Annotated in this window: 117 protein-coding genes and 1 riboswitch (2 of these 118 only partly in view); of the genes, 53 read left to right on the plus strand and 64 right to left on the minus strand. The window is 53.7% G+C overall.

Going from position 1 to position 115343, the window contains the following annotated elements:
• From ACFQO0_RS05805 to ACFQO0_RS05825, 5 genes are all read right to left on the minus strand, one after another.
• Nucleotides 1-261, minus strand: partial view of a DNA-3-methyladenine glycosylase 2 family protein gene (locus ACFQO0_RS05805; protein ID WP_382233065.1) — the 5' portion only. Its footprint begins 1242 nt before the window's first position; 261 of the gene's 1503 nt are visible here — the first part of the coding sequence; the start codon lies at nt 259-261; its stop codon lies beyond the left edge, outside the window.
• Nucleotides 262-365: 104 nt separating this feature from the next.
• Nucleotides 366-827: a hypothetical protein gene (locus ACFQO0_RS05810; protein WP_382233066.1), complete on the minus strand. Its 462-nt coding sequence runs from the start codon at nt 825-827 to the stop codon at nt 366-368.
• Nucleotides 828-897: 70 nt separating this feature from the next.
• A complete protein-coding gene (locus tag ACFQO0_RS05815; protein ID WP_382233067.1) occupies nt 898-1143 on the minus strand; it encodes a DUF1289 domain-containing protein in 246 nt (81 codons plus the stop codon).
• A complete protein-coding gene (locus tag ACFQO0_RS05820; RefSeq protein ID WP_382233068.1) occupies nt 1136-1468 on the minus strand; it encodes a YnfA family protein in 333 nt (110 codons plus the stop codon). The genes ACFQO0_RS05815 and ACFQO0_RS05820 overlap by 8 nt, the downstream gene beginning before the upstream one ends.
• A gap of 4 nt (nt 1469-1472) precedes the next feature.
• On the minus strand, nt 1473-1952 hold the full coding sequence (locus ACFQO0_RS05825; RefSeq protein ID WP_382233069.1) for a GNAT family N-acetyltransferase: 480 nt from the start codon (nt 1950-1952) through the stop codon (nt 1473-1475).
• A 468-nt stretch (nt 1953-2420) separates the two neighbouring features.
• Here ACFQO0_RS05825 and ACFQO0_RS05830 point away from each other — a divergent pair, with 468 nt between their 5' ends.
• The 3 genes from ACFQO0_RS05830 to ACFQO0_RS05840 all read left to right on the plus strand — a co-directional run bounded on the left by ACFQO0_RS05830 (nt 2421) and on the right by ACFQO0_RS05840 (nt 6264).
• Nucleotides 2421-3566, plus strand: coding sequence for a TRAP transporter substrate-binding protein (locus ACFQO0_RS05830; protein WP_382233070.1), 1146 nt, complete (start codon nt 2421-2423; stop codon nt 3564-3566).
• A 110-nt stretch (nt 3567-3676) separates the two neighbouring features.
• Nucleotides 3677-4303, plus strand: coding sequence for a TRAP transporter small permease subunit (locus ACFQO0_RS05835; protein WP_382233071.1), 627 nt, complete (start codon nt 3677-3679; stop codon nt 4301-4303).
• A complete protein-coding gene (locus tag ACFQO0_RS05840; protein WP_382233072.1) occupies nt 4300-6264 on the plus strand; it encodes a TRAP transporter large permease in 1965 nt (654 codons plus the stop codon). The genes ACFQO0_RS05835 and ACFQO0_RS05840 overlap by 4 nt, the downstream gene beginning before the upstream one ends.
• A gap of 167 nt (nt 6265-6431) precedes the next feature.
• On the opposite strand, the gene ACFQO0_RS05845 is transcribed toward ACFQO0_RS05840, so the two are convergent.
• From ACFQO0_RS05845 to ACFQO0_RS05870, 6 genes are all read right to left on the minus strand, one after another.
• Nucleotides 6432-7364 (minus strand): hydroxymethylglutaryl-CoA lyase, encoded by a 933-nt coding sequence (locus ACFQO0_RS05845; protein WP_382233073.1) that lies wholly within the window; start codon nt 7362-7364, stop codon nt 6432-6434.
• A gap of 144 nt (nt 7365-7508) precedes the next feature.
• Nucleotides 7509-8540: a biotin synthase BioB gene (gene bioB / locus ACFQO0_RS05850; RefSeq protein WP_382233074.1), complete on the minus strand. Its 1032-nt coding sequence runs from the start codon at nt 8538-8540 to the stop codon at nt 7509-7511.
• A gap of 37 nt (nt 8541-8577) precedes the next feature.
• A complete protein-coding gene (gene bioD / locus ACFQO0_RS05855; RefSeq protein WP_382234043.1) occupies nt 8578-9312 on the minus strand; it encodes a dethiobiotin synthase in 735 nt (244 codons plus the stop codon).
• Between the two features lie 13 nt (nt 9313-9325).
• A complete protein-coding gene (gene bioF, locus ACFQO0_RS05860; protein ID WP_382233075.1) occupies nt 9326-10510 on the minus strand; it encodes an 8-amino-7-oxononanoate synthase in 1185 nt (394 codons plus the stop codon).
• The gene (bioA, locus tag ACFQO0_RS05865) at nt 10507-11853 is read right to left on the minus strand and encodes an adenosylmethionine--8-amino-7-oxononanoate transaminase (RefSeq protein WP_382233076.1); all 1347 of its coding nucleotides are present in this window, start codon (nt 11851-11853) and stop codon (nt 10507-10509) included. The genes bioF and bioA overlap by 4 nt, the downstream gene beginning before the upstream one ends.
• 72 nt (nt 11854-11925) lie before the next feature.
• Nucleotides 11926-12333, minus strand: coding sequence for a YchJ family protein (locus tag ACFQO0_RS05870; protein WP_382233077.1), 408 nt, complete (start codon nt 12331-12333; stop codon nt 11926-11928).
• Between the two features lie 188 nt (nt 12334-12521).
• On the opposite strand from ACFQO0_RS05870, the gene ACFQO0_RS05875 reads away from it, so the two are divergent.
• Complete coding sequence (locus tag ACFQO0_RS05875) at nt 12522-13583, plus strand: MBL fold metallo-hydrolase (RefSeq protein WP_382233078.1); 1062 nt, start codon at nt 12522-12524, stop codon at nt 13581-13583.
• 65 nt (nt 13584-13648) lie between these two features.
• On the opposite strand, the gene ACFQO0_RS05880 is transcribed toward ACFQO0_RS05875, so the two are convergent.
• From ACFQO0_RS05880 to ACFQO0_RS05910, 7 genes are all read right to left on the minus strand, one after another.
• On the minus strand, nt 13649-14647 hold the full coding sequence (locus tag ACFQO0_RS05880; RefSeq protein ID WP_382233079.1) for a DUF4917 family protein: 999 nt from the start codon (nt 14645-14647) through the stop codon (nt 13649-13651).
• A 48-nt stretch (nt 14648-14695) separates the two neighbouring features.
• A complete protein-coding gene (locus tag ACFQO0_RS05885; RefSeq protein WP_382233081.1) occupies nt 14696-15304 on the minus strand; it encodes a hypothetical protein in 609 nt (202 codons plus the stop codon).
• A gap of 204 nt (nt 15305-15508) precedes the next feature.
• Nucleotides 15509-16294, minus strand: coding sequence for an SDR family oxidoreductase (locus ACFQO0_RS05890; RefSeq protein ID WP_382233082.1), 786 nt, complete (start codon nt 16292-16294; stop codon nt 15509-15511).
• 125 nt (nt 16295-16419) lie between these two features.
• Complete coding sequence (locus ACFQO0_RS05895) at nt 16420-17079, minus strand: thiol:disulfide interchange protein DsbA/DsbL (RefSeq protein WP_382233083.1); 660 nt, start codon at nt 17077-17079, stop codon at nt 16420-16422.
• Nucleotides 17080-17176: 97 nt separating this feature from the next.
• A complete protein-coding gene (locus tag ACFQO0_RS05900; RefSeq protein WP_382233084.1) occupies nt 17177-17797 on the minus strand; it encodes an SPOR domain-containing protein in 621 nt (206 codons plus the stop codon).
• A gap of 10 nt (nt 17798-17807) precedes the next feature.
• A complete protein-coding gene (gene argS / locus ACFQO0_RS05905; protein WP_382233085.1) occupies nt 17808-19547 on the minus strand; it encodes an arginine--tRNA ligase in 1740 nt (579 codons plus the stop codon).
• A gap of 77 nt (nt 19548-19624) precedes the next feature.
• Complete coding sequence (locus ACFQO0_RS05910) at nt 19625-20023, minus strand: gamma-glutamylcyclotransferase family protein (RefSeq protein WP_382233086.1); 399 nt, start codon at nt 20021-20023, stop codon at nt 19625-19627.
• Nucleotides 20024-20346: 323 nt separating this feature from the next.
• Here ACFQO0_RS05910 and ACFQO0_RS05915 point away from each other — a divergent pair, with 323 nt between their 5' ends.
• The gene (locus ACFQO0_RS05915) at nt 20347-21099 is read left to right on the plus strand and encodes a TerC family protein (RefSeq protein WP_382233088.1); all 753 of its coding nucleotides are present in this window, start codon (nt 20347-20349) and stop codon (nt 21097-21099) included.
• A 165-nt stretch (nt 21100-21264) separates the two neighbouring features.
• On the opposite strand, the gene ACFQO0_RS05920 is transcribed toward ACFQO0_RS05915, so the two are convergent.
• Entirely contained in the window at nt 21265-21825 is a 561-nt protein-coding gene (locus ACFQO0_RS05920; protein ID WP_382233089.1) for a DUF2062 domain-containing protein, read from the minus strand.
• A 141-nt stretch (nt 21826-21966) separates the two neighbouring features.
• Complete coding sequence (locus ACFQO0_RS05925; protein WP_382233090.1) at nt 21967-23661, minus strand: SulP family inorganic anion transporter; 1695 nt, start codon at nt 23659-23661, stop codon at nt 21967-21969.
• 173 nt (nt 23662-23834) lie between these two features.
• Here ACFQO0_RS05925 and ACFQO0_RS05930 point away from each other — a divergent pair, with 173 nt between their 5' ends.
• Nucleotides 23835-24050, plus strand: a complete 216-nt coding sequence (locus tag ACFQO0_RS05930; protein WP_382233091.1) for a DUF3717 domain-containing protein — start codon at nt 23835-23837, stop codon at nt 24048-24050.
• Between the two features lie 61 nt (nt 24051-24111).
• On the opposite strand, the gene ACFQO0_RS05935 is transcribed toward ACFQO0_RS05930, so the two are convergent.
• Nucleotides 24112-25647 (minus strand): B12-binding domain-containing radical SAM protein, encoded by a 1536-nt coding sequence (locus ACFQO0_RS05935; protein ID WP_382234045.1) that lies wholly within the window; start codon nt 25645-25647, stop codon nt 24112-24114.
• Between the two features lie 153 nt (nt 25648-25800).
• On the opposite strand from ACFQO0_RS05935, the gene ACFQO0_RS05940 reads away from it, so the two are divergent.
• Both ACFQO0_RS05940 and corA read left to right on the plus strand, forming a co-directional pair.
• Nucleotides 25801-26673 (plus strand): M15 family metallopeptidase, encoded by an 873-nt coding sequence (locus ACFQO0_RS05940; RefSeq protein WP_382233092.1) that lies wholly within the window; start codon nt 25801-25803, stop codon nt 26671-26673.
• A 173-nt stretch (nt 26674-26846) separates the two neighbouring features.
• Nucleotides 26847-27812, plus strand: a complete 966-nt coding sequence (corA, locus tag ACFQO0_RS05945; protein ID WP_382233093.1) for a magnesium/cobalt transporter CorA — start codon at nt 26847-26849, stop codon at nt 27810-27812.
• A gap of 75 nt (nt 27813-27887) precedes the next feature.
• Here the strand turns inward: corA and ACFQO0_RS05950 are convergent, their stop codons facing one another.
• Nucleotides 27888-29513, minus strand: coding sequence for an NAD(P)/FAD-dependent oxidoreductase (locus ACFQO0_RS05950; protein WP_382233094.1), 1626 nt, complete (start codon nt 29511-29513; stop codon nt 27888-27890).
• 433 nt (nt 29514-29946) lie between these two features.
• On the opposite strand from ACFQO0_RS05950, the gene ACFQO0_RS05955 reads away from it, so the two are divergent.
• The 3 genes from ACFQO0_RS05955 (at nt 29947) to ACFQO0_RS05965 (ending at nt 33133) form a co-directional block, all read left to right on the plus strand.
• Entirely contained in the window at nt 29947-30444 is a 498-nt protein-coding gene (locus tag ACFQO0_RS05955; protein WP_382233095.1) for a chemotaxis protein CheW, read from the plus strand.
• A gap of 95 nt (nt 30445-30539) precedes the next feature.
• Nucleotides 30540-32252, plus strand: a complete 1713-nt coding sequence (locus ACFQO0_RS05960) for a methyl-accepting chemotaxis protein (protein ID WP_382233096.1) — start codon at nt 30540-30542, stop codon at nt 32250-32252.
• A 347-nt stretch (nt 32253-32599) separates the two neighbouring features.
• Nucleotides 32600-33133, plus strand: a complete 534-nt coding sequence (locus ACFQO0_RS05965; protein ID WP_382233097.1) for an SET domain-containing protein — start codon at nt 32600-32602, stop codon at nt 33131-33133.
• 74 nt (nt 33134-33207) lie between these two features.
• On the opposite strand, the gene sugE is transcribed toward ACFQO0_RS05965, so the two are convergent.
• Nucleotides 33208-33528, minus strand: a complete 321-nt coding sequence (gene sugE, locus ACFQO0_RS05970) for a quaternary ammonium compound efflux SMR transporter SugE (protein ID WP_382233098.1) — start codon at nt 33526-33528, stop codon at nt 33208-33210.
• Nucleotides 33529-34174: 646 nt separating this feature from the next.
• Complete coding sequence (locus ACFQO0_RS05975) at nt 34175-34741, minus strand: DNA-3-methyladenine glycosylase I (protein ID WP_382233099.1); 567 nt, start codon at nt 34739-34741, stop codon at nt 34175-34177.
• Between the two features lie 227 nt (nt 34742-34968).
• Between ACFQO0_RS05975 and ACFQO0_RS05980 the strand changes: the two genes are divergently transcribed.
• Complete coding sequence (locus ACFQO0_RS05980) at nt 34969-36231, plus strand: TIGR03862 family flavoprotein (protein ID WP_382233100.1); 1263 nt, start codon at nt 34969-34971, stop codon at nt 36229-36231.
• Nucleotides 36232-36316: 85 nt separating this feature from the next.
• Here the strand turns inward: ACFQO0_RS05980 and ACFQO0_RS05985 are convergent, their stop codons facing one another.
• A complete protein-coding gene (locus ACFQO0_RS05985; protein ID WP_382233101.1) occupies nt 36317-37336 on the minus strand; it encodes an AI-2E family transporter in 1020 nt (339 codons plus the stop codon).
• A 25-nt stretch (nt 37337-37361) separates the two neighbouring features.
• Nucleotides 37362-37838 (minus strand): CreA family protein, encoded by a 477-nt coding sequence (locus ACFQO0_RS05990; RefSeq protein WP_382233102.1) that lies wholly within the window; start codon nt 37836-37838, stop codon nt 37362-37364.
• Nucleotides 37839-38091: 253 nt separating this feature from the next.
• Here ACFQO0_RS05990 and ACFQO0_RS05995 point away from each other — a divergent pair, with 253 nt between their 5' ends.
• Entirely contained in the window at nt 38092-38394 is a 303-nt protein-coding gene (locus tag ACFQO0_RS05995) for an antibiotic biosynthesis monooxygenase family protein (RefSeq protein WP_382233103.1), read from the plus strand.
• Nucleotides 38395-38524: 130 nt separating this feature from the next.
• On the opposite strand, the gene ACFQO0_RS06000 is transcribed toward ACFQO0_RS05995, so the two are convergent.
• The 4 genes from ACFQO0_RS06000 to ACFQO0_RS06015 all read right to left on the minus strand — a co-directional run bounded on the left by ACFQO0_RS06000 (nt 38525) and on the right by ACFQO0_RS06015 (nt 40798).
• Complete coding sequence (locus ACFQO0_RS06000) at nt 38525-38863, minus strand: DUF3144 domain-containing protein (protein ID WP_382233104.1); 339 nt, start codon at nt 38861-38863, stop codon at nt 38525-38527.
• 229 nt (nt 38864-39092) lie between these two features.
• Entirely contained in the window at nt 39093-39545 is a 453-nt protein-coding gene (locus tag ACFQO0_RS06005) for a thioesterase domain-containing protein (protein ID WP_382233105.1), read from the minus strand.
• A gap of 38 nt (nt 39546-39583) precedes the next feature.
• The gene (locus tag ACFQO0_RS06010; protein ID WP_382233106.1) at nt 39584-40138 is read right to left on the minus strand and encodes a DUF1003 domain-containing protein; all 555 of its coding nucleotides are present in this window, start codon (nt 40136-40138) and stop codon (nt 39584-39586) included.
• Between the two features lie 21 nt (nt 40139-40159).
• A complete protein-coding gene (locus ACFQO0_RS06015) occupies nt 40160-40798 on the minus strand; it encodes a DUF2238 domain-containing protein (protein WP_382233107.1) in 639 nt (212 codons plus the stop codon).
• Nucleotides 40799-40997: 199 nt separating this feature from the next.
• On the opposite strand from ACFQO0_RS06015, the gene ACFQO0_RS06020 reads away from it, so the two are divergent.
• From ACFQO0_RS06020 to ACFQO0_RS06060, 9 genes are all read left to right on the plus strand, one after another.
• The gene (locus ACFQO0_RS06020) at nt 40998-41390 is read left to right on the plus strand and encodes a DUF2946 domain-containing protein (protein ID WP_382233108.1); all 393 of its coding nucleotides are present in this window, start codon (nt 40998-41000) and stop codon (nt 41388-41390) included.
• A gap of 83 nt (nt 41391-41473) precedes the next feature.
• Nucleotides 41474-41698, plus strand: a complete 225-nt coding sequence (locus tag ACFQO0_RS06025) for a hypothetical protein (RefSeq protein WP_382233109.1) — start codon at nt 41474-41476, stop codon at nt 41696-41698.
• Nucleotides 41699-41758: 60 nt separating this feature from the next.
• Nucleotides 41759-42217, plus strand: coding sequence for a copper chaperone PCu(A)C (locus tag ACFQO0_RS06030; RefSeq protein ID WP_382233110.1), 459 nt, complete (start codon nt 41759-41761; stop codon nt 42215-42217).
• Between the two features lie 120 nt (nt 42218-42337).
• Nucleotides 42338-44482, plus strand: coding sequence for a TonB-dependent receptor (locus ACFQO0_RS06035; RefSeq protein WP_382234047.1), 2145 nt, complete (start codon nt 42338-42340; stop codon nt 44480-44482).
• 18 nt (nt 44483-44500) lie between these two features.
• Nucleotides 44501-46024 carry a PepSY domain-containing protein gene (locus tag ACFQO0_RS06040; protein WP_382233111.1) on the plus strand — a complete coding sequence of 508 codons (1524 nt, stop codon included), beginning with the start codon at nt 44501-44503 and terminating at the stop codon, nt 46022-46024.
• Complete coding sequence (locus ACFQO0_RS06045; RefSeq protein WP_382233112.1) at nt 46021-46416, plus strand: DUF2946 domain-containing protein; 396 nt, start codon at nt 46021-46023, stop codon at nt 46414-46416. Before ACFQO0_RS06040 ends, ACFQO0_RS06045 begins: the two co-directional genes overlap by 4 nt.
• A gap of 162 nt (nt 46417-46578) precedes the next feature.
• Nucleotides 46579-48720, plus strand: coding sequence for a TonB-dependent receptor (locus ACFQO0_RS06050; RefSeq protein ID WP_382233113.1), 2142 nt, complete (start codon nt 46579-46581; stop codon nt 48718-48720).
• A 61-nt stretch (nt 48721-48781) separates the two neighbouring features.
• Nucleotides 48782-50191, plus strand: coding sequence for a PepSY-associated TM helix domain-containing protein (locus tag ACFQO0_RS06055; protein WP_382233114.1), 1410 nt, complete (start codon nt 48782-48784; stop codon nt 50189-50191).
• Between the two features lie 156 nt (nt 50192-50347).
• A complete protein-coding gene (locus ACFQO0_RS06060) occupies nt 50348-51157 on the plus strand; it encodes a ParA family protein (protein WP_382233115.1) in 810 nt (269 codons plus the stop codon).
• On the opposite strand, the gene ACFQO0_RS06065 is transcribed toward ACFQO0_RS06060, so the two are convergent.
• The gene (locus ACFQO0_RS06065; RefSeq protein WP_382233116.1) at nt 51140-51349 is read right to left on the minus strand and encodes a hypothetical protein; all 210 of its coding nucleotides are present in this window, start codon (nt 51347-51349) and stop codon (nt 51140-51142) included. The genes ACFQO0_RS06060 and ACFQO0_RS06065 overlap by 18 nt on opposite strands.
• 339 nt (nt 51350-51688) lie before the next feature.
• On the opposite strand from ACFQO0_RS06065, the gene ACFQO0_RS06070 reads away from it, so the two are divergent.
• The gene (locus tag ACFQO0_RS06070; protein WP_382233117.1) at nt 51689-51919 is read left to right on the plus strand and encodes a DUF6139 family protein; all 231 of its coding nucleotides are present in this window, start codon (nt 51689-51691) and stop codon (nt 51917-51919) included.
• A 120-nt stretch (nt 51920-52039) separates the two neighbouring features.
• The gene (locus ACFQO0_RS06075) at nt 52040-53185 is read left to right on the plus strand and encodes a PQQ-dependent sugar dehydrogenase (protein ID WP_382233118.1); all 1146 of its coding nucleotides are present in this window, start codon (nt 52040-52042) and stop codon (nt 53183-53185) included.
• Nucleotides 53186-53234: 49 nt separating this feature from the next.
• Here ACFQO0_RS06075 and ACFQO0_RS06080 read toward each other — a convergent pair whose 3' ends face one another.
• The 3 genes from ACFQO0_RS06080 to ACFQO0_RS06090 form a co-directional block, all read right to left on the minus strand.
• Entirely contained in the window at nt 53235-54131 is an 897-nt protein-coding gene (locus tag ACFQO0_RS06080; protein WP_382233119.1) for an EF-hand domain-containing protein, read from the minus strand.
• A 153-nt stretch (nt 54132-54284) separates the two neighbouring features.
• The gene (locus ACFQO0_RS06085) at nt 54285-55355 is read right to left on the minus strand and encodes an ATP-binding protein (protein WP_382233120.1); all 1071 of its coding nucleotides are present in this window, start codon (nt 55353-55355) and stop codon (nt 54285-54287) included.
• Nucleotides 55352-56074, minus strand: coding sequence for a response regulator (locus tag ACFQO0_RS06090; protein ID WP_382233121.1), 723 nt, complete (start codon nt 56072-56074; stop codon nt 55352-55354). Before ACFQO0_RS06090 ends, ACFQO0_RS06085 begins: the two co-directional genes overlap by 4 nt.
• Before the next feature lie 190 nt (nt 56075-56264).
• Here ACFQO0_RS06090 and ACFQO0_RS06095 point away from each other — a divergent pair, with 190 nt between their 5' ends.
• From ACFQO0_RS06095 to ACFQO0_RS06120, 6 genes are all read left to right on the plus strand, one after another.
• Nucleotides 56265-56546 carry a hypothetical protein gene (locus ACFQO0_RS06095; RefSeq protein ID WP_382233122.1) on the plus strand — a complete coding sequence of 94 codons (282 nt, stop codon included), beginning with the start codon at nt 56265-56267 and terminating at the stop codon, nt 56544-56546.
• Nucleotides 56547-56576: 30 nt separating this feature from the next.
• On the plus strand, nt 56577-56771 hold the full coding sequence (locus ACFQO0_RS06100) for a DUF1653 domain-containing protein (protein WP_382233123.1): 195 nt from the start codon (nt 56577-56579) through the stop codon (nt 56769-56771).
• Between the two features lie 59 nt (nt 56772-56830).
• Nucleotides 56831-57514, plus strand: a complete 684-nt coding sequence (locus ACFQO0_RS06105; RefSeq protein ID WP_382233124.1) for a response regulator transcription factor — start codon at nt 56831-56833, stop codon at nt 57512-57514.
• Nucleotides 57504-58796 (plus strand): sensor histidine kinase, encoded by a 1293-nt coding sequence (locus ACFQO0_RS06110; protein WP_382233125.1) that lies wholly within the window; start codon nt 57504-57506, stop codon nt 58794-58796. The genes ACFQO0_RS06105 and ACFQO0_RS06110 overlap by 11 nt, the downstream gene beginning before the upstream one ends.
• A 138-nt stretch (nt 58797-58934) precedes the next feature.
• On the plus strand, nt 58935-60626 hold the full coding sequence (locus tag ACFQO0_RS06115; protein ID WP_382233126.1) for a phosphoethanolamine transferase: 1692 nt from the start codon (nt 58935-58937) through the stop codon (nt 60624-60626).
• Nucleotides 60627-60922: 296 nt separating this feature from the next.
• Entirely contained in the window at nt 60923-63205 is a 2283-nt protein-coding gene (locus tag ACFQO0_RS06120; protein ID WP_382233127.1) for a nitric-oxide reductase large subunit, read from the plus strand.
• 79 nt (nt 63206-63284) lie between these two features.
• On the opposite strand, the gene ACFQO0_RS06125 is transcribed toward ACFQO0_RS06120, so the two are convergent.
• Complete coding sequence (locus tag ACFQO0_RS06125) at nt 63285-64079, minus strand: acyltransferase family protein (RefSeq protein WP_382233128.1); 795 nt, start codon at nt 64077-64079, stop codon at nt 63285-63287.
• Nucleotides 64039-64383, minus strand: a complete 345-nt coding sequence (locus ACFQO0_RS06130) for an acyltransferase family protein (protein ID WP_382233129.1) — start codon at nt 64381-64383, stop codon at nt 64039-64041. The genes ACFQO0_RS06125 and ACFQO0_RS06130 overlap by 41 nt, the downstream gene beginning before the upstream one ends.
• Before the next feature lie 286 nt (nt 64384-64669).
• On the opposite strand from ACFQO0_RS06130, the gene ACFQO0_RS06135 reads away from it, so the two are divergent.
• On the plus strand, nt 64670-65155 hold the full coding sequence (locus ACFQO0_RS06135; RefSeq protein WP_382233130.1) for a hypothetical protein: 486 nt from the start codon (nt 64670-64672) through the stop codon (nt 65153-65155).
• A 77-nt stretch (nt 65156-65232) separates the two neighbouring features.
• Nucleotides 65233-65580, plus strand: coding sequence for an antibiotic biosynthesis monooxygenase family protein (locus ACFQO0_RS06140; RefSeq protein WP_382233131.1), 348 nt, complete (start codon nt 65233-65235; stop codon nt 65578-65580).
• A gap of 55 nt (nt 65581-65635) precedes the next feature.
• Here ACFQO0_RS06140 and ACFQO0_RS06145 read toward each other — a convergent pair whose 3' ends face one another.
• From ACFQO0_RS06145 to ACFQO0_RS06195, 11 genes are all read right to left on the minus strand, one after another.
• A complete protein-coding gene (locus ACFQO0_RS06145) occupies nt 65636-65875 on the minus strand; it encodes a hypothetical protein (protein ID WP_382233132.1) in 240 nt (79 codons plus the stop codon).
• Between the two features lie 29 nt (nt 65876-65904).
• A complete protein-coding gene (locus ACFQO0_RS06150) occupies nt 65905-66663 on the minus strand; it encodes a PIG-L deacetylase family protein (protein ID WP_382233133.1) in 759 nt (252 codons plus the stop codon).
• Between the two features lie 10 nt (nt 66664-66673).
• Complete coding sequence (locus tag ACFQO0_RS06155; protein ID WP_382233134.1) at nt 66674-67030, minus strand: glutaredoxin; 357 nt, start codon at nt 67028-67030, stop codon at nt 66674-66676.
• 75 nt (nt 67031-67105) lie between these two features.
• Nucleotides 67106-70216, minus strand: a complete 3111-nt coding sequence (locus ACFQO0_RS06160; protein WP_382233135.1) for an efflux RND transporter permease subunit — start codon at nt 70214-70216, stop codon at nt 67106-67108.
• Between the two features lie 8 nt (nt 70217-70224).
• Nucleotides 70225-71505, minus strand: a complete 1281-nt coding sequence (locus tag ACFQO0_RS06165; RefSeq protein ID WP_382233136.1) for an efflux RND transporter periplasmic adaptor subunit — start codon at nt 71503-71505, stop codon at nt 70225-70227.
• Between the two features lie 35 nt (nt 71506-71540).
• Nucleotides 71541-73043 (minus strand): efflux transporter outer membrane subunit, encoded by a 1503-nt coding sequence (locus tag ACFQO0_RS06170; RefSeq protein WP_382233137.1) that lies wholly within the window; start codon nt 73041-73043, stop codon nt 71541-71543.
• Nucleotides 73040-73795 (minus strand): CerR family C-terminal domain-containing protein, encoded by a 756-nt coding sequence (locus ACFQO0_RS06175; RefSeq protein WP_382233138.1) that lies wholly within the window; start codon nt 73793-73795, stop codon nt 73040-73042. The genes ACFQO0_RS06170 and ACFQO0_RS06175 overlap by 4 nt, the downstream gene beginning before the upstream one ends.
• Nucleotides 73796-73988: 193 nt before the next feature.
• Nucleotides 73989-74348, minus strand: a complete 360-nt coding sequence (locus ACFQO0_RS06180) for a response regulator (protein ID WP_382233139.1) — start codon at nt 74346-74348, stop codon at nt 73989-73991.
• Between the two features lie 91 nt (nt 74349-74439).
• On the minus strand, nt 74440-75957 hold the full coding sequence (locus ACFQO0_RS06185; protein ID WP_382233140.1) for a response regulator: 1518 nt from the start codon (nt 75955-75957) through the stop codon (nt 74440-74442).
• Nucleotides 75958-75960: 3 nt separating this feature from the next.
• The gene (locus ACFQO0_RS06190) at nt 75961-77475 is read right to left on the minus strand and encodes a DUF7125 family protein (protein WP_382233141.1); all 1515 of its coding nucleotides are present in this window, start codon (nt 77473-77475) and stop codon (nt 75961-75963) included.
• 239 nt (nt 77476-77714) lie between these two features.
• A complete protein-coding gene (locus ACFQO0_RS06195) occupies nt 77715-77873 on the minus strand; it encodes a hypothetical protein (protein ID WP_382233142.1) in 159 nt (52 codons plus the stop codon).
• 257 nt (nt 77874-78130) lie between these two features.
• On the opposite strand from ACFQO0_RS06195, the gene ACFQO0_RS06200 reads away from it, so the two are divergent.
• The 3 genes from ACFQO0_RS06200 to ACFQO0_RS06210 all read left to right on the plus strand — a co-directional run bounded on the left by ACFQO0_RS06200 (nt 78131) and on the right by ACFQO0_RS06210 (nt 79926).
• The gene (locus ACFQO0_RS06200) at nt 78131-78628 is read left to right on the plus strand and encodes a pyridoxamine 5'-phosphate oxidase family protein (protein WP_382233143.1); all 498 of its coding nucleotides are present in this window, start codon (nt 78131-78133) and stop codon (nt 78626-78628) included.
• Between the two features lie 162 nt (nt 78629-78790).
• Nucleotides 78791-79399 (plus strand): nicotinamide riboside transporter PnuC, encoded by a 609-nt coding sequence (pnuC, locus tag ACFQO0_RS06205; protein WP_382233144.1) that lies wholly within the window; start codon nt 78791-78793, stop codon nt 79397-79399.
• On the plus strand, nt 79396-79926 hold the full coding sequence (locus ACFQO0_RS06210; protein WP_382233145.1) for an AAA family ATPase: 531 nt from the start codon (nt 79396-79398) through the stop codon (nt 79924-79926). Before pnuC ends, ACFQO0_RS06210 begins: the two co-directional genes overlap by 4 nt.
• A gap of 57 nt (nt 79927-79983) precedes the next feature.
• Here the strand turns inward: ACFQO0_RS06210 and ACFQO0_RS06215 are convergent, their stop codons facing one another.
• Complete coding sequence (locus ACFQO0_RS06215; protein ID WP_382233146.1) at nt 79984-82170, minus strand: TonB-dependent siderophore receptor; 2187 nt, start codon at nt 82168-82170, stop codon at nt 79984-79986.
• A 70-nt stretch (nt 82171-82240) separates the two neighbouring features.
• A riboswitch (TPP riboswitch) is annotated at nt 82241-82341 on the minus strand.
• Between the two features lie 10 nt (nt 82342-82351).
• Between ACFQO0_RS06215 and ACFQO0_RS06220 the strand changes: the two genes are divergently transcribed.
• Entirely contained in the window at nt 82352-82501 is a 150-nt protein-coding gene (locus tag ACFQO0_RS06220) for a hypothetical protein (protein ID WP_382233147.1), read from the plus strand.
• A gap of 95 nt (nt 82502-82596) precedes the next feature.
• Here ACFQO0_RS06220 and ACFQO0_RS06225 read toward each other — a convergent pair whose 3' ends face one another.
• The 6 genes from ACFQO0_RS06225 to ACFQO0_RS06250 all read right to left on the minus strand — a co-directional run bounded on the left by ACFQO0_RS06225 (nt 82597) and on the right by ACFQO0_RS06250 (nt 86404).
• Nucleotides 82597-82974 (minus strand): hypothetical protein, encoded by a 378-nt coding sequence (locus ACFQO0_RS06225; RefSeq protein WP_382233148.1) that lies wholly within the window; start codon nt 82972-82974, stop codon nt 82597-82599.
• Nucleotides 82975-83104: 130 nt separating this feature from the next.
• Complete coding sequence (locus ACFQO0_RS06230; protein WP_382233149.1) at nt 83105-83686, minus strand: GreA/GreB family elongation factor; 582 nt, start codon at nt 83684-83686, stop codon at nt 83105-83107.
• A 119-nt stretch (nt 83687-83805) separates the two neighbouring features.
• The gene (gene arfB, locus ACFQO0_RS06235; protein ID WP_382233150.1) at nt 83806-84216 is read right to left on the minus strand and encodes an alternative ribosome rescue aminoacyl-tRNA hydrolase ArfB; all 411 of its coding nucleotides are present in this window, start codon (nt 84214-84216) and stop codon (nt 83806-83808) included.
• A 91-nt stretch (nt 84217-84307) separates the two neighbouring features.
• Nucleotides 84308-84514: a 4-oxalocrotonate tautomerase gene (locus ACFQO0_RS06240; protein ID WP_465261962.1), complete on the minus strand. Its 207-nt coding sequence runs from the start codon at nt 84512-84514 to the stop codon at nt 84308-84310.
• Nucleotides 84515-84558: 44 nt separating this feature from the next.
• Nucleotides 84559-85335, minus strand: coding sequence for a class II aldolase/adducin family protein (locus ACFQO0_RS06245; RefSeq protein ID WP_382233151.1), 777 nt, complete (start codon nt 85333-85335; stop codon nt 84559-84561).
• Nucleotides 85336-85537: 202 nt separating this feature from the next.
• On the minus strand, nt 85538-86404 hold the full coding sequence (locus ACFQO0_RS06250) for a pirin family protein (protein ID WP_382233152.1): 867 nt from the start codon (nt 86402-86404) through the stop codon (nt 85538-85540).
• 372 nt (nt 86405-86776) lie between these two features.
• Between ACFQO0_RS06250 and ahpC the strand changes: the two genes are divergently transcribed.
• Together ahpC and ahpF are read left to right on the plus strand one after the other, a co-directional pair.
• The gene (gene ahpC / locus ACFQO0_RS06255; RefSeq protein WP_382233153.1) at nt 86777-87340 is read left to right on the plus strand and encodes an alkyl hydroperoxide reductase subunit C; all 564 of its coding nucleotides are present in this window, start codon (nt 86777-86779) and stop codon (nt 87338-87340) included.
• A gap of 125 nt (nt 87341-87465) precedes the next feature.
• The gene (ahpF, locus tag ACFQO0_RS06260; RefSeq protein ID WP_382233154.1) at nt 87466-89061 is read left to right on the plus strand and encodes an alkyl hydroperoxide reductase subunit F; all 1596 of its coding nucleotides are present in this window, start codon (nt 87466-87468) and stop codon (nt 89059-89061) included.
• Between the two features lie 422 nt (nt 89062-89483).
• Here ahpF and ACFQO0_RS06265 read toward each other — a convergent pair whose 3' ends face one another.
• Nucleotides 89484-89879: a NirD/YgiW/YdeI family stress tolerance protein gene (locus ACFQO0_RS06265; RefSeq protein WP_382233155.1), complete on the minus strand. Its 396-nt coding sequence runs from the start codon at nt 89877-89879 to the stop codon at nt 89484-89486.
• 345 nt (nt 89880-90224) lie between these two features.
• Here ACFQO0_RS06265 and ACFQO0_RS06270 point away from each other — a divergent pair, with 345 nt between their 5' ends.
• From ACFQO0_RS06270 to ACFQO0_RS06300, 7 genes are all read left to right on the plus strand, one after another.
• On the plus strand, nt 90225-91070 hold the full coding sequence (locus tag ACFQO0_RS06270) for a GntR family transcriptional regulator (RefSeq protein WP_382233156.1): 846 nt from the start codon (nt 90225-90227) through the stop codon (nt 91068-91070).
• Nucleotides 91067-91846 (plus strand): transporter substrate-binding domain-containing protein, encoded by a 780-nt coding sequence (locus ACFQO0_RS06275; protein WP_382233157.1) that lies wholly within the window; start codon nt 91067-91069, stop codon nt 91844-91846. Before ACFQO0_RS06270 ends, ACFQO0_RS06275 begins: the two co-directional genes overlap by 4 nt.
• A gap of 76 nt (nt 91847-91922) precedes the next feature.
• Nucleotides 91923-92594 (plus strand): amino acid ABC transporter permease, encoded by a 672-nt coding sequence (locus tag ACFQO0_RS06280; RefSeq protein WP_382233158.1) that lies wholly within the window; start codon nt 91923-91925, stop codon nt 92592-92594.
• A complete protein-coding gene (locus ACFQO0_RS06285) occupies nt 92591-93247 on the plus strand; it encodes an amino acid ABC transporter permease (RefSeq protein ID WP_382233159.1) in 657 nt (218 codons plus the stop codon). Before ACFQO0_RS06280 ends, ACFQO0_RS06285 begins: the two co-directional genes overlap by 4 nt.
• Nucleotides 93228-93956, plus strand: coding sequence for an amino acid ABC transporter ATP-binding protein (locus tag ACFQO0_RS06290; RefSeq protein WP_382233161.1), 729 nt, complete (start codon nt 93228-93230; stop codon nt 93954-93956). The genes ACFQO0_RS06285 and ACFQO0_RS06290 overlap by 20 nt, the downstream gene beginning before the upstream one ends.
• A 55-nt stretch (nt 93957-94011) precedes the next feature.
• Nucleotides 94012-95304, plus strand: coding sequence for an allantoate amidohydrolase (locus tag ACFQO0_RS06295; protein ID WP_382233162.1), 1293 nt, complete (start codon nt 94012-94014; stop codon nt 95302-95304).
• A 103-nt stretch (nt 95305-95407) separates the two neighbouring features.
• Nucleotides 95408-96640 carry a M20/M25/M40 family metallo-hydrolase gene (locus ACFQO0_RS06300; RefSeq protein WP_382233163.1) on the plus strand — a complete coding sequence of 411 codons (1233 nt, stop codon included), beginning with the start codon at nt 95408-95410 and terminating at the stop codon, nt 96638-96640.
• 62 nt (nt 96641-96702) lie between these two features.
• Here the strand turns inward: ACFQO0_RS06300 and ACFQO0_RS06305 are convergent, their stop codons facing one another.
• Complete coding sequence (locus ACFQO0_RS06305; RefSeq protein ID WP_382233164.1) at nt 96703-97068, minus strand: hypothetical protein; 366 nt, start codon at nt 97066-97068, stop codon at nt 96703-96705.
• Nucleotides 97069-97499: 431 nt separating this feature from the next.
• Between ACFQO0_RS06305 and ACFQO0_RS06310 the strand changes: the two genes are divergently transcribed.
• A complete protein-coding gene (locus ACFQO0_RS06310) occupies nt 97500-98237 on the plus strand; it encodes an OmpW/AlkL family protein (protein WP_382234049.1) in 738 nt (245 codons plus the stop codon).
• On the opposite strand, the gene ACFQO0_RS06315 is transcribed toward ACFQO0_RS06310, so the two are convergent.
• On the minus strand, nt 98234-98557 hold the full coding sequence (locus ACFQO0_RS06315) for a hypothetical protein (protein ID WP_382233165.1): 324 nt from the start codon (nt 98555-98557) through the stop codon (nt 98234-98236). The genes ACFQO0_RS06310 and ACFQO0_RS06315 overlap by 4 nt on opposite strands.
• 90 nt (nt 98558-98647) lie before the next feature.
• On the opposite strand from ACFQO0_RS06315, the gene ACFQO0_RS06320 reads away from it, so the two are divergent.
• The gene (locus tag ACFQO0_RS06320; protein WP_382233166.1) at nt 98648-100549 is read left to right on the plus strand and encodes a methyl-accepting chemotaxis protein; all 1902 of its coding nucleotides are present in this window, start codon (nt 98648-98650) and stop codon (nt 100547-100549) included.
• Between the two features lie 87 nt (nt 100550-100636).
• On the plus strand, nt 100637-100858 hold the full coding sequence (locus ACFQO0_RS06325; protein WP_382233167.1) for a hypothetical protein: 222 nt from the start codon (nt 100637-100639) through the stop codon (nt 100856-100858).
• 116 nt (nt 100859-100974) lie between these two features.
• On the opposite strand, the gene ACFQO0_RS06330 is transcribed toward ACFQO0_RS06325, so the two are convergent.
• Nucleotides 100975-101193 carry a hypothetical protein gene (locus ACFQO0_RS06330; protein WP_382233168.1) on the minus strand — a complete coding sequence of 73 codons (219 nt, stop codon included), beginning with the start codon at nt 101191-101193 and terminating at the stop codon, nt 100975-100977.
• 535 nt (nt 101194-101728) lie between these two features.
• Between ACFQO0_RS06330 and ACFQO0_RS06335 the strand changes: the two genes are divergently transcribed.
• Together ACFQO0_RS06335 and ACFQO0_RS06340 are read left to right on the plus strand one after the other, a co-directional pair.
• Entirely contained in the window at nt 101729-103378 is a 1650-nt protein-coding gene (locus tag ACFQO0_RS06335; protein WP_382233169.1) for a methyl-accepting chemotaxis protein, read from the plus strand.
• A gap of 298 nt (nt 103379-103676) precedes the next feature.
• Nucleotides 103677-104249 (plus strand): hypothetical protein, encoded by a 573-nt coding sequence (locus ACFQO0_RS06340; protein ID WP_382233170.1) that lies wholly within the window; start codon nt 103677-103679, stop codon nt 104247-104249.
• Between the two features lie 69 nt (nt 104250-104318).
• Here the strand turns inward: ACFQO0_RS06340 and ACFQO0_RS06345 are convergent, their stop codons facing one another.
• The 3 genes from ACFQO0_RS06345 to ACFQO0_RS06355 are packed head-to-tail and all read right to left on the minus strand — an operon-like array spanning nt 104319 to nt 109114.
• Complete coding sequence (locus ACFQO0_RS06345; RefSeq protein WP_382233171.1) at nt 104319-105200, minus strand: FecR family protein; 882 nt, start codon at nt 105198-105200, stop codon at nt 104319-104321.
• Nucleotides 105169-107529, minus strand: a complete 2361-nt coding sequence (locus tag ACFQO0_RS06350) for a two-partner secretion domain-containing protein (protein WP_382233172.1) — start codon at nt 107527-107529, stop codon at nt 105169-105171. The genes ACFQO0_RS06345 and ACFQO0_RS06350 overlap by 32 nt, the downstream gene beginning before the upstream one ends.
• Before the next feature lie 7 nt (nt 107530-107536).
• Nucleotides 107537-109114 carry a ShlB/FhaC/HecB family hemolysin secretion/activation protein gene (locus ACFQO0_RS06355; protein WP_382233173.1) on the minus strand — a complete coding sequence of 526 codons (1578 nt, stop codon included), beginning with the start codon at nt 109112-109114 and terminating at the stop codon, nt 107537-107539.
• Between the two features lie 364 nt (nt 109115-109478).
• Here ACFQO0_RS06355 and ACFQO0_RS06360 point away from each other — a divergent pair, with 364 nt between their 5' ends.
• Complete coding sequence (locus ACFQO0_RS06360; protein WP_382233174.1) at nt 109479-111158, plus strand: FAD-dependent oxidoreductase; 1680 nt, start codon at nt 109479-109481, stop codon at nt 111156-111158.
• Between the two features lie 48 nt (nt 111159-111206).
• Here the strand turns inward: ACFQO0_RS06360 and ACFQO0_RS06365 are convergent, their stop codons facing one another.
• A complete protein-coding gene (locus tag ACFQO0_RS06365; protein WP_382233175.1) occupies nt 111207-111368 on the minus strand; it encodes a hypothetical protein in 162 nt (53 codons plus the stop codon).
• Between the two features lie 52 nt (nt 111369-111420).
• Entirely contained in the window at nt 111421-111795 is a 375-nt protein-coding gene (locus tag ACFQO0_RS06370) for a DUF427 domain-containing protein (RefSeq protein ID WP_382233176.1), read from the minus strand.
• A gap of 379 nt (nt 111796-112174) precedes the next feature.
• On the opposite strand from ACFQO0_RS06370, the gene ACFQO0_RS06375 reads away from it, so the two are divergent.
• Nucleotides 112175-112585, plus strand: a complete 411-nt coding sequence (locus tag ACFQO0_RS06375) for a hypothetical protein (RefSeq protein WP_382233177.1) — start codon at nt 112175-112177, stop codon at nt 112583-112585.
• A gap of 346 nt (nt 112586-112931) precedes the next feature.
• Here the strand turns inward: ACFQO0_RS06375 and ACFQO0_RS06380 are convergent, their stop codons facing one another.
• Nucleotides 112932-114044 (minus strand): NADH:flavin oxidoreductase/NADH oxidase, encoded by a 1113-nt coding sequence (locus ACFQO0_RS06380; RefSeq protein WP_382233178.1) that lies wholly within the window; start codon nt 114042-114044, stop codon nt 112932-112934.
• Between the two features lie 288 nt (nt 114045-114332).
• Here ACFQO0_RS06380 and ACFQO0_RS06385 point away from each other — a divergent pair, with 288 nt between their 5' ends.
• A protein-coding gene (locus tag ACFQO0_RS06385) for a Fic family protein (protein ID WP_382233179.1) crosses the window boundary here: on the plus strand, nt 114333-115343 show its 5' portion. Its footprint extends 60 nt past the window's final position; the window shows 1011 of its 1071 coding nt (coding positions 1-1011); its start codon is at nt 114333-114335; its stop codon lies off the right edge, out of view.

Here is a 115343-nt window from a genome sequence, read left to right on the forward strand (position 1 = left end):
ATACGGCGCCAGTTCGGGGCGGCAACGCAGACAGGGACGGAAACCGGCCGCCTCCGCTGCTGCGGCGGTGCTGAAGAATACGCAAGAAGACGCGCGTGGCGTTTTGACGGAACAAACCGGACGGCAATAAATGCCTGTGGTTTTGACGCCGGTAAAAAAGACACCATCGAAGCGTGTATCTTTTGCTGCCAATGCGCGGTAACAACTCTCATGTGTGAGGGTTGCACCATCCTGCATGTCATTGAGAGAAGGGGTATCCATGGCGCATTTATACGCGCTGGATGAATCAGCGTCTAGCCGTTTTCGGACAAGACTCGGATGACCAACAACGAGAGGAAGTTGCGCATTTCAACGCGCAGGCAGAATTATTTACCCGCCATTTTTTGCATCTGGAATGCCAGCGATATGTGCGCAAACTCGATCAGGATATCTTGTGTGCCGCCATTGAAGGTAGTGAAGGAGTTACCCGTGCGCACCACCAGGCGCGGCGGGAATAGCCAGCCGGCGTAGGGCACGCCTATCATCTTGGCGCTACGCACATCGCGCCATTCGACATGCCGGTTATACATCCAGGTTTGCGTAATCCCTTTTTCATCGATCGTGATGGTCGAGCGCAAGAACCAGTAGTAGCTGATGGCCAACATCAATGCCGCAAAAAACAGCAGGGCCTTGACGCTGAAGCCATATTCCAGCAAAGGAAAGCGGCGCGCGATATCGATGGCATAGACCACCAGCGCAACGGAAAAAATCGTCGCCATCAGCTTGAACCATCGGCTGTATGCAGGACCGCTGACTGTTTTGGCGGGCTTGTAAAAATTCAATTCCATGTCGCTTCTTCGTAAAATTTCATGCGACGGATGATCGCACATATTATTTAATTTCGCGCCTATCTTGCCATCAGGACAAGCTGGCATCGTAGCGTTGTCGAAGCGCCGTCCATATGCTGCGCTTGTCGCCTTCACTGGCACCGCCCCATGTCGCGATTTCATCTATGGTGCGCAGGCAACCTACGCAAAAACGAGTGCTGGCATCCACCCTGCAAATGCCGATACACGGTGACGGCAGCGTGCCTTCGTTTGTTGAAAGATCAATGTCGGCAAGCAGCCGGCCGAATTCTGCAGGATCCACTTTCTTTCTACGCATGACGCGGGGCAAACATGATGATGACCATCCCCAGCAAGGTGCAGGCAACGCCCGCCGCATCCCATATGGAAGGTTTGATGCCATCGACGACCCACAACCAAACCAGAGCAGCACTGACGTAGACGCCACCGTAGGCGGCGTAGACACGGCCGCTGGCTTCCGGATGCAAGGTAAGCAACCACGCAAATAGCGCGAGGCTGAGCGCTGCGGGGATCAGCAGCCAGGCCGACGCAGCGTGGCGCAGCCACAGATACGGCAGATAACAGCCGACAATCTCGGCAATCGCTGTAACGATGAACAGCGCGATAGTCTTGATTTCAAACATTTATTTATCCCACTCCAGGTTGCGGCGATTTATTGACATCCGCTAACTGCCATAACCAAATTTCGCCATCTTCCGCGTCGTTGGCCGTACCTACATGGTTGAAGCCGAATTTCTTTAAAACGGCATTCGAAGAATTCTCTTCATTTTCGGTTTCAGCACGCACGGTCAATGCCGGATTCTCTGCACGCACAATGTTCAGCAACTGCTGCACCATCAAGGTCGCCACACCCTGGCCTTCTGCATCGGGAAACGTGAAATAGCCAATCTCGACTTTGCCTTCCGCCGGTGGCGCCTTGAATGCGCAGGCACCGACCAGATGCTTATCGAGGCGCGCCAGATAGCCCACCCATGGAGGCCCGAACCCGGTGACGCGATACAGTGCGGCAGTTGCGGCGCATACCTGCTGTGCGATGTCATCGAGTTCGCCGACATCCGACAGCGGACAGCCCGATGCACCAATTTGTATCAATTCGATAGTTTGCATCTGATTCCATTAGTTGGCGTTGCTGTAAGCATCACGTAAGGGAAAGGCCCGAATAATGGCATGTCGATCAAGCGCGTGAAAATAGTGAAGTCATTTTAACCAGATAAGCATGCTGGCTTAAAAATGAAGTCGGCTCTGACACTATTCTCACACCATCAAGATTGATGCAGGTAACGGTATTTTTCGTCAGCACACCATCCTGCCCAGTACCAGCATGCTGTTTTACTGCTTTGCCCTAGACGCGCAAGACGTCACAAAGAATCACGGCATCGCATCAAAAAAAGAAGGAGACATCATCACCCAAGTATCAAATCACTGAGGAAAAAACCTGGAACGTGTTGCATCGCACCTTGACATCTATCTGTGAAGGCGCATTCTAGGCTCGTCAGCCCGGCCGCCATTTCATATGGATGCTGTCTGTCGGTGATGAATCAGCGTTATTTCTAAAAATATAAAAGGAGATACACAATGAAGAAGAATCACGATCAGAGCAAGACCACCGCTCGCCGCAAGTTCCTGGGCACAGCAACCGCCGGCACCGCTGCCGCCGCTCTCAGTTTTCCGATGATCTCCACGGCGCAATCCGTGACGCAGATGCGCTTCCAAAGTACCTGGCCAAGCAAGGATATCTTCCACGAATACGCCCTCGATTTCGCTAAAAAAGTGAATGACATGACTGGCGGTGAATTGAAGATTGAAGTACTGCCGGCCGGTGCGGTGGTGCCTGCATTCGGCTTGCTGGACGCGATTTCCAAAGGTACGCTGGATGGTGGTCACGGCGTGATGGGTTACAACTACGGCAAGCAAAGTGCGATCGCACTATGGACATCCGGACCGGTATTCGGGATGGACGCCAACATGGTACTGGCATGGCATAAATACGGCGGCGGCAAAGAACTGCTGGAAAAGCTCTACACGTCCATCGGTGCCAATGTCACCTCCTTCCTCAGCGGCCCGATGCCGACGCAACCGCTGGGCTGGTTCAAAAAGCCGATCACCAAAACCGACGATCTCAAAGGCTTGAAGTTCCGCACCAACGGCTTGGCAATTGATCTGTTTACCGCAATGGGCGCAGCAGTGAATGCATTGCCGGGTGGCGAGATCGTACCAGCCATGGATAGAGGCTTGCTGGACGGCGCAGAGTTTAACAACGCCAGCTCGGATCGCCTGCTTGGCTTCCCGGATGTATCCAAGGTCTGCATGCTGCAAAGCTTCCACCAAAGCTCGGAGCAGTTCGAGATCAGCTTCAACAAGACCAAGTACGAAGCATTGCCACCGAAGATGAAGGCCATTATTTCCAATGCGGTGGAAGCGGCTTCAGCCGACATGTCGTGGAAAGCAATCGATCGCTATTCCAAGGATTATCGCGACATGCAGACCAAGGATGGCGTGAAATTCTACAAAACGCCGGACACGATTCTGCAAACGCAGCTGAAGATCTGGGACGACGTCGTCAAGAAAAAAGGTGCCGACAATGCACTCTTCCAGGAGGTGGAAAAATCACAGCGCGCCTTTGCGGAACGCGCAATGAAGTGGGACATGGACACCAACAATAATCGTCGCATGGCCTACAACCACTACTTCATGCAAAAAGCGGCACCGAAGAAAGGCTGACGCGTCGACGTTCGACACAATCCCGTCCAGTTCATCTGGACGGGATTTTATGAACGCTGACTGGCGTCGCGTAGCGACCAACGTCACTTGTCTCTTCTTCGGAGGTCGTCATGCAGAACATTTTATTTTTCATCGACAAGGTGAGTAGCTGGGTCGGCCAGGCATTTTCCTGGCTTATCGTAGGGCTAACCTTGCTCATTTCGTGGGAAGTCTTCTCACGTTACGTACTCAACCATCCCAATCCCTGGTCATTCGATCTGATGATCATGATGTATGGTACTGCCTTCATGATGGCCGGCGCTTACACGCTGGCAAAGAATGGCCATGTGCGCGGCGATGTACTGTACGGTTTCTTCCCGCCGCGGCTGCAAGCCGGACTGGATCTCATACTTTACTTTGTCTTCTTTATTCCCGGCGTCATCGCGCTCGTATGGGCCGGTTACACCTACGCTGCAGAATCTCTGGCCATCAACGAGCACTCCACGCTCACTGCCAACGGTCCGCCGCTCTATCCATTCAAGATGGTCATCCCGATCTCGGGCGTCCTTTTACTAATACAAGGTGTAGTCGAAATCATTCGCTGCATCATTTGTCTGCGTGATGGCGAATGGCCAACGCGCGTAAAAGATGTAGAAGAAGTTGACGTCGATAAACTGAAGGCGATGGTGCACGTACAAGACGGCGATATCGCAGACGTGGATCAATTAGTGATCAAACAATCCGGGAGCCCGCAATGAGAAAAGAAGTATGGTTTGGACTCTCCATTCTGGTCGCCATTGTGGTCGGACTTTTTATCCTGATGCCGTCGCCGGAAAACATGACAAACGGCCATCTCGGCCTGCTGATGCTGGCACTGGTAGTGGTTGCGATCATGCTCGGTTTCCCTACCGCGTTTACGCTGATGGGAATGGGCGTGATGTTTGCGTGGTTCGCGTTTTATAGTCGCGATCCCTCGCTGGCAACACAGCAAACACTGGACTTGATGGTGCAACGCGCCTATTCGGTCATGGCCAACGATGTGCTGATCTCTATCCCGCTGTTCATCTTCATGGGTTATCTGGTTGAACGCGCCAACCTGATCGAGAAGCTGTTCAAAAGCCTGCACATTGCCATGGCACGTGTGCCGGGCTCGCTCGCCGTTGCCACCATCGTGACCTGCGCCGTGTTTGCAACAGCAACCGGCATTGTCGGCGCAGTGGTGACCTTGATGGGCTTGCTGGCCTTGCCCGCCATGTTGAAAGCCGGCTATAGCACGCAGCTGGCAGCCGGATCAATTACGGCAGGCGGCTGTCTGGGCATCCTGATTCCGCCTTCGGTGCTCTTGATCGTGTACGGTGCCACTGCCGGCGTATCGGTAGTCAAACTCTACGCTGGCGCTTTAATCCCCGGCATCATGTTGGCGGTGCTGTACATCGGCTATGTGATTATTCTCGCAAAGCTCAAACCCAGTATGGCGCCGCCATTGTCTGCAGCAGATCGCCACGTCAATTTACCGGTCTTTGCCGAGCATATTTCTACCAACATCAGCAACAAAGCACTGCCGGGTTTGCTCGGCGCATTAAAGGGCAAGCGTGCTGCCGACGTTTCCGTTGGTACCCTGATGTCGCAATTGTTCATCGCCCTTTTGCCAGCATTGGCTTTTGCGCTGGTGATGGGCTTGAGTTATCGCATGGTCACTGCGCCCGATGCGGCCAAAACGGAATTGGTAGAGATGGGTTCTGGATCTCAGAGTTTTACCGGCGACGAATTCTCATCGGATACCGGCTTCGGTGAACCACCCGCAGAAGAATCACTCGCCGAGCCATCAGTGGAAGGAGCACTGGCCGAACCACCGGTGGATGGCACGCTTGCAGAACCATCGCAAGAAACCGCACCACCAGCCTCGGTGGCACCGCGAGAAGCCAGCCCGACAACCAGTGCAGCCGCTGCGCCGGCAGAACGAAAAAGTGCATCGCAAAATTACTGGATCACGTTCGCGGTCGGCCTGACGCTGTTGATTGTCTTCTATGCGTTTTTTACTTTTGCGCGGCTGGAGATTTTCAAGATGCTGCTGGGCTCGCTGTTTCCGCTGGCATTCATGATTCTTGCCGTACTTGGCAGCATCGTGTTCGGTCTGGCAACGCCGACAGAGGCAGCAGCGATGGGGGCGTTCGGCGGCATCTTGCTGGCGGCAGCGTATCGGCGCTTCAACTTTACGATGCTCAAGGAATCTGCCTATCTGGCGACCAAGACCAGTGCGATGGTGTGCTGGCTGTTTGTCGGCTCCAGCATATTCTCGGCCTCGTTTGCATTGCTGGGCGGCCAGGAAATCATCAATGACTGGGTGCTGTCGATGGATTTGACAGCCTTGCAGTTCATGATCCTCGCGCAAGTGATCATCTTCCTCCTTGGCTGGCCGCTGGAATGGACGGAGATCATCGTGATCTTCATGCCGATTTTCATTCCCCTGCTTGCCCACTTCGATGTCGATCCGCTTTTCTTTGGATTGCTGGTGGCGATGAATCTGCAAACCGCCTTCCTGTCGCCGCCGGTTGCGATGTCGGCGTTTTATCTGAAAGGCGTCGCACCACCGCATGTGACACTGAACCAAATTTTCCTTGGCATGCTGCCATTCATGGGGCTGCAGATCATTGCCTTGATTTTGCTCTATACCTTTCCGGCAATCGGCATGTGGCTGCCAGGCGTACTGTACAAATAAATCGGTGTCATACATAAAAACGGGATGCGGCCAATTCGGCGCATCCCGTTTTTTATTCCACTGCAATTCGTATTGCAATTTTTATCGCAAGTTGTATTGCAAGCCGTGCTGCACGTCGAAGCTTCAGGCCTGCTTCACTTTCTCACTGCACTGAAATCCATCTGCGTTCAGGCGCAGCCAGCATTGCCTAGTCGTTTCGCTGCCATCGCATTACCGGCGCGACTGACCGCCTTGCGGCCCAGCTGCGCAGAAATGAATTGCCCGGTATCGACCACCGCATCGAAATCAATGCCGGTTACTATCCCGAGTCCGCGCATCATATACAGCACGTCTTCAGTCGCAACATTGCCGGTCGCACCTTTGGCATAGGGACAGCCGCCGAGACCGGCGACCGATGCATGATAAATCGTGATGCCGACTTCCAGGCTGGCGTAAATATTCGCCAGCGCCTGGCCATAGGTATCGTGGAAGTGACCGGACAAACCGGCGATCGGGAATTCCTGTGCTGCGCGTTGCATCACGGTTTGCACATGACGCGGTGTCGCCACGCCTATCGTGTCGGCGATGTCAATTTCATCGCAACCTAGATCGCGCAGTTGTTGCACCACGCTGGCTACGCTATCAGCCGATACTTCACCCTGATACGGGCAGCCGAAGGCGCAACTCAAGGCACCCCGCAAACGTACATTATTTTCCTTGGCGGCGCGTGCGACATCGCGAAAGCGTTCTACCGATTCTGCAATCGAACAATTGATATTCTTTTGTGAAAATGCTTCCGATGCGGCAGCAAAGATCACGACTTCATCCACACCAGCCGCCAATGCCGCGTCGAAGCCCTTCATATTCGGCACCAAGGCCGAATACAGCGTGCCCGGCCTGCGCGTAATGCCTGCCATCACTTCCGATGACGTTGCCATTTGCGGCACCCATTTTGGCGACACAAACGACGCTGCTTCGATATTGACGAAGCCGGCTTGCGACAGGCGATTGACCAGCTCGATCTTGACCCCGGCGCTGATGGTTTGCTGTTCATTTTGCAAACCGTCGCGTGGGCCGACTTCTATGATCTTGACGGATGCGGGCAGGCTGGAAGAAATCAATTGAGTGACCTCGATAAAACAGAATTCAAAACGAAATTGGCTACAAGTTCTACTGCAAGAATTTACTGCAAGGAAAAACTTGTTTCAGATGGAAAAACGGCCGGTCGAAGATTCAACCGGCCGTCTCTACACCACAAATTCTAATTACTGCGGCGTCACATCGCAACGCGCATCGATCGCGGTGCTGCGTGTGTGCATGCCGAGTTTTTCCAGCAATTCTTGATCCGCTACTGCTTCAGGATTGCCGGTCGTCAGCAACTTGTCGCCATAGAATATCGAGTTCGCGCCAGCAACGAAGCACAGTGCCTGAATCGCCTCACCCATTTCGCGACGACCTGCGGACAAACGCACGCGTGCTTTAGGCATAGTGATGCGTGCAACCGCGACAGTACGAACGAATTCCAAAGGATCGATAGGATCGGTGCCGTGCAAAGGCGTGCCTTCGACTTGCACCAGATTGTTGACCGGCACCGATTCAGGATATGGATCCATATTGCACAATTGCGCGATCAGGCCAGCACGTTGCAAACGCGATTCGCCCATGCCGACGATGCCGCCGCAGCAAACCTTGATGCCTGCGCCACGCACACGACCGAGCGTGTCGATACGGTTTTGGTAATCGCGAGTCGAGATCACGTTCGAATAAAATTCAGGTGCGGTATCGAGATTGTGATTGTAGTAATCGAGGCCGGCGTTTTTCAGCTTTTCAGCCTGGCCTTCGCCGAGCATGCCGAGTGTTGCGCAGGTTTCCATGCCCATCGCCTTGACTTCGCGCACCATCTCTTCGACTTTTTCCAGGTCGCGATCTTTAGGTTCACGCCATGCAGCACCCATGCAGAAACGTGTCGCACCGTGCGATTTTGCTTCGCGTGCAGCGGCCAATACTTCTTCCAAAGGCAGAATCTTTTGTGCAGTCACGCCAGTGTCGTAACGTGCAGCTTGCGGACAGTAGCCGCAATCTTCCGGGCAGCCGCCGGTTTTGATCGACAGCAAGGTCGCCAATTCCACTTCTGACGGATCGAAGTTTTCGCGGTGCACGGTTTGCGCACGGAACATCAATTCATTGAATGGCAGGTTGAACAAGGCGAGCACATCATCCACCGGCCACGCGGTCGGGACGATAGGAGCGACAGGCGCCTGGAAGGTTACTGCTTGCGACGATGGTTGCGACGACATAGAAAAACTCCTGACTAAAATTCAAAGCTAGTGTTTGTCAGGCTGACTTGGGCCAGCCAGGCAAACACGAAAAATCCAGAAAAGCAGCCGCTGCAGCAGGCAAGGGCGCATGTTGTTGATCATCATCAACCGAAAGGCGCGGCACACAACCCAGCAACGGTGCGGACAAACGGGCGGACAATGCTTCCACATTATCCCCAGCATATGCCATGCCAGCATCGACGGTATTGGCGACCCAACCCACCAGCTTCAGACCGCGTGCGGCGATCGCATCGGCCGTCAATAAAGCGTGATTCAGGCAACCGAGCCGCAGCCCGACCACCATTATGACCGGCAATGCCAGTTGTTGGGCCAAATCTGCAGTATCGGCATCATCCGACAAGGGTACGCAAAAGCCGCCTACCCCCTCCACCACGACCGCATCCGCCATTTCAACCACTTGTGCATAACATCGGCGTATGTGCGCGATATCTATCGCAACATTCTCCAACTTGGCTGCAACGTGCGGCGCGGCAGCAGCTTTAAACAGGTAGGGAACCGCCAAATTCCGTGGCAAAACCACATTTGCCGCCTGCGCCAAAGCGTCAGCGTCGTCATTGTGCCAGACCTCGCCATCGGCTGTCTGAATCGGATGCGCGCCAGCCGCCACGGATTTGATGGCAGCCGCCCGCACCCCGCTTTGCACCAGCGCATGCAGGATCGCGGTCGAAATCAGCGTCTTGCCGATTTCTGTATCGGTGCCGGTGACGAAACAACTGAAAGACGCTGTCACAGATTTATTCACGTCAGATTTCCTTTTCAAGTTGCTGCAGCATATCGACCAGTTGCGCGACATCGTCAGCCGTATGCGCAGCCGACAGCGTCACGCGCAAACGCGCAGTACCGACAGGCACAGTCGGCGGACGAATCGCCGGCACCCAGAAGCCACGCTCATATAACTTCGCCGCAACTTGCATCGCCACATCATTCGCGCCGATCACGACAGGTTGAATCGCGGTAGCGGATGCCATCGTCTGCCATGTGGTCAATTGCAGGGTTTGTGAAAATTGCGCGATCAGGCTGTGCAATTGCGTCCGGCGTGCTGCACCTTCTGGACCTTCAATGATATCCAGGCTGGTCAGCAGTGCATGCGCGACGGCAGGCGGTGCAGCCGTTGTATAAATATAGGGACGCGCACGCTGCACCATCCATTCGATCACGCTCGCATGCGCGGCGACGAAGGCACCGGCCACGCCAGCCGCCTTGCCGAGCGTGCCCATGTAAACCAGATTCGGCGAGCGCAGATTGAAATGTTCGAGCACGCCGCGCCCGTCAGCACCGAGCACACCAAAGCCATGCGCATCATCAACCACCAGCCACGCGTCGTGCTGTTCGCATAAAGCCAGCAAGCGCGGCAAATCGGCCAGATCACCATCCATGCTGAAGACGCTGTCGGTCACCACCATTTTTTTAACGGCGGTGCTGGCGGCGAGCAAGACGGATAATTTTTCGAGATCGCCGTGCGGATAAACCTGCACGTTCGCGCGCGACAAACGCGCGCCATCGATCAGCGACGCATGATTCAGTGATTCGGAAAACAGATCGGCGTCGCTACCGGCCAGCGCGCCCAGCATCGCCAGGTTCGCCATATAGCCGGTGCAGAAATACAGCGCGCGCGCATTGTCGATTTGCGGCGCGACAAACTGCGCCAGTCGCTCTTCCAGCTGCGCATGCGCACGCGAGTGACCGCTGATCAAATGCGATGCGCCACTGCCAGCGCCATAGAGTTCGGCCCCTTGCTGCAAGGCTGCGATGATTTTTGGATGTGCGGCCAAACCCAGATAGTCATTGCTGCAAAATGCCAGCATCGCTCGGCCATCGACTTGCACACGGGGCGTGGATGGGGTTTCTGTAACGCGACGGCGACGCCGCAGGCTTTGCGCATCAATGTGCGCCAGCTGCGCATCGAGTTCGGCAATCAACTTGCTCATGCCGCCATCACTTTTGCAAAAACGGTTTGCACGCGCGCAGCGAGACTTTCGATCTCCTCGCTGCTCAAAATATACGGTGGCATCAGATAGACCGTGTTGCCGATGGGGCGCAACAGCAACTCATGTTCCAGCGCGGTCGAGAAGAAGCGTTGCGAGAACGTCGCGGCCGCTTGCGGGCTATCGATCACTGCATCGAAGGCCCAGATCATGCCGCGATGGCGGAAGTTCGCCACCTGTTCATGCGTCGCCAGCGGTGCCAGTGCCTTGGTCAAATGCGTGGCATCCGCGCGATTGCTGTGGATGACATCGTCTTCTTCAAAAATCGCCAGCGTCGCCAGTGCGGCACGACAGGCGAGTGGGTTGCCGGTGTAGGAATGCGAATGCAAAAAGCCGCGCTTCACATCGAGGTCGTAAAAGGATTGATATATCTCGTCGCGTGTCATCACCAGAGACAAGGGCAGATAACCGCCGCTGATGCCTTTCGACAGACACAAAAAGTCGGGCCAGATCGCCGCCTGTTCACACGCAAAGAAAGTACCGGTACGACCGCAGCCAACTGCGATCTCATCGGCAATCATGTGGATCTGATACTGATCGCATAGCAAGCGTACCTCCTGCAGATACACGGGATCGTGCATCGCCATCCCGGTGGCACATTGCACCAGCGGTTCGATGATGATGGCGGCGATATGCGGTGCGCGCTCCTGCAATAATTTTTCCAACTCTTTCGCCGCGCGACGGGCGACATCGGCCGCCGATTCGCCCGGCTCGGCGGCGCGTGCATCCGGACTGGCGACCACATGCGCATGCTGCAGCAGGGAATCATAGGCATCGCGGAAGATGGGCACATCGGTAACGCCGAGCGCACCTATGGTTTCGCCGTGATAACTGCCCTTCAGGCAAACGAATTCGCGCTTGGCCGGCTTGCCATTGTTGCGCCATGCGTGGAAGCTCATCTTCAACGCAATCTCTACCGCCGATGCGCCATCGGATGCGTAAAAGCAGTGGCCGAGTACATGGCCGGTGCGTGCGGCCAGCTGTTCTGACAATTGCACCACGGGCTCGTGCGTGAAGCCGGCGAGCATTGCATGCTCCAGCAAATCGAGTTGCAGCTTCAACGCATTATTGATGCGCGGATTGGCGTGGCCAAACAGATTGACCCACCACGAACTGATCGCATCCAGATAGCGATTGCCGTTGACGTCATACAGCCACGCGCCGCGGCCGTGGCTGACGGGGATCAGCGGCAGCGTTTCGTGATGCTGCATCTGCGTGCACGGATGCCATACGCTGCGCAGGCTGCGCGCGACCAGATCGTCTTGCTTGCCAGGTGTGTGATGCATTGCGTCCAACCTCGCCGTTATTATTTCGTATTGTTTATTTCAGCGCGCCTGCCACTGCACACGCGTTGCAATTTATTCGGGAAACACGCCATCGATGTAAAACCAGCGACCGTCTTCTTTGACGAAGCGGCTGACTTCATGCAGGCGTTGTGCGCGACCACCGCTTTTGGAGCGCGCGACAAATTCCACCGTCGCTTCGGTTTCGCCGGCCACGAACTTCTTCACGTCCAGCCCCAGCCATTTGGTCGCTGCGTCATGCGCAAAATCGGTCAAGGGCGGGCGCGTCGTCGCGTGCCACGTTGCATGCACATAATGCATCAAGCCCAACACATAGGCGCTGTAACGCGAGCGCATCAATGCTTCTGCGTCAGGCGCATCCGCGCCATCATGAAAAACTTTGCAGCAAGTCGCATAACTGTCTTTGCCGCTGTGATTGCCGCAAGGGCAGGCGGCGCTCGCCGCGGGATGTGCTTTTGCCATACTTTCTTTGCCAGCCTTGCCCGACGGAATCTTCGGGCGCAGCACTAATGCACCGTTTAAAATGATGCTCGATAATAATGTTCGACAACAACGCTGCATCTACTCAACGCGTTCAAACGCTGCCAAGGAAGCTATTGTAGGCGCGCCCGACTGGATTGTGAACCGTATTGCCCCACCGCGAGACCTCGATGAATCTGCTGGAAGCCCAACTGAACTACCCTTTTGCCGACATCTTGCCCGACGTAGGCAGCACGTTCGAGGTCGCGCCCGGCGTCAAGTGGCTGCGCATGGGCTTGCCGTTTGCGCTCAACCACATCAATCTGTGGCTGCTGAAAGATACTGTCGAAAGTGACAACGGCCCGGTCACAGGCTGGACCATCATCGATTGCGGCATCGCCAACGACGCCACGCGCGACGCTTGGGAACAGATCTTCGCCACGCAACTGGAAGGGCTGCCCGTCATACGCGTCGTCTGCACGCACTGCCATCCCGATCACGTCGGCCTCGCCGACTGGATCTGCAATCGCTGGCAAGTGCCGCTATGGATGACCACCGGCGAATACGCATTTGCACGCATGATGTCGGCTGCCTTGCCGGGCGCGGACGGCACCGCGATGTTTCCCTTCTTCAAACTGCACGGCCTCGCCGATCCGCAGATGCTGCAAGAACTGGAAGGCCGCCGCAGTTACTACCCGACGCTGGTGCCAGCCGTGCCGCTGACCTACACCCGCATACACGACACCCAACACGTCCGCATAGGCGCACACACATGGCGCATCATCACCGGCTACGGCCACGCGCCCGAACATGCGTCGCTGTATTGTGAAGAATTGAATGTACTGATCTCCGGCGACATGGTCTTGCCGCGCATCTCGACCAATGTCTCGGTCTTTGCGATAGAACCGGAATCAAATCCGGTACAGCAATTTCTCGATTCACTATTGAAGTACAAGGATTTGCCAGACGACACACTGGTGCTGCCATCGCACGGCAAACCCTTTCGCGGTTTGCATACGCGCATCCAACAGTACGTCGATCACCACGCCGCGCGTTTGCAAGAAGTACTGGATGCCTGCGTCACACCACAATCAGCAGCAGACATCGTGCCGATCATGTTTGTACGCAAGCTGGATTCACATCAATTGAGTTTTGCTCTGGGAGAAGCGTTGGCGCATTTGCACAAACTTTGGTTTGATGGGGTTTTGAAGCGTAGCTATAGCAAGGACGGAGTTATTCGATTTAAGAAGTAATTGCAAGAGCAAAGAACTCATGGTGATCGGCGCCAGCAGTAATTTCAAACCAAGGTTCAGGGAATCTAATGGACTCTTAACTCGCTAGAAGTCAAAGGGTGAGACTTCGAGTCAAAAAATAATAATTGTTTCATATGAAATTCCTCTAGCAAACGCGCCTTAAAAGAAATAATTTCAGGAGGTGTTTGTTCTGGCCATACACTAATTGCCACGCACTCAATTGGACTTCTTTTTATTGCATCAATGATGTGTTGATCATAATTTTTATGAAGCGAATGGCCTAACACCACTAAATTTCCTCTCGCGTCGCACAATCTTTCGTAGGCATGACGCAAATAATCATTTCTTCTGATTTTTGACAGTTTCCACTCAGATGAACCCTCACTAACAAATAGTGGAAATTTTTCGGGATGCTTTAAATCAAAGAGATCCGCCAGCGTTGCATCCCCATTAACGGTTAATTTTCTTGTTGTTCCATCTTCCAACTCAACTAGATGAATAGCGCCATGAAGGTAATAAATTGCCGATTTACGTGCCATTACACCTGCATTGCCTATGTTGAATGAATTTTCCTGTCCCCAAAAAAGATCCCTGAAATGATCTGTGTTATGGGACATGATTGCCCAATAAATTATCAAGTCATAATTTGTGGTGAATATTTTTGAGAAGGGCGCAAGTTGGCTACTTATTTCTTGCATATTCGCTTGACCAGGTGGCAAATGAGAAAAATTTACCGAAGCAGATAACGCATTTTTTGTATTTTTATAAAGCTCATTAATTCTGTCTCTTTGTGGCGAATCAAGTTGTTCATCCACCAAGATTGCATGATGAAGAACTCTCAGTACATCCTCAAAGTTTGAACTTAGCAAATGATCAAATAATGCAATGCTTTGTACTGTTAGCTTCTCACCAATTTCCTCTTTTTGTGCCAAGGCATAGAGAGAGTCATAGCTAAATTTATGCCAAACGTTAGTACTAAAACCGTTTCCCAGTAAGAGATTTTCCCACCGTGCATTTATGAGTAAGAGCTCATCCCATTTACTCAAATTTTGATCGACATTCATTTTTTATAGTTTCTACTAAATTGATTTCTTTTTTTGACCCGTCATACGTTACTCGACAATTACTGGCCTTGTAATGTATCCAATAATCGTTGTTAAAACGAGGCAAAGAATATTTACGATCCGAAATGCTCGGGTGTATCGGGGATTTCTTTCTTGCTCGAATCCAGGAAATATAGATGAGGATAAAAAAATGAAAAGTAAAATTGCAAACAACGTATAAATCAAAAATAATGTTGGTGGCTGACGCAAAAAAATCGCGAGTCCTGGCAGCATAAAAAGAATCGCCGAGAAAGGACTACTTTTTGCTCCACCCGAAAGGGCAATGATCCTTGTAACGAAGATTAGGTCAATACAAAACAAAAGAGGAAACGTTATCCCCTCTGCAATCGGGTACATAGACATATCGCCCAGAATAGGCTTCCACGTAGGAAAAAATTGCGCCGACATTACGATAACTACAAAGGACAAAAGTGCAAACCAAATAATGTCGCCATCAACTCTTTGATAAGCAGCGCGAGGATACAGCGAGTCATAAACTGAAATATCCTGTATCCCTCCTTTCATAATTGCGCTGCCAATGGCGATGATAATAATTGTAAAGAGCTGAACAACTATCGTTGCTCCGGCAATATTGATTGGTTGAATAGCCTGATCCATTTAATTTTTATTGAGTTAAGTTCGGCATACTAATAACCATAGAAAGAGGATTTCTATAGGAAAATGAATACAAAAATGAAGGATGTTTCCAAACATTTCTTCAATATTGGGAACAAAAGGTAAGCGTGCGCCACCCTCCCAGCAATCCCATATTTATGGGATGTTTCTTTAATTTTTTCTTAAATTGTTGTCACTCCCTTCAACTTAAGAATCTCGCTTCTTCCTTGGAGCATTAGCAAACAAAAAATCATAAACAAAATTCGGCAACAACCTCAGCAGCTTAGCGACAAAACCCATCTGCCAAGGAATCACCCGATAACTGCAACCCGCAGCTATAGTCGCCACCGCCCGTTCAGCAAACGTCTGAACCGGCAGCAAAAACGGCATCGCATAATCATTCACCTGCGTCATAGGCGTATCGATATAACCAGGCGCAATCGTGACGACCTTGATGCCATCCTTCTTCAATTCCACCCGCAACGATTCGCAATAAGTAATGACGGCGGCTTTTGACGCGCTGTAGGCACCTGCACCCGGCAAGCCGCGTATGCCGGCAACGCTGCCTATGCCGACCAACCGACATCCAGTTTGCCCCGCTGCCGCTTGCGCCTTCATCGTTGCGATGAAGGGCGCAAAGGTGGCGACAGTTGCAGTGACGTTGGTGGCGAAAACCTGCTCGAAGACTTGCAGGTCTTCCGTGTATTCGGTCAGTGTGCCGCGCGAGATGCCGGCGTTGGCGATGACGATGTCTATGCCTTGTGCGACGGCGATGAAGTCGGCGGCGGCATCGGCGAGTGCAGCGCTGTCGTTGACGTCGAGTGCATACACGCGATGGCGTTCTGCGTTCGGCAGGCTGGCAGCGAGCTCACGCAAGACTTCGCCGCGCCGTGCGACCAGACCCAGCATTGCGCCTTCGCTCGCATACTGTCGCGCCAGGGCTGCGCCGAGGCCGCTGGAGGCGCCTGTGATGAAGACTCGTTTTGCTTGCATGGCATTTCCCATCGTTTCCAAATCAACTCAAAATAAAAAGTCCGCCCTCTTGCGAGTTGCGGACTTCTTGTTCTACGTGCTTGCTGAAAATTTCAGCAGCCGCATTTATTCAACACTGCTGCAAATTACTTGGCCGACTTGGCAACCAGATGATCCATCACTTGCAGGGTCGCTTCATGCAACACCGCTTCCGGACGATTGCCGAGCTTTGCGCCAACGATCGATGGCGAGGTGACATAACGGCCGTCGACCGCGATCATGGGTACGCCATCCACCTTGTACGCTGCCTGCAATTGCGTGGCGCGGCTGACCTTGGTTTGTACGCCGAAGGAGTTATAGGTCTCGGTGAATTTCTTCACGTCTATCCCTTGCTTGGCGATGAAGTCGAGGATCTGTTTATCGGTATCCAGCATTTGACGTTCGACATGGATCGCACGGAAAACGCGCGGGTGCAGGCTGTCAACCAGACCCAATGCTTCTATCGTGTAGTACAGCTTTTGTTGCGGGATGAATGAATCGCGGAAGGCGACCGGCACGCGCTTGAAGACGATCTTGTCGGCATTCTTTTTTACCCAGGCGCCAAGCGAAGGATCGAACGCTTCGCAATGCGGGCAGGAGTACCAGAAGAATTCGGTGACTTCGACTTTTTTGCCGCTGTCGGTTTGCTGCGCTTTTTCCAGTGTGCGGTAATCGGTACCGTTGACAGGTGCGGCCGGCGACGCGCCTGCGGTTGCCGCCATCAGGCTCAGGGTTGCTACGGCCAACAGATGTTGAATAAAACGCATGGTATTCCCTTTCGATTATTGTTCGACGTACTTGCCACTACTTACAATTGCTTGCAACTACCTGACACTAAGTGCCACTAAGTGCGTTTGCCTGCGCTTATTTGCCGATCCGCACAACGGCGACATCGACACCATTCTCAGACAACTTTGTGCGCACTCGGTTCATTGTTTCGAGCTGACCGAAAGGTCCGATGCGCACGCGGTGCAGCGTGCCGGTTTCTGCCTGCCTTTCAGACACGGTGGCTTCAAAGCCCATCAATGCCAGTTTGGCTTTCATGTTTTCTGCATCGGCCATGGCACCGAAGGCGCCGGCTTGCAGATAGTAGATCCATTTTTCATCGGCGCTTTCGGCTTTGGCGGCTTCGGTTTTGGCGGCCTCGACTTTTTGCTGCGCTTTTTCTTTTGCGGCCGTGGCCTTGTCAACCACCGGCGGCTTGATGGTTTCTTCCGTCACGGTAGGCGCTGGCGCGCCCGGCACCGGTTCCTTGGCTGGCGGTTTTTTGCCGTACAGCGGTTTGTTCGGATCGCTCAACTCATTGCTGGCCGGTACCGCGCGGTCGGACTGACCACCCTTGTTGGTAAACGGCAGCGGCGTCTTGTAAATCACCATCGCCACGCCGATGGCAATGCCGAGGCCGAGTATCAAACCGACGATCAAACCGAGTAGCGTGCCGCCTGTCTGCTTTTTACTTTTCGCTTTACTGTTCTTCTTGGTCATAAATTTCCTGTTACATCCGGGTCGGTGCCGAAACGCCGATCAAAGCCAGACCGTTGCGTAATACTTGGCGGGTTGCATGCATCAGGGCAATGCGCGCCATCTTCAAGGCGACGTCATCCACCAGCACGCGTTCTGCATTGTAGTAGCTATGCAATTCGCCTGCTAAGTCGCGCAAATAAAATGCGACTTGATGCGGGCCGAGTTCTTCCAGCGCTTTTTGCAAAGTCTCTGGATATTCGGCCAGCTTGGCGAGCAACGATGCTTCGCGCGGGGCCGTCAATGGCGACAGATCGACATCGACCAATGCCGCTTCATCGAAGTCGCTGCCTTCGGCCTGCTTCAGCACCGAGCAGATGCGGGCGTGTGCGTATTGCACGTAGTAGACCGGATTCTCGTCGCCTTGCGTCAGGGCGATATCGACGTCGAACACAAATTCGGTATCGGCCTTGCGCGAGATCAGGAAGAAACGCACAGCGTCGCGGCCGCGGGTTAAATCGCGTGCTTCGCCTTCTGCGGTTTCGCCATTCGACCATTCGATCAGATCGCGCAAGGTGACGTAGGAACCGGCACGCTTGGAGATTTTCACTTCCTCGCCGTTCTTCATCACGGTGACCATCTTGTGCAAGACGTAATCCGGATAGCCTTGTGGGATACCGATATCGAGCGCCTGCAACCCTGCGCGTACGCGCGCGATGGTGCCGTGGTGATCGCTGCCCTGGACGTTGATCGCCTGCGTAAAGCCGCGCTGCCATTTGACTGTGTGATAGGCGACGTCAGGCACGAAATAAGTGTAGGTGCCGTCAGTCTTCTTCATCACGCGATCTTTGTCATCGCGATAATCGGTGGTGCGCAACCATAGCGCGCCATCCAGTTCATAAGTTTTGTCGGCCTTGATCAGGGCATCGACTGTCTTCGCAACCTTGCCATCGTTGTACAACGATGATTCGAGATAGTAGTTATCGAACTTGACGCCGAACGCCTGCAAATCCAGATCCTGTTCGCGGCGCAGGTAAGCGACTGCGAAAGCGCGTATCGATTCGATATCATCGATATTGCCGCTGGCAGTGACCGGCAGGCCATCGCTGGCGGAGACGGTTTTTTGCGCGATGAAATCATTGGCGATGTCTTGAATGTAGTCGCCGTTGTATGCCGACTCGGGCCAGCCATCGACACCCGGCTTTAAACCTTTGGCGCGTGCCTGCACCGAGGTCGCGAGCGTGGCGATTTGCACGCCGGCATCGTTGTAATAAAACTCGCGGGTGACTGCATAACCTTGTGCGTCGAACAGCGATGACATTGCATCGCCCAAAGCGCCTTGACGGCCGTGACCGACATGCAGCGGGCCGGTCGGGTTGGCAGAGACGAATTCGATGATGACTTTTTTATCTGCGCCCAGCTTGCTCTTGCCGTATTGCGCACCTTGCTGCAACACGGTTTTGACGACGGCCTGGCGCGAAGCGGCGGTCAGGCGCAGGTTGATGAAGCCGGGACCGGCGATTTCTGCCGATTCGATCAAATCGCGATTGGCCGGATTGTCGAGAAGGGCGGCGACCAGCGCCTGCGCGACTTCGCGTGGATTCTTTTTGAGCGGCTTGGCAATTTGCATCGCCAGGTTGCAGGCAACGTCGCCGTGCGACGGATCGCGCGGGCGCTCCAGCGTAACGGTCGGATTGAGTTCAGTGCCTGTGACCAGCGGTGCGACTGCGGCCTGGAAGAGTTCGGTGATGCGTTGTTTTTGTGCTGCGAGCATGGATTTGTTTCTGACGGTGCAAGACCGCGCCTTGAATTGGAATAAACGTAGGCCGAATTATACTGGCTAGCCAGCGTTCAACCGCCCAATTTGTCGCGACAATAAGAGCCTATGAAACGCGACATCTGGAACGCCTGCGGCTCCCACGGCAAACTGGAAAGTCTTTGCTCCGCCATATATATGTAAGTACACGCTATCACGATTTCGCTTGAATCTATCACAACATCTATCTGGTCCCGCCTATATTCATTACCTTCGAATGCATCCAGCGCGGCGACATCGTGCGCATCCACATCGAAGTAAAGCACGCCTTCCACTGTCGTTTGCGGACGGGCAATCATGCCGGGATAGGTGTCGTCGGCCAGCGCATAGCGTGCGTAACCTGATGCGGTCGCAGGCGCAGAACGATAATTGCCACGCACGACGCGCTGCCAGATTTGCGGGAACATCAGTGAACCGTAAGTGAATATATGCATGTTGGTCGAATACGAAATGCCGGTTGGATAACAGCGCCTATTTTAAATTGAGGATCAGGCAATTGCATGATGCCCGCATCCAGCGCGAACATAGCGTCGCGATCTGTCGCATGAATGACATCGATACGACACGATCTTGTGGCCGACCGTTGCCAATGTTCCATTGCACTGCTAATGTTGAAATACGTTATCGATCATTACAAATCTCAAGAAAACGTTAACGAAAAATAGCAATTGCCGGAGACAACTGCCAACACGTAATGCCCTTGCTGCATGAAGAATCGTCTTCCTTTTTTATATTGAATGTCACTGGAGAATTGTCCATGCTCGAACTCATCGCCGATCCGCAAATCTGGCTGGCCTTCATTACCCTCACCGCGCTGGAACTGGTGCTCGGTATCGATAACATTATTTTTATTTCCATTCTGGTCGACAAGTTACCGGTAGAACGTCGCGAGTTTGCGCGCAAGCTGGGACTGTTCATTGCGATGTTCATGCGCATCGGCTTGTTGATGGTATTGGCGTGGATAGTCGGCCTGGTCGAACCGCTGTTCACCGTGCTGAATCAGGAAATTTCCGGGCGAGACTTGATCCTGATAGGCGGTGGGCTATTCCTGATATGGAAGAGCACCGGCGAAATCCATCAAGCGCTGGAAGGTGAAGAAGGCCACGCATCCAGCGCGGTGCAGGCAACCTTCACTGCCGTCATTTTGCAAATCATGGTGGTCGATATGGTGTTCTCGCTAGATTCGATCATCACCGCAGTCGGCATGGTCGATCACATCGAAGTAATGGTGGCGGCAGTGATTGCATCGGTCGGTTTGATGATGCTGTTTGCCGGACCGATAGGCCGCTTCGTGTCGCGTCATCCTTCAATCAAGATCCTGGCGCTGGCCTTCCTGGTGGCGATCGGCGTGGTATTGATTGCTGAAGGATTTGATTACCATGTGCCCAAAGCGACCATCTATAGCGCGATGGCTTTTGCATTGGTCGTGGAGCTGATCAATATCCGCATGCGCAAAGCCAAGCCTGTGCATTTGCATGCATCTTATTCAGAAGAACAAAAAGCTGAATAAGCGTAAATACACCAATCGGTAAAATCAAAAACGGCCGGCATCTCACGCGAGATGCCGGCCGTTTCTTATCTAATCATGCATCGCTATTGATACGCTTCAACAGCTGATGGTTAAAATATTCAGAAGACTCAGGATATTCAGAATTCTCACTACTCAAGCACGGAATTAGCGCGAAGCGCGTTTGTGCCAGCGATAGCGTGCCTGCAAGTGCCACATGACATTTACCAATACATATCCGGCCAGCGCCGACACGGTCGCAATGATCGCCAGACCTGTCATCAATTCCGGTCCTACGGTTTGTATCCAGGCGAGCAGGTTGTCGAACCAATTACTGACTTCCCCTTGCTCATTAACGACTTTATTGAACATGCCCGAGCCCAGGGCCACTCCCTTGGAGGCGTCATCCGACCCGATCAAGAATTTACCCAGGCGATAGGCGGCGTAATACAGCGGCGGCACAGTAAAAGGATTGGTCACGAAGGTGGCAAATGCCGCGATCGGCAAATTGACGCGCGCCACGATGGCACCTACGGTACCAAACAGTATTTGTGCAAAAGGAATCAGGATGCCGACAAACAAGCCGACGGCCAACCCGCCAGCCACACCACGGCGGTTGAACTGCCACAGAAAATGATGATGCAGATAGCGACTGAAGGGTTTCAGGAAACGATTTTCCTGAATACTCTCGGATGTCGGAATATGTTTGAAAAAACGACTGCGACGCATGAAATAACTACTCCTGTTGCAACATAAAACATGCCCATGGACATGAAAACGCCCAAATCAAGCAGGCAATTAATTGGACCACTGAATGCGCGTGAAATTCATAATGATAGCGAAATGGCAAAGCGCAGGCAGTGGTATCGCTCAATCAGCCAACGGCGCAGAACGTAGCGCCAAGATGGCTTCGCGATCAGTCATGAAAATGTGATCGTGTTTCAATTCCTGTATCCAGCCGGCATCTTCCAACACATCCCACACCTGCTTTTTGATGGCGGAAACATACAGATCGATGCCCATGCTTCTCAAAGTAATTTGCAACGATTCCAGCGTATCGACACCGGTCGCATCGATATCGTTGACGGAACCTACGCATAGCAGCAAGCGCTTGATATGCGGGTCGCGACTGCATTGTTCGACCACGAAGTGATCAAGTGCACCGCCAGTCAGAAAATTCAACGCGGCATCGATACGCACTACCAGCATATCATTCGCCAGCCGCGGCAAATCGAAACGCTGACGGTCACGCAAGGTGCCATCCGCATGCTCACTGACTTCAATGATGCGCGGCTGCATGTGGCGATACAGATAAGACACCATGGTCAGCACGATGCCGGCCATCACGCCCCAATGCAGACGCGGCATCGCGGCGATCGTCACAATGAAGGTCACGATCGCAATCACGCCATCGTCACGCGAAATGGTAAGCAGTCGCTTGAATGCGCCAAAATCAAACAGGCTGAATACCGGCATGATGATCAGCGCCGCCAGTACCGAGCGCGGCACATAATATAAAAGATCGGTGAAAAACAGCAGGCAAATCAGCACGCAAATCAACGTAAACACGGTCGCCCATGCGCTAGTCGCACCCGCATACAGATTGAGTGCCGAGCGCGAGAAGGAACCGCTGACAGGGAAGGCGCCGGAAAATCCACTCGCCACTTTTGCCAAACCCTGGCCTATCAATTCCTGGTTTTCATCCCAGCGTTCGCGCCGCTTGCGCGCCAGCACGCGGCAACTCGACATCGCCTCGGTAAAGCTGATCAGCGCCAGCACCAGGCCGGCTGACCAGAGCTCGCGGTGATGCTCGAAAGAAATCGACGAGGGCCACACCAGCGGCGGCAAACCACGCGCTATTTCACCGACCACTTCACCGCCGGCGGCCGAATAATCCAGCGCCCAGCTCAGTGCGGTCGCCAGTATCGTAATGAACAGCAGGCTCGGAAAGCGCGGCAAGAAATGTTTACTCAATGCAAGCAGCAGCAAGGTACCCAAGCCAAACGCGCTCGTCATCAACATATGCGATGGTGCATCCATCACGCGTTCGACGACCGCGACCGGATGCGTGCTGAATAGATCCACGACACCAAACAGTGTGGGCAGTTGCGACATCATGATGATGATAGCCGCCGCATTGATGAAGCCCACGATTACGGGCTGCGAGACCAGATTGCTGAGACGACCAAGGCGGAATGCGCCCAGCAGAAATTGTATCGCCCCGGAGTAGATGGACAACCAGATGGCGAGCGCCACCCATTGTTCGGATGCCGGTACCGCCAGTGAAGACAGCGAGCCGAATACCAGCAGGCTGGACAAGGCAGCAGGCCCGACCGCCAGCAAGGCTGAGGACCCCCACAGCACACCGATCAGGCTGGGAATCAATGCTGCATACAAACCGGTCGCAGCCGGCATGCCGGCCAATGTTGCATAGGCAACGGCTTGCGGGATCAGCACCATGCCGACGCTCAAGCCGGCCCAGGCATCGTTTTTCAGCGATGACAGTGTAGGCCGCGGCCAGCGCAGGAAAGGAAAGAATCGTTTAATGTCGAAAGCAGTATTCATGGTGACAGAAGCAATATCAATAACGACGTCGGTGACAGAACCAATTTGGAAACCGGCAAATCAAACTGTTCAAGCGTCAGGCGAAAGAACGGAAACTTTTCTTCAGTGCAAGTCTGCCCAGACTTTAACGCATCCGTTTTATCCCCAACCATAGCCACGCGTACAATAACTCCATGGAAATCACATTGCCCGAGCTGGAACAGGTTATCAACTACTGGCGCACCGAACGCCCATCAACCGGTGAAGAACGTGCGCTATCGCCGGAAGTCAACGGACTGGCGAAGTTGTATGCGCTGATGATCTTCCATCGGCAAAAAACCATGCCGCTTGAAACCGTCGATCCGGTTTGCCTGCAACTGATAGAGGGCTGGCGCAAGCACGCTGCCTGAAACCGCAGCGCTAATTAATTGCATCAAGCCTCATCAAAACGCATCCCCGCCACTCTGGAAATCACACCGCCATGTGCCGCGCCTGACGTTGCGGCAAGGCGGCATGCTCGGCTTTTTTCTCTGCCGTGTGTTCCGCCTTCTTGTTCGCCTGCGTCTTCAGTTTGGTGTTCGCCTGCCCCGCATAATCGCTGCGCAACACCGCCGCAACCTGTTCTTCTTCCATCCCTATACTGACCAGCCATTTCGCCACCAGCACGGCCAGTCGCTCCAGCGCAATGCGATTAGTCGCGTCTGTCGTTGCGTACAACCAGTTCGATAATTGCATGAAATTGGCAAATGGCGAATCCGAAAAGGATGCGCCCAGGATCAGCGGCAGCGTGTTGGTGAAGCGGCCCGAGTTGGCCACCAGATCCCAGTAACGGGCGAAGCGCACCAGCTGTTGCATCTCGTTGAAGGCGATGCGATCGGTTGCCAGAATTGTGTAAGGCGGATGCGGATCAAACACCAGACCGTATTCCTGCGTGTGGCGAATGATGGGCGTGCCGCGCAGGCGCTTCAAGATACCGAACTGGATTTCATGCGGTTGCAGTGCCACCAGTTTGTCGAAGCCGCGCGCAAAACTCGCCACATCCTCGCCCGGCAGGCCGGCAATCAGATCGACGTGCATATGCGCTTGCGAGTGCTCGCACAGCCAGCGTATGTTCTCGGCGGCTTTTTCATTGTTCTGCTTGCGGCTGACCAGCGCCTGCACTTCAGGATTGAAGCTCTGGATGCCGATTTCAAACTGCAGGGTGCCGGCCGGGAATTTCATGATGCCTTCTTTCAAGGCATCGGGCAGATGATCGGGCACCACTTCAAAGTGGGCAAAGACCGGATCCTCGGGATGCGCGGCCAGCTTGGCCAGGAAGAAATCCATGATCTTCAAACTGGTCTTGATATTCAGGTTGAAGGTGCGATCAACAAACTTGAACAGGCGCGCACCGCGTGCATGCAGTGTTTCCAGCTGCTGCAGGAAGTCATCGATATCGAAAGGCCAGGCAGTCTTGTCCAGCGCCGACAAACAGAATTCGCATTTGAAAGGGCAGCCGCGCGATGCTTCCACGTACAGGGTGCGATGCGCAATATCTTCATCGGTGTACAACTGATACGGCATCGTCAGTTCCGCCAGCGGCGGCTGCACGCCGGCATGCGTTTTCATCAAGGGCTTGGGACCGTGCAAAATCTGTTTGCACAAGGCGGGGAAGGTCACATCGCCCCAGCCCGTCACCAGATAGTCGGCCATCTGCACGATGCTTTGCTCGTTCGATTCGTAGGATACTTCCGGCCCGCCGAGCACGATCACGACCTCGGGCGCGACCCGCTTGAGCAGGGCGACCAGCTTGGTGGTTTCTTCAACGTTCCAGATATAGACGCCAAAACCGATGATGCGCGGCTGCTGTGCGAGCAGCTTCTCGACCATATCGGTGGTGCGCGCGCCGATCACAAATTCCTGCAATTGCGTCACGCTTTGCAACTCGCCCATGTTCGCCTGCAGATAGCGCAAACCCAGCGATGCGTGCGTGTAACGGGCGTTCAGAGTGGAAAGCAGGATGGTCATCGAGGCGGCAACAATAGGGGAAGCCGCCATTCTACGCCGCCAGCCTGAATATCGTTCGCTTTGCGCACATACGGTTGTCATCTCTTTCTATAATGGGCAATTCATTCGCGCCGCCCGCCCCATGCAGCGCGACCATTTCAAAAAGAATAATTCATGCCATCTTTATTCACGTCCCTGTCACTCCGCATCACCGGATCTTGCCTGCTGATATTTGCTGTAATGACAAGTCATGCAGAGACCACGCACCCGGCATCGTGGATAAGCGAAGTCGATGCGGCCATGTGCCAGACACTGCGCGAGATGGACGTATTGCATAAAAGCGCGCCAGTCAGCTGCGCGCAACTGCGCATCGTGCATTTTTCCTATCTGGGATTTGATGGCAAGGTACATGATGACGGCGCCGTGATGGTGATGGCGGCGCTGGCCGATCATGTGCAAGCGATATTCGCGACGCTATTGCAAAGAAAATTCGCGCTCGCCGGTGCGCAATTGATGCAGCATTTTCGCGGCGACGATCTGGCTGCGATGCGCGCCAACAATACCTCCGCCTTCAACGACCGCGCGGTGACCAATGGCAGCGCGCCGTCGCTGCATGCGTATGGCGCAGCCATCGATATCAATCCGGTACAGAATCCATTCGTGCAATTTGAAGAGGCCGGCAAAGCGATCTATTTACCCCCGGCGGGTATCACTTACGCCAATCGGCTGGCGCTGCGGCCCGGCAAATCCGCCCGCAAAGGAATGGCCGAAGAGGTGGTGGATATCTTCGCCAATCACGGTTTCCTGATCTGGGGCGGCGATTGGGATGCGCCTATCGACTATCAGCATTTTCAGATCAGTCGCCTATTGGCTAAAAAGCTGGCCGCGTTGCCAGCCGCCCAGGCGCAGGGCGTTTTCGATGACTATGTGAAAAATTACCGGCGCTGCGCGGGCAGCAGCAAATCTGTCGCCGCCGCAGAAAGCCGCAATCTGGCAAAAATCAACGCGGCAAAAACAAAATGCATGCAAGCTGCCGACAAACCTTGAGCGCCGTCAACCGTCGGCTGGCGGCAACGTTAGTCAAACATGTCCTTCAGGTTTTGCGCGCACTGTACTGTGCCAAATGCTTGACGGAATGCTTGACGAACAGGCAGCCAGCGCGTGTACACTCGCGCATCGACGACTAATCAAAGTCGCACCCATTCCGGAGATTGTTGTCCATGCTTATCAACTGCGTCGCTTATCAAGACGGCACTAAACTATCCGATATCCCGATCGAGGAAATCAGCGATTACCTGCAGCGTCCCGGCTGCTTTGTCTGGGTTGCGCTGAAGGATGCAGAGCCGGCCGAACTCGAACAGATGCAGCAGGAATTCAATCTGCATGAGCTGGCGGTCGAAGATGCACGCAACGGCCATCAACGCCCGAAAGTGGAAGAGTACGGGGACTCGCTGTTTGCCGTCGTCAAAACGGCTGAAATGGTCGAAGGCACCGTGCATATCGGCGAGCTCGATATCTTCGTCGGTCCCAACTATATTTTGTCTGTGCGCAACCGCAGCGCGCAAGGCTTCCTCGGCGTGCGTGCCCGCTGCGAGCAAGAGCCTGAACAATTGCGCAAAGGTTCAGCCTTCGTTCTGTATGCCTTGATGGATGCAGTCGTCGATCGCTACTTCCCAGTGGTCGAAGCACTGGAAAGCGAACTGGAATTGATCGAGGCAAAGATTTTCAACAAGGGTTCGCAGCGCGCCAACATCGAACGGCTGTACGAGCTCAAGCGCGAAGTGGTGATGCTCAAGCATGTGGTGGCACCACTGATGGAAGCCGTCGGCAAACTGTATGGCGGCCGCGTGCCCAACCTGTGCGAAAGCACACGCGATTATTTCCGTGACATTGGCGATCATCTGTATCGGATCAATGCGCTGGCCGATGCCTTCCGCGAAACCATCGCCACCGCGATCCAGGTCAACCTGTCTATGGTGACGATTGAAGAAAGCGAAGTGAATAAACGCCTGGCCGCATGGGCTGCAATATTTGCGGTAGCCACAGCCTTCTTCGGTTTATGGGGAATGAACTTCAAGTTCATGCCGGAGCTGGAATGGAAGTACGGTTATCCAATTTCCGTCTTGATGGTATCCAGTGTGTGCGGCTATCTTTACTATCGATTCAGAAAATCTGGCTGGTTGTAGATCGGCAGTTTCGACATTCATGTGTGCAATAAAAAACGCCGCTATCAAGCGGCGTTTTTTATTGATGGCAGCACCTTACCTGGTGGTGCCGCGCTTGACGCCTTCCAGCATGCTGAGCGCCAGCGCTTCCGCTACGCGTATGCCATCTATCGCAGCCGACATGATACCGCCCGCATAACCCGCGCCTTCGCCAGCCGGGAACAAGCCGCGCGTGTTGATGCTTTGCAGATCGTCGTCATTGCGCTTGATGCTGATAGGCGAGGACGTGCGGGTTTCCACGCCAGTCAACACGGCATCATTCATCGAAAAACCCTTGATCTGTTTTTCAAACGCCGGCAAGGCTTCGCGTATCGCGGCGATCACATAGCTCGGCAATGAGGTATTCAAATCGCCCAGCTTCACGCCCGGTTTGTACGATGGAAGCACAGAGCCAAATTCAGTCGAAGGTCTATCGGCGATGAAGTCGCCCACCAGCTGGCCGGGCGCATCGTAGTTGCCGCCGCCCAGTTCAAACGCGCGCTCTTCCCATTGACGCTGGAATTCCATGCCGGCCAAGGGATCGCCAGGATAATCGGCCGGCGTGATGCCGACCACGATACCGGCATTGGCATTGCGTTCGTTGCGCGAATACTGGCTCATGCCATTGGTGACGACGCGCCCCGGTTCCGATGCAGCGGCAACTACCGTGCCGCCCGGACACATGCAAAAACTGTAAACCGAACGGCCATTGCTGGCGTGATAAACGAGCTTGTAATCGGCGGCGCCCAGCACCGGATGGCCGGCATTCGGCCCCAGACGGCAGGCGTCGATCAATGACTGCGGATGCTCGATGCGAAAGCCGATGGAAAACGGTTTAGGCTCCAGATAAATGCCGCGTGCATGCAGCATCTTGAAGGTATCGCGCGCGCTGTGGCCGATCGCCAGCACGACGTGATCGGTGGCGATATGCGAACCATCGGCCAACTTGAGGCCACACACTTTGCCGTCTTCAATTTCGATGTCATCGACCTTGCTCTCGAAACGGAATTCGCCACCCAGCCTGACGATTTCTTCACGCATCAGCTCGACCATTTTCACCAGACGGAAGGTGCCGATATGCGGCTTGCTGACGTACATGATTTCCGGCGGCGCATCGGCCTTGACGAATTCCATCAATACCTTGCGGCCATAATGCTTGGGATCTTTAACCTGGCTCCACAACTTGCCGTCGGAAAAAGTCCCGGCACCGCCTTCACCGAATTGCACATTCGATTCCGGATTCAATTCACGTTTGCGCCACAGCCCGAAGGTATCCTTGGTGCGTTCACGCACCTCCTTGCCGCGCTCCAGAATGATAGGGCGAAAGCCCATTTGCGCGAGTATCAGTGCCGCGAAAATCCCGCAGGGACCGAAACCGATCACGACCGGACGCATCGTCAGATCGGCCGGCGCCTGCGCAACAAAATGGTAGCTGGTGTCAGGGGCAATCGTGACGTGACGATTGCCTTGCAGGCGCTTCGCGTGTTTGTCCTGATCGCGGATCTCGACGTCGAGCGTATAGACCATCACGATCGCATTCTTCTTGCGCGCATCGTAACCGCGACGAAATACCGTGTGCGCGATCAGATCGTCGGCCTTGATGCCGAGGCGCGCAATGATCGCGGCCAGCAGGTCTTCTTCGCTATGGTCTAAAGGGAGTTGAACGTCAGTGAGTCGCAGCATGCTTGTGTCTAGCCAATCTTGTAAAAATCATCTGCCGCCAGGGTGGATGCGGTCGGCAGCGCGCTATTTTACTCCAGTCGTTTTTATTCAATAGAGTGAAAGGCCGCACGCAGATGCTGAGCTACAAAATCCGGCCGCCTGCACTGACCCGCGAGGCGTGACAATATTTAACACTTTCTTGCGACCGCGCTTTTTTCAGTGAAATTTGCACTGAAATAGACCGGGGTTTCTCCTGAGACAACACTGCTTTATCGTCTGCGCAACGCCGGCGTTTTTATATGCGGCAATTAGCCTGCGTTGCATTGACTCTCGGAAACTAATTGTTTATGGTAAATGACGGCAACCTAGTCCTGTACTGGTTTGCCGGTGTAGATCCACTCAAATAAAACAGACGTTCTTAGAACGCATCACAGAGACTGGGAAAGGAGTGCACATGAACGCAATCGCGAGCAGCGCACCATCTGTCAATGCAACAAACGGCCCACTGGAATTTTTATCTTTCACGCTGGGCAAAGAAGAGTACGGCATCTCGATTCAAAAAGTTCAGGAGTTGCGCGGTTACGATACCGTCACACGCATCGCCAACACACCGGAGTTTGTCAAAGGCGTCGTCAATCTGCGCGGCATCATCGTGCCTATCGTCGACATGCGTATCAAGTTCAGCCTCGGGTCACCGACCTACGATCAATTCACCGTCGTCGTGATTCTGAATGTCGCCGGCCGCGTCGTCGGCATGGTAGTCGATAGTGTGTCGGACGTGATCACCCTGACGCCCGAAGAAATCAGGCCCGCGCCAGACATGAACAGTGCGATGGCATCCGATTATCTGGTCGGCCTGGGGACGATAGGCGAACGCATGCTGATCTTGATCGACATCGACAAGTTGATGTCCAGCGCCGAAATGGGTTTGGCTGATCCAAGCCTCGCTTGAGCACACCCCTGGATCACAAGGACGGCACCCGCAAAACAATCAAGGTTACACATCCTTGATTGCATTGACACTCATCTGTTTGTTTAGAGACTGACATGCTAAAAAATATAACCATCAAATCGTTGCTCTTGTTCGTCATGGGCATACTTTCCATCCTGCTGGTCGCGATCGGCGTACTCGGCTTGACTTCACTGGACACCACCAACAAAGCCTTGAAAACAGTGTATGAAGACCGCACTGTTTCGCTCGGACAGTTAGATACCGTCATCACCATGCTTACGATCAATCAACTGGATCTGGTCACCTCGGTTTACGGCGATCCGGGTCAAGTGATCCCTAAAATGGATGCGATTGAAAAACGCTCGAAAGTCATTGATGCTGCATTCGCTGCGTATGCAGCAACGGCAGCCACGCCAGATGAGAAAATACTTTCCGATAAATTCGCGCAGGATCGTGCGATATTCGTCGACAAGGCATTAAAGCCAGCCATTGCAGCTTCACGCGGCGGCAATGTGTTGCGTGTGACCGAAATCGTCAACGGCCCGATGGAAGAATTGATCGTCCCGGTAAGAGCTGGCGCATCAGCACTCATCGATATTCAATTACGCGTAGCGGAAAAAGAATTTGAAGATTCGCAACAACGCTTTGTCATGGTGCGCAATGTTTCGATTGCTGCGATCATCTTCGGCGTGCTTCTGGCGGGCTTCATGGCGTTCTGGCTGATCCGTCTGATCGCACGTCCGCTGGCCGAAGCAGTAAAGATTGCGAAGAGCGTTGCGGGCGGCGATTTGACCCAGCAAATACATGTGGATTCGACCAATGAGACCGGTCAACTGTTGCAGGCACTCAAGGAAATGAACGAGAGTCTGTCCAATACCGTCGCCACTGTGCGTCACGGCACAGAAACCATTACGGTCGCTTCCGGCGAAATCGCCTCCGGCAATGCCGATCTGTCCAGCCGTACCGAATCGCAAGCCGGCTCGCTGGAAGAAACCGCCAGTTCGATGGAAGAATTGACTTCGACGGTGCGCCAGAACGCCGATAACGCGCGCCAGGCAAATCAACTGGTTGTGTCAGCCTCCGAAGTGGCAGTCAAAGGCGGCAGCGTGGTGAGCCAGGTCGTCACGACCATGGGCTCCATCAAGGACAGTTCACGCAAAATTGTCGACATCATTGGCGTCATAGACAGCATTGCTTTCCAGACCAATATCCTCGCGTTGAATGCCGCGGTAGAGGCCGCGCGCGCGGGCGAACAGGGTCGTGGCTTTGCGGTGGTGGCAAGCGAAGTCCGCAATCTGGCGCAACGCAGTGCCAGCGCCGCCAAAGAAATCAAGGCTTTGATCGACGATTCAGTAAGCAAAGTCGATGTCGGCAGCAAGCTGGTTGATCAGGCAGGCAGCACGATGGAAGAAATCGTCAATTCGGTCAAACATGTAGCCGACATCATGAGCGAGATCACGTCTGCCAGCCAGGAACAAAGCGACGGCATAGAGCAGGTGAATCAGGCCATTAGCCAGATGGATGAAATGACACAGCAAAATGCTGCATTGGTAGAGCAGGCAGCAGCGGCGGCGCAAAGCATGCAGGATCAGGCAGTCGAATTGTCGCGTGCGGTCAGCATCTTCCGCCTGAGCGGCCATAGCGCGCCGCCAGCGCCGATCGCCAAGCGTGCCGCATCAACCCTGTCGCAAACCAAGCCCAAGGCAAAAGCAGCCATCGCTGCGCCAGCGCAAAAACGTCTGACCACAGAGAGTCCGCAAAAGCCTGTGACAGCAGACAAGAGCGGTGACGACTGGGAAGAGTTTTAAACTGCACGCGTAACAAACAACGGGCTGATCGTTCGGCCTGTTTTCGATATGCGTTTCAACACACGATGCATGCACATCAGTCCATCTGGTTTGCATGCATTTTCCATTCGGCAAATCGATATTCCGCTGCGCCAGCGATGATGCTGCGCCTGGATATTGCCTCAACACTTGTGGGATGGCGGGTGGCACGCAATGAAAGCCTGCCTCAGCGCGGATAAAAAGGCGGCGTGGTAATTGTTCTTGCACCGGGTTTGATAGACAATGGTGCGCTTGGCAATTGGAATGCCGCTTGCCAGCGACAGTTGAACCTGAATCTTTCCGCGTCCTCATTTTTCACTGAATTGAACATGACCTCATTGAGCAAGAAAAAAGCCGCTCCATCCTCGGACAAGCTACCTTTTATAGTCAGAAATTCCCCGATACACGGACGCGGCGTCTTCGCCACGCGCAACATCCCTGCGGACACTTTCCTGATTGAGTACGAAGGGGAGCGGATCAGTGACAAGCAGGCAGCCAAGCGACACGGCCTGGACCCGGAAAATCCTTATCACACGTTTTTCTTCAGCCTGGAAAGCGGCAAGATGATCGACGGCGGCGTCGATGGCAGCGATGCACGCTGGATCAATCACGCATGTGAGCCAAACTGCGAAGCACGCGAAGAAAAGAAACGCGTCAACATCTATGCAATCCGCGACATCAAGCGCGGGGAAGAACTGAACTACGATTACGGTCTGGTGGTGGAAGATCGCCAGACCAAGGCTTTGAAAAAAGCCTATGAATGCCGCTGCGGTGCCGAAACTTGCCGTCACACGATGCTGGCACCGCCAGCAAGAAAGCCGCGCAAGAAAAAAGACAAGGCAAAGACCGGCAAAAAGGACTGATGAAATAAAAAGGCGGGTGACTTCACGGTCCCCCGCCTTTTTTAACGCTGATGTCCCGCACTTAAATCTGGCAATTAGCCAGGGCTGAATATCTTCAATCCGACAATTCCACTGACAATCAACAGAATGCAGATAATGCGCGCCACAGTCGCCGGCTCACCCAGCAATATCATCCCCAGAGTAACGGTACCCACCGCGCCTATTCCGGTCCACACGGCATAAGCCGTCCCCACCGGGAGCGTTTTCATCGCAAACCCCAGCAACAAGATACTGATCACCATCGCCGTCACCGTGCCGACAGTCGGCCACAACTTTGTAAAGCCATCGGTGTATTTGAGCCCGATGGCCCATACAACTTCAAACAAACCTGCAACCACAAGAATGAGCCAAGGCATATTTGGTTTCCTCACATTGCCGAGGCCGTCCCCGATTGAAGATGGAGCAGTAGGGTCGTCCCCACGTCCTGGAGTGAAATTATGTGCCATGAAAACACATGTTTGCTTGTCGGCAATCGAGGTTAACGACGCGCAATCAAATCTTAGCAAAGAATGCAATATCTGGCAGGAGCTACAGGAATGTTGAATCGACTGAAACAGCGATGGAGGGAAAATGAGGATTTTTGTTTATAGAGCAGCAAGTAAAGCCACACATATTCACAAATGGAATATCTGATATTGGAAATTGAAATTGGTGCGACCAGGCAACACTCCCTATAATTCAGTTGTCTCCTCTATGTCTCCTCCTTTGATATAGATTTAGCCCGCCTTCTTGCGCGGGCTTTTTTTTGCCCGCTTGATTTTGCCCGCAAATATTACCGAATATTGCTGCAATAACAAAATCGCGAAGCGCGCCAACCTAACAGCAAATGATATTCACAAATCGAATATCGGATATCAGAAAAGAGAATTGGCCTTGGTCATGGGTGCCACCCTATACTTCGGTTGTCTCCTCTATGTCTCCTCCTTTGATATAGATTTAGCCCGCTCCCGTAGCGGGCTTTTTTTTGCCCGGACGCCTGACACTCCATCGACAGGCTTGTGTCTAGGGTGCCTTATAGCAGAAACAATCTTTTGCATGATCGTTCACCATGCCAATCGCTTGCATGTAAGCGTAGATGATGGTCGAGCCGACAAACTTGAAGCCGCGTTTGGCAAGGTCTTTTGATAACTGGTCCGACAAAGGCGTCTTGGCTGGCGTTTCACTGATGCTCTTGCGCTTGTTCAAAAGTGGTTTGCCATCCACATATGCCCATAAAAACGGATCCAGGCCACCAACTTCTTCACGCAGCCGCAGATAGACCTGCGCATTGTTGACGGTCGCGGCAACTTTCAGGCGGTTGCGCACGATGCCGGCATTGGCCAGCAGTTCGGCAACTTTGCGGGCGTCGTAACGCGCAATTTTTTCTGCATCCCATTGATCGAAGGCGATGCGATAGTTCTCGCGCTTGTTGAGGATGGTTGACCAGCTCAGGCCAGCTTGCGCGCCTTCCAGATTCAACATCTCAAATAAACGTGTTTCATCGTGGCAAGGCACGCCCCATTCTTCATCGTGATATTTAAGATAAAGCGGATTGTCCGGATTGGCCCAGCTGCAGCGTGTAATCGTCATGATAGGTATGGTGTCGAAAGGATGATTTGCATGGCAAAACATTATCGCCGATACGCTGTGCGCCGGCAGCATGCACTATTTAATCGCTTGTACAAATTTCTGCCTTGGTCAAAAATGGCGCCTTGGTTCGACGCCGGTAACTTGTAGCGGGATCCGAGCTCGTCCCGCTCGTCCATCCGCAACTGAACCACCGGCACTCCATCAGCCCTCACCCACTTCATACTTGCATGCCTTCCGAAAAAAAATCACAGCATAGAGTCGCCGTCATTGGCGGCGGCCCAGCCGGATTAATGGCGGCGGAAGCATTGATTGCTCAAGGTATTGCCGTGGATTTGTACGATGCGATGCCATCGGTAGGGCGCAAGTTTTTGCTGGCCGGCAAAGGCGGGATGAACCTGACGCATACTGAAGAGAGTGCGGCATTTTTCTCCCGCTACGGTACACGCGAAGCGCAGATCACGCCGATGCTGCAAGGCTTCGGCCCCGAAACCCTGCGCGCATGGGTACACCATTTGGGCATTCCCACCTTCGTCGGCTCTTCAGGTCGCGTATTTCCAACGGATATGAAAGCAGCCCCTCTGTTGCGTGCATGGCTCAAACGCCTGCGCGATGCCGGTGTCGCGTTTCACATGCGCCATCGCTGGCTGGGTTGGGATGAAGCGCGTCATCTGCGCTTTGCCACGCCAGAAGGTGAAATCGCCCTTCACGCCGATGCCGTCGTGCTCGCATTGGGCGGAGCGAGCTGGGCACGACTGGGTTCCGATGGTGCATGGCTGCCGCTGTTGGTACAACAGGGAATAGATGCTGCGCCTTTGAAGCCTGCCAACTGCGGTTTCGATATCGCGTGGAGTGAACATTTCAGGCAGCGTTTTGCCGGACAGCCAATCAAGTCGGTGATCGCGAGTTGTATCGCGATCGATGGCAGCGAAACCAAACGCCAGGGTGAATGCATGGTCACGGCGACCGGGATTGAAGGCGGTTTGATTTATGCACTATCGGCTCCGCTACGCGAACACATTGCAAAGTACGGCAATGTCATATTGCACCTTGATCTGGCACCGGGCAAAACATTAGAACGCGTATTGGCCGAGGTTGCTTCCGGACGTGGCTCGCGCTCGATGGCCAGCCATTTGCAAAGTAAGGTCGGGATTACCGGAGTGAAGGCTGGCTTGCTGCGTGAATGCGCGAGCAAGGAAGATTATGCCGATCCCCGGAAACTGGCGCATGCCATCAAGGCTTTGCCGCTCACACTGCATGCGACACGCCCGATAGATGAAGCGATCAGCAGTGCAGGCGGCGTCATGTTTGAAGCGCTGGACGAACACCTGATGGCGCAAAACATGCCGGGCGTATTCTGCGCCGGCGAAATGCTGGACTGGGAAGCGCCAACCGGTGGCTACCTGCTCACGGCCTGTTTTGCCAGCGGTCGCAGCGCCGGTCTGGGTGCGGCGACGTGGCTGCAAGCAAAAATGGTGGAATCGGCCGACTAAGCGACTGATTCAGCCGAAGAATTCAACCGTCGATGAAACGGCTGTAAACGGAGTCTGTAGAAGCCGACTGCGGAATCCGGCTGCGCTAAACCATCCCCTTATCCATCAGTTCCTTCTTGACGTAGGCATAGAACACCGGCGCGGCAATCACACCCGGTATGCCGAAGATCGATTCCATCACCAGCATTGCAGTCAATAATTCCCAGGTGCGGGCATTGATGTGGTGCCCGATGATTTTCGCGTTCAGGAAGTATTCCAGCTTGTGTATCGTGATCAGGAATAACAAAGAGCCGAGTGCCGTGTGCAATGAATGCGACAAGCCGATTACCACGATTATCGTGTTTGAAATCAGATTGCCTATCACCGGCAGCAAGCCGACGAAAAAGGTCACCAGAACCATGGTTTTGCGCAAAGGCAGCTCAATGCCGGCGAGCGGCAGAATCACGATCAGGTAAATGCCCGTCAATACTGCATTGATGGCAGCAATCCGTACTTGCGCAAATACGACGTCGCGAAACGCGGCATGCAGGGCCACCACGCGTAGATGCAGGGCGGCAGCCAGCGGCTGATAACTGCGGGTTCTTGTCGTGTCATATAGTGCGGACATCGCACCGATGATCATGCCGATCAGGATATGCGCAATCGTGCGGCCTGCTTCACTGCCCATCGAGCGTGCTTCCAGTGCATGCGTGCGCAACCAGTTGGTCATCATGTCGCTCAACGCCTGCGCATCAACCGGAATGTAAGCGGCCAGCCATGCCGGTATCTGGCCGCGCGAGGCCTCCAGAATATCTGCCATTTTTTGCAGTAACACTGAAATTCTGCCGGCATCGCTTTGCAAAAAACGAATGCAACCCCAGATCGCCACCACCAGAAAAGTCACAATCAGAATGCTCAACAAGGCTACCGCCAATACCTGTGCCCTGCGGCCCACCAGATTTCTGCCCAGCTTGGGAGCCAGCAATTGCACCAGCGAATACACCAGCAAGCCGGAAAACAGCGCCGCCAGCAAGCCCTGATGCAAGACCAGAAACAGTGCCATGCCTGCCAGCAGATATGAAGCAATCTGTATGTAATACGAATTGGATTTGGATGGAACAGACATGGAGGCGCCGATAGAGGTGAATGTATTATTTCAATGGAATAGGATTATTGCGCGGTACCGGCACGGCCGTCACACCATTCTTCGGGCTACCTTCAATCAATCTGTCGGAATACGTCAGATACACCAGCGTGTTGCGCACCGGATCAACCACACGCACTATATGCAGCCGTTTGAACAAGATTGATTGTCGCTCCGAAAACACATCTTCCTGCTGTGGCAATTTGACGGTGAACTGCAGTACATCGCCCACCTGGCGACAGGCGATAGACGCATCCGCCGTATCTTCTGCCAGGCCGACAGTACCGCTGATGCCGCCGGTACGTGCGCGCGACACAAAGCAGGATACGCCTTTCACTTTTGGATCGTCATAGGCTTCAATCACGATGCGATCGTTCTTGCCCAGAAAACGGAAGACCGTGCTGACTTCGCCGATCTCCTCTGCATGCCCGGGCATTGCAAGGGCGCTTGTCATCAATAGCGTTGCCATAAAAATTTTTCGCATACCATCTCCATTTTTCGCCGCAAGTGTTCATCCAGGTTGAAAGCGCATATCCGCCGTGTCGCGGACTGTGCAGTCGGCCTGCCATTCAAAGCAGACAGGTTACGCACATAGTCGGCAACTGAACAGCCATGTATGTAAAGTACCGCGAAACAAGTTCGTGCATGGCGCAACAAGCTGCGACAACGGAATCGGATGCGGCGGGCGGGCCAAAATGTCATAATTCCGCATCCATTCATCTCTACAGGAACCGCTCATGATTCTCGAACTCGTTGATATCCGCATCCAGCCCGACAAGCAAACCGAATTTGACGCCGCCGTGCAGCGCGGACTGGAACAAGTCATCGCCAAAGCAAAAGGCTACAAGGGACACGTCATCAACAAATGTATAGAGACGCCCGAGCGCTATGTAGTTCAGATTTACTGGGAAACACTGGAAAATCATACTGTCGATTTCCGCGAATCGCCGGCGTTTCAGGAATGGCGCGGCATCGTCGGCCCATTCTTCGCTGGCCCGCCTGCAGTGGAACATTTTCATCAATTGTCGAAATCGGCTTGATCCGCAACTGGTAGAGCGCCGGGCCACACTGGCCTGAGCATCAATACGCATAAAAAAACCTCGCAACTGCAATTGCAGCCGCGAGGTTTTTTTATGGTGCAAGCATCACGCTCACATTATCAAAAACTGATCAGCCCTTTTCAGGATGATAGCTTTTGAAATTTTCTGCATAGTCGCGGAAGTTTTCACGCAGCATCTTTTCATATTCAGTACGGAAGTAAGCAACCGCACCCTCAATCTGATCCTTGAATGTGGCTTCCGAAGGCGCATCGCCTGACGCCACGAACGCGCCGAAACGGGCGCTCGCGTACATCATCGAAGCACATACCTGACCCGCTGCTGCGCCTTTGGAATTTTCGTTCGCCAGCTGAATGAAGGTATCCGCCATATCCCAAAATTTTTGATTCGGATCCGGCGGTGCCGGTGGTTTACGAGATATATCTTTGGCTTTGAAGTTGTCGTCGCTCATGATGATTGTCTGAATTGGAGTGTTAAATAAAAATGCATGAAACCAGCGGCCTTACATATCGAGCCTTTGGTGTGCAGCCCCGCATAAGGCGGTATTAAGCGAGTGATGAGCGGAGTGATTCAGCACTGCATTCTGCGTTTGCAGCACTATAGCGCAAAATCGAAATGGCATGATTGATCCAGGCCACGTTTGGCTAAAGTTGCAAAGCACAGTCATTACCGCGACATGCTTACTGCGCCTCGGTTGCAAGTGCGACAAACTCACCCTGCAGCCGCCCGACCTGCTGCCCTTCATGTTCCAGCACTGCAGTGACTGAAATACGCGCTCGACCTTTGCGCACCAAAGTACGGATAAAGCGCGACCAATCGGCGTCATTTTCAATAAACGAGCGCGCAGTGAACGTACCGTTGATCGGCAATAGATAGTTCATCGTGTTGCTTTGAATAACCAGCTGACTATTGATGGCGGCGCTTTTCAGTTTTGTATGCAGTAAAGACCATGCTGCCAGAATCGCGACGGCAGATGCACTGCCACCAAACACGGTTTCCTTGTGATTGATATTCGGCGCGAGCGGTGCGCTCAGAACAACTTCGTCAGTCTTGACACTCACCACTTCTACCTGCATCGCTTTGGATAGCGGAATGTGATCGTGCAGATATTGCTGCACTGCCTGTTCATTCAAGTTTTTCTCCACATGCTCTTGAGCATTGATTCTTTCGACTAGTCAGTTCGCCTTGATTCGCTTAGCCGCGTCAGCAAGACAAGCTGTTCTTTTTGAATATCCAAAAGAGTATTCCACTGTTGCTCTCTGAGCGCATCCATCTTTTCATGCAGCAGCATGATTTCCAGCTCAGCCTTCAAGTTCACTTCGTAATCGTGTTTCGCATTCAAGCGATCTTTCTCTGCTTGTCGATTTTGCGACATCAGAATCACAGGAGCTTGAATCGCTGCCAACATCGATAAAACCAGATTCAGCAAAATATACGGATACGGATCGAAGGTCTTGTCGTAACCGAGTAAAATGAAGGAGTTCAACAATATCCATACAAACATTGTTGCCCCGAACAAGCCGATGAAAGTCCATGAGCCGCCAAATGCGGCTACCGCGTCCGCAGCTCGCTGGCCTCTGCTGGTTTTCTTATCATAGTCCTTGCTGGTATCGCGCGCGATGTGCGTACGTGCAGCAACGTGGTGCATTACTTTTTGCGCACTATCATCCAATTGTTCGTAAGACTTGCCAAATAATTTTTGGGCAGCGTCGTCGTGCTTGTGCATGATTTTTTCCTGATACTTGTATTACGTAATCGGTATGAAGCGTTGCAACTGGCGATTATGCAGACGCCCCAGCACCACCATTGCAACCGTTGCGCCCAGGAATGCCAGCCACATATCGGATTGCGTATCCCATTGATCGCCCTGCGTGCCGAGAAATTCATCCGCGCCCTGTCCCATGATCAGCGCCGCCCACCATTCGATTAGTTCATACCAGGCACTGATCGCCATCGCGACGCAGATGGAAAGGAAAGCGATCATTTTTTTACCATTCACATAGTTGCCGCGCACGAAAATTTCCTTCGCTACCAATGCCGGTACCAAGCCTTGCCAAAAATGTCCAAGCTTGTCGTAAGGATTGCGCGCCAGCGTTAACCAGTCTTGCACCCAATTACCGACCGGCACACGCGCATAGGTATACGTGCCGCCGCCAATCAAAATCAGCGCATGCAAAAAGATCAGCGCATATAGCAAGGTCGTCAGCGGAAAGCGTTTGTAGGTAAAAGCCAGCACCGGCAATGCGATCAGTACCGGCATGACTTCCATTAGCCAGGTCAATCTGTCGTAGGGACGGATGGCAGAAACGCACAAGGCGACGATCAATATCGCAGCGGCGATCAGCAAGGCGGTTTGTTGCGCTGTAACAGATTGCTTGTTTTTCATGGTCACGGTTTTTATGGTCAAGTCGATATCAGGATGGATGCAGGTATGACGACACCTTACAACAACACAGCCGTTGAAAATTCCCATTTACAGGCGACGCGACTATAATAAGCAGCCCGGCAAACAGTGCGGGGCACAGAATCAATCAGGCTGCCTGATTATTTTCACCTCCATTCTACGGTAACGTTTTGCAATGAGAATGACGAAAGCCACGCATAGATTTGCCAGCTGGATCGCCTGTTTCGCGATCCTGATGGCATCCCTTGCGCCTTCGATTTCTCACGCGGTAGCTGCCGCAAAAAGTGTACCCAATGCATGGATGGAAATTTGCACCATCACTGGTAGCAAGATGGTGATGGTCGATGCAGATCAAGATTCGCAAACGTCGGCACCGGTCGAAAAGACCATGCACTTCGAGCATTGCCCGTTTTGCCTGAACCACGCTGTATCCGCCGGAATGCCGCCAGCCGCTGACTTTGTCATGCCGGTTATCAGCGGTGACCACGTTCTACCTTCCCTGTTCTATCAGTCATCGCGCCCGCTGTTTGCATGGGCCGTTGCACAACCACGCGCTCCTCCAGCTTTCTCCTGATCTCGCCGAGTACCGATAGTCGCGCTTGCTGATGGCAAGCGGCCGCCTGTCGGCATTTTCCTCTATCGAAACAGGAGCTTGTCATGTCTACACGACGCAAGTTTTTTATCGCACTTAATATTGTCGCCGTCTGCATCGCGATGCTTTCATACGCCGCATACCGCACCACACCTTCCGAATACAAGGTTTATGGCCCCTCTGTAGAAATGCAGCTAGTACCTATTCATACCGTGCCGACTGAAAAGTCTGCTGGCTGCGCGCCGTCCTGTGTCATTGCCAGTCGCACCGAGCTCGGCCTGAACAAATAAATGACTACGCTTATTTGCGTTCCCGCATATCCATTCGCTTAACTCATCAGGAGAAACATCATGAAAAAATTATTGCTTGCATCGGTGCTTTCGATTGTCCCAGCCGTATTACTGGCACAGGTTACGGTCACCGATCCATGGGTACGCGCCACTGTTCCGGCGCAAAAAGCCACCGGCGCTTTCATGCAACTAACCAGCAAGACGGATGCGCGCCTGGTTGAAGCAAGCTCGCCCGGCCTGCGAACTGAAATTCACGAAATGGCCTTGCAAGACAACGTCATGCGCATGCGCCAGCTTGACTGGCTCGATCTGCCTGCAGGCAAAACGGTAGAACTTAAACCCGGCGGCTATCACGTCATGTTTTTCGACGTCAAAAATCAAATCAAGGAAGGCGATGTCATTCCGCTGAAACTCGTGTTTGAAGGCAAGGATAAAAAGCGTGAAACAGTGGAATTGAAAGTACCTGCCCGTGCGCTGAAGAGTGCCGCGCCTGCGCCTTCCGGACACACAAGCCATTAACACAAGAAAGCCACATCGCGCAGCAATGCTTATGGCTGGCAACCCCAGCCACTTGCAGAACCGCGCATGAACACTCTATTTTTCGGAAATTTCATGAATAAAATCGCTGTCAGTACCGCCATGTCTGCGCATCGCCCATGCAACATTCGGCGCACGATCATTTATACACAATGCACACTTGCACTCGCATACATGGCCAACCCGGCCTTTGCTGCCGACGTGACGCCCGTGTTGCCGACCGTTTCGGTTACAAATGAAAAGGTGGGCAGCCTGAATGCACCAGCCTCCACCGGTTCCAATCTTGACCTGACGCCATTCCAGACGCCGGCCAGCGTCGATGTCATTACACGCGCGCAACTGGAACAACGCGGCGACGCATCGCTGGTCGATGCGATCACGCGCGCGGCCGGCATCAGCGGCATGGGCCATCCGGGCAACAGCGGCAGCTCGCTGTCTGTGCGTGGCTTCACGGATACGACCTCGGTGATGCGTCTATATGACGGTACGCGCCAGTATGGCGGCGTGGGTTTGAGTTTCCCGTTTGACACCTGGTCAGTCGATCGCATCGAAGTATTGCGCGGCCCGGCATCGGTGATTTACGGCGATGGTGCAATAGGTGGCGTAGTGAATGTCATCCCGAAAAAACCGACACGCAGCGCGATCCAGAATGAAGTGCAGGCAACCGTCGGCACCGACAATACGCAGCGACTGGGTTTCGGCAGCGGCGGCGCAATCAACGACAAGCTCTCGTACCGCGTCGACTTGAGCGGCGATCGCTCAGATGGCTGGGTGGACATGGGCGACTCGAAAAATCTTACCTTCTCGGGCGCGCTGCAACTCGATGTGTCATCCGACTTCCGCTTGAAACTCAGCTATGCACAAGGCCGTCAAGAACCAATGCGCTACTTCGGCACACCATTGATCAACGGTGTGCAGCTGGAGGCCTTGCGTGAGAAAAATTACAACGTCAGCGACAGCAAAATCCAGTACGACGATCGGTGGACCGAGCTGTCTGCCGAGTGGACACCGAACATCGATACGACGGTGCGCAGCAAACTGTATTACATAGATAGCAAGCGGCAATATCGCAATGTCGAAACCTATGTCTATAACCCAGGCACTGGTTTAATTGATCGTCCTGCAGATAGCGGTGCGACGCAGATCATGCATGACCAAACCCAGATCGGCAACACAACAGATGCGACCTTTCGCGGTCGTCTTTTCGGCTTAAAAAATCAGGTATCAGTGGGCTTCGATCTAAGTTCCAGCTCGTTTCAACACACCAACAATACTTACTTTGGCGCCTCACCGTCTGTCGACCCGTACAACCCTGTCCCAGGTACTTTTGTAAGTGGTGCTGCCTACATTCCACGTTATCGCAACAAGGCCGAGCAATACTCGGTTTTTGCTGAAAATAGACTGGAGCTAACTGACAAGTGGTCGGTACTGGGAGGCCTGCGTTACGATCACGCCGATGTATCACGCGCAGATCTGGTCTCCGGCGCAGCGGCGTTCGATCAGAAATATTCCAACGTCGGCTGGCGCCTCGGCACTGTCTATAACATTCAGCCAGACCTGGCGGTTTATGGCCAGTATGCGGAAGCGGCGGACCCCGTCGGTGGCTTGTTGATGATCACTGCAGCAAATAGCAAGTTCGATCTTTCTACCGGCAAACAGGTTGAAGTCGGTGTGAAGCAATCATTCTGGCAAAAGAAAGGTGAGTGGACGCTGGCTGCTTATCACATCGTGAAGAACAATCTGCTTACGCGCGACACAAACAATCCTAGCGTGCGCATCCAGGTCGGCGAACGCTCATCTCGCGGAATCGAAGGCACGCTCTCCATGGCATTTGCACCTGGCTGGCAGTTCGATGCCAATGCCGCCATCCTGCGCGCGCAGTTTGACGACTTCAATGATTCAGTCGGCGGTGTCGCTGTGTCTCGCAATGGCAAAACGCCGCCTGATGTCGCAGAACGCCTCGCCAATCTCTGGCTGAGCTGGAACTTTCAGCCAGACTGGACTGCAAGTACCGGCCTGCGCTATGTCGGCAAGCGCTATGCAAATAACGCCAACACGCTGACGATGCCTGCCTACACGACGACCGACCTCGCGCTGCAATGGAAGGCAACAGCCGATACCACGCTGACCCTGCGCGGCTACAACGTGTTCGACAAGCAGTACTTCACCACGGCCTATTATTCGGGCACACAGTGGCTGAACGGACCGGGACGTCAAGTACAACTGTCTGTCCACCACCGTTTTTAAATCCAGCTGCTCTACATCGTGACCATCGCCGCACGCGCCAAACGCCTGACCTACCTGATCCATCGCTGGACAGGGGTAGGCGCGTGCATGCTGATGGCACTCTGGTTTTTTAGCGGCGTGGTGATGCTGTTCATTGGTTACCCCAAGTTCACGCCATGGGAAAGACTGGCGGCACTCCCGGCCCTTACTTCTGAAAACTGCTGTATTCCTGTCGATGCCGCACTTGCCGTCAGCCGCTCTCCCGCCGCCGTGCATGAGATCGTGCTGACTTCCATTGATAAACATCCGTACTACCGGCTGCACGAACACCCGGGCGGGTACGTGATGGTGGATGCCGTCACCGGCAAACGCGCTAAGCCAGCTGATTGCGATACTGCATTGGCCAGCGCCCACGCTTTCCTGCCACATGCCGAGGCAGACTATCTGGGCCAGGTCGAGGAAGATCGCTGGACCCATTCGCGCGGGCTCAACCCGCACAGGCCGCTGCATCAGGTACAGATGAATGATGCCGACCATACCTTGCTCTATGTTTCGTCAACCACTGGGCAAGTCGTGATGGACGCACCACGCGCACAACGCGCCTGGAATTATGTCGGTGCATGGCTGCACTGGCTCTACATGTTTCGCGACAGATCTGTCGATCCGGTTTGGACCTGGCTACTCATCATCTTGTCAGCCGTCGGTACGGTCACCGCCATCACAGGAACGCTGGCCGGCGTCTGGCGCTGGCGCTTTGGCAAACGCTATAAATCCGGTGCGCGCACCCCGTATCGCGAAAGCTATTTGCGCTGGCATCACATTACCGGCTTGCTGTTTGCCGGTTTTATATTTACGTGGATGTTCAGCGGATTGATGTCGATGAACCCGCTGGGTATCTTTGATGCGAAGGGCGCACGCCCGAATCTATCCGCATATCGCGGCGGCCAGATAGCCAATACACATCTGGCGCTCACTCCAGCCGCGGCCCTGAATTTATTGAAGAAAGAGAATTTTCAGCCTGTCGAAATCGAATGGCGCGTACTGAACGGACAAGCGTATCTGTTGGCACGCAATGCCACTGCCGCCACGCGCCTGATCGTACAAGACGACAAGCAATTTATCGTGCGTGATCGATGGACAGATGCCGAATTGCTGCATGCCGCCGCGCAGCTATTACCGACCCCCGTCGTGACACATCAAAATATATTGCAGTACGACAATTACTATTACGGTCGCCAGGTAGAAGCAATGCGGGGCGCAGACGAACGACGTCTGCCGGTCATACGTGCCGAGTTCGCCGATGCGCACAACACCTGGTCCTATATTGATCCCTACACCGGCGACGTCGCTTTAAGTGTCGACGCCTCGCAACGTACAAGCCGCTGGCTGTTCAGTTTTTTACATAGCTGGGATGTACCGGCGATGTTGAAGACAGGTCTATGGCGCGACGCCGTCCTGATCTTCCTGAGCCTTGGGGGATTCCTCATGAGCATCACAGGCATCGTCATCGCTTATGGCCGCATGCGGATCTGGGCTGGAAAATTGAAACGGGCCGCGGCATGAAATCACGCACGCGCCAAACTGTTTTCATTGCATGGATTGCACTCTTCACTCTCCTGTTCGGATCGCTTGCGCCGTCCGTATCGCATGCACTCAAAGCGAAAAGTACGCAGGATACGTCATGGGCTGAAATATGTTCCGCCGACGGCATGCGCTCTATTCACGTTGAAAACCAGAGCCCCGACTCCTCTGCTCCTTCTGAGCACGGCCTGCATATGGAAGATTGTCCCTTCTGTTTGAATCATGCTGGCGGGCTTGGCTTGCCACCGTCCGGCACGTATGCGATGCCCGTAACAGCCAATGTCTCGACGCAGCCATCACTGTTTTATCAATCCCCTCATCCTCTCTTCATATGGGCCGCGGCACAGTCGCGCGCGCCGCCTCATCTACTGTAAACCATGGCCTGTGGCGCGCTTGGCTGAATAACGCCGCCACGTCATCCGTATTACCGATAGTGGCCGACACAGTCGGGCTGTTTGCAAGACAGCCACCACACCTACTGCTTTGCAGATTATAAAAACGGCGCGCTTGCGCCCATCTGATGCTGGAGATTTTTCATGTCGTTACGCCTCACACCCTTGTCCGCCGCCCTTGCAGTTGCGCTGACCTGCTGGAACACCCTTGCCGTGGCACAGGCCACGCTTCCTATCCCCGATGAAGTTCTCGGTGAAGTCGTTGTATCAGGCTCACGTACCGCCACACTTTTGTCAGAAACACCGGTTGCCATCGGCGTCGTGCATGAAGCAGAACTCAAGCGCGACAAACCGAAAACCGTCGGCGACATCATCAACCGTATTCCAGGCGTGTACTGGAACGATCTCGGCAATGAACAGCACAGCATGGGCATACGCCAGCCGTTCAATACCAATGCCGTTTATCAATATCTTGAAGATGGCATTCCTATCCGTCCGCTGGGTGTGTTCAATCACAATGCCTTGAACGAAATGAACATGGCGGCCAGCGAAAGTGTGGAGGTTGTCAAAGGCGCGGCATCATCGCTGTATGGCAGCAATGCTGTTGGCGGCGCAGTCAACTTCATGACGGCACGGCCTTCACTGACGCCATATGCCAGTGTCGGCGTACGTTACGACAATATCAACGGCTTTAAACGGATCGACACTGTGGCCAGTGATACCTGGGGTGACCTGGGCTTACGGTTTTCCCACTACAGTTCCAGGCGCGACCACGACAATTGGCAGGAATACAGCAACGCCAGCAAAGATTCTTTCTCACTGCGTGGCGATTACAAACTAAGCGCGTCGTCTGTGCTGCGCGCCACGGTGATCCACACCAATCTTGATTCTGCTACCAGCGGCGGCGTGTTTGAAAACGACTATCGCAATAATCCAGGCAAAAGTATCAACAGTTTTACCTACCGCAAGGACAAGGCAACCCGCGCCAATCTGGCCTGGGAGGGTGAACTCATAGAGAACGGCATCACCACGGTGACAGCTTTCCACAGGGAAAACGATCACGGGCAATTGCCTTCATACGGAATCCGCTGTCCTCAGGTTGCAGGAGCAACCATTTGTACCGGCACCGAAAATAACAACCATGTTGAATCGCTGGGCCTGGACATCAAACACCAGCAGGAATTTGCATGGCTGCGCTCACGCCTCGTCACCGGCATCTATCTGGATAGAAGCAAGAATCCCTATGTCAGCAACAATCTGACTGTTGCCCGCGATCCGGTTTCCGGAAAATATCTCAGCTACACACCGTCCGCGACATTGGCCGGTAAGCGTGACTACGAAGCCGAAATCGACAATAACGCTGTCTTTGCCCAATTTGAAATTTCGCCGACGGAAAGACTGCGGCTGGTGATGGGCGGACGCTACGATGCCATCAATTACGCCTACACCAACAAGCTGGCACCCGGCGGCAGCAGCAATTTCGGCGCACCAAACGAGGATCGCAAGTTTTCCAGCTTCAGCCCGAAAGTTGGCGCGACTTATGCGATCAGCACACAGACCAGCGTGTACTCCAATATCAGCAAAGGCTTTGTGCCGCCGGAAGTCAGTCAGTTGTATGGCAGCAGTGGGATTCCGGATTTGAAACCGGCCACGTACAACAACTATGAACTCGGCTTGCGCATGGCGTTTCTGGAAGGTGCGGTAAAGCTGGATTCCGCCGTGTATCGCCTTGAAGGCCGTGACACCATCGTCAGCTTCAGTCTGCCAGGCAACCAGAGTGAGAATCGCAATGCCGGTCGCACCCGCAGCCAAGGTATCGAGCTGGGCCTGACGCTGGAAAAAGGCGCATTCGATGCGCGCTTCGGCACCACGATTGCAAAACATCGCTTCCTTGAATATCGCGCCTCATCATCGCTGGATTACAGCGGTCGGGAAATGCCTCAGGCACCAAGCAATATCACGACTGCGGAAGTCGGTTACAAGCCGATCAAGGATGCGCGTGTCGCACTGGAAGTCGTCAATCAGGGCAAGTACTGGATGAACAATGCCAACACGGTTCGCTATGCCGGCCACACGCTGCTTAATGTGCGCGGTTACTACGATGTAACCAAAGGATGGCAGGCGTGGGCGCAGGTACGCAATCTGGCTGATCGTCGCTATGCATACAACGCCAGCAGTTCCTATACAGGCACCGGTACCTACACCCCTAACCTGCAAAACAGCTACACCCCGGGTGAACCGCGCAGTGTGATGGTAGGACTGACCTATACGTTTGACAGCAAATAAGTACGGGCAGCGAGCAGTGCTGGATGACACCAGCACTGCCGCAAATAGACAGGAGAAAACCATGCAACACGCTACACACTATGTCACGTCAAAGGAGTCGCGCGGGTCGTCCATATTGGCCCGTCGCAAGAGTCTATTCTGGCGCATCCACTTTTGGGCCGCGTTGATCGCATCGCCGTTTGCATTGATCGCAACACTAACCGGGATCTTGTACATTTTTTCGCCGCAAATTGAAGAGGCGCTGTATGCCGATATCGATCACGTGACTGCAACCGGCAACATGCGTTCGCTGGATGAGATAGTCCAGGCCGCGAGCGATGCGGCGCCGCACGGCGCAATATTGCGTTCCGTGATTCCCGCGCTGAGCGCAACCGATAGCGTACGTGTGCTGTTCATGGTGCCGGATGCAGCTGGCACCATGAACAGCACTGCCGGCGAACACGCCGCACACAGCCATGGTGCTGTCGCCAAGTCAGTGGACGCGGTGGCAACACCATCACGTTCGGTGCGCTCCAAACCGCCGACCATCGCCTACGTCAACCCTTACGATGCAAAAGTGCTGGCCATGATGCCTTCCGAAGATCGCTTTGGCAGCTGGTCCAAACGTTTGCATTCATCCCTGCTGCAAGGCGAAAACTGGCGCTGGATGGTGGAACTGGCGGCAAGCTGGCTGATGGTCATGTTGCTCACGGGCGTTTATCTCTGGTGGCCACGCAACGGTGAAAAAACACTACCGCAACGCGGCACATCGGGGCGCAAGTGGTGGGCGCAATGGCACAGCTTTGTCGGTGTCGTATTGAGCATCATGAGTTTGGTAATCCTGACGACCGGCCTGACCTGGAGCAAATATGCTGGCGACCAGGTACGTCTCGCACGTGACAGCGTGGGCCAGGCGCCACCGCAGGCGCCACCGAATCTGAAATCCATGCCGATAGAAGGCAAGTCCCCAATGACATGGCAGGCGGCGGCCGATGCGGCGCGCAGACAGGCACCAGAAGTCTCGCTGCAATTGACCGCACCGCGCGGCGCAACGGGTACCTGGCGTGTCAATAACTACGACCGCTCGCAGCCGGAAAAGCGCGTGGACATGGTGCTCGACGCATATAGCGGCAACGCCCTGTTTTATGCAGGCTGGAAGGAGCAAACCGTGTTTTCCAAAGCCACCGGCATCGGCATTCCCTTCCATCGCGGCGACTTCGGCTTGTGGAATCAGCTGGTGCTGCTGGTGTTCGGACTCGGCGTCGCGTTTTCGCTGATATCAGGCTGGGTCATGTTCTTCAAGCGGCGCAAGGCAGGCTCATTCGGATTGCCGAAACTGTTGCCAGGTGCATGGAAATCAACGCCTATCGCCGCAGGTATGTCTGCTGTTTTTTTGTGCAGTGTCATGCCCTTGCTCGCAATCTCGGCGGCATGCCTTGCCGTGCTCGAAATCTTCCTGCATTTTCGAACGATCAAAGCGAACGCTGGCTGACTACTAAGAAAGCGATATCAGATGTTACTATCCTGAAACTACCTTAGGTCTTGTGTATGCATTCCGCACGGTCATACGTTAGAGCAAATCAGGATTCACCATCTGGTATCGCCTCTATAGCGATGTTGATGCAAACGCGTCGGATTCAGGAAGCTTATGACGATAGTCACGGTATTCAACCAAAAGGGCGGCGTGGGCAAAACCACGACAGCCCTGAATCTCGCGGCGGCACTGATGCGGCGCGGCTGTCTACCGTACGGCATCGATCTGGATCCGCAAGCACATTTGAGTTCCATTGCCAACGTTGTGGCGAGTTCCGGCGACGACACGATACTAAGTTTATTTCAACGCAATCGGCCGCTACGCGAGTTGGTGCGCATTTCTCCGAATAACGACCTCCGCATTATTCCCGCCCATCTTGAATTATCGAAAGTCGATACTTTATTCGGCAAGGGCTTCGATGTCGTCAATATGCTCAACGCCCATCTACGTGGCGAAAAATTGCATGACGAACTGACGCCAGTGATGATCGATTGCTGTCCATTAATAGGCGTGTTGTCCTTGAACGCGATCTTCGCCTGCGATTGCATGATCGTGCCGGTATCGGCCGATCACCTTTCGGCAAAGGGCGCGATGCAGATCGACAAAACCTTGAGGGCACTGGAACCGGTATTGAAACGACGCATCGAAAGACGTTACCTACTGACGCGTTTCGACGGGCGACGCAAGATGGCGTGGGAAGTAAGGAAAATGCTGGAAGACAAATTTGGCGCAGACGTCTGCCGCACGCACATCTCGGAAAATGTCAGCCTGGCGGAGAGCCCTGCCTATAACAAAACCATTTTCGAGCATGCGCCCAACAGTCGCGGCGCGCAGGATTATGACACCCTGCTAGACGAGTTGCTGGCCGACGGCTTTATCAAAATCAGAGAAACGGAAGAGTCCGAATCAGCGCGAAATGAGTGACAGGATATCGTCAACCGAATGCGATATTCCCGGACGCATCACCTGTCCTTTGATATCGCAACGCAATACTTCGCAATGACGATACATTTGTTTTAATTTGCGTTCGGCATCCGCGCGATCCATCCCACCGATCACGATACTTTCTATTTTCTGGCCTTCGCGCGTCTTCACTGAAAAATCAAATTTCAACATGAATACCCCTCACAGAATCGAATAATTCGCATTACCCCTCCTAGCATGTCAGCAAACACCACTATGGTGCAAGACTTTCATTGTCTGTATGTAACGTTTCTTTACAAAAACACACCATTTTTGTCATATAAAGTGCCCATCTCCGTGCAAAATGTATGAAATTCGTCACAAATCCACGAAATCCACACATTAACCATCAGAAATCAAAGGCAGCAATAGCTTTAAGGCAAGATTCAGGCCAATCGTGCCTATCAAGCAAAATTTTGATATGGGCTTCACGCAACCATTTAGTAGATGTACAGTCACAAAAGGTCATCCTCCCATTTCCAAGGATTTCTTATGCGCATAGACATTTACAGAAGAGCAGAGCACGCCGGTCATTTTTCCTATCTCGCTGTCCCCGAAGGCAAGATGATTCCGGAAGAAGTCGTCAACACGGATTGGGAGCCCACAGACCGAGCCGTCGATCTGGCAGATGGCGCTACGCATCTACCGGATTTCGCCATCGACAATCCGGTGGCACAAATCGAGGCCAAGGGATATGCCATCACCAGCGTGAAAAATTTATAGATCACGCATACTGGTAGTGCGTGGCCCAGCCGTTCATTCAAGATGAGCGGCCGGGCTTTCATTCATCTTTGACTCAAAACATATATGCATGCATCCAGTACGATTTATGCGTCAACCTGCATGCGCATTTCAATCAGCGCGGCACTCGCAGTTGCTTGCACGATCCCCATTTCAGCCACCGCACAAGAAAGTGGCCAGGCAAATACCAGCTCCGTTCGCACCGAAGTCATTGCGCAAAATCTGGATCATCCGTGGGCTGTCGCCTTCATAGACAGGCAGCGCATGCTGGTCACCGAGCGATCCGGCAATCTGCGCGTGGTGCAAGCAGGCGTGGCACCTTCAGCGCCGATTGGCGGCTTACCCAGAATCGAGGTCGGCGGCCAGGGCGGCTTGCTCGATGTCATTGCGGATAGCAAGTTCGCCAGCAATCGCCTCATTTATTTTTGCTATAGCGAAGAAGCGAATGCGAAGACGGGCGGCAATGGCAATTCGACCGCGCTGGCCTCCGCACGGCTCTCTGACGACGCAACAAAACTGGAGCAGGTAAAAGTATTGTTCAGCCAGCGGCCCAAGTTCAACAGTCGCGCACACTTCGGTTGTCGCATCGTTGAAAACACCGACGGCACTTTATTTCTGACGCTGGGTGATCGCTTCAGTCGCATGCAGGATGCGCAAACCCTGGACACGCATCACGGAAAAATCGTGCGCATACGCAAGGATGGCTCGGTACCTGCGGATAATCCTTTCGTCGGCAAGGCTGGCGCATTGCCGGAGATATGGAGCGTCGGCCATCGCAATGTGCAAGGCGCAACGCTGGGACTCGATGGAAAATTATGGACGCATGAACATGGACCGCAAGGCGGCGATGAAATCAATCGGCCGCAAGCCGGCAAGAATTACGGCTGGCCGAAAATTACCTATGGCGAAAATTACGGTGGCGGCAAGATCGGTGAAGGCCTGACGTCGCTCGCCGGGATGGAGCAGCCATTGCATCAATGGACCCCGTCGATTGCACCTTCCGGCATGGCCTTCCTGCGCAGCGACAAGTATGGCAAGGCGTGGCAGGGAAATCTGTTTGTCGGTTCGCTCAAGTTCCGTTATCTGGCACGACTCGAACTCAAGGATGGCAAGGTGGTACGCGAAGAACGTTTGCTACAGGGTCTGGAACAACGGATACGCGATGTGCGCGAAGGTCCGGATGGATTGCTGTATGTCTTGACGGATGAAGCACGCGGACAGCTTTTGCGTTTGCTGCCCGCGCAGTGATGCAGGTGTCGGTGCGATACCTGCCGCGAGGTATCTACTGAAAAAGCGATTAAGCCGTTTCTGAAATCGTGTTCAAACTGCTGGCCGTGCTGGCGACGCTCTGGTCGAACTGGCCATACGCCTGCGTCAATTGTGCGACGATCTTCATCACGGCTTTCATGCTCGTTTGCGCATCGCTCTCGGTACTGGTGGCGGTCGGATGCGTAGCCTGATACGCAACCAATTCCTGCAGACTGACCGTACCATCCTTGTTCGCATCGGCAGCTTCATACTCAGTGCTATCCGAATCAGCGCTGTCGCCAGAACCGGAGCCTGACGGTCGTGCGCCGCCGGCGGGCGCCGAGGCGGGAGCTGCACTGGCATCTACTGCACCAGCACTGCTGTCGGCAGCCTGCTCCGGACCACCCATTTGTTCCAGGCCGACGCTCAGTTCAGCCTTGGTGATCTTGTTATCGCCATCGGCATCCAACGTCTTGAAAATCTGATCGACCTTCTCTGCATTCGCAGCGCTGTCGGTGGAGTTGGCATCAAAAGCCGCCTGCAATTCTTCCTTGCCGAGATAGCCCTGATTTTTGGTGTCGAGGCTGGCAAAAATATCATCGGCAGAAGGTGGTGCGGGTGGAGTTTGCCCCCCGGCACGCGCGATGCGCGAACTGTCGAACTGCGCGTCCAGCGCATCGGCCAGCTGCTTCACGCCATCGGTCAGTTCCTGCTTGGTGATCTTGCCATCTTGATCGGAATCGATCTGGCTGAATAGCTGATCGACATCGGATGCAGAATCCGCCGCCTTGTTGCCCAGAGCCGATTGCAAACCGGCTTTGTCGATATAACCCTGGTTGGTGGTGTCGACCTTGGCGAACAAATCGTTCGCAATTTTTGTCGCATCCGGACGTTGTACTGCCCATGCATTGGTGCCGCTGCTGTTGCCAATTCCGCCGATTGCCATGTCATTCCCCTTTGATTGACGCCGGCAGAGACTGCTATTCCCATGCAGGCGGACTCAGGATGTCAGGTGAATGTATCGGCGGCATGTGCACTTTGTATCGGGATTGATACATTCGACAGATCTACAACTGTCATGACGGAAATTGCCAAAGCCTTAGCGCGTAATGGCTATGCTGGCGATCAATCCGCCGTCGCGTGCGTTGCGCAAGGCCAGGTGGCCATCGCACTGGATCGCCGCTTCGCGCGCGATCGACAAACCCAAACCCACACCGCCCAGTGCTTTGTTGCGTGACGCATCGAGTCGCACGAAAGGTTCGAATACCGCTTCCATTTTTTCCGGCGGAATACCCGGCCCATGATCGCGCACCTCGATCACCAGCGTCGTCGGCGTATCGATCAGCGATACCACGGCGTCATCACCATAACGCAGGGCATTCTCGACCAAGTTCATCAGGCAGCGGCGCAAGGCAATCGGTTTGGTAAATAGTGGCTCGGCCGCGCCCAACATCTGCACGCTGTCACCATTCGCGCGCGCATCTTCAACGATCACGTCGATCAATGCTTGCACATCCAGCAATTGCAGGGCTTCGTTCGAGACACGCCCGCGCAGATATTCCAGCGTGGCATCCAGCATCACTGCCATCTCGCTGATATCGTCACGCAATTTTTGCTTGGCATAGTTTTCAGCCAGATTTTCTATGCGCAATTTCATCCGCGTCAACGGCGTGCGCAAGTCATGTGACACTGCTGCCAAAAAACGCTCTCGCTCTTCGATCTGACCACGCACCTTGTGCTGCATATCGTTGAATACGCTGGCGGTCTGGCGCGCTTCATCGGGACCTTGTACTGTCATCGGTACGCTGTACAAATTATTGGCAAGTTGCGTCGACGCATGCGCAATCTGTTGCATGGGTCGCGCCAGAAAACGTGCGCCAAACCATGCAGTCGCCGTCAGCGTCAATAACTGGGTAAGCAAGCCTATCCACAATCCGGGCGGCAAAGGCGGCAGACTGTAACCAGCGATTTGCAGCATAGGCGGCCGCCGAGGCGCCGAAAATTCCACGACACTGGAATCGGTATGGCTGTTGAATCGCGGTGGCGGCGGGAAATCACGGCCGTAGAAATTCACGACCAGGATGAAAGTCATCACATGACTGACGATAATCGCCAGCACAATCAATGCAAACAGGCGCGCGAAAATCGTGTTCGGCAACAGGCGCTTCATCGCACCACCTTGGCATCAAACAGATAGCCTTCGCCGCGTATCGTCTTCAGGAACTTGGGATCTTTCGGATCTTCTTCAAGTTTTTGGCGCAGGCGCGAAACCAGCAAATCGATGCTGCGATCAAATGCAGTCGCATTTTGTCCGCGCGCCGCATCCATCAACTGATCGCGACTCAACACGCGATGCGGCCTTTCGATGAACACACTCAGCAAACGGTACTCGGCATTCGACAAAGGCACTACCATGCGTTGCGGCGTAATCAGTTGGCGCGCCAGACGATTGATGGTCCAGCCTTCAAACTGCCATTGATCGCCGTTGCCATCTGCTACGTCGCTTTGCTTCCTGCCATCCCGCGTGCGCCGCAGAATTGTGTGTATGCGCGCCACCAGCTCGCGCGGATCAAACGGCTTCATCACATAATCATCAGCCCCCAGCTCCAGCCCGACCACGCGGTCGGTCGATTCGCCGCGTGCAGTCAGGATAATGATGGGAATATCCGTGGTGGCACGCAGTTGTCGGCACAGCGACAAACCATCCTCGCCCGGCAGCATCAAATCGAGGATGATGGCATCGAAGCGGGTTGCGGCCATCGCGCTACGCATCGCTGCGCCATCGCCGACCGCCTGCGCCAGGATCGAGAATCCGGCCAGATAATTCGCCAGCAGGTCGCGGATTTCTTCGTCGTCATCGACGATCAGCACAGTTGTTGTTTCGCTCATTACTTATTCCATCTTCTGTTGTGTCGGCAATCTTGCCCGCATGTTTGCCGCGCATTAATTGAGCGGATAATCTCACAAGCTCCGCGCGCTTGCCAAACTTGCGCCCATGTTCGCTGCATAAAAAAATGCCGATACCCGATGCATGGCGCCTTAGTCACTTACAATAACGACACATCAAATTGGAGCACACATGTTTTCAGGACAATCTTTCGAACAAATTCTTCAAAAGAAGAGTACACGCTTGGTTCTTGCCGCAATTTGCACGTATCTTGCGCTGGCGGGCGCCCATCAATTATTGACCGGTACCGAGCAGGCCGACTGGCTGCGCGGCGGCGGCAATTTTCTTTTGTGGGGCGGTTTTGCCGTGATGAATATTCTCAAAGCCTATGATCGCGCGACCAAGGGCATCAACATTCCTATCAATATCGGTTTGGTACTGGTGGTGGGTAGCTGGATCGCGAAAATGGAATGAATTTCCTCAACCATTTCGAAGGCAAACATTATGCAATTCAGACATTACAAAGGCGGCATCTACGATTTTGTCTGCGCCGCCAAACTCGAATCAGATCCTGAAACCGTGATGATCGTCTACACGGCGGCCGATGGCTCGTTCTGGACGCGGCCCGAAAAAGTGTTTTTCGAAATGATCGAGCATGACGGAAAAACCGTGCAACGCTTTAGCGCGATCGACGAATAAATAATTCGGCAACGCGACCTTCAAGCAAGAGATTGAGCGGAAATGAGCGGAAAGATAACGTGTACGCACTGATCATCGAAGACAACCCGGATATCGTCGCCAATCTGTACGGCTTTCTCGAGCCTTTGGGATACACACTCGATGTCGCGCTCACGGGCTCCGCCGGTGTGGCGCGCGCGATCGCGTCGCACTACGACGTCATCGTACTGGATCTCGAATTGCCCGGACTCGATGGCATTGAAGTCTGCCGCCAGTTGCGCAAGGAAAGACGGCTCGCAACGCCCATCCTGATGCTGACTGCACGCGACACCGTCAAGGACAAGCTGACCGGTTTTGAAGTCGGCGCCGATGACTATCTGGTCAAACCATTTTCACTGGTTGAACTCGATGCACGTCTGAAGGCATTGGTGCGGCGCGCCCGCAATGAAACGGTAGAACACATACTGGAGTTCGGCGAATTGCGTTTCGATTTAAGTCGTTTCGAAGCCACCCGGGCGGGCCACAAACTGGTACTGACGCCTACCGGCTACAAGATACTCGAATCATTAATGCGGAAGGCACCGGCTCTCATCACGCGCGAAGAACTGCTGCGCGAAATCTGGGGTGACGACCCGCCCGACAGCGATGCCTTGCGTACGCATATCCATGCGCTACGGCAGGCCATGGACAGGCCGTTTGTTACACCTATGCTGCGCACCTTGCCTGGCAGCGGTTATCGACTGGTGAATCAAAATGAACAATAAAGATTCGGGCAATAGTCAATCGCTAAGACGCCGCATCGCCGGCGCTTTCATATTGATGGCATTCATTTTATGCAGCTTCTTTTCGTTCGCATCTTTTGTCGCCGTCGAAATGGCAGAAGCGAAGTTGATCGATCACAATCTCGACAAATTGACAAACCAGATCATCGGCCAGTATGTGAGCAAGCAAGCATACGAACTGCCGCCCGACGTCAATTTTTACGTGGATGAACATATTCCCGAAACCTTCCGCAAGCTGCCCGATGGCATACACGAAATTGAAGTAGATGAAAAAGAATTCCATGTCGTCGTGCGCGATATGCATGGACAGCGCTTTGTCCTGAGCGACGACACCACCGACTTCGAAGATACCGAATTGCTGATCTTTGCTGCGGTGACGGCAGGCTTCGTTGCCAGCATGTTGCTTTCTATCCTGTTGGGATTGGGCTCCGCCAAACGCCTGATCGCGCCGGTGACCGCACTGGCGGAAGCAGTCGAACGCAATGCTACGCCCTCAGAATTGCCGTCGCTGGATACCAAAAATGAAATTGGTGTACTGGCGCGCGCCTTCGCCAAACGCACGGATCAGTTACAGCACTTCCTCGCAGATGAAAAGCTGTTTACCGGCGACGTCAGCCACGAATTGCGCACGCCACTGACCATCATGCTGGGCGCATCGGAATTATTAAAGGTGCGGCTCGCACAATCACCTGAAGACCTGGCGGTTGCTGAACGCATACGACGGGTCGCAGCAGAAGCCTCCGAACGCGTCAGTGCCTTGCTGTTATTGTCACAATCCCCCGAGACATTGGAAAGGACGCAAGTCTCGCTGACGCATCTTATAGAACGAGAAATAGAGCGCTGCCAGCAATTGCTTGGGAACAAACCCGTCCGCATCGTATTCGAGGATGCAGGGCATGTGTGGCTGCATACGCGCGCCGAACTGGCTGGCATTGCCATCGGCAATCTGTTGCGCAATGCCTGTCAGTACACGCAAGAGGGGACAGTAAAAATCACCTTGAGTACAGAGCGATTAAGCATAGAAGACAATGGCCCGGGAATACCGGAAAATGTGCGCGAGCGGCTGTTCGAACGCTTCGTGCGCGGCAAGGAAAATCCTTACGTAGGTTCTGGCCTAGGGCTGGCGATCGTCAAGCGGGTGGCCGAGCATCTGGGCTGGCAAATTGCATATGCGCGGCCGGATAGTGGCGGCAGCCGCTTCATACTGAGCTTTCCATCCAATTTGGATGCGACCGCTGTTCAGAATGACAAGAATTTGTCATAGACACACGTTTTTATATTGCACTTCCGTTTTTCAAGATGGTTTTGCTCACAGCGCTTTTCCTCATTCGCGGCTCTTAACGCCCACTTAACGGCGCCATCGATAGCGTAACGACTTCCTTGATACAAGTCGGTATGCGCCTTGAAAACTTCCCAAATTGCAAAAAGCCCGGTTGCTATCGTTAATGGCGGCAACTTTCTGTCCTTTTCACTGTTTGATCGTCTTCCCGCCATCAGCATTGAAAGGCTCAGCATTTTCGCGAGCCTGTTTTTCTCCCTGACATGCAATCATCTGTTTTTTTCGGCGGCGCTGGCGCAGCGTGACTGGTCGCGACCCGCTTCATGGCTGTTTGCTGCGGCAATTTTTGTCGCAATCACGGCCTTGCAAGGTACAGCTTTATTGGTCGTGCTCAATCGCTGGAGCGCGAAGCCGGTATTGATACTGCTGTTGATGGTTACAGCAGCTGCCACTTATTACATGGACAAGTACACCGTTTTCTTCAATTCGGAAATGGTCAGAAATATTCTGCGTACCGACATCAAGGAAGCAAGTGAATTGTTCTCGCTGAACTTCTGCATACATATGCTGGTATACGGCATCTTGCCGTCACTACTGGTATGGAAACTACGTCTGAAGAAAACCACCTTGCGCCGTGCCGCACTGACACGCATCGCCTATGTGATCGGCGCACTCGTCATCGCGGCTGGTTCCATCCTGCTGGTATTCCAGGATTTTTCTTCGCTGATGCGCAATCAAAAAGAAGTCCGTTTCCTGATCACGCCGAGCAATTATCTTTTCTCATTGGCGCGCGTCGTCTCGATCGATACTGCACAAGCTGGCGTGCCGAAAATTCCTATCAGCGCCGATGCACATATGGCAGCGGGTTGGGGCAAGCGCACCAAGCCGGCACTCTTCATCCTGGTCGTCGGTGAAACCACGCGTGCTGCCAACTGGGGCTTGAATGGCTATGCACACCAGACCACGCCAGAATTGAGCAAGCTGGATGTGATCAATTTTTCACACGCCACTTCCTGCGGTACCAATACCGAAGTATCGGTCCCCTGCATGTTCTCAACTTATGGCCGCCGCAATTACGATGAAAATGCAATTCGCGCACATGAATCGCTGCTACATGTAATCGACCATGCCGGCATCAAAACCGTGTGGCGTGATAATCAGGCTGGTTGCAAAGGAGTATGCGACGGGCTCGAAGAACAACGTCTCGACAGTAGCAAAAACGCAGCATTGTGCGACGGTGAACGTTGTCTTGATGAGATCCTGCTGGAGGGCATGGATGGCGAAATTCAAAAAGCGAAGAACGGCAATCTGTTCGTCGTGCTGCATCAACTGGGCAATCACGGCCCGGCCTATTTCAAGCGCTATCCTGCAGCCATGCGCGTCTTCACGCCGACCTGCGACACCTCAGATCTGAGCAAGTGCAGCAAGGAAGAAATCGTCAACGCCTATGACAATGGCGTGCTGTACACCGACCACTTCCTCGCAAAAACCATCGCGTACCTAAAGAACCAGACGGACTACGATACCGCGATGCTGTATCTGTCAGATCATGGCGAGTCGCTGGGAGAACACGGGATTTATCTGCATGGCCTGCCATATTCAATTGCGCCGAAAGAGCAAACCCAGGTGCCGATGGTGATGTGGATGTCGCAAGGATTTTCATCCAGTTTTGGCGTCAACAAGGATTGTATGAGCAAGCTCGCCAACAATCCGGTCAGTCAGGACAATCTGTTTCATTCCATCCTCGGCATGCTACAAATCGAATCCACGCATTACGATAAAGGGCTGGACCTGAGCGCCGGCTGCCGCGCATAACTCCTCGCTTTTCGTAAGCCCGTTTCCCTCCGTCTGCTTCACCTGCATATTTCACCTGCCTGTTTCACTCAACCTGCACAGCAGGCTGAGTGAAACGCTTTCCCCGCTGCTGCAAGCAGCACTCCCACTGATATTTCCCTCCACGCAAGCCTGCCTCATCAGCCGTTGCGCAATAGGGACAGGCTGCGCATTTTGAGCGCAATTAGATTTTATGCATTTTAGATACCTGTTATGGTTGGGCAGCATTTCGCTGACATCGCAAGCGACTTCAAAAACAATCATGCCGGGGAGGCAACATGGGGGAATATCGCAAGCTGTGGTGGACGTTGATCGTGGTGCTGGCCGTCACTTTTTCAATATTGGGTATTAGCGGCGCCGAAATATACAAGCAGGCGCCACCGATTCCGACACAAGTCATCACGCCATCCAACCGCGTCCTGATGACCGATGAAGATATTCTCAACGGGCAAACCGCATGGCAAAGTACCGGGGGCATGGAAGTCGGTTCAATCTGGGGACATGGTGCTTACCAGGCCCCGGACTGGACTGCCGACTGGCTGCATCGCGAACTGCTCGCATGGCTGGAGCTGGCGGCACAGCAAATCTACAGTGCGCCTTATGCGCAACTGGCCGGTGATCAACAAGCCGTGCTGCACTATCAACTGAAAACCGAGTACCGCAAGAATACATACGAGGCGGAGAAGAATACGGTGACAGTATCCGAGCGGCGTGCGCAAGCAATCGCGCTCACCGCCGATCACTATCAAAACCTGTACGGTGCGGCGCCGGCATTGCGCAGTCTGCGCGACGACTATGCAATGAAGGAAAACACGCTGCCGGATGCAAAGCGGCGGGAGGATTTGACCAAGTTCTTCTTCTGGGCCGCGTGGGCCGCCGCGACCGAGAGGCCGAACACCGCGGCCACCTATACCAATAACTGGCCACCTGAGCCGCTGATAGACAATCACCCGACTCCCGAGAATGTGCTGTGGTCGCTGGCCTGCGTTGTCATCCTGATTGCCGGCGTTGGATTCCTGGTGCTGGCATGGTCGTTCTTGCGCAAACATGAACCTGAACCGCAAGCACCCCAGGACGATCCTCTGTCTCTAGCCGGTTTGACGCCTTCGCAACATGCACTCGGCAAGTATCTGCTGATTGTGATGACCTTATTCGTCTTGCAGGTTTTGCTCGGTGGCCTGACCGCGCATTACACGATTGAAGGACAGCATTTTTACGGAATCGATATATCTCGATGGTTGCCTTATTCGCTGACGCGTACCTGGCATCTGCAGGCAGCGATTTTCTGGATCGCCACCGCATTCCTTACTGCAGGCCTGTTTCTCGCGCCGCTGATTAACGGTGGCAAGGATCCGCGCTATCAAAAGACCGGCGTCGATATTCTATTCTGCGCGTTACTGGTAGTGGTGGGCGGTTCTTTCATCGGCAGCTTTCTGACCATCAACCACATCATGCCGCCCAATCTAAGTTTTTGGCTGGGTCACCAGGGTTATGAATATCTTGATCTGGGTCGCTTCTGGCAAATTGCCTTGTTCATCGGCATCGTGTTCTGGCTGGGATTAATGTTGCGCGCCATCCTGCCTGCCTTCAAGCTGGATGGCGACAAAAATCTGCTCGCACTGTTGTGCTTGTCGACCATCACCATCGGCCTGTTTTATGGAAGCGGTCTGTTTTACGGTGAACGTAGTCACATCACCATCATGGAGTACTGGCGCTGGTGGGTCGTGCACCTTTGGGTAGAAGGAATTTTCGAAGTCTTTGCGACTACTGCGCTGGCATTCATTTTTTCCAGCATGGGTCTGGTATCGAAACGGATGGCAACCATGGCCAGCCTCGCCTCCGCGTCCCTGTTCATGGTGGGCGGCGTTCCTGGCACCTTCCACCACATGTATTTTTCAGGAACTACCACACCCATCATGGCAGTTGGCGCCGCATTCAGCGCGCTGGAAGTAGTGCCACTGATTTTGCTGGGCCATGAGGCTTGGGAACACTGGCGTCTGAAAGAGCGCGCGCCATGGATGCATGCGGTGAAATGGCCATTGATGTGTTTCATCGCCGTGGCCTTCTGGAATATGGTGGGCGCCGGCATGTTCGGTTTCATGATCAATACACCGGTCGCCCTGTTTTATCTACAAGGGCTCAACACCACTGCCGTGCATTCACACGCTGCGCTATTCGGCGTGTATGGTTTTCTATCGATAGGCTTTGTGTTGCTGGTATTGCGCTACATCCGTCCGGTGTTTCGCTTTAGCGATCGCTTGATGAATACAGGTTTCTGGTGTCTGAATGGCGGCCTGATTTTCATGATCATGACCAGCCTGCTGCCTATCGGATTGTTTCAGTTCGAGGCCAGTGTGACGCAAGGGATGTGGTACGCCAGAAGTGCAGCTTTCCTGCAGCAGGATTTTCTGGAAAACCTGCGCTGGGTACGTACGTTTGGCGACGTGATCTTTATCATCGGTGCTTGTGCGGTGGCGTGGCAGGTAGTGCTCGGCGTGTTCCGCCTGGGCGCAGATCACGATGGCGATCTTGCCGCACACTCGGGTCGGCAGCGCAGTTAATCCGGACCGAGTAAAGCAATAAAAAAAGCCGGCCTGCACATTTTCTGCGCAGGCCGGCTTTTCTATATCAAGCAAAAAATTAACCGGCTTGTTGCGCCGCCAGCATGCCACTCACGACAAAGCCGGCCGGTGCCAGCAAGTGCCTTCTGCCTGTCAGCGGGCGGCTTTCCACCCATTTGAACAAGAGGGCGCCGCCGCCTATGCTTGCGGCCACTGCAACCAGCATACCGATCAGATTGGCAACCGGCTGCTCGGGGAAAAAGTGAAAAAATGCTGCGTTCACGAGCATGCACAAAGGGAAGTGAATCAGGAAAACCGAATACGAGATACGCCCCAGATAAACCAGCATACGCGGCATTTGCAGCGCTTCCATCGCGCCGGTTTGACGCGCAACGCCTAGCACCAGCATCACTCCGCCGGCGACCAAAATACGCGAGCGAAAATCAAACAGTAAAGCCGCCATCACCGCGGTGCCTAACAGGGCCAGCCACCACATGCCATCCTCGCGACGCGACGCCCAATAAGCAAGCGCACCCAAACCGTAAGAACCAAAGAAATAAAATGCCGTCGTATCCAGCTCTTTATGCAGATTAAAGAAGAACAGCGATGCAGCAGTCAGCACAGCGATAGCGAACGGCCCCAGGGAACGCAGATGTGTATAGCGCGCCTCCACGTGTCCGGCAGCCCACATCAGCAATGCTGCCAGCGCAAACAGTTGCAGATCAATCGCTACATACCAGACCCCAGCCGACAATGCCTCCTGCCCCACCAGATCCTGCAGGAAGAATACATGCGGCAATAATTGCATCAGAGTCGGCGCATCCGGAATCGAATCATGCGTCAGCCAGGCACGCGCCAGCGCACACGATTGCACACACCAGCGCAACCAGATAGGGAATCGCCAAACGCAGATAGCGTTGATAGATGGCGTGCACAGGCCGGGTCGGCAAGGCCTTGCCATGCGGGGCAAATTTCGCCGCCATCAGAAATCCTGCGATCACGAAAAATGCCTGTACTGCCATCCGGCCATATTGGTAAAAAAAATCGATGGCCGTCGGCGCCAGCGCATAAGCGGCATCCGACATCGGGCCGTAAAACGCGAGGTGATGCAAGACGATCAATAAACAGGCAATCGCCTTGAGTGCATCCACGCAAGGCATTCTTGAGGTAGTACGCATGAAATTCTGACTTCTAGGATGGGTGATTCTTGACGCCGTGGGTCGGCGTGTTTGCTTGTACCGCAGGCTCATCTTTATGACCGATCAGCCGCGCAAGGGCGCAAGTCTACACGCAGTCTGGCCATTTTGCAGGGCCGAAGCCGCTGCCAGCTTCATTCCGGCCTCATCGCGGACGCACTTCATTCAGGCAAAGCGATCTGATGCATGGCGTACAGCGCGCGCAAAAGCCACTATGATATGCACCCTGAACAGTGAAAACCAAGCGTACCCGATGAACGATGATGCAATGCAAGACCATTTCGAGCCGGGCCAAAACGGCGCTCTCCACGAACCACGGCTGTGGCGCGACGATGGCTGGACCGCACGCGTGATCAAGAATGATGACGATGAAGGCTGGGCAGTCGAAATGATCAAGGACGGCGAAGCGGAACCTGCATTGGTGGGGCCGTGGACCATGGGACGCGACAAGAAAAATCCGAAGCCGCTCGATACCCCAGCCTTCCACACGTTGGTCAAGACTGCATCGGAAGTGCTGCGTCGCCACGAACAACAACTGCATGCGACGCTGCACAAGAGCATCGTTGTGAATACGGCATCGTCCACGATTACCGTTAACCTCGACATCGTACCGGATGAAGACGATCCCTATGCCACGCTGAGCGCATACGATGACGCAGGCGATGCGATTGCAGAAGTACGCGTAGCGCCGAATTTCAAGCTATCGCGCGCGAGTGCCGAGCAATGGATAGAGAATGAGTTTCGCAGGCCGTAGTTGTTGGAAATTCGCTTGAAAACCCGCTGAAGAATCTACCGAAGAATCCGCCGAATAATTGTCCCGGGAGCACGCGCATGATTGCCGTTATTTTTGAAGTCATTCCGCACACCGATCACCAGCAGGACTATATGGATGCGGCAGCATCATTGCGTCCACTGCTGGATGAAATAGACGGCTTTATCTCCATCGAACGATTCGGGAGTCTGAGTCAACCGGGGAAAATTTTATCGCTGTCTTACTGGCGCGATGAAGAAGCGGTACAACAATGGCGCAATCTGGAAGCGCATCGCCAGGTACAGGCCGCCGGACGGGCCAGTATATTTGCCGATTACCGGCTGCGTGTCGCACATGTGCTGCGCGATTACGGACTTAACGAAAGAACTGAAGCGCCGACGGATTCACGCCAGGCACACCAAGCCTGAGTGACTGAAGGCAGGCAAGGCGCGGGCTCACGTATCATGCACCATCCATTACCCATCAAGCATCAGCGAGTTGCGCATACAGGCGATCGAATTCTTCATCCAGCGTGTTTTTAGGCAAACTGCTTTTGCCGCGGCTGTACCAGTAACTGGCATTGCTCAAATCGCCTTCAACGCGATGCAGGTAACCGTGTATCTGGCATGACAGTACATCGCCATGCACTTGCACCAGGGCATGCGCCTGCTCCCAATTTCCCGCTTTTGCAAGATCCAGTACTTCTTTGTGATTGCACGCCATTTCAAATCCTCTAAGACCAATTTTATCGATCAGCCGAAACGTTCGAGCTCGAAACATTCCGCATATTCATCGCCGCCCAGCTCAAGATCGGCGGCATTTTTCCGATTGATGGCAAGTACCCGTTCATCGAATCCATGACCGCGCGTATTAAGATTACGCTGATGTTGTGATTGATGCAGACGCAGCAACTCGGCCTTCCATGCGGCAGTCGCCACATCGAATGGGGTGATCAAATCCGTGCGCATTGCGATCGTCTTCGCATCCTGATTCAATACCGCCCAAGTCTGCAGATTATCGGCCAGCGCTACCGCACGAAACAAGGCATAGGTGCGCTGATGCGTGACATTACTGTCGTTCCCGTGCGGCATGAAGACCAGATCCGGCTTGCGCGGCAATAAATAATCGCGCACCCGCTGATGGTTGTCGGCATCCAGGCGCGGATTGCCTTTTTCATCCGGCGGCAAACGCAGGAAACACAAACGCTCAGTCGGCAAACCGAAAAATGCACAGCTGGCGGTTTGTTCCCGCTCACGCAGGGCTGCCTTCTCGGTATCGCCATGTGCACCGGCATAGCCGTCTTCCACTCCACTCGCACCGCTGGTCAGTACCGCCAAATGGATGGTGTCACCGCGCTGATGGAAAAATCGCAGCGTCACGGCGATCGCATCGAAGTCATCCGGATGCGGCGCCAGTACCACCAGTGTGAGCGACGACGGTAGCGACAATTGCAGCAGATTCAGTGGCAAGTGTGGCGTCGATGTTTGTAGTGAGGGCGAGGGAAACACCATGGCACCTTTGTTAATTGACGAACGTGCCGGCTTTCAAAGCTGCAACTGTTTCCTTGAAGCCGCCTATCAGCTTGCCATCGACAAAGACTTGCGGATAGGTTGGCCAGCCACTCCACATCTTGATCGCCAGACGCGGCTTCCACATCGAAAAATAATTGCCGTATTCAAGATAGGTGAACGCTACACCGGCCTCAGACAGGGCGGCACGGACCTTTTTTACAAAAGGGTTCATCGCCATGCCAACCACTACAACCTTGTGTGTTGCGATGGCAGTGGCGACTTCACTGACGGTCTTCTGGTGATAGCCGGCGATGCTGGCAATCACTTCAGGCGACAATTTTTCCGAACTTAAAACAGGACGCTGCATGATGCTCTCCAGAATATTCAATCAACTGTCGGCTAGTACCCTATCCGGCCTTCACCATTTAGCAAAAAACTACACTTACTTTTCCAGCGCGATGCGCGGTGGCGTCAAGGGTTCTTCCTTGATGCCGCGTGCCTTGCGCATCATGCGCTTCATCCAGTGTTCCAGATCGTCGATGTAAGTGAAGACCGCCGGCACCACCAGCAAGCTCAGCAAGGTCGATGTGATCAAGCCGCCTATCACTGTAATTGCCATAGGCGAACGGAAACTGGGATCTGCACCCCAACCCAGCGCCAGCGGCAACATGCCGGCACCCATCGCGATCGTTGTCATGATGATAGGGCGGCTGCGTTTGTGGCAGGCATCGACCAGTGCATCGAAACGATTCATTCCTTGCTGCCGCGCGAGTATCGCGTAATCGACCAGTAGAATCGAATTCTTGGTCACGATCCCCATCAACATGATGAGGCCGATCATCGACGGCATGGACAACGCCCGACCGGTGAGCAACAGCGCAACGAAGGCACCGCCGATAGACAGAGGCAGGGCGGCCAGAATCGTGATCGGCTGCATGAAGTCCTTGAACAGCAATACCAGCACGCCGTAAATACACAGCACGCCAATCAGCATGGCAAGGCCAAAGCTTTCAAACAGCTGCAGCATCTCTTGCGCATCGCCCAACTCGGCAATTTTTACCGATGGCGGCAGATTGCGCATCGATGGCAGTGCGCGCGCTTCGGTGTTCAGCTCGCCCAGCGCGCGGCTACCCAACTCTACATCGAGCGTCACATTGCGGCTGCGATTCAGGCGATCGATTTGCGCCGGGCCACTTTCCATGGTGACGCTGGCGACGTTGCCCAGCATGACAGGACCGTTCTTGCCCGGCACCGTCAAGCGCTCTATCGCAGACAAATCGGCGCGTACGTTATCCGGCAACTTGACGAGGATAGGGACCTGGCGTTCGCTCAGATTCAGCTTGGGCAAGTTCATGTCGTAATCGCCAGCCGTGGCAACACGTACTGTCTCGCCTATGCTGGCAGCAGTCACGCCGAGATCTGCGGCACGTGCCGAGTCGGGACGCACGATGATTTCCGGACGCACCAGCGAAGCGCTGGAACTGACGTTACCGATACCTTTCAGCGTGCGCAATTCGCGTTCGACTTTTTGTGCGGCCTGCTGCAAGGCAAGCGGATCTTCACTACGCAATACCAGCTGCATCTTGACGCCGGTATCCGGCGGTCCGACGTTGAAGCGCGCACCGGGAATGTCGGCGATATTGGCGCGTATACCCTGCTCGATATTGGCCATCGTTTCATCGCGGTCGTCGCGATGCGTAGTGGTCAGCGTCAACACTGCGCGCCGCGCTTCAGCCGCCGCACCAGGCGCAAATGCATCGCCGCTAGAGCCGCCACCGACCGAACTGAAGATGCTGGTGATGTTCTTGTCTTTGGATACTGCGACCCTTACACGCTCTGTAACGGCAGTAGTTTCCGCCAGGGTGCTTCCGGGTGGCAGTTCGATATTGATCTGCGTCTGTCCGCGATCTGCTGCCGGCACAAAACCGGTAGGCAGCAGCGGCACCAGCATGATGGATGCAATGAAAAACAAGCCAGATGCAATTGCGGTCACCAGGCGATGCGTCAAGGCCCACTTCATGGTTGCCATATAGCGCTGCATCATCCAGCTGTCTTTTTCTTCATGCTGCTTGGCCGGCTTCAGGATATAAGCCGCCATCATCGGCGTCAGCAAACGCGCAACCAGCAGTGAAGCAAGAATCGCCAACACTGCGGTCCAGCCGAACTGCTTGAAGAACAAACCCGGAATACCGGCCATGAATGCGGTCGGCAAAAATACCGCCACCAAGGCAAAAGTGGTGGCGATCACCGCCATGCCGATTTCGTCGGCCGCTTCCATTGCGGCCTGCATCGGCGACTTGCCCATCCTCAGATGGCGCGAAATATTTTCAATTTCGACAATCGCATCATCGACCAGCACACCCACCACCAGCGCCAGCGATAACAGGGTCACGGTGTTGAGGGTGTAACCGAAATATTTCAAACCGAGGAAGGTGGGGATCACCGACAAAGGCAGGGCGGCAGCAGCGACCAGCGTCGCACGCCAATCACGCAAGAACCACCAGACTACCAGCACGGCCAGCAATGCGCCTTCATACAATAGCTCCATCGAACCGTCGAAATTTTCTTCTACCGGCTGTGCATTGTCGATGGCTTGTTTGAAGATGATGTTTCTGTTTTCTTTTTGCAGCTCTTCTATTGCAGCCTGCGTCCCTTTGGCGACATCCAGCTCACTCGCGCCTTTGGTCCGGAATACTTCGAAGCCCACAACAGTTTTGCCATCCTGTGAAGCCGACGAGCGACGTTCAGCGATCGTATCGGTCACATTCGCAACCTGATCGAGTCGGATGTGATGACCATCAGCCAGCGGAATATCCATCTGCGCCAATTCGGCCGCACTCTTGACGGTACCGATTGTGCGCACGGCCTGTTCCGCCCCGCTGACATCACCACGTCCGCCCGGCGCTTCTTGTTGTACCAGTCGCAAGCGGCGCGATACATCGACCGCAGCGACATTCAATGCGGCCATTTTTGCTGCGTCGAGCTCGACCCGCACTTCGCGATTGACGCCACCTACGCGTTTGAATGCACCGACGCCAGGCACGCTCAATACGCGCTTGGACACCGTGTTATCAACGAACCAGCTGAGTTCCTGTTCATCCATCGTGCTGCCTGCAGCAGCCGCAGCCGTGAATGTCAGCACTACGCGACCGGCGGTCGACACCTTGGTGACGGAAGGATCGCGCAGTTCACTCGGCAAGTCAGCGCGTATCAATGCAACGGCATCGCGCACATCGTTCACTGCGTCGGAGATATTTTTCTCCAGCACGAATTCAACAGTAACGGTCACCAGCCCATCGAGCACCTTGGTGTAGATGTTCTTGATGCCTTGCAGCGTGGCGACCGAATCCTCGATCTTGCGTGCCACTTCCGTTTCCAGCTGGGCAGGCGCAGCACCTGGCAAGGATGCCGAGACGGTAACAATCGGCAGTTCGATATCGGGAAAATCCTGTACTGCACTGGACTTGAACGACAGCAGACCGGCCAGCCCCAGCAACACAAACAGCATGATGGCGGGGATAGGATTCTTGATGGAAAGCGAAGAAAAATTCACGCCCGCTCCTATTTGGTCGTCTGTGGTGCGCCAGCTGCGGGGGCAGCAGGCGCCGGTGCAACGGAAACAGATGTATTACCGGCTTTTTTGACGGTAGCAGCATCCTGCGACATGGCAGGCGTCTTCGCACTCGAAGTAGTGGATACCGCTGCTGGTGTTGCAACTGATTCGAGCGACGGAACCACATGCACCAGATCGCCATCATTCAGGAAGCCCGCGCCATTCGCGACCAGCACCGCATTCGCATCGATGCCGGACACCACTTCTATGCTGTTGGCAAGGCGTCGTCCCGGCTCTATCTTGATTTGCGTGACGCGATTATCTGTATTCAGACGGAATACATAGTTGAAGCCGTCGCGAATCACGATCGCCTGTTGCGGCACGGTAATCGCCGACGACATGCCCAGGTCAAATTCGCCGGTGGCGAACATGCCGGCACGCACTGGCGATGCAACAGCCGCAGCTGGCGACAAATCGACATACACAATGGCGGAACGATTTTGTATATCGACAGTAGGTGCAATCATCCGCACCTTGCCTTTGACTTTGGTACCGTTGGCTGCAGTAACCAACGCAGCAGTGCCGATATCAATATTGCCAAGCTCGGTCGAAGTCACTTCCGCACGCCACTCGAGTCGTCCCTGACGTATCAGGCGGAACAGTTCGGTGCCGGCACCCACGACTGCGCCCACGGTCGCATTACGTGCCGAAATGATGCCGTCATCCTGCGCCAGCACCTGGGTTTGCGTCAAACGCAGTTCTTGCGCCGCAAGGGTGGCACGCGCTGCATCGGCCTTCGCCTTGGCAGTCTGCTCGGTAGTCAAATACTGATTGATCTGTTGTGTACTCAATGCGCCACTGCTTTCGAGCGTGCGGGCGCGTTCGGCATTATTTCTTGCATCGGCTGCATTCGCTTCCGCTTCCATGAGGGCTGCGCGTGCCTGCAACACATCGGCCTGGGTTGAGGCGGCAAAAAACGTCGCCAGGACCTGTCCCTTGCGGACTTTATCGCCGACATTGACGCGCACCTCGGTCAGACGCAAACCGTTCGATTCGCTGCCGATGATCGCTTCCTGCCAAGCAGTGATAGTGCCGTTGGCAGTCATCTTGATCGGCAAGCGCGCTTGTGATGGTTGTGCGGTAGTGACGGTCAGCGCCGGCTTGGGTCCCGTGTCGTCCTTCTTTTTCTCGCTACCGGATTTGCCACCGACCAGCAGGACAATGATTGCGATCAGTACGATCAACACGACGGCGGCGATGACGATGGTTTTAGTCTTGAAGCGTTTCATATATAAGGCCCGATATTGTTGCGCGATATTTTTTATTATTGCGTGCTGCTGCCGGTGTCGGCACTAGTACTTGTCGTGGCAGCAGGCGCGGCATTGGCTGCAGCGGCAGAATCCGGATTGACCCAGCCACCGCCTGCGGCGCGATACAGCGCAATCCACGCCGCCATGCGTTCACGTTCCAGCGATACTGCATTCAACTCGGATGCCAGACGCAGACGGCGCGCCTCTTCCAGATCAACCAGACTGGCCAGACCGTTTTTATACAGCGCCTCGAAACCGTTGAACGATGCACGATAACCTTCGACCGAGACACGGGCATCTTCGCTACGTGCAGCGGTACTTTGCAGATTGACCAGCGCCTCTTCCACTTCACGTACCGCCTGCCGCACGCTGCTGCGATAGCTGACCACCGCGGCCTCGTACTGCGCTTCTGCCGCAGTCACGTTGGCTTTGCGCGCACCACCATCGAACAGCGGCAAGCTCAGCGATACCGGCCCCACCGACCATGTATCCATATTCGTCGTCACACCGCCCGAACGGAAGCTTGCGACACCGATAGAACCGCTCAAGCTCAGGCGCGGATAGCGTTGTGCCTGCGCATTACCCACTTCCGCACTGGCAGCGGCAACCTCACGTTCGGCAATAAAAACATCCGGGCGTTGCGTCAGGGTTTGTGCCGGCAGGCTGGCAATATCCAGCACTGTTGCGGACGTGTCCGGCGCGGGCGTGTCGTTCATTTTTTTGCGCAAGGCAGGTTCATCGATCGCCGTCAGTGCCACCAGCGCTTTCACATCCAGATCACACAAAGCGCTCTGCTGTGTCGCGCGGCCGCGACCCTCTGCCGCACTGGCGCGCGCCAAAGCTGCAGTGGCCGGAGCCTGGAATCCCGCTTTCGCGCTCAAGTCGGACAAGCGCGAGGTTTCGGCGCGCGAATCGGCATCTTCACGCGTCACAAGAGCGAGCTTGTTGCAGGTACGCAGGCTGTAATAGCGATTGGCGACTTCCGCGGCAACCGAAACGCGCGCGTCATGCCAGTTGGCTTGCGCACCCTGCAAACGCGCCAGGGCTGCTCTGCTTGTCGCGCGATTGCCGCCGAACAAATCCACCTCCCACGATGGCTGCAACGCCGCTTGCGTGGTCGTGCCTAGCGGCAGCGGTGCTTGCATATTGCTGCGACTGGAACTAGCCGTGGCATCCAGTTTCGGTATCAACGCCGCTTGCGCCGCGACACGGGACGCGCGCGATTGCTCGATGCGCGACACGGCAGTGGCCACGGTAGGGCTCACGGTTTGCGCGGACTGGATCAATTCCACCAGCAATGGATCGTTCTGCTGTTGCCACCATTGAGACAAATCAGTCAACGTGCCGTGATGCGGCAAGCCAGCCGCGCTGTTGTCGGCAACCGGTGCTTTCGGCAATGGCGCATACCATTGCGATGGCGGCGTGACCGACACTGTATCCGGCGGCGCATGAAGGGCGCACGCGCTCAGCAACAAAGGCAGGCTGGCGCAAAGGACTAGATGCGTTTTTTTGATCATGATTTTTTTGTTTTTTTAGAAGCTGCAGCGGGGCTCGCCAGCGTCTGGCGGCGCGCTATTTCCATTGCGACCATCGCCTCGCCATAATCTACCAGGCGGGTTGCCCAGTGATCGACAGCAGTGGAGGTATTGATCAACTTCGGACGGATTGCATCGATCACATCGTGGCAGATGAAGAGTTGCAGTGCGAGACCGGCCAGCGAAAACGCCAGCCTGTGCACATCATCGTCAGCCTTGGATACATTCAGATGGCGCAGCAACACCGCAACCAGGCCGGCGTGCGACGGCTTGATATGGTTATCGATTTCTTCCATCCAAAGCCCGGTAGGCTCCAGCATTTCCCGGAAATGCATGCGCATCGCCAGCTGCACGACGTCGCCATGCTTGAGCGGAGCGACAAAATCCTCGAAGAAAATACGCAGCACGTCACGCAGACTTAAGGCTGGATCGGATAGATCGACGCCTTGGCACGCGGTACCCAGAGGCTCGCTGAATACCACGCGATACAGGCCGGCCTTGTCGCCAAAATAATATTTGATGGATGCAAGATTAACGCCGGCAGCTTGTGCGATATCGCGCGTAGATGTCTTGGCAAAGCCCTTTTCGGCAAACAGCCGCAGGGCTGCAAGCAACAGGCGACTACGGGCTTCGGCACCATCGGAACGCGGCTTGCGCGCGTCTACGCTATCGCCGGCCTTGGCAGCAGCGTTCGCACGGGGCACAGACGGAGTGGGTTTGAGGGCAGGTTTCATGACCGGTATTAGAACACATAAATCAAACGCTTGATTTAATTAAATCAATTGATTGCATTCAAGCCGGTTGAAGCCCGCGATAAGCGACGAGGTTGATTAAACAGACTCGCACATGCATTACCGCCTCGGCACACTCAGCACACCCAGTAAGGCGTGAGCACTATGCACTTGTCGTGCCATATGCCGCAGGTATTTATTGCCTCGCTGCGCTCTCGAGCAAGGCGGCGTATTCATCTATGCCAAACGGCTTCATCAGCCAGCCTACATTGGTCATGACATCGGGGCCGCGTGCATAACCGCTGGAGACAACAATTTCCAGCGGCTGGATCTCGCGCGCCTGACGCGCCAGATCCAGTCCCGAAATACCGGGCAGTCCTATATCGGTAATCATCAGATCGAAAGGCTGCTGTCGCAGCACGACCAAGGCGTCTTCGGCGCTTAAGCAACCGTGAGGCTGATGTCCGAGAAAGTCTGTCATTTCGACCATGCCTTCCAGTGCATCGCTATTATCTTCGACCAGTAAAACACGTAAACGCTTGTCTGGAGTTTTCATTTTTCCGCCCGTATTTTTACTTGAGTGTTCATATTGTTCAGTGCGACTTGAGGTCGAGTGCAAATGTCTTTGTAAGAAAAACCGCTTGCCGTCACGCCGTGTGGCCTTCTGCGATACAGCTGCGCAACATAGTGAAATCCACCGGCTTGACCAGATGACAATCGAAGCCGGCTTCCATTGCCAGGCGTTTATCGTTCACTTGGCCCCAACCTGTCAGGGCAATCATTTGAATTTTTTCGCCGCCTGGCAGCATGCGTATGCGTCGCGCCGCCTCGTATCCATCTATGCCCGGCAAACCGATGTCCAGAACGATGATGCCGGGATGCACTTCCTTCGCCAGCTCTACCGCCTGGTAACCATCATAGGCAACTGCGACCGTGTAACCATCGGCTTCAAATAATGCACACAGGGTATCGCAGGCATCTTGATTATCATCGACGATCAAGATACGCGAGTCGGCACATTTCTGTACATCTGTTTGTGCAAGTGAAACGTTATTTTCAACACCGGCAAGGTCGGCTTGAACCACGATAGGCAAAGTGAGAATGAATTCGCTGCCATGCCCCAGACCTTCGCTTTTCACCTTGATGGTGCCACCGTGCATTTCGGTGAATTGCCGCGCCAGACTCAAGCCTATGCCCAAACCCGACGGAGCCTGGCCGGCAGAAGTTTGCGCCTGCACAAAAATATCGAAAATGCGCGACAGCGACGCCGCTTCAAGTCCCATTCCGAAATCACGGATAGAGAATATGACGTTACCGTCATCCACCCTGGCATTGAACATAATCCGGTTCGGCGTGAGCGTGAACTTTACGGCATTTGCCAGCACATTCGCCAACGTTTGCACCAGCCGCGCTCTGTCTGCTTTCAACAGCACCGGCTCGGATGGGTAGTTGATCTCGATTTGGTGTCTTCTGCTTTCAGCCAATCCACCACATATCTCCATGACATGGGTCACCACATCGGACAACATGATGGATGCAGGTTGTAAAACAACCTTGCCACTGGTAATGCGCGCGACATCCAGCAAGTCATCCACCAGCCGCGTCAAATGCACGATTTGCCGCTCTACCACCGCATAGGTTTTCGCAACTGGCGCCAGATCCGGATAGAGATGTTTGAGCAAACCGACCGACGTACGTATGGGCGCCAGAGGATTGCGCAACTCATGGCCCAGGCTGGCGAGAAATTCGTCCTTGCGATAATCTGCATCGCGCACCTGATACTGGCGCATACGCGCACGCAATGCTGAACGCCCTGCGCTAAGCAACGCACTGATGCGTATCGGTCGCTCCAGCAAAGTCACATTCCCCAGTCGATCAATCGCGTGCCGCACGCTTGCGGAATCTGCACCGCGCTTGGTCAATAGCAGTATGGGCAAATCCGACCACGTCGCTTGGGCGTCAATGTATTGCATCAGGGAGTGCAGGATGGCCGCAGACAGCGCCTCTTCAACGGTAAGAAGGGCGCCGGCACCACGCGCCAGTTCCAGCATGAGTTCATCACCATTCGCACAGATGTGATGCTTGATATCGGATACGTCGAATACCTGCGCCGCAAGATTTGCATTTTGCCCATCGGGCGCATAAATGAGTATCCGTTTATGCATGGCTTAATCCGGCACCAGATCGGCTTCAGTCTCGAGCATATCTTCGACATAGGTCGGCACACCGGTCAGGATGCCGTGCAGGCCACGCAGTATCGGACCAACAGAAATGCCTTTGCTCGTAATGCTGAATTCGCGAATAGTGCGCTCATGCGCACTTGCACGCTTCTTGAATACGGAAATCGCCTGCCGCACTTCGGCGGCATCTTCAAAATAGCGCAGCATAATCACGTTGTCAGCCAGATAGCTGGCGTCAACCGAAGTCGTCATGTGACCACCCAGCATGCCGTGCTGCACGCCTACCAGGATCGTCACAATGTTGTGTTGACCAAGAAAGGTCAGCAGTTCATGCAAATGCGTTGTGAGGAAGCGCTCATCCGGCATCGCATTTAAATAACCGTTCAGACTATCGATCATGACGACTTTTGCATGACTCAGGGCTTCCTTGCAAACCGCGGCCGTAAATTCGCCTGGCGATAGTTCGGCCGGATCAATCTGTTGAATCGTCAACGTGCCGCTTTCCAGATAAGGACGCAAGTTCATGTTGAAACTGTCGGCACGATTGAGCAGCTTGTTCTTCGATTCTTCAAACAGGAACATCGCGGCCCGTTCGCCACGCTGCAATGCGGCGTAAACAATTTGCGTAGCCAGCGAAGACTTGCCAGTCCCCGGCGGGCCGGCCAGCAGCGTACTTGATCCTTCTTCCAGGCCGCCACCCAGCAGGGTATCGAGCGCGGCAACGCCGGTAGTTAGTTGTTGCTGCGTTTTCAGCACACGACTATCGGATGCCACCAAACGCGGATACACCACAATACCGCCATGAATAATCGCGTAATCGTGCATGCCGCCGCGGAAGGCCATGCCGCGATATTTCGCGATGCGAATACGACGTCGCTCGGCACCATAATCCTTGGTAGTCTGTTCGAGCACGATCACACCATGCGCAATACTGCGCACCTGCAAATCACCGTTGAACGCAGTACGATCATCAAGGAACATCACCGTGCAAGCGCGACTTGAAAAATATCGTTTCAAGGCAAGCACCTGACGGCGATAGCGCAACGAGCTGTCCGCCAGCAATTGCAGTTCTGAAAGAGAATCCAGCACAACGCGTGTCGGTTTGCGTTCATCGATCACCGACAATATCATTTGCGTCGTCGTACTCATTTCGACCTCAGATGGATGGAACATGGTGTACTGCTGCTCCGGCTCGAGGATATTCTCCGCTGGCACGACTTCATGAATATAAATGCCATCCATGCACCAGCCGTGCGAGCTTGCGACATCGCGCAACTCTTCTGCGGTTTCCGCCAAGGTGATGTAAATCACCGACTCACCGCGGCGCGCTCCCTCTGCCAGAAAATGCATGGCGGCAGTGGTCTTGCCGGTACCCGGCTCGCCCTCTATCAGATACAGACGGTCTCGCGTCAAGCCGCCGCCCAGGATGTCGTCCAGGCCGGCAATGCCAGTGGAAAGAAGGACGGCGTTGGCGTCCCGATGATTATTTTGAATCATGCACATCCTCCCTTTTTAATTTCATTTATCGAGTGTCATTTTCCAAAAACCGGGAAACGCTTTCAGCCTGCATCGCATACTGAAATAATTACCGCGTGACCGAGCATCTGCGCTCGTTAACAGTGATGTTTGAGCGCTTGAGCATTCCTGTCGAGCGTGACTTTGCACACATGAGAGCCGGCTGGTTTTAATTTATTTCGTAACCAAGGCCGAAAAGAATGATGGGGCCAACCAAACAGACCTTCTCAAACCTGCCGATCAATCGAGACCGGCAAAAAGGTAATCATGAAGACACTCAGGGACAAGATTCCTGTTAATACTGCTGCAAAAACCGGCGCCACAGCAAACCATGCTGCCGCTGCAATCATGCCTATGCAGGACGAGAACTTAATAATATTGATCAAGCTATTTCCCATATGTTCATTAATTTCTTTTCAACAATGTGAAATTTTGTAAATTTTTTCGAGTTCCCAATGTATCCAAAGCTGATCATCGCAACCATAGGATTTCAGCCCGATCTGCCGTAAGAAAAATCCCACAACTCTTCATGCAGCGACTTGAATCACAGTAGGTGTGCTGGCGCACCGAGTGCAATTGCGCGAGGGTTTAATGTAAACAGCTAAAGCAAGCGACAAATCAACCCCGTATCAAGGAGAGCGTCATGACTAGTGCACATCAAGACCAATTGGCAGCGTTACGCGAAAAGGTGGAAGACGTTAAATTCGGCATGTTCACGACCACCAATCCTGACCTGTCGCTATCCAGCCGCCCCATGACCAGCCAGCAAATCGATACGCAGGGTCAGCTATGGTTTTTCACGTCGGATGAGTCGGCCTTCGTCAAGAATCTTGCGGCACAGCCGTTGGTGAATGTGACGTTTGCCAAACCCGAAGACAGCTTGTATGTCTCGATATCCGGTCGCGCGATGCTGATCAGGAATCGCGATAAGGCGGAAGAATTATGGAACCCGATGGTAGGTGTCTGGTTTCCCGAGGCACTGGATGATCCGCATCTGGCGCTGATCAATGTGGATATTCACAGCGCCGAATACTGGGATGCGACATCGAGCAAGATGACGCAATTGTTTGCGATCGCCAAAGGCGTATTAACCGGCAAGCGCCCTGCCGATCTCGGCGAGCACGTCGAAATCAAACTCTAGGCTTCAACAAAGATACTGGCGTAATTCTGTATTTGACGTACCTGCTTTGACATACTCGCGACGCAGCAGAGGACTAGCTGCTGCGTCGCAGGTTTTTTCTCTATACTGCGAGGTTGCGGCACAACTGTGCTGCCCACCTGCCATCGCGACCCGCAGTTCTACATGAATGACACATTCTCCCTGTTCGGCCTGATCGATACTTCACTGATCGAGGTGCTCTCGTTTGCGCTCGCCATCACCATGGTGTGGCTCAACATTGTGCAATCGCCGTGGGCATGGCTGTTTGCCATTGCATCGGCCGGACTGTATGCAGTCGTATTTTATGAAGCGAAGATCTACGGCGACATGGCACTGCAATTCTTTTTCATCGCGGTCTCGCTGTGGGGCTGGTATCAATGGCTGTTCGGCGGCCGCGATAAGAAGGGCATAGCGGTTACGCGTTTACACCGCAGAGCGTGGCTGAGCGTGGCGCTGATCTGGGCGCTGGCGTATGGCATCGTTGCGCTGATTCTGCGCACATTTACCGATACCGACGTTCCTCACATTGATGCATTTCTGACAGCAGGCAGCCTGGTCGCGCAATATCTGTTGACGCGCAAGACGCTGGAAAACTGGCACTTGTGGATAGGCATCGATCTGCTCTACATCGGTTTGTACCTGCACAAAAACCTGTACCTGACGGCCATGCTCTACGGCCTGTTCGCCATCCTTGCATTCATCGGTCTGCAGACATGGAAAAAATCGCTGACAGCAACAGAAGCAAAAACATGAGTGCAGCCATACAGCGCATCGTCATCCTCGGCGCGGAATCCACCGGAAAATCCACGCTGGCAGCCGCCCTAGCCACTCATTACAACACGATATGGATACCTGAATATCTGCGTGAATTTGTAGAGTCGCGACAACGTACACCATACGCTGACGAACAATTTTTCATCGCAACGACGCAACGCGAACGGGAACACAAAAGCGAAGCCAGCGCCCAACGCTATTTGTTTTGCGACACATCACCGCTCATGACTGCTATCTACAGCGAACATTATTTTGGCGAGGTCGATGCGGCATTGAGCGCACTGGCAGGCCAGCATGATTATGCTGCCACCATCGTGACCACACCCACCACCCCCTGGATGCCGGATGGCTTGCAACGCGAATCCGACACAGTGCGTCAGCAAATCCACGCTCGATTAATGCGCAAACTGGATCAGGGAAACATCGCACATTTGCCGGTAGCCGGCACGACCCAGCAGCGGATTGGGCAGGTAGAAGCCTATCTCGTGCAACGCAACGCTGATTGAAGCTGACAATAAAAAACGCCGCAAGAAGGCGGCGTTTTTGTAGCGAAGCGTCTGGCTTTAAAAATCGAATTGCGTAGACAGGCGGAAGACACGCGGCGCACCCGGGATCAGGTAACCGCCGAAGGCGTTCGACGTATCACCCCAATAGAATTTGTTGAAGACGTTATCAACCCCGAAGCGGATAGTCGTTGCCGTATTGCCGAACTTGGTAGCGTAGCGCGCGCCCAGATTCAGCACATGATAGCCGTCAACTTTTTTGTTCAGCGATGCAATCTGGCTATTCGGTGCAAATATCTTGCTGGTCGAATATATCCATGTTGCGTTCAGTTTTACCGCTGGCATTTGCGGCAAAGCATAGTCCATATAAACCGCTGATTTGAATTTCGGCACATTACCAACGCGCTTGCCTTCTATAGTAGCGTCACCAGTACCTTCCGCCTTGGCCTCCAATGCGACAAAGCTGGCACCCAGCATCAAGTCACGCGTTGCACGGCCTTGTGCAGCAAGTTCAATGCCGCGATTGACTTGCTCGCCGGCCGTTACGTACGAATCAACCGTTGCGGTGGCCAAAGCACTGGACGCCTTCACGTATTCGTTATGACGTTTGATCTGGAACAATGCAGCGGAAACACTCAGGTCAGGAGTGATATCTGCCTTCACGCCGAGCTCAAGCTGTTTCGATTTATATGGATCCAACACTGATTCAGAATTTGTCAGGCCAGATGGAATTTCACCACCGGGCTCCAGTCCTTGCGAAGCTGATGCATAGAACGAAAGGGCTTTGTTCGGGCTATAGACTAATGCGACATTTGGCAAAACATAGTCATCATCATTGGTGCGTATCACGCCGCCACTTGCATTGAATTGGACGCGTTTCAGCTTTGTGTAACGCACACCCGCATGTAATTTGAACTGTTCATTCAATGCCATCACATCTTGAACAAAGAAGGATTGTTCTTCTTCTTTGCGCCGCAGCCCTACCGGATTGGTAGGCTGCAAAACCAAGTCTCTTTGTGGAGTCGTGTAGATGTTGCCCGGCAAATCTCCGACTGTCGGATTGAATAAATAATCGGCAAAATTATCTCTTCTGTTCAATGTCGACAAACCGGTTGCCAATTCATGGTTAACACTTCCCGTCGCAAATTTTCCTTGCAGCATCGCCTGCGTCGTCATGACAGAACGTTTGTCATTATCTCTGCGCAGATCGTACAGTCCAAAGTCACCGTTTGAACAGTAGCCGAAAGTGAGGTTTTCGGCTGGGCACCCCGACGACAAAGCAACCGCATCATCGCGACGCAATTCGAATTTATTTGCCTGTAAAGTAGTACGCCAGTTGTCATTCAACTCGTACTCGAATTTGACACCCAGATTATTGGTGTCATCGGTTACCGGCAAACTCCAGGTTTGATTGTTCAACATGGTCTTACCGCTCACGCCGGTTGGAAGACGCTGATCCAGTCCGAGCAATTGAAAACCCGGTACCGTCAGCTGCGACTTGTGCTGATAATCCATATCGATAGACAGCAACGCACGCGAACTCAGGCGCCAGTCAAAGGCGCCGGAAACAAATTTGCGATCGCCATTCGATCCCTGCACATACGACTTGGTATCTTCTGCCGCCGCATTGATGCGATATCCAAATACGCCATTGTCTGAACGGCCGCCAAGATCAATCGCGCCGTAAATAGAGCCACGCTCGCGCACTTCAAACGTTACTGAACGCAAAGGCGTATTGGTTGGACGCTTGGTGACGTAATTCAGAATGCCGCCAGAAGAGGCGATGCCTGCTTGCAGACCGGCCAAACCTTTGAGGATTTCCAACCGCTCCTTGTTTTCCATCGGAATCGACGAGTGCGCAAGGATCACCATCCCATCCTTACGGTAGTTGCTCCCCATGTCGAGCGTAAAGCCGCGGATTGCAAACCAGTCCGACAAACCAACGGCGTTGTATGAGTTTTGCACGCTGGCATCGTATTTGACCGCATCGGTCGCGGTGCGAATGCTGCGTTCCTGCATCTGTTCGCTGGTGATGACGCTGATGGAAGCCGGCGTTTCGCGCAATGGCGCTTCGGAAAAGCCGCCGATACTGGCATTGCGGGCGATGCCGTCGGCCGGTGCCGATGTCACGACAACCTCAGGCAAGACGTTATCAGATTTGTCGGCAGTCTGCGCAAAGGCGGCGGGCGCACACGCGCAGGCAACGGCCAATGTGATCAGTTTGTGACGGGAAGGAAATGCGGACATAGTTTGCTCACTCAATCGCGTTATGGACAAGCAGGCGAAGGAACGAACAAAGAGTCTCTGGGGGAATACCTTGAGTGGCTTTGCGCTTCCCTACGCTGGCATTATCCAGGTCAGGTTCAAGGGTTTCATCTCACCCGAAGACGTTTGTCTTCAGGACCCCTAGCGTGGAGCGGATACTAACATGGAAAAAGTAGCGCCCGAAACAGCATTTTTACCGAAAGTTGCAGTAAATATCGCCGATCTTAACCAAGGTCAATTTAAGCATGGCAACCGCCCGCGCTGTGTTGGAATTATCCAACGCAGCGCGAGCGTACTATTCAACAGTAAATAGAAGGGCGCGCATGTGAGAAATTACTTTCATTCACAACATTAACGCGCAGGGAGAGCCCATGTTGCGCGTGTGCTTGTTAATGCTGCCGACCGAACTCATTTGCCGGATTTTTTCGCGGCTTTTTCATTTTCGCTGACTTCATTGCTGTTTTGATGATCGTCATGTGCATCAACTGAATCCGGCGAGCGCTCGATACGCGTAATGCCCGAGGACACCGAAACCGGATCACTGGCCGGAAAGGTCATCTCGATGCCGACGTCCAGCAGCTCTTCCTTGGCAATTTGTTGTACAGATTTGTGTCCCGATTTTTCAGTGGCCAAAGGGACTTCTGCTACCGGGTCGCTGGCCGGGAAGGTTTCATCCAGGGCTTCGTCCAACAACTTTTCTTCATGCCAGTCAGAGCCGCGCTTTTTTGTATTGTCGGATGCGTCGATAGGCTCTCTGGATTTATTACCGGATTTGTTATCTGCCATGTGGAACTCCTTGTTTGTATCGCTGCAATAGCTTGCGCGAAGTGCTTGCCTGCTTGAATATTTACAACGTGATGAATTACACGTGACGTTTCTCAACGCTGTCATATAAAGTCGCCTTATACAGCCGACTTTATTCAAGCCCGTTATTAGTAGGACCTGCGGCATCTGCATCCAGTTCAACCTGGGATGGATAAAGCACCGTCGATATGTGTAATTTTTCATCACCGGCTGGACTTTTCAAAACCACGCTATCACCCTCAAATGCATTCAGCAGCGCTTGCGCAACCGGGGATAACCAACTGATCTTGCCTTGATCAGGATCCAGCTCATCGAGACCGACAATTGTCACCGTCTGGGATTCCTTGCGTTCATTCTCATAGGTCACCCGTGCGCCGAAAAATATTTGCGTTTCACCGGCATGCACGGCGGGATTGACTATCTCTGCCGTGTCCAGCCGCGTTTGCAGGTAGTGAATACGTTGTTCGAGTTCACGGATATTTTGTTCGGCCGAACCTTCTATCAAATCGAGATCCGGGCTGCGCTCATCAGCCAATGCCAATGTCGCACTGTGCAGAGAGTCCAGCAAATGTCGCAACTCGGTTTGCATGTGCTGATATCCGGTGTGCGTAATGTAATTGCGTACGCCGGTCGGCATTTCCGGCAAAGGTGACAAGAGATCGTCGTCGCCTTCCTTCACAAAGGCTTTGTTCATGATGGCTCCCGTATTTGCAACGTTGATGGCATAGTTTTCATTTTGCCAGCATCGTCTAGACGTGGCAAAAGGTCAGTGCGCTATGTCACTTACAGGCTTGTTGCGAAGAAAGAATATGACTACAGAGAAACTTTGCCGCGCATGGCCTTGGTCTGACCGCGTGCATTTTTTCCATCCAGGCGTTTGCGTTGCGAACCGTAAGTAGGTTTGGTGGCGCGTCGCGCCTTGGGCAGAACGGTCACGCTGGCAATGATTTCCTGCAGCCGTCGTAATGCCTCTTCGCGGCTTTGTTCCTGGCTGCGGCCTTGCTGCGCCTTGATAACAATCACGCCTTCTTTGGTGATGCGCTGATCGTTGAGCAAGAGCAAGCGCTCTTTCAGATAATCGGGCAATGACGACGCACCTATATCAAAGCGCAAATGAATCGCCGTCGCAACCTTATTCACATTTTGCCCGCCCGGGCCTTGCGCGCGAATGGCGGTCAGATCGATGTCGCTATCGTCGATGACAATTGAGTCGGTGATCTGCATGCTTATTGATTACGTGGATGGCGCGCCGCTTGCGTCGGCGCACTCATCACGAGCTGCCGCTTACAGCGGCAGCTCGTCTTACCGATTTGAATCAGACGTCGGACCACAATTTGCCGCCGGTGGACCAGTTTTCGCGCTTCACATCTTCAATGATGATATCGACCGATTCCGCACTTGAACCGAGAGTGGCGACGGTAGCTTCCGTCACTGCTTTGACGAATGCGCGTTTTTGTTCGACTGTGCGGCCTTCGAATAATTGAACGTTGATAGTTGGCATGGGTTTTCCTTTTTGGTTAATCAATAAAATTCTGAACTGACGCGCATGTAGCGATGGCTACCCAATTAGTTGCGATATGACGGCGATACTGCATCCAGCTTGCGCAGCAACGCAGGCCATTCGAGTATGCCTTCGGGCGAACCATCGCCCAGCAATTCCTTGTAGGTTTTTGCACAGACTGCGGGCGATGGAATATTCAGCGGGCCGCCACCGGACTGCGCCTTCAACTGGAAGGCACACGCCTTGTCCAGCGTATCCATCAACACATACGCTTCAGCGATCGTGCGGCCGCTGATCAGCGTGCCGTGATTGCGCAATAGCATCGCAGGATAATCGCCGAGGCGCTCTATCAAGCGTGTCTGCTCAACTGCCGACAGCGCCAAACCTTCATAGTCGTGATAACCCATTTGCTGATAAAAACGCATCGCGTGTTGCGACAGCGGCAGCAAGCCGCCCTGCTGCATGCCGACCGCGACGCCATTTTCATTATGCAAATGCATGACGCACATTGCATCCTTGCGCGCACTATGTACCGCGCCATGAATGGCAAAACCGGTCACGTTCACACGCACGTTTTGATCGCCGATGATCTTGCCCTGCAAATCAATCTTGACCAGGTTCGACGCGGTGATTTCGTCGAAACGCAAACCGAATGGGTTGATCAAGAAATGATTATCTTCGCCGGGTACGGTCGCGGAAATATGCGTATAAATCAAATCGTCCCAGTTCTTCAGCGCGCACAAGTGATAGCAGGCCGCGAGATCGAGACGCACCTGCCATTCGGCGTCGCTGATCGGGCTACCAGGACCAGCTGGCGCAGATTTGATGGATAGAGTATTCATATTGCCTTGCATTGAAATTGGAATGCGCTTCGCACGTCGCTGTGCAAATGCAGACGCAAATTATAAAGTCATTAACTGTGCAATGCCCGGCTTAAGCGCCGGAGATGGCCGCAAGTATGTGCATGGATGTACACCAGAAGGCGCACGCAAAATAGAAAAGTCACCTCGGCAGAACGCCGACATGACTTTTCATTTGGGCAAATCAGGCAGGAATCTGTGCGAAGCGACCGCTATTGAAATCATCGATAGCCTGAATGATTTCAGCCTGGCTATTCATCACGAACGGTCCGTGTCCGACGATTTCTTCATTGATCGCCTCTCCGCTTAGCAGCAGCACAACGGCATCGCTGTTTGCCTCTATCGCGATCTTGCTGCCTGCGCAATCCAGCAACACCATTTGCGCTTCGCGCGCGACGCTTTCACCATTGACCAGGACTGTCCCGTGCAACACGATCAATGCCGAGTTCCAGCCATCGGGTAGCGTGAACTCGCTCGCGCCACCTTGCTTGAGATTCACGTCCCACACTTGCATAGGCGTGAACGTATGCGCCGGCCCAGCATGCCCATCGTATTCACCGGCGATGACGCGCAAGCTGCCCGCATCATTCGGCAAAGCCACGACAGGAATATCGCTGCTGACGATAGCCTGATAGCCGGGCGCGGCCATTTTGTCCTTGGCCGGCAAATTGACCCATAGCTGCACCATCTCCAGTTCGCCGCCCGAACGCGTGAATGCTTCGGAATGAAATTCCTGATGCAGGATGCCGGAACCAGCCGTCATCCATTGCACATCGCCGGGACCAATCACGCCCCCCTTGCCGGTGGAATCGCGATGTTCAACTTCGCCCTTGTAGACGATAGTGACCGTCTCAAAGCCGCGATGCGGATGCGAACCGACGCCGGGCGGATGATCTGCCGCCTCAAATTTCGCCGGCCCGGCATAGTCGAGCAGCAGGAAGGGGCTGAGTTGCTTGCCATGGCTGTGATACGAAAACATGGAACGCACCGGGAAGCCGTCACCGACCCAATGTGGGCGTGGCGCGTCGGATACATTGATGACTTTTTTCATGAAACTGTCCTTTCGATTATCTATGTATATGCGGTCCGATGCAGCTTAAGGCAAGGGCAGGGTGCTGCGTCTGCAGACAGGCCACGCAATGTCAATTTATGGAATATGCGCGTTTACAGGACCAATGCAACCAGGACACAACGAGGCGAAATGACCGTTGCACGGGCTCATCCGCATACTCTTGCTCGGCCGTACAACGCCGAAAGCCGTAAGGCTGCATAATAGTCAATTCGCTATCAAATAAGACTAGCTAGCTGCCACGTCGATAGCGAAAACAAATCGAAACACTAAAGTAAATCAATTATACAAATAATGGATGAGCCTCTATTATTCGTACTCACACCAATTTTTAACCCCTAAAGGAAACACGACATGTCCCTTATCAACACCCAAGTCCAACCCTTTAAAACCCAAGCTTTCCATAACGGCAAGTTCATTGAAGTCACCGAGCAATCGTTGAAGGGCAAATGGTCGGTATTGATTTTCATGCCAGCCGCTTTTACTTTTAACTGCCCAACCGAAGTTGAAGATGCAGCCGACAGCTATGCAGAATTCCAGAAACTGGGCGCAGAAGTCTACATCGTCACCACCGACACCCACTTCTCGCACAAAGTTTGGCACGAAACATCGCCAGCCGTTGGCAAAGCTAAATTCCCATTGGTTGGCGATCCAACTCATGCCCTGACCAACGCATTCGGCGTGCACATCCCTGAAGCTGGTTTGGCATTGCGTGGCACCTTCGTCATCAATCCAGAAGGCGTGATCAAAACCATGGAAGTTCACGACAATGCAATCGCTCGTGACGTGTCCGAAACACTGCGCAAGCTGAAGGCAGCGAAATATGTTGCTGAGCATCCAAACGAAGTCTGCCCAGCTAAATGGAAAGAAGGCGAAAAAACCATCGCTCCATCGCTGGATCTGGTCGGCAAGATCTAAGTTGTAGTCTAAGTTGCAGTAGCAAGCAGTCGTTCAGTAATCATTCTGTAACTGCAGTACCGTCCGGACCATGTGGTCCGGACGTGCAAGACCTCTATCAAACTGTAAAGAAAGCAGGGACCATCATGTTGGATGCCAATCTCAAAACCCAATTAACCGCTTATTTGGAAAAGATCGTGCAACCGATCGAGATCGTCGCGTCACTAGATGGCAGCGACAAATCTCGTGAGTTGCAGGAGTTGCTGCAAGAAATCGTTGTGTTGACCGACAAGATCACCTTGATCGAGCGCACCGACGACAACGAGCGCAAACCGTCTTTCCAAATCAAGCGCCCAGACGCACACGCAGGCATTCAGTTCGCCGCGATTCCTATGGGCCACGAATTCACTTCACTGGTGCTGGCGTTGCTGCAGACCGGCGGCCATCCATTGAAGCTCGAAGACTCGGTCATCGAACAGATCCGTAATCTGGACGGCGACTACACCTTCGAAACCTATATGTCTTTGTCGTGCCATAACTGCCCGGAAGTCGTGCAAGCGTTCAACGTCATGGCCTTGATCAACCCACGCATCCGTGCAATCACGATCGATGGTGGTTTGTTCCAGGACGAAGTGAAAGAACGCGAAATCATGGCCGTGCCAACAACGTTCATGAATGGACAACCGTTCGAGTCAGGTCGCGTCAGCATCGAACAGATTTTGGCGAAACTCGACACCGGCGGTAACAAGCGCAAGCAAGAAGAGCTCAGCGCAAAAGCGCCCTACGATGTGCTGATCGTGGGCGGTGGACCTGCGGGTGCAGCAGCTGCAATTTACGCAGCACGCAAAGGTATTCGTACTGGTGTAGTGGCTGAACGTTTTGGCGGTCAAGTGCTGGATACTTTGTCGATTGAAAACTTTGTATCGGTACAGGAAACCGACGGCCCAAAATTCGCCGTCGCTCTTGAGCAGCATGTGCGCAGCTATGACGTCGACATCATGAACGTGCAACTCGCTTCCGAGCTGGTGCCGGGCAAGTTGATTGAAATCAAACTGAAAGATGGCGGCTCGCTGAAAAGCAAAACCGTGATCCTCGCAACAGGTGCACGCTGGAAAAACATCAACGTACCAGGTGAAAACGAATACCGTAACAAAGGTGTTGCGTATTGCCCGCACTGTGACGGTCCGCTATTCAAAGGAAAACGTGTATCGGTCATCGGCGGCGGCAACTCCGGTGTCGAAGCTGCGATCGATTTGGCCGGCATCGTTGGTCATGTCACGCTGGTCGAATTCGGTGCAGAGTTGCGTGCCGACGCAGTATTGCAGCGCAAGTTGCACAGCCTCGCAAACGTTACCGTGATCACGTCGGCACAAACGACAGAAATCACTGGCGACGGCAAACGTGTCAATGGCTTGATCTACAAGGATCGCAAGACTGAAGAGATCAAAACCGTGGAACTGGAAGGCGTATTCATCCAAATCGGTCTCGTTCCAAACACCGAATGGTTGAAAGGAACCGTTGCCTTGTCGCGTCATGGCGAAATCGAAATTGATGCACGTGGCCAGACTTCAATACCAGGCGTATTTGCTGCAGGTGACGTTACGACCGTGCCATACAAGCAGATCGTGATTGCTGTAGGTGAAGGATCAAAAGCAGCGTTGAGCGCCTTCGATCATCTGATCCGCAGTTCGGATACGGAAGATGAAGTCGTTGTAGCAAAAGATGAAGCCGTTACTGCCTGAATGCTCAGTACCAAATAAAAAAGCCGCAGAAATGCGGCTTTTTTATTGCGCTTGATAAAACATCCCTACCATCTTCTTGCGCGGAGAATGCCTTACCAAGGGTCAACGCTCTAACAAATGGAAGAGCTGCAGTCCTTACGGATTTGCGTATAAAGTGATTGCCGATATAGCGATCACAGCTATCGACACGATGATTCTCCACTTTGTGTTCATAAATTCTCCTACAGGCATCGTAGCGTGCCTCATCGCCTTCAGTATTTGAATCGACAGTATACCCAAGCTTCAGGCGAAGGAACATCCTTGCGAGCGGTGACGGCCGATGCGGTAATGTTTTGCCAACGTTTAAACCCCATCTTTAAAACACGCCTCGCAAGTGCGGCTTCGGCCGCGCCTGCAGGCGCCTACTTCTTGCAACGACAGTACTACTTCACCAACGTCAGGACATCCACATCAATTTCTGGGGTTTCCAGGAAATCCTTTTCAACCTCGCCCCGTATTTCAACTTTAGTTTTTGCATCGACCTTGGTATTGACGAAAATCTTGTCATCGATATCCACCCTGATTTCTGATTTCCCGTCAGAGAACAGGTATTTTTCATTTCCTACTTTTTTGACGATAAAACCGCGCAACACCACCGGCTGATCGTCCAGCGGCTGTTTCAGAATCTCGGCGATGGAGGTCATCGTCACTTGTGTCGTAGGACCGACATACTGTGCCGATGCAATTGATGCATATCCGGCAGCAGCAAAAGCAATCACGCAGGCTGCGATAGTTGTTTGTTTCATTGGCATTCCCTCATGTAAGAAGTTTACTTGCATCAATTAGTCCGTTAAACCGCCCACAAGTTCTATTGAGGAAACTTAAGGCCATCTTTGAGCAAATCGCATGTTGAAACTCTTCGCGCAAACAACCAGATCAGACGGCAACCTCGTAGCACTTCTGCAATCAGGACGCGTGCACTAAAGAAGTCGGCAACAAATGAAGGCTGCACCAAAACCCGTCATTGCACCCGTATGGTGATCATGAATACTGAATACTCGACCCGCTGACCACGTCATTTTCGTCATGTTTTTTGCTGCGCCTTCATAGAGAAATGTCGTACTTTCAATCTTGTATACCAGACTTGTCCACAAGATTGGCATGCAATTTGCTGAAGCTTGCACATGACTTCAGAACAATCCCTCAAATCGTCGATCCAGATCGCGGCCCGCATTACGGAGGCGATTCTGGCCAAACAACTCGCGCCCGGCACTAGGCTCGGCGAGCAGCAGCTGGCTGATCTGTTTGGCGTGTCGCGCACACTCATCCGCGAAGCATTAATGCGGCTGGCTACGCGCGGCATCGTAATGGTCAGTGCGCGGCGTGGATGGTTCGTCATCGAGCCAACCGCCAGTGAAGCGCGCGAAGCATTTGAAGCGCGTCGCGTAATCGAACTCGGTCTGTTGCGCCATGCCAAGCCGTTAAGCAAAGATGCGATCGCGCAGTTGCGTGACCATATCTCGCGCGAGCAGGCGGCGATTGTCGGCGACGATGTAGGTGCGCGCAGCTATCTGCTGGGAGATTTTCATGTATGCCTGTGTGAATGCCTGGGCAATAACCTGTTATCCGAAACCCTGCGCGACCTCACCGCACGCACCACGTTGACCGCGATGTTGCGCCAATCATCGTCGCAAGCCGTGGATTCCTGCGAAGACCATGTACACATCGTCGCAGCGCTGGAAAGCGGCGATATCGACGAAGCTGAACGATTGATGCTGGACCATTTGCACATTGTCGAAAGCACCTTGTACGAGGTCGCACCAAGCGATCCTCTCAACGCATTGCGTACCGCATTGACGCCGGTTTCTGCTGCCAAGAAACCGAAGTCGGCATCCAGCACCACAAAAAAACCAGTAGCAGTTAAAACTACCGCGCGGGTAAAGACGAGCCGGGCGGCTACTGCAGCAAACATCTCGTCATCTCTGTCGCACATCTCTTCGTATTCACCTGGAAAGGAAATAAAAAAATGAAGCTCTCTAAAATCCTGATCGGCCTGATGGCCGGTGCTCTTTTATTCACCAGCTTTGCACGCGCCGATGCACTCGACGATATTCAGAAAAAAGGCGTGTTGCGCGTCGCCGTGCCACAAGATTTCCCACCATTCGGCTCTGTCACCACCGATATGAGACCGCAAGGCTTGGACATCGACGTGGCAACGATGATCGCGCAGAAACTCGGCGTCAAAGTTGAATTGATTCCGGTCACCAGCGCCAACCGTATTCCTTACCTGCAAACAAAAAAAGTCGATCTGGTGATTTCCAGCATGGGGAAAAATCCTGAGCGCGAAAAAGTCATCGACTTCAGCGCCGCCTACGCACCATTCTTCAACGGCGTCTTCGGTCCGGCTGATCAGAAAATTGCGGGGCCGGCTGATCTGGCAGGCAAAACGATTGGCGTAACACGCGGCTCAGTCGAAGATCTGGAATTGTCGAAGATCGCGCCAGCGACAGCCATCATCAAACGCTATGAAGACAACAACGGCACCATCAGCTCCTTCCTGTCAAACCAGGTGCAACTGGTCGCGACCGGCAACGTGATCGCGGCGTCCATCATTGCAAAAAATCCACCGAAGAAACCAGAAACGAAATTCCTGATCAAGGATTCGCCATGCTCGATCGGCATGAATAAAGGCGAAGAAAAATTGCAGGAAAAAGTGAACGCCATCATCGCGCAGGCGAAGAGGGATGGTTCCCTCAGCGCATTGACTGAAAAATGGTTGGGCTTGCCATTGCCGGCCAATCTGTAACGAAAGCGCATCCGCAGCCAAGGCTGCGGATGCATAGCTATTCCGAACTGCATACCTTGCGGGAAGCGATCCCATCATGGCTTACCAATTTGATTTTCTGTCGACCTTCGATTACACCGGCGTCCTCATCAAGGGAGTGATCACTACGGTGGAATTGATTGCAGTCGGCGGCGTGCTTGGTGTCGCAGTCGGCATCTTCGGCGCGTGGGCGCGCACCCAGGGGCCGCGCTGGTTGCGGCCCATCGTTAGCGCCTATGTTGAGTTGATACGCAACACACCATTTCTGATTCAGCTATTTTTTATTTTCTTTGGCCTGCCCAGCATCGGTGTCCAAATCACAGAAATGCAGGCGGCGCTGTTGACCATGATCATCAACCTCGGCGCTTACAGTACAGAGATCATTCGCGCCGGCGTGGTCGCCGTCGCACGCGGGCAAATTGAAGCCGCACTCAGTTTGTCGATGACACGCGTACAGATATTCCGCCACATAATTCTGCGGCCTGCGCTGCAAAAAATCTGGCCAGCTTTATCAAGTCAAATCGTGATCGTAATGTTGGGCTCTGCCGTGTGTTCGCAAATCGCCGTCGAAGAATTATCGTTCGCAGCAAACTTTATACAGGGCCGCAACTTCCGCGCGTTTGAAGCGTATTTGGTTGCGACCGCAATCTATCTAGTGCTGGCAATTATTTTGCGGCAGATACTGCGATTGATAGGCGCGCACTTCATCGCAGGGAGGAAGCCATCATGATTTCCTTTTCGCTATGGGACATCTTGCGCAACTTGCTACTCGCTGGTCGCTGGACAGTGCTGTTGTCGCTCGCAACCTTCGTCTTGGGCGGCATGCTGGGCTTGCTGATTTTATTCATACGCACATCGAAGCATCGCGCCCTACGTAATTTCGCTCGTGTTTATATCGAAGTGTTTCAAGGTACGCCGTTGCTGATGCAATTGTTTTTGGTGTTTTTCGGCGTCGCCTTGTTCGGCATTGAAGTGCCGGCGTGGCTGGCTGCGGGTTTGACACTAACGCTGTGGAGCGCATCCTTCCTTGCGGAAATCTGGCGCGGCTGCGTAGAAGCGATTCCAAAAGGGCAGTGGGAAGCGTCCTCGGTGTTAGCGATGAATTACGTGCAACAAATGCGTTACGTGATTCTGCCGCAGGCACTGCGTATTGCGATTCCACCGACTATCGGGTTCAGCGTGCAAATCATCAAGGGCACGGCGGTGACCTCGATCATCGGCTTCGTTGAACTGTCGAAAGCTGCCACCATTATTACCAACGCTACCTTCATGCCGTTCACCGTATATGCGGCAGCAGGTTTTTTCTACTTCATGCTCTGCTGGCCTTTGTCCAAGTACAGCCAATTCCTGGAAAGGAAATTCCATGCCGCTCATCGCCATTGATAACGTCAAGAAAAGCTACGGCAGCAATCAGGTACTCAAAGGTATCCGACTGGATATCGATCCAGGTGAAGTGATTGCCATAATAGGCAAAAGCGGCTCTGGCAAAAGTACCTTGCTGCGCTGCATTAACGGACTGGAAAGCATAGACGAAGGCGCCATCAGCGTTGCCGGTTCGCATCTGGGAAAAAGCGAGCTGGAGTTGCGTAATCTGCGGCTGAAAGTCGGCATGATCTTTCAGCAATTCAATCTGTTCCCGCATTTGACGGTAGGTCGCAATGTAATGATTTCTCCTATGATCGTCAAAGGTACATCGGAAAAAGATGCGCGCGCATTGGCGATCAAGAATCTGGAACGTGTAGGTCTGGGTGAAAAATTCGACAGTTTTCCAGACCAGCTTTCCGGCGGCCAGCAACAACGTGTTGCCATCGCACGCGCACTCAGCATGCAGCCCCAAGCCTTGTTGTGCGACGAGGTAACCTCGGCGCTCGATCCCGAATTGGTCAATGAAGTATTGAGCGTGGTGCGCAGCCTGGCAGATGAAGGCATGACGCTGATCATGGTCACGCACGAGATGCGCTTCGCGCGCGAAGTGTGCGATCGGGTTGTCTTCATGCATCAAGGCAAGGTGCATGAGATAGGCGCGCCGGAAGATATCTTCGCGCATCCGCAGACGCCGGAACTACAACAATTCCTGGGCATGGCTGCCTGAATAATCACTATCAAATTCAAATTTAACAAGCGACTTGAACTATGAGCCTTACTCAATGAACGCTACTTTCATGCATGGCAATTCAGCCATCGGTAATGAAATCATGGAACGCCTGCATTTGCTCGCGCAATATACAGAGCAGGACGGCATGATGACGCGCACCTATCTGACGCCCGCGCATCGCGGTGCCAGCGGGCAGATCGCTGCATGGATGCGCGATGCCGGCATGTCGGTGCGACGCGATGCTGTCGGCAATGTCATCGGGCGCTATGAAGGCAGCGATACACATGCAGCGTTGCTAATGACCGGTTCGCATTTCGACACTGTGCGCAATGGTGGCATTTACGATGGTCTACTCGGAATTTTATTGCCCATCAGTTGCATCGCAAGCTGGCATCAACAAGGCTTGCGATTCCCGTTTCCGATTGAAGTCGTCGCCTTCAGCGAGGAAGAAGGCGTGCGCTTCAAGGCACCAATGCTCGGCAGCCGTGCGATTGCCGGAACGTTCGAGCAACGCGTGCTGAAGCACATCGATGATCATGGTGTGACCATGCTTAATGCGATGAAGAATGCAGATCTCGATCCCACGCAAATTGCAGCAGCGGCGGCATTACCTGACAGCATCGCCGCGTTTGTGGAAGTTCATATCGAACAAGGACCGGTACTACTCAACGAAGACTTGGCGCTGGGCGTCGTCACCGCAATCGCCGGTGCCACGCGCTACATGCTGGAATTAACCGGCATCGCCGGGCATGCAGGCACAGTCCCGATGACGATGCGCCACGATGCAGCAATGGCCGCAGCAGAATTTGCCCTGTATGTAGAACAACGGTGCAGTCGCATCCCTGATCTGGTCGGTACGATCGGCCAATGGGAAATACCAAACGGCGCGACCAACGTCATCCCCGGGCGCGTCGTGTTGTCACTCGATGTTCGCGCTGGTGAGGATGCAGAACGCCTTGCTGCGATCGCCGACATCACCGCCGAACTAGACCGTATCTGCGTGCAACGCGACGTGCGCAGCTCGCTGAAAAAGACCTACGAAACCTCAAGTGCGGTGTGCGCCGACTGGTTGCAACAAGGCTGGTACGCCGCACTGGAACGCAAAGGCTGCAAGTCACGCAGTCTGCCTTCAGGCGCAGGTCATGATGCGATGGCAATCGCAGCAATTTCACCGATCGCCATGCTGTTCGTGCGCTGTGGCAATGGCGGCATCAGTCACAATCCACTGGAAACCATGGCGATGGAAGATGCTGCATTGGCGGCCGAGGTCTTCATGGATTTTGTCGAACATTTTGATGCCCTAGGGAGCGCCAAAAATTCAGCATTAAGTAGCCGCAATAAATAGCGTTCGCAATAAGTACCTGCCCTTGCGATGTACATATGCATAACTGCAAGCGTCATGACACGAAGATATTTGCATACCGATCACTACCAACCGAATCGACAAGATGGATAAAAATTTACTTAAACAACAGATTGCCGCATGGGTCGATCAGAACGCTGCCGAACAAATAGATTTCCTAGCAAAGGTCGTGCAATGTCCATCCGATAATCCGCCTGGCAATTGCGCACCGCATGCATTGATGACTGCGGCGTTATTGGAAGACATGCAGTTTGCGGTAGAGCAACATACTGTGCCGAATGAATTTGCACGTAGTACGGGTCTGGAAAGTGCAATCAATCTGATCGTGCGCGAACACTTTGCCGATGGTCCCACCGTCGCGCTGAACGCGCATGGTGATGTCGTACCGCCCGGCGCCGGCTGGAGCGTCGATCCATATTCGGCAACGGTACGCGATGGCTGGATGATAGGTCGCGGTGCCGCTGTATCCAAATCGGATTTCGCCACCTACGCATTCGCGTTGCGGGCATTGAAAGAATTGGCGGTGCCTTTACGTGGCAACGTCGAATTGCACTTTACCTACGATGAAGAAACCGGTGGCCTGGCAGGACCCGGCTGGCTGTTGCAGCAAGGATTGACCAAACCTGACTACGCAATCTGCGCCGGCTTTTCATACAACGTCACCACGGCGCACAACGGTTGCCTGCATCTGGAAATAAAAGTGCGTGGCACCTCGGCACACGCAGCCCGCCCCGATACCGGCCACGATGCACTGGAAGCGACTACGCGTTTGCTCAACGCGCTGTACAGCTATCGTGACACCTTGGACAGCCGCACTTCAGCGACTGCCGGCATTTCTTCCCCAACGCTGGTGGTCGGCACCATAACCGGGGGCATCAATACGAATGTGGTGCCGGATGAAGTCACCCTTCGACTCGACCGCCGCATCATTCCGGAAGAAATCCCGACTGAAGTCGAAGCAGAATTACGCGGCGTTATCGCCCAAGCTCTGCAAAACATGCCGGGTATCAGCTGCGATGTGGAACGGATTCTTTTAGCCAGCCCGTTCAAGCCGGTCGGCGATGCCATACGTTTGCGTGACATTATCTGTACGGAAGCGTCGATGGCTCTGGGCGAAGCAGTGACACCTATCGGTGTGCCGCTTTATTCCGATGCGCGTTTGTATGCAGAAGCCGGTGTCGCCACCGTGATGTATGGCGCCGGCCCGCGCACATTGCTGGAGGCGAACGGTCATCGCGCAGACGAAAAGGTCCCGCTGCTTACCTTGTCGGTTGCAACCAAGGCGATTGCATGGACTCTAGTCGAACTACTGGCGTAATTGGCACACGCGGACGCGAAGAAACCGGCATGAAATTACTGAGGACAAGCGTAAGCAGTTGTTTAGAAGCTGTATTCGCCGAATACATATTTGTCGAAACTGAACTTGCTACCGCCCGGCAAGCTATCGACCAGTCGCTTTGCATTCTTCGCCGAGATGAAAACATCCGCGGTCTGATCCTTGCTGCGGAACCTGGTCGCAGGACTCAGAATCGTGTTGGCCTTGATCCTGATGTGACGGATGACCTTGGCTCTTTCACTGCAAAGCAAAAAATGCTGCTCTTGGCGAAAGCCGGACAGCGGAATATTCAACCACCAGCCTTCATCGCCGGCATAAGGTACAACCGTGGAAAAAATCGTGTTGCGCTCGTTAAGCAGGGTGGCGTGTAGATCTTGATTGACCAGCTTGATTGCTTCTATCTTGTTCATGAGGGCTTTATCAAATGCGTTGATGCGCAAGGCATCTATAGGCGAGAGGATAAAGCAAATCCTCGTACGCCATAAAAAATACCGTCGATAGACGGCATTTTTATATTCGCGCGGCTCTTTAGCGCAGTAACAAAACCAGCACGATGATGACGAGTAGGGTTCCTATGCCAATATACATTTGATTCTCCTTTTGTAAGTACGCAATATCAAAACATGTTGCGCGCTTACCAATCCGTGCGATACACCACTTTCAAGTTCAAAAAATAGGACTATTATTTCCCACACACGCTGCAATGCGAGCGTGAGAAGGGCCTGCATCAGGAATAAGATTTAACCGCGATAAGCTTTTAACAAGACTGTTAAATACGAGACTGCATCGTTCGAAGAAGCGATGTATCAGGTTGATCAAAAAAGGAGACTAGTAAATGAATATGCCTTTGCCCTTACGTGTATGGTCAAAAGTAGCCGCCCTATCCGTAGTCGCGGCTTTTTCTTTGCCCGCTGCAGCCCAAAGCGCTGGCGATAATATCGTCAACGTAGGCTGGTTCCATTTGTATACGGATGATTCGAGCCAGACGCTCATGCGCACGTCGCCTTCGCCGGGACCGGTCGCCGGTAGTAGTGCCAGCGTAGGAGATGCAGACACGCTAGGCATTGCGTTTACCCACTTCTTCACGGATAACTTCGCACTCACTGCTGATCTAGGTGTACCGCCAAAATTTCATCTTGATGGCGGTGGCACACTTGCAGGCTTGGGAGAAATCGGCACTGCCAAGCAATGGAGTCCGGCGCTGATCGCGAAATGGTACTTCGGCGACAAGACCTCGAAGTTACGGCCTTTCGTGGGTCTGGGCGCAACACGCGTCTGGTATAGCGACGTTCAATTGTCTTCGTCGCTGCAAAGAGCAGTTACTGCACCATACAATGGCGGCGTAAGCGGAACCGCAACCGCCGACCTGAGTTCATCCTGGGCACCTGTCTACAATGTAGGTCTGACCTACAACATTGATGAGAGATGGTCGCTGGGTTTCTCCGTGGCTTATATCCCGCTTGATACCGATGCCGACATCACCGGTAGGAATGCAGCAGGTACTGTGATTTCCAGACATAAAACCAACCTCACACTTGATCCTTATGTAACCTTCCTGTCGCTGGGATACAAGTTCTAAAAAGAATGTTTTAGCGAACAAAAAAGCGGCTGGCCTGATATCAGGTCAGCCGCTTTTTTATTTATTTCAGGCTCGCGCAGCGCCGATGTTGCACCGCCGCACGTCCGGTCTATTATCAGCAGGCAATAGCTCACACTATTGTTTTCCGGAATCCGGTCGATACAAAAGTTAGAGACGCAAATTGTTAAACGATTATAAAAAATTAATTTAAATGGGCCCCATGGTTTTGCCCGCAGCGAAGCCATGTTGTCGTAGTGAAATCGCGCCACCTTGGTGCGAGGACACAACAGTTCACTTTCTGCAGGGGCTGGTTCCAGCAAAAATCACTCGTATACAGTTATGATGTTTCCACAAGGAATGATCGCCGATGGCAATCTTTCGATCACCACATTCAAGAATGGAAGCACGCGATGAACAGCATTAAACGTTACTTGGCAAGGCTTGGGGTCGGAATCAAATTGGCCGCCATCTCCTTCATATTGATTGCCCTCGTCTTTGGGATTTTTGTATGGGCAACCGGTCAGGCAACCTCCAACATGCTGGAACAGCGTGCGGCAGAAGAAGTCAACGTCAAGAGCAAGCTGGTGGTCAGCATGAGCAACGATGTCGAGGCAATCAAAAGCAAATTGCTCTCTCTCAAGGTAGGCAGTAGCGGTGGCTATTACGTACTCGATGCGAACGCAGGCACCAACTATGGCAAACTCATCATTGCGGCGAAGAGAGAAGGTCAAAATATCCTGACCGATAAAGCCACAGACGGCCGCGAATATATCAAGGAAATCCTCAACAAGAAAGAAGGCGTGATTCACTATCGCTCGGCGGCCGATACTGGCACACCGGATCGCGTGGCCGCATTCACTTACATACAAGACAAGAACTGGGTCATCGTCGGTGACACTGACGCCAGCGAATTCACGCGCGAAGCCACTGCCTTGCGCAATATGTCAGGTGCGGCGGCGCTTGTCGCCCTGCTGATACTGTCAGCATTGTTGTATGTCGCGATACGCAAAACCGTCACCGGACCGCTGGATCAGGCAACAAAAGTTGCACGACAACTTGCCAGCGGCGACCTGACCACGCGCCTCGAAACAAAACGCGTAGATGAAATCGGCCACTTGCTGTCGGCCATCAATGGCATCGGCCAGGGTCTTGCCAATGTCGTATGGACCATACGCCGCGGCACCGAAACCTTGTCCACTGCCACACGTGAAATCGCCGCCGGCAATCTGGATCTGTCTTCGCGCACTGAACAGCAAGCGAGCTCACTGGAAGAAACCGCCTCGGCGATGGAAGAAATGACCTCGACCGTCAAGGAAAATGCCGGCAATGCGGTCCAGGCAAACGAGTTGGCAAGAACCGCCTCGCAAGTCGCCATCAAGGGTGGCGGCGTCGTGGCAGAAGTCGTCCACACGATGGATTCCATCAATCAATCGTCCAAAAAAATTGTCGACATCATCAGTGTCATCGACAGCATCGCTTTTCAGACCAACATCCTTGCGCTGAATGCAGCAGTCGAAGCTGCCCGCGCAGGCGAACAGGGCCGCGGTTTTGCAGTCGTCGCCAGTGAAGTTCGCAACCTCGCCCAGCGCAGTTCGGCTGCCGCGCGCGAAATCAAATTGCTGATCGAAGATTCCGTCAACAAGGTTCAAAGCGGCAGCAAACTGGTGGCACACGCTGGCACCACGATGGAAGAAGTCGTCAGCAGCATCAAGCGCGTCGACGACATCATGACCGAGATCAGCACGGCCAGCCGCGAACAAAGCATAGGCATCGAGCAAGTCAACAAAGCCATAGCCCAGATGGATCAGGTCACGCAGCAAAATGCCGCATTGGTGGAACAGGCTGCAGCCTCTGCCGAATCACTGCAAGGCCAAACGACTGAGTTGATCAACGTCGTCAGCATCTTCACGATCAAGAGTGGTAGTCACGGCTCGACGGCCGAAGCAAAAGAGATGGTCAGTCAAGCCATCGAATCCATGTATGACATTGGCCCGGAAAAAACATTTGCAGAAATCAGCAACAAGCTCGGCAGATTCTGCGACCGCGACTTGTATGTGGTCGTATATGACATGAGCGGTCGCAATCTGGCGCATGGTGCCAATCCGGCTTTGATAGGCAAGGACCTGATTGATGCCAAGGACGGTGCCGGCAATCCATTCGTCAGGGAGCGTATCGCGATCATCCAGAACACTGGCAAAGGCTGGCAGGACTATATGTTCCTGAACCCGATTTCCAAACAGATAGAAGCCAAATCCATGTACCTGGATCGCTATGAAAATCTGATTATCGGTTGCGGCGTCTACAAGGAATAGCACGATCAGAATGAACTCCGGCACGCCTCTGCGCTCGAATAGAATACGCCAGCGTGCTAAGATAAATTATTCTTTGAGGAGGTCATCATGGCTGGAAAATTAACACCGCAAGAATTTCTGGATGAACTCAATCGCAACCTGAAAGATCATCCGGGCTACGAAGAGTGGATGCAGTTTGTGCCACCGCCTGAAGGCATAGAGCCGGATACGGTAGAAGGATTTGAACGTGCCGGCCCACAACCTCGTCATTCACTGTATGACCTGGTCGCATTAAAAGTCGGCGAAGCATTCGACATGTTTCCGAAGTAAAACGAAGTGACGGGGATTTCCACTATCCCGTCAACACCAAGTCCTTCGTCATTCCATCCTTGTTTATTGAGCGCGCCCGAAAATCGGCGCGCTTACTTCATCAGCTACGCCATCACTTAACGCAACATGCCGCGCGCATACGACCAGCCATCTTTGGGGTGCGGTCGTGGCTCACCGTCATCCATCAGGTAGGCCTCCGTCACTTCCCGCGGGAAGAATTCCATATGTATCCAGAAGTTAACCGTCTTGCCGCCCATGCCGGATGACATCGTTTCGCCTGAAATGGAATCCTGGTACCAAACAATCTGTATTTGATCTACCGGAATCGGCTTCATGTTGATTCCTTACGCAAAATGAAAGTAATAATTTTACGTGGATTTGCAGACAGGTATTCCAACATATTCATCATGCATAACTTCACTTCTTCAGATTACTGACAAGCGTGGCAAACCGATTTCTCAAATTCGCAAAATTGCCCGCGATCGAGGGCTTATACATGTGCGTTCAAAGAGTAACCATCGTGCGTGTGGGTTGATACGTCTACAACTTTTTCAGCCTTTCGTTCATCCATTTTGATATGAGCAAGCGTGATGATCGACACGGCTTTTACAAATGAAAATCATTCCATACATCAACGCCTTAACAATCGTTGTCTTGCGGAATAAATTCCCGGTTTTTTTGATTTCCATCAAAAAATTAATATCTTTCACTGCGATAACAAACTAAATTATGAATATAAAAAAAGCAGTCGCATTCTAAAAAAATCTTGCCTGATACAAGCCTTACGCGCATCACTTCGAACTACCCATCCGTTCAGATTTAACAGCAAGCATGCAATGAAAACTATAACTATTTCAAGAGGAGTCCGCTATGCGCAAAAACCTACCGGTTACCAATGTGGAGTACCACATGGACGAGGGACGTCCTATCGTTTCCAAGACTGACCTGAAGGGCAAGATCACTTACATCAATCCGTATTTCATCGAAGTCAGCGGCTTTACAGAACAAGAATTAATCGGCGCGCCGCACAATCTGGTGCGCCATCCCGATATGCCACCCGAAGCGTTTGATGATCTCTGGGGCACCTTGAAGGCCGGCATGTCGTGGACCGGCATGGTCAAGAACCGGCGCAAAAATGGTGATTACTACTGGGTGGTTGCCAACGTGACTCCCGTCATGGAAGGCGGCCAGGCCAACGGCTATATGTCCATCCGCACTAAACCGACACGCGCACAAATCGAGGCAGCCGATGGTCTCTACCGCAAGATAATGGCTGGTCAGGCGCGGGGTATCGCCATCAAGCAGGGACAGGCAGTGCGCACCGGACTTGCCGGTATTTTTGCGGCGCGCAAAAACCTGTCAACCAGCAGCCGTCTCAGCATCGGGCTGACCGTCATGATCGGGTTGTTTATCGCGATGGCTGTCGCCGGATTTACCCAGCTAAGCGGCAATACGGCAACCTTGTTTGCCACCGCTGGCGCAGTCGGTGTTCTCAGCGCCTTGATGTTGGGATTTTCACTGCACTCATCGATCGTCGTCCCGCTGCGCGTCGCAACCAAGGCGGCACGCGCACTCTCGGGGGGCGATCTGACCGGCACGATAGAAACCTCGCGCGGCGATGACATGGGGCAGTTGCTGCGCGCGTTGCAGCAGATGAATGTGAATCTGGTTGCCGTGATCGGCGACGTGCGCTCGAATGTCGATTCAATGACGGCCGCCACCAGAGACATTGCTGCCGGCAACCTGAATCTGTCGTCACGTACCGAATCGCAGGCGTCCAGTCTGGAGCAAACCGCTTCCAGCATGGAAGAGTTCGCCTCGACCGTGAAACAGAATGCTGAAAATGCACAGCAGGCCAGCAAACTCGTCGTGTCAACCACAGAGATCGCAAGCCGCGGCAGCGATTCGGTCACCCGTGTGGGCGCGACAATGACCGAAATCAGCGATTCCGCCAACAAGATTGTGGACATCATCAGCTTGATCGATGGCATCGCTTTCCAAACCAATATCCTTGCCCTCAACGCCGCAGTCGAAGCGGCGCGTGCCGGCGAACAAGGCCGGGGCTTTGCGGTCGTCGCCGCCGAAGTGCGCAACCTCGCGCAACGTTCTGCGGGTGCCGCCAAAGAAATCAAGGTCTTGATTGATGACTCAGTCAGCAAAGTCGCACACGGCAATCGCATCGTCGATGAGGCCGGGCAGAACATGACTGAGGTACTGGAATCGGTCCAGCGCGTCGCCACCATCATGAGTGAAATTGCCGGTGCCAGCCGCGAACAAAGTATAGGTATCGATCAAGTCAATCAGGCTGTCACCGACATGGATGACGTCACGCAACAGAATGCCGCCCTGGTCGAGCAGGCAGCTGCAGCCGCAGCAAGCCTGGATGAACAGGCCGGACAATTATCGCAAGCTGTATCCGTGTTCAAGGTCGGCCGGGATGTCGCGGTAAATAGTCACGCATATGCCGCGAATGCCAAGTCGGTCGCGCGCGGTACGCAAGCTCTGGCTGCACCGCGCTAGTTAGCACTGCGCAAGATAAACGGCCATGCCTGCAAGCATGGCCGTTTTATTTTGTCAGGCGCAGATCTCTGCACACGCATTCCCATGCCATCGGTAAATCATGATCTGCGACTATGCGGCTTCAGACATGTCCGTCGATCCTGCCACTCGCAGGTGGCCGGCAGATGCATTTTCAGGTATTGGTCACAACAAGTGCGCAGGTCTGGTGTAATCTTTCAAAAAACGGATCGGACGAATCCGTTTGCACAATAGAAACTAGCGTCGCTCCGCAATACAGCGAACAGTTTATGGAGGAGACATGAAGAAGTTGGCGTACGCCTTGTTGGCGCTCTGTTTGGTCGCATGCAGCAAAAGTGGTGACGTACGGACTTCGTCGTCTGATGAGTTAGCCGTGCCGGTTCAGGCAGTCAGCATCACCCGGGAAGCTGAGTTCAGATTCGATGCGGAACAATTCGTTAATGCATTTAATGCGGCGGCCAAATCATCCGGACAGTCATTTCGCATGGGCGCATTCGAAGTCAAACACGGTGCGGTGCATGATTATTTCAAGCAGAATTTCGCGGATAAAACTTCACTCACGGTAAGCGTTTCGAAAGAGACCGGACACATTATTAGCGTCACAGCCGTCGTCGCCGGCAATCCGGATGCAATCGATCGCTCGGCCGTACTGGCGATATCGGAAGTCATTGCTGAAGCGACGAATCCCGATTTGAGTCGCGCCAAGGCGTCAGCACTAGCCAGTGACATGATGGAGGAATCCGACAGCAATCACGACGCAGGGAAGTTCCCGCAGCGCTTCATCAACAATGTGCGCTACGTGTTGCGCAGCGATAGCGGCATAGGTTATTGGTGGATGGCAAATCCAGCTTGATGTAAAGCACAATGCCGTTTTACCGCAAGCCGTCTCTCTATATTGAAGGACTGGCTTGCGCTACCAGACTTATCGCACTTCGCAATCAACCGCATTCGATTTAGGCGCCGTGCTGCCTCCCGAAACAGGAGACGGCGCCATAAATGCCGCTGGTAGCGTGAATTGCAGGCCCGGATTTTTCGGCAAGAGGGCAGGCGGTTGCGAGAAGTTTGGCGTAAAACCGAACTGACCCGCGACAAAACTCTGTGTTCCACCCTTGTTAGTCAAATTAATTGCACCATCGAGGACCGACACATACAGGCCCGGCGGCAATCCCGACACGGGCTTGACCGCCGACGGCCCTCCCTTATTAATTTGCGCCAGCATCAAGGGCTGGATCGCTGCAGGCACAGGCATATCGCTGCGCGTAACTTGCATGGCAACATCCAGCGCCGCAGTACTGGCCAGCAAATAAGCTTCTCGCGCAGTCGCGATCTCTTCGGCACTGGGCTTGATGTATGTAACAACGACATTCGCTGCCTGCATGCTGATGTTTGCAGACGGCGTCGCCATTTGCACACTATCTTTGCTGCGCTTGCCGATCAAACCCGCATTTGAACGCACACCACCTTGCACCAGCGTGAACGCAATACTGTCGGCAGCCGGCTTGCCGGCTTCATACGAAAATTTATCGATCGTCAGTATCGTGTCCGGTTGCAAGATGAGTACGCTGTCATCGCCGAACTTGATTTGCGCATAACCCCTGTTTTGCGTAGACAAGGTATCGCCACTCTCGACCGCAGACTTGGCGCCCAGCACGCGCATCTTGCCATCGGCTTTCGTTGCCAGCAATGGTCCGCTCAACTGCATCACGGTTCCGACTACTGGCGCAGCAAGTACTAGCGTGCTGGCGCACAGCGCAGCCAATACCATCAGCGATTTAATTACAGTACATTTTTTTAACTGGTTCATTTTTCGTTCCGGTTTTTTCGTTGGATGCGACTTCTTTGGTGTCGGTTTTATCGGCTGCTTTTTTCTCATCCGCTTGTTTGACGTTTTCCTCTGCAATCTTGGCTTCGGCTGCCGACTTGTCTGCTGCGTCTGCTGCTGCATCTGCCGCTGCCTTGGCTGCCGCCTCGGTCGCTGCCATAAACGCTGCATCCGAAGCTGCTTTCGCTGCCGCATCTGCCGCAGCTTGGGCGGCGGCATCTGCTGCTGCCTTTGCCGCTGCGTCTGTCGCTGCCTGGTTTGCTGCAGCCTGCATTGCCTTGGCTACCGCTTCTGCGGCCGCAGATTCTGCCACGGCTCTGGCGGCTGCATCGGCGGCAACCTTGGCCGCAGCATCCGCGGCGGACCTGGCTGCTGCATCAGACGCCGCCTTTGCTGCGGCTTCTGCACTTGCTTTAACGGCTGCATCAGCGGGGGTTGGAACAGTGCTGGTGGTTGGATTTCCTGTTTTAGGAATCGCGTTTAGCTGGGCCGCAGCAGGATTCACATTCGTCGTCACTGTATTGATGATATTGACGGTTGAATTAAGCGCTTGCTGCACTGGATTGGGCGGGAAACTCTGGGTTGGCGGCAAGATGACCGAGCATCCACGCAAAGTTGGATTTGCGACGCATTGATTGATAGTGGTGGCTGTTGGCGGCGTCACTGGAGGTTCTACTGGAGGATTCAAGTAGTCAGTAATAGTCCGTATTCCACCAGCATTGACAATACCATCACTCAAATTGACGATCCCTGTACCACTGGCAGTACCAGCGCCATTATGATTCGCTGCCAGTGTAATGTCGCCAGTGAAACTCACAATGGATTGCACAATGATGTTATTGCCGGCCTGCGCAGTAAGGTTCACCCCATTTGTATTGTTAACACCCGCATAAAAAGTAATATTGTGGGTCGCTTGCAAAATTACATCTGCGTTTGCAATAGAAAGCAGTGCTGCGTCTATTTCAGTGTCTTCTCCAGGAAGGCTGGCGAATGCCGAAACTTGATTCAGAGTCTGCGCGCCATCACCCGCCACCAATATATTTTCTGGATCAAGCAGCCACTGCCCCTTTTTTCCGTTTGCCGCACCCGCATTCACGCGTATGCCTGCCACATCCAAATAGTGGCTTGAGGTTTCGATGAAACCGCCGTTACCCGACTGAGCTCCACCGCGCGCAAATATGGAACCATATACCTGCGCAGTCTGGTTACCCCAGACGATGACCTTGCCGCCATCGCCGCTGGCAATCGCATCGGCCTTGATAACGGCATCCTTGCCGACAAACACTTGTTCCGCATTCATCACTGCAGCGTTCTTGCCTTGATAATCGCCACCGATCAGAGCCGTGCCGCCGCCATTCTGGCCGCTGACATCAAGCAGCGCATCGCCCATCAGGCCGACTTTTTCACCCAGCACCTGAACTTCGCCGCCGTTGCCGGCACCGGTCGCTGTTGTCAAACTGCCGGCTTCCAGCAAGGTCGTACGTGTAGCTTTCAGGATGATCTTGCCGTTCTCGCCGACCACTGCGCTGTTCGCATTCAGCGTCCCGCGCTGATTGACCAGTGCGCCGTAGATGCCGATCTTGCCGCCTTGTGCGATCACCTCGCCGATATTGATCGCCTGATCTTCGGGGGCAGAAACGACCACGTGCATGCCGGGATTGGATGAGTCGGCCAGTTGCACGCTATGTCCTGCCGCCAGCACAACTTCACCCTGCGGTGAAGTGATGAGGCCGCTGTTGGTGACGTCAGGCGCAATCAGAAAAACCTTGCCGCCGGATGGCGTCGTGATCGCGCCTTCGTTGACCACGCTGCCCGCAGTCGCGCCGGAAAAGAATTTGTTTTTACCAGCGATAAAATCCGCGTTGCCGATATCCAGCGTCGATGCGACCAGGCCATTTACATTGATTTGCGCGCCGCCGCCGAACAGGATGCCGTTCGGATTGATCAGGTACACGCGACCATTCGATTGCAAGGCACCCATGATGCGGCTGGGATCTTGTCCTGTGATGCGATTGAGCACCGCGCTATTACCGCTCTGCTGCAGGAAGCGCACGATCTCGCCTTGTGCGATCGAGAAGCTGCCCCAATTGATGATCGCATTCGGGCTATTCGTGATCGAGAACACATTGCCCTGCTGCGAAAACGTCACCTGCCCATTCACCACCGTCGGGTCGCTCGGTGCCGCTTGCGCAACGCCACTGATCCCCATGCAGGCAGCCAGCAACAGCAGCAACAGTTTGGGCCGCATAGACAGCGGTAAGGAATAAGGCGTCATCAATGTGCGCGTCATAGTCATAGGAGTGATTTTCATGATGTCCTCAGAAAGACAGGCCGAGACGCGCATGGACACGGTCGTCGCCTTTTTGCGTCGCACTCGCTTCGGCGTGCAGCACATGGCCGACATCTACCTGGAAGTTGACCTTGTTACCGAGCTGCATGCGCAGACCCACGCCCACGCTGCTGATGGCAATGTTGCGGAACTCGCCCGCCAATGCATGATTGCGCGTCAGATAAGCGCTGTCGTAGAACGCCAACACGCGGCATTGCCAGTTTGCAGTTCCGCACAAAGGCGATGAATACACTTCGAAGTTAGCCGCCACGCCGGAATCATTCGACACTTCGCGTTCGGCAAAGCCGCGTACCGAACTCGCACCACCGGCACCGAACTGCTCAGGTGCAATCAATGCATCTTTTGTGTATTGACCGTTGACGATCACGCGCGCCAGCCAGTCTGCCGGCAAGGCTTGCGTTGCACTCGCGGCTAAACGCAGCGCGGTGTAATTGTCGGTCGCATTGAAACGTGCGCGATCGAAATCCGCTTGACGCCCACGCGTGCCACCGGGGATGTTATGCAATAGCGTCACGCCGAAATTTGCATCGCCATTCGGCAATATCCAGCTGCCTTGATAACCGACGCTGAGCGGATGCACGGTAATGTCATTACCCAGTTCGACACCGAGCAATTGCATGCTGCTTTTGTATTCCTTGTAATCCACGCCGTACACCAGCTTGGATTCGTAATTGCCGGCAGTCGGCAAGTTCTGGTTGTAGCGCGCGCCATACATCGAACCCTTGCCGCTCACCGCCAGATCAAAAATACCCGCCGTCACCGTGCCGCTATCGACATCCGAATAACTAGCGAAAAAATCCATCGAGTCGCCCAGCGCATACAAGGGGACGTGATAACCGATGCCGTATACACCCACGCTGCTCGGCTCTTCCAGCGTCGTCGTGTACTGCAGACTCAATACATGATCGCGCCCGAACAGATTGGCGTTTTGCAGCACGACGCCGGCCAGTGTTCTGCCGGTTGCGACCGAACCCGTATTGTCGAAATTGACTGTAGTGGACCAAATCGACTCATCGCTCACCGCCAGCGTTGCATCAACTTCGCCATCAACGACGCCGGACTTCATTTTCATGACGGTTTTTTTGGCAGGATTTTCATTCGCCAGTTTCAGACTTTTGGAAATCGCCTTCAGGTCCGGCACTTCGCCCTCGCGCAAACCCGGCAGGCTGCTGCGTATATTCGCATCGGTGAAATACTGATTACCTTCAATCACCACATTGCCGATTTTGGTTTGCACCACATTCAGGATCACCACGCCCTGATTCAATTCCTGCTCGGGCAGATCGATGCGCACCAGTTGATAGCCGCGCGCCTGATACACCGCCTCCAGCGCTTCCAGCGCGCCCATCACATCGGCAAAATCGCGCTGCTTGCCTGTGTACGGAGCAACCGCGTTATCAACGGTTTGTACCGACAGCAAGGTATTGCCGCGCACTTCAAAACGGTTGATATCGAAATGGGGGGAAGCGTCTGCGGCCATCGCCGCAGTACTGGCGGCAGCGCCCAGCAATGCGCCAACCAGCAGAGGGAGTAATCGGTATTTCATCAATGCGCCCTGGGTACGTGATTATTGTGTTTTTTGAATGACCCACCCCTGAACAACTGTCGGGTATGGCACAGCCGCAAGTGTACCGATTTTGTATTTCCATAAGGTAATTTTGGCGAGATAAATCAACGATTGATCAACGAGTGCAGCGCCAACACCACAATGCACCGACAAATCAGCTCCGCCAAAAATTGACGCACTGATCGAGTGCGCAGAAAGTTATTTTTCAGTCATTCAATGCGCCAGACAAAACGCGATTATTCATGGCATATTGAACGCCATCAGCATCGCCATCTGATGGCGAGCACTTCAGCGCTTGACCATTCACTCCGTCAATTCGTCACCATCCAGCAGAGAGAGCCGCATGTCAGATACGCCAGATCCAGAAGCCGCGCTGCAATCGTTTTTCCAGGCACGCCGTCATCAGCTCTTCCCCGCGTTGACTGCTGCGCAACTTGAATTGATGGGCAAGTACGGCGAGCGGCGGCGCTTCCCTGCCGACCATGTGTTGTTCACGCAAGGCGAGCGCCATATCAGTACTTATGTGATTGTCAGCGGGACGATACAGATAGAACGCGGCACCGCGCTGCGCTCGCGCTCGCTCGGCACCTTTGGCGCCGGCATGTTCACCGGCGATATCGGCACGCTGGCGGGCCGGGCTGCAGTAGCGACCGCCGTCACGCAGAGCGAATGCGAAATGATCGTCGTCGATGAAGAATGCTTGCGCGCGCTGGTGGTTGCCGAAGCCGATTTGAGCGAACTGATCATGCGCGCTTACATCTTGCGACGCGTTGCCTTCATCCAGGATAAGGAAGGCAGCGGCGTCATCGTGTTCGGCTCGCGCCAATCGGCGCACTCCCTGAGTCTGCGCGAGTTTTTGTCACGCAACGGGCACCCGGCCGCCTACTTCGATGTCGATCAGCACGAATCTGCAGCCGCGTTGATGGCACGCTTCGACATAACGCTGGAAGACATTCCCGCCGTCGTCACACCCGGCAGCGTCGTATTGAAACGACCGACCAATCGCGCACTGGCCGACGCACTCGGCATGAGCCCCGACAATCTCAACGGCAAGCAATTCGATCTGGCCGTGGTCGGTGCCGGCCCGGCCGGATTGGCAGCCGCCGTTTATGGCGCGTCGGAAGGATTGAGCGTCGTCGTGCTCGACACCAAGGCCGCCGGCGGCCAAGCAGGGACCAGCTCCAAGATAGAAAACTACTTCGGCTTTCCGACCGGGATTTCCGGTGTGGCATTGGCAGGGCGCGGCTTGTCGCAGGCGCGCAAGTTCGGCGCAGAAGTCGCGGTGCCGATAGAAGTCACCTCACTCGATTGTCGCGCCGGCAAGCGCTTCGACATCGCGCTCGACAATGGCGATCACATTCAGGCGCGCTCAGTCGTGATCGCCACTGGCGCACGTTATCGCAAACCATCGATACACAATCTGGAACACTACGAAGGACGCGGCATCTATTACAACGCGTCATTTATGGAAGCAACCTTTTGCACAAAGGAAGACGTGATCCTGGTCGGCGGGGGCAACTCGGCGGGGCAGGCTGCGGTGTTCCTTTCCGGCCATGCGCGTCACGTCCACATCATGGTGCGCGCGAGCGGCCTCGCCGCCAGCATGTCGCAGTATTTGATACAACGGATAGAAGCCGCGTCCAACATCACGCTGCATACACACACGCAAATCGTCGATCTGCAAGGCGAAGACAAACTGCAATGCGTGATGTGCCAGACGCGGGATGAATCACCCCGGGCCTACGAGGTCGAACACGTCTTTCTGTTCCTCGGCGCCGAACCCAACACCGGCTGGCTCAACCACTGCGTCAAGCTCGACGACAAGCAATTTGTGTTAACCGGCCCGCAAGTGCAGGGCGCCGACTGGCCGCTGGCACGGCCACCGCATTACCTGGAAACCAGCAACCCCGGCATCTTTGCCGTCGGCGATGTGCGTAGTGGTTCGGTCAAGCGCGTGGCAGCAGCAGTGGGAGAAGGCTCGGCGGCGATCCAGGCGCTGCATCAATTTTTAGCCGAAACTTGATTAACCAAGACTTGATACAAGCCGGCTGCAGCACACACGTCAAAACGATCAACGACTGTCGTGCTGCACGCCCACATCAATCACGCCATACATTTCGACGCCTGAACTGCCGTTCGGTGTGCGCGCGTAACCGCCGCAGCCGCTGAGTATCGACGCCGCCAGCAAGATCAGGGTCAGACGCAATATGGAATATCTTGCAGCTTGTTTCATTTCATTGCTTCCTCAATCTAAAACAGCACATGCATCGCGCAGATTAATCTTGCTATTCAAGGTCGATCGCATCCACGCGATTCGGATAGAAAGCGACATATTCCTTGATCGCGGCAACAGCGGGATAAGGCATCTCATACGTCCACACTGCATTCGCGGATCTCTCCCCACCGACAGGGATACCGTAGTAGGAGCAATCGCCTTTGTATGGGCAATACGTCACATGATTGCTACGCTCAAGCAGCGACATGTCGACATCCTTGCGCGGAATGTATTGCACTGCTGGGTACGATGCCTCCTGCAAGGTCAGGGCTTCCGTCGTATCGGCGACGATGCGTCCCGCGACCGTGACCTTGATGCGTCCGCGCCTGGGCGTAATCGTGATCGGATGATCGGGACCGGGGATTTTGACTAGCTTGTCTTCCATGAGTTGTATTCCTTCTTTCGCTGGTATGAAATAAGTTTCTATCAAGTGAAGCAAGATGAAACCAAACGGAAAAAATATCTGAAGAAGCAGCTTAACGCCTATTAAATATCCATGTGCGAGATGTCTGCCTTGTTGTCGCTATGCAAGCGCCGCAGAAGTCCGCCACAGCAACCGAATTTACCTTTATCGATGATGGTTATTGCCCAAGCGCGTATGAATAGCGCAATGCTGCTCCACACTGGATACAGATTGCATGCGTTCAGTGTACGGATTCGCACATACCTCTGCGCGCTCTGCTGATATTTTGATTCCCATGCAAGCTTGAACATGCAGGCATCACAAGAATAAGTGATGCACTTAATTTCACTGAGGAGACACCATGACGAACAGAGTCGGCAATAAAGACGAGGCGCATCAGCGTAGCAAAGAAGAGAAGGCAAGAATCAAGGCCTCTAATATTGCTCAGGAAGCGGTGAAAAAAGCTGCAGCTGCGGCAAAGTATCACAATGAAATCAAAAATCATCCGCGTCCTGCCACATCTGTCGATGCGGTAAAAAGCGATGAGACAAAGAAGAAGAAAAATGATGTAAAGAAAACTGCAGCCCCTGCCAAGCCTAAATCCGTTAAGCCTGCCAAACCCGCTACCAAGGCTGCACGTAAAACCACCGCTGCAAAGACGGTGAAAGCAAAACCGGCAAAAGCAGCATCGGACAAACCGAGCAAAGCCAGCAAGAAAGCGGCATCGGATAAAGATGCTACTGGCGGCAAGAAGCAGGAAAGCAAAGAATAGAATTTTGCAGCAATAAAAAAGCCCCGAGCAATCGGGGCTTTTTTATTGGCGTATTTCTTGATCACCATCATCAAAACCGCTTATCGAAACCAGCGGCATCGTCAGTAGTCAGCAATCAACTTAGCGTTGAAAAATTTCAGCGAATTCAATTTCGCCAATCAATGCAAACGACATCATCCATACACTGGATTTGATTCATCGCTGTTTAACGCGCGCTTTCTGCCGCCGAAATTGTTTGCGTAAATCCACGTGAACTCGGCCCCCGGCAAGAATATCTGTGCGGAGTAACAAACCCAACCCAGCAGCAATGCGAACGAGCCGGCGCATCGCCTTTCCCTGTTATCACCTAGCGTCCGCCAAACACCGTATCACCGAAAATTTTGTTCTGGCCATGCGGTGCCGACCGCCAGTATTGCGGCGGCGCTTCGATCGTTGCGCCTAGCGCAGAAGCCGCATGCCACGGCCAGCGCGGATCGTACAACAGGCCGCGCGCCATCGCGATAAAGTCAGCCTTGCCGCTGACGATGATGTCTTCCGCCTGATGTGGCTCGGTGATCAGGCCCACTGCCATCGTGGGCACACCGGTCGCTTCTTTCACACCGTGCGCAAACGCCACTTGGTAACCCGGCCCGATGGTAATTTTCTGTAAAGGTGATATACCGCCCGACGACACGTCTATCCAATCGACATTGCGCTTCTTCAACTCGGCAGCAAAGGCAATCGTCTGCTCCAGGTTCCAGCCGCCATCCATCCAGTCGGTGGCTGACACGCGTATGCCCACCGGCTTATCCGCGGGGAATACTGCACGCACCGCGTCAAATACTTCCAGCGGAAAGCGCATGCGATTTTCCAGCGAGCCGCCGTATTCATCGGTACGCTGATTGGCGATCGGTGACAAAAACTGATGCAGCAAGTAGCCATGCGCACCATGCAGCTCCAGACCATCGATGCCCAAGCGCTGCGCGCGTTTGGCCGCGAGCACAAATGCATCACGCACGCGCCGCAAGCCCGCCGCATCCAGCGCCAGCGGTTCGACTTCGCCATCCTTCTGCGGCACTGCCGACGGCGCGTACGCCATCCAGCCGCCTTCTGCCACCGGCAACTGTGCGCCGCCTTCCCATGGCACCTTGCTCGACGCCTTGCGTCCCGCGTGACTAAGCTGCATGACCACCGCAATCTTTGAATGCTGGCGAATCGCCGCAAGGATAGGCACCAGGGCAGCCTCGCTGGCGTCATCCCACAAACCCAGATCCTTCGGCGTGATGCGCCCTTCCGGTTCCACCGCCGTCGCCTCGATCATCAACATGCCGGCACCCGACAAGGCCAGATGGCCGAGATGGATCATGTGCCACGGCGTTGCCGCACCGTTGTCGGCCGAGTACTGGCACATCGGTGATACGACGATGCGATTGGGAAGGGTAAGGCTGCGCAGGGTGTAAGGGGAGAACAGTGGGCTCATGATTGTTCCGGTTGATGGATGAGCGAGTCAGAGTAGCAGACCGACGCACTTGTTGCAGATGCTGTCCGAATCTATGCAAGCATCGTCTGCATAGCCAATCAAGGCGACGGTAGCATGGCGAACGAAGGTTTATATTTAATGATAGCGCTCAAAATATGTATAGATTTCTGCATTTTCTATACATGTCGATCTATATATGTATAGAAAATCGCCTTTTTCTATATACGTTTGGATTAATATGCATAGAAATCCGGATTTTCTATACATGACCGCTGAGGAACCCGCTCAATGACATCCATTTTTCCTCTAGAGCAATTAGACCCTGCTCGTTTTGATTCACCAGCCATTCTTAAAAAACTCGCAACCGCAAGCCGGTGTCTGGCAGAGTTAAAAGGCATCGCCGGGTCTATTCCCAATCAGGGCATCTTGATCAACACGCTCGCATTACAAGAAGCCAAAGACAGTTCAGAGATCGAAAACATCATCACCACGCATGACGAATTATTCAAAGATGATGTATTGCCCGAAGCATTTGCCAATCCCGCAGCAAAAGAGGTGTTGCGCTATCGGCAAGCACTGCGCATAGGGTTCGAAAAAGTCAAACACAGTGGCTTATTGACTGCCAACCATATCATCGAGATTCAGGCCGAACTGGAAAGGAACAATGCCGGATTCCGCAAGTTGCCTGGCACCGCCTTAAAAGATGGTGCTGGCAATGTCGTCTACACACCGCCGCAAGAACCTGCAGAAATCGTGGCCTTGATGAACGATCTGGAGCGATTTATCAACGATGCAGATTTGTATGCTCTTGACCCCTTGATCAAGATGGCACTGATTCATCATCAATTTGAAAGTATCCACCCGTTCTACGATGGCAATGGACGCACCGGTCGGATTTTGAACGTGCTGTATCTGGTCCGCGAAGGCCTGCTGGATATTCCCGTACTTTACCTTTCCAGCCATATCGTGCACACCAAAGACACCTACTACCGACTGCTACAGACAGTACGGATAGAAGATCGCTGGGAAGACTGGGTACTCTACATGTTGGAGGCGGTAGAACAAACAGCCATGCAAACCATTGCCACGATACAGGCAATCAAGAGCGCATTGCAGGACTACAAACATCGTATTCGTAAAGACTACAAATTTTATAGCCAGGATTTAATCAATAACCTCTTCATGCATCCCTACACCAAGATCGATTTTGTACAACGTGATTTGCAAGTATCGCGTCTTACTGCGAGCAAGTACCTGGATGCGCTGGTCGCCGGCGGCTTTGTACAGAAACAGAAAATA

It is taken from the genome of Herminiimonas aquatilis, from assembly GCF_042665175.1.
GTDB classification, from domain to species: domain Bacteria; phylum Pseudomonadota; class Gammaproteobacteria; order Burkholderiales; family Burkholderiaceae_D; genus Oxalicibacterium; species Oxalicibacterium aquatilis.

Bases quoted from the DNA above. Each gene is read 5' to 3' on its own strand.
- ACFQO0_RS06000 (WP_382233104.1), bottom strand. From the start codon at position 38,863: ATGAGCGACGACAACTTCAAAGCCAAAGATATATCTCGTAAACCACCG.
- ACFQO0_RS06120 (WP_382233127.1), top strand. From the start codon at position 60,923: ATGGGGGAATATCGCAAGCTGTGGTGGACGTTGATCGTGGTGCTGGCC.
- ACFQO0_RS06210 (WP_382233145.1), top strand. From the start codon at position 79,396: ATGAGTGCAGCCATACAGCGCATCGTCATCCTCGGCGCGGAATCCACC.
- ACFQO0_RS06380 (WP_382233178.1), bottom strand. From the start codon at position 114,044: ATGAGCCCACTGTTCTCCCCTTACACCCTGCGCAGCCTTACCCTTCCC.
- ACFQO0_RS06295 (WP_382233162.1), top strand. From the start codon at position 94,012: ATGAACGCTACTTTCATGCATGGCAATTCAGCCATCGGTAATGAAATC.
- ACFQO0_RS05940 (WP_382233092.1), top strand. From the start codon at position 25,801: ATGCCATCTTTATTCACGTCCCTGTCACTCCGCATCACCGGATCTTGC.
- ACFQO0_RS06355 (WP_382233173.1), bottom strand. From the start codon at position 109,114: ATGAAATACCGATTACTCCCTCTGCTGGTTGGCGCATTGCTGGGCGCT.
- ACFQO0_RS06280 (WP_382233158.1), top strand. From the start codon at position 91,923: ATGGCTTACCAATTTGATTTTCTGTCGACCTTCGATTACACCGGCGTC.
- ACFQO0_RS05900 (WP_382233084.1), bottom strand. From the start codon at position 17,797: ATGACCAAGAAGAACAGTAAAGCGAAAAGTAAAAAGCAGACAGGCGGC.
- ACFQO0_RS06330 (WP_382233168.1), bottom strand. From the start codon at position 101,193: ATGAAGCCGATTCCGGTAGATCAAATACAGATTGTTTGGTACCAGGAT.
- ACFQO0_RS06010 (WP_382233106.1), bottom strand. From the start codon at position 40,138: ATGCACAAGCACGACGACGCTGCCCAAAAATTATTTGGCAAGTCTTAC.
- bioB (WP_382233074.1), bottom strand. From the start codon at position 8,540: ATGTCGTCGCAACCATCGTCGCAAGCAGTAACCTTCCAGGCGCCTGTC.
- pnuC (WP_382233144.1), top strand. From the start codon at position 78,791: ATGAATGACACATTCTCCCTGTTCGGCCTGATCGATACTTCACTGATC.
- ACFQO0_RS05870 (WP_382233077.1), bottom strand. From the start codon at position 12,333: ATGGCAAAAGCACATCCCGCGGCGAGCGCCGCCTGCCCTTGCGGCAAT.
- ACFQO0_RS06140 (WP_382233131.1), top strand. From the start codon at position 65,233: ATGATTGCCGTTATTTTTGAAGTCATTCCGCACACCGATCACCAGCAG.
- ACFQO0_RS06180 (WP_382233139.1), bottom strand. From the start codon at position 74,348: ATGAAAACTCCAGACAAGCGTTTACGTGTTTTACTGGTCGAAGATAAT.
- ACFQO0_RS05835 (WP_382233071.1), top strand. From the start codon at position 3,677: ATGCAGAACATTTTATTTTTCATCGACAAGGTGAGTAGCTGGGTCGGC.
- ACFQO0_RS06055 (WP_382233114.1), top strand. From the start codon at position 48,782: ATGCAACACGCTACACACTATGTCACGTCAAAGGAGTCGCGCGGGTCG.
- ACFQO0_RS06245 (WP_382233151.1), bottom strand. From the start codon at position 85,335: ATGAATACTCTATCCATCAAATCTGCGCCAGCTGGTCCTGGTAGCCCG.
- ACFQO0_RS05965 (WP_382233097.1), top strand. From the start codon at position 32,600: ATGACCTCATTGAGCAAGAAAAAAGCCGCTCCATCCTCGGACAAGCTA.
- ACFQO0_RS06305 (WP_382233164.1), bottom strand. From the start codon at position 97,068: ATGAACAAGATAGAAGCAATCAAGCTGGTCAATCAAGATCTACACGCC.
- ACFQO0_RS06360 (WP_382233174.1), top strand. From the start codon at position 109,479: ATGTCAGATACGCCAGATCCAGAAGCCGCGCTGCAATCGTTTTTCCAG.
- arfB (WP_382233150.1), bottom strand. From the start codon at position 84,216: ATGCAGATCACCGACTCAATTGTCATCGACGATAGCGACATCGATCTG.
- ACFQO0_RS05880 (WP_382233079.1), bottom strand. From the start codon at position 14,647: ATGAATGTCGATCAAAATTTGAGTAAATGGGATGAGCTCTTACTCATA.
- ACFQO0_RS06230 (WP_382233149.1), bottom strand. From the start codon at position 83,686: ATGAACAAAGCCTTTGTGAAGGAAGGCGACGACGATCTCTTGTCACCT.
- ACFQO0_RS05875 (WP_382233078.1), top strand. From the start codon at position 12,522: ATGAATCTGCTGGAAGCCCAACTGAACTACCCTTTTGCCGACATCTTG.
- ACFQO0_RS06015 (WP_382233107.1), bottom strand. From the start codon at position 40,798: ATGAAAAACAAGCAATCTGTTACAGCGCAACAAACCGCCTTGCTGATC.
- ACFQO0_RS06080 (WP_382233119.1), bottom strand. From the start codon at position 54,131: ATGGCAATCGGCGGAATTGGCAACAGCAGCGGCACCAATGCATGGGCA.
- ACFQO0_RS06370 (WP_382233176.1), bottom strand. From the start codon at position 111,795: ATGGAAGACAAGCTAGTCAAAATCCCCGGTCCCGATCATCCGATCACG.
- ACFQO0_RS06200 (WP_382233143.1), top strand. From the start codon at position 78,131: ATGACTAGTGCACATCAAGACCAATTGGCAGCGTTACGCGAAAAGGTG.
- ahpC (WP_382233153.1), top strand. From the start codon at position 86,777: ATGTCCCTTATCAACACCCAAGTCCAACCCTTTAAAACCCAAGCTTTC.
- ACFQO0_RS06085 (WP_382233120.1), bottom strand. From the start codon at position 55,355: ATGAAGCGCCTGTTGCCGAACACGATTTTCGCGCGCCTGTTTGCATTG.
- ACFQO0_RS06310 (WP_382234049.1), top strand. From the start codon at position 97,500: ATGCCTTTGCCCTTACGTGTATGGTCAAAAGTAGCCGCCCTATCCGTA.
- ACFQO0_RS05815 (WP_382233067.1), bottom strand. From the start codon at position 1,143: ATGCGTAGAAAGAAAGTGGATCCTGCAGAATTCGGCCGGCTGCTTGCC.
- ACFQO0_RS06035 (WP_382234047.1), top strand. From the start codon at position 42,338: ATGTCTGCGCATCGCCCATGCAACATTCGGCGCACGATCATTTATACA.
- corA (WP_382233093.1), top strand. From the start codon at position 26,847: ATGCTTATCAACTGCGTCGCTTATCAAGACGGCACTAAACTATCCGAT.
- sugE (WP_382233098.1), bottom strand. From the start codon at position 33,528: ATGCCTTGGCTCATTCTTGTGGTTGCAGGTTTGTTTGAAGTTGTATGG.
- ACFQO0_RS06190 (WP_382233141.1), bottom strand. From the start codon at position 77,475: ATGTGCATGATTCAAAATAATCATCGGGACGCCAACGCCGTCCTTCTT.
- ACFQO0_RS05930 (WP_382233091.1), top strand. From the start codon at position 23,835: ATGGAAATCACATTGCCCGAGCTGGAACAGGTTATCAACTACTGGCGC.
- ACFQO0_RS05950 (WP_382233094.1), bottom strand. From the start codon at position 29,513: ATGCTGCGACTCACTGACGTTCAACTCCCTTTAGACCATAGCGAAGAA.
- ACFQO0_RS05830 (WP_382233070.1), top strand. From the start codon at position 2,421: ATGAAGAAGAATCACGATCAGAGCAAGACCACCGCTCGCCGCAAGTTC.
- ACFQO0_RS05935 (WP_382234045.1), bottom strand. From the start codon at position 25,647: ATGACCATCCTGCTTTCCACTCTGAACGCCCGTTACACGCACGCATCG.
- ACFQO0_RS05810 (WP_382233066.1), bottom strand. From the start codon at position 827: ATGGAATTGAATTTTTACAAGCCCGCCAAAACAGTCAGCGGTCCTGCA.
- ACFQO0_RS06020 (WP_382233108.1), top strand. From the start codon at position 40,998: ATGACGAAAGCCACGCATAGATTTGCCAGCTGGATCGCCTGTTTCGCG.
- ACFQO0_RS05985 (WP_382233101.1), bottom strand. From the start codon at position 37,336: ATGTCTGTTCCATCCAAATCCAATTCGTATTACATACAGATTGCTTCA.
- bioA (WP_382233076.1), bottom strand. From the start codon at position 11,853: ATGCATCACACACCTGGCAAGCAAGACGATCTGGTCGCGCGCAGCCTG.
- ACFQO0_RS06045 (WP_382233112.1), top strand. From the start codon at position 46,021: ATGAAATCACGCACGCGCCAAACTGTTTTCATTGCATGGATTGCACTC.
- ACFQO0_RS06130 (WP_382233129.1), bottom strand. From the start codon at position 64,383: ATGCGTACTACCTCAAGAATGCCTTGCGTGGATGCACTCAAGGCGATT.
- ACFQO0_RS05910 (WP_382233086.1), bottom strand. From the start codon at position 20,023: ATGCATATATTCACTTACGGTTCACTGATGTTCCCGCAAATCTGGCAG.
- ACFQO0_RS06025 (WP_382233109.1), top strand. From the start codon at position 41,474: ATGTCTACACGACGCAAGTTTTTTATCGCACTTAATATTGTCGCCGTC.
- argS (WP_382233085.1), bottom strand. From the start codon at position 19,547: ATGCTCGCAGCACAAAAACAACGCATCACCGAACTCTTCCAGGCCGCA.
- ACFQO0_RS06170 (WP_382233137.1), bottom strand. From the start codon at position 73,043: ATGATCAAAAAAACGCATCTAGTCCTTTGCGCCAGCCTGCCTTTGTTG.
- ACFQO0_RS06065 (WP_382233116.1), bottom strand. From the start codon at position 51,349: ATGTTGAAATTTGATTTTTCAGTGAAGACGCGCGAAGGCCAGAAAATA.
- ACFQO0_RS06110 (WP_382233125.1), top strand. From the start codon at position 57,504: ATGAACAATAAAGATTCGGGCAATAGTCAATCGCTAAGACGCCGCATC.
- ACFQO0_RS06265 (WP_382233155.1), bottom strand. From the start codon at position 89,879: ATGCAAGTAAACTTCTTACATGAGGGAATGCCAATGAAACAAACAACT.
- ACFQO0_RS06320 (WP_382233166.1), top strand. From the start codon at position 98,648: ATGAACAGCATTAAACGTTACTTGGCAAGGCTTGGGGTCGGAATCAAA.
- ACFQO0_RS06300 (WP_382233163.1), top strand. From the start codon at position 95,408: ATGGATAAAAATTTACTTAAACAACAGATTGCCGCATGGGTCGATCAG.
- ACFQO0_RS06215 (WP_382233146.1), bottom strand. From the start codon at position 82,170: ATGTCCGCATTTCCTTCCCGTCACAAACTGATCACATTGGCCGTTGCC.
- ACFQO0_RS06285 (WP_382233159.1), top strand. From the start codon at position 92,591: ATGATTTCCTTTTCGCTATGGGACATCTTGCGCAACTTGCTACTCGCT.
- ACFQO0_RS05840 (WP_382233072.1), top strand. From the start codon at position 4,300: ATGAGAAAAGAAGTATGGTTTGGACTCTCCATTCTGGTCGCCATTGTG.
- ACFQO0_RS05820 (WP_382233068.1), bottom strand. From the start codon at position 1,468: ATGTTTGAAATCAAGACTATCGCGCTGTTCATCGTTACAGCGATTGCC.
- ACFQO0_RS05920 (WP_382233089.1), bottom strand. From the start codon at position 21,825: ATGCGTCGCAGTCGTTTTTTCAAACATATTCCGACATCCGAGAGTATT.
- ACFQO0_RS06175 (WP_382233138.1), bottom strand. From the start codon at position 73,795: ATGAAACCTGCCCTCAAACCCACTCCGTCTGTGCCCCGTGCGAACGCT.
- ACFQO0_RS06325 (WP_382233167.1), top strand. From the start codon at position 100,637: ATGGCTGGAAAATTAACACCGCAAGAATTTCTGGATGAACTCAATCGC.
- ACFQO0_RS06165 (WP_382233136.1), bottom strand. From the start codon at position 71,505: ATGAAACGCTTCAAGACTAAAACCATCGTCATCGCCGCCGTCGTGTTG.
- ACFQO0_RS05990 (WP_382233102.1), bottom strand. From the start codon at position 37,838: ATGCGAAAAATTTTTATGGCAACGCTATTGATGACAAGCGCCCTTGCA.
- ACFQO0_RS06220 (WP_382233147.1), top strand. From the start codon at position 82,352: ATGGAAAAAGTAGCGCCCGAAACAGCATTTTTACCGAAAGTTGCAGTA.
- ACFQO0_RS06145 (WP_382233132.1), bottom strand. From the start codon at position 65,875: ATGGCGTGCAATCACAAAGAAGTACTGGATCTTGCAAAAGCGGGAAAT.
- ACFQO0_RS05995 (WP_382233103.1), top strand. From the start codon at position 38,092: ATGATTCTCGAACTCGTTGATATCCGCATCCAGCCCGACAAGCAAACC.
- ACFQO0_RS05960 (WP_382233096.1), top strand. From the start codon at position 30,540: ATGCTAAAAAATATAACCATCAAATCGTTGCTCTTGTTCGTCATGGGC.
- ACFQO0_RS06030 (WP_382233110.1), top strand. From the start codon at position 41,759: ATGAAAAAATTATTGCTTGCATCGGTGCTTTCGATTGTCCCAGCCGTA.
- ACFQO0_RS06060 (WP_382233115.1), top strand. From the start codon at position 50,348: ATGACGATAGTCACGGTATTCAACCAAAAGGGCGGCGTGGGCAAAACC.
- ACFQO0_RS06335 (WP_382233169.1), top strand. From the start codon at position 101,729: ATGCGCAAAAACCTACCGGTTACCAATGTGGAGTACCACATGGACGAG.
- ACFQO0_RS06270 (WP_382233156.1), top strand. From the start codon at position 90,225: ATGACTTCAGAACAATCCCTCAAATCGTCGATCCAGATCGCGGCCCGC.
- ACFQO0_RS05925 (WP_382233090.1), bottom strand. From the start codon at position 23,661: ATGAATACTGCTTTCGACATTAAACGATTCTTTCCTTTCCTGCGCTGG.
- ACFQO0_RS06290 (WP_382233161.1), top strand. From the start codon at position 93,228: ATGCCGCTCATCGCCATTGATAACGTCAAGAAAAGCTACGGCAGCAAT.
- ACFQO0_RS06150 (WP_382233133.1), bottom strand. From the start codon at position 66,663: ATGGTGTTTCCCTCGCCCTCACTACAAACATCGACGCCACACTTGCCA.
- ACFQO0_RS06050 (WP_382233113.1), top strand. From the start codon at position 46,579: ATGTCGTTACGCCTCACACCCTTGTCCGCCGCCCTTGCAGTTGCGCTG.
- ACFQO0_RS06275 (WP_382233157.1), top strand. From the start codon at position 91,067: ATGAAGCTCTCTAAAATCCTGATCGGCCTGATGGCCGGTGCTCTTTTA.
- ACFQO0_RS06070 (WP_382233117.1), top strand. From the start codon at position 51,689: ATGCGCATAGACATTTACAGAAGAGCAGAGCACGCCGGTCATTTTTCC.
- ACFQO0_RS05890 (WP_382233082.1), bottom strand. From the start codon at position 16,294: ATGCAAGCAAAACGAGTCTTCATCACAGGCGCCTCCAGCGGCCTCGGC.
- ACFQO0_RS06185 (WP_382233140.1), bottom strand. From the start codon at position 75,957: ATGCATAAACGGATACTCATTTATGCGCCCGATGGGCAAAATGCAAAT.
- ACFQO0_RS05980 (WP_382233100.1), top strand. From the start codon at position 34,969: ATGCCTTCCGAAAAAAAATCACAGCATAGAGTCGCCGTCATTGGCGGC.
- ACFQO0_RS06135 (WP_382233130.1), top strand. From the start codon at position 64,670: ATGCAAGACCATTTCGAGCCGGGCCAAAACGGCGCTCTCCACGAACCA.
- ACFQO0_RS05825 (WP_382233069.1), bottom strand. From the start codon at position 1,952: ATGCAAACTATCGAATTGATACAAATTGGTGCATCGGGCTGTCCGCTG.
- ACFQO0_RS06090 (WP_382233121.1), bottom strand. From the start codon at position 56,074: ATGAGCGAAACAACAACTGTGCTGATCGTCGATGACGACGAAGAAATC.
- bioF (WP_382233075.1), bottom strand. From the start codon at position 10,510: ATGAGCAAGTTGATTGCCGAACTCGATGCGCAGCTGGCGCACATTGAT.
- ACFQO0_RS06075 (WP_382233118.1), top strand. From the start codon at position 52,040: ATGCGCATTTCAATCAGCGCGGCACTCGCAGTTGCTTGCACGATCCCC.
- ACFQO0_RS06375 (WP_382233177.1), top strand. From the start codon at position 112,175: ATGACGAACAGAGTCGGCAATAAAGACGAGGCGCATCAGCGTAGCAAA.
- ACFQO0_RS06095 (WP_382233122.1), top strand. From the start codon at position 56,265: ATGTTTTCAGGACAATCTTTCGAACAAATTCTTCAAAAGAAGAGTACA.
- ACFQO0_RS05895 (WP_382233083.1), bottom strand. From the start codon at position 17,079: ATGCGTTTTATTCAACATCTGTTGGCCGTAGCAACCCTGAGCCTGATG.
- ACFQO0_RS06250 (WP_382233152.1), bottom strand. From the start codon at position 86,404: ATGAAAAAAGTCATCAATGTATCCGACGCGCCACGCCCACATTGGGTC.
- ACFQO0_RS06340 (WP_382233170.1), top strand. From the start codon at position 103,677: ATGAAGAAGTTGGCGTACGCCTTGTTGGCGCTCTGTTTGGTCGCATGC.
- ahpF (WP_382233154.1), top strand. From the start codon at position 87,466: ATGTTGGATGCCAATCTCAAAACCCAATTAACCGCTTATTTGGAAAAG.
- ACFQO0_RS06100 (WP_382233123.1), top strand. From the start codon at position 56,577: ATGCAATTCAGACATTACAAAGGCGGCATCTACGATTTTGTCTGCGCC.
- ACFQO0_RS06155 (WP_382233134.1), bottom strand. From the start codon at position 67,030: ATGCAGCGTCCTGTTTTAAGTTCGGAAAAATTGTCGCCTGAAGTGATT.
- ACFQO0_RS06365 (WP_382233175.1), bottom strand. From the start codon at position 111,368: ATGAAACAAGCTGCAAGATATTCCATATTGCGTCTGACCCTGATCTTG.
- ACFQO0_RS05915 (WP_382233088.1), top strand. From the start codon at position 20,347: ATGCTCGAACTCATCGCCGATCCGCAAATCTGGCTGGCCTTCATTACC.
- ACFQO0_RS05955 (WP_382233095.1), top strand. From the start codon at position 29,947: ATGAACGCAATCGCGAGCAGCGCACCATCTGTCAATGCAACAAACGGC.
- ACFQO0_RS05975 (WP_382233099.1), bottom strand. From the start codon at position 34,741: ATGACGATTACACGCTGCAGCTGGGCCAATCCGGACAATCCGCTTTAT.
- ACFQO0_RS06345 (WP_382233171.1), bottom strand. From the start codon at position 105,200: ATGAACCAGTTAAAAAAATGTACTGTAATTAAATCGCTGATGGTATTG.
- ACFQO0_RS05885 (WP_382233081.1), bottom strand. From the start codon at position 15,304: ATGGATCAGGCTATTCAACCAATCAATATTGCCGGAGCAACGATAGTT.
- ACFQO0_RS06225 (WP_382233148.1), bottom strand. From the start codon at position 82,974: ATGGCAGATAACAAATCCGGTAATAAATCCAGAGAGCCTATCGACGCA.
- ACFQO0_RS06350 (WP_382233172.1), bottom strand. From the start codon at position 107,529: ATGAAAATCACTCCTATGACTATGACGCGCACATTGATGACGCCTTAT.